This window comes from Bullifex porci (genome assembly GCF_009695635.1).
GTDB classification, from domain to species: Bacteria; Spirochaetota; Spirochaetia; order Sphaerochaetales; family Sphaerochaetaceae; genus Bullifex; species Bullifex porci.
The window spans coordinates 57,672-173,014 of sequence record NZ_VUNN01000003.1 but is presented as its reverse complement, the minus strand read 5'-3'; the positions used below and the strand labels follow the sequence as shown (position 1 = coordinate 173,014).

Here is a 115,343-nt window from a genome sequence, read left to right as displayed (position 1 = left end):
TCATCACTTTGTTAAACCATAGTTCGATATGGCTGGATGCTACATATACTGAGGTCTCCGCACATGTCGGGGACTTTTTTTTATACTATAAGGAGAGAATAAACGATGAAAAACCTAAGAATTGCAGTTCAGAAAAGTGGAAGACTATCAGAGAAAAGTCTTGATATCATTAAATCCTGTGGAATTGAGTTTAGTGATGATGCACGTGTATTAAGAACCTTTAGTAGCAATTTCCCACTTGAATTCTTGTTTGTTCGTGATGATGATATCCCAACCTATGTAAATGATGGAGTTGCTGATATTGGTATCGTTGGTAAGAATGAATATGATGAGAAGGGTTATGATTTAAAGATAGTAAGAGATCTTGGGTTTGCTGCTTGTCGCTTATCAATTGCAGTTCCTAATGACTTTGATTATAAGGGCCTTAGCTCATTAGAGGGAAAGAGAATAGCAACCTCATATCCTAGAATTACTGAAAAGGTATTAAAGGAAGCTGGTGTAAATGCCTCCTTTGTTAATGTTTCTGGCTCTGTAGAGATAACTCCTCAAGTCGGTATTGCAGATTGTATCTCAGACCTTGTATCAACTGGTACTACTCTTAAGATGAATGGCTTAAAGGAGGTTGAACCAATTTACTATACCTCCGCTGTTATGATCAGTAGAAAGAGCTTTGAAGAGGATGAGAAGGAAAGATTTGATATTTTAAATCGTTTACTAGTTAGAATGGATACCGTTTCTCTTGCAAAGCACAAGAAATATATTCTCTTTAACCTTCCTAAGAAGAACCTCAATGAAGCTGCCGCAATTATTGGTGGTATGAAGAGCCCAACAGTAACTCCACTGCTTGATTCAGATTGGGTTTCTGTGCAATCTGTAGTATCAGAGGATCGCTTCTGGCAGGTATTTGAAAGCCTTAGAGAGCTTGGTGCTGAAGGTATCCTTGTAATGAATATTGAAAAGATGACGGAGTAAGCTTATGGCGCTAATAAGGTATTATAAAAATATCTCTAAGGAGGAATATCTCCCAATACTTAAGAGAGTTCAAAGTGATGATGAGGCAGTAAAGAGCGCTGTCTTAAATATTATGGAGAATGTAAGAATAAATGGTGATAAGGCAATTTATGAATATGAAAAAGCCTTTGACCACTCTGAATTAACATCTCTATTTGTATCTGAAGCTGAATTTAAGGTAGCTGAAGAGAGTGTACCTGAGGAGCTAAAAAAAGCAATTGATAGAGCTTATGAAAATATTTATAGGTTCCATAGTGCTCAAAAGCAGGTAGGGGAGGATGTTGAGACTGAGAAGGGTGTACGCTGCTTTAGAAAGATAGTTCCAATATCTAAGGTTGGTCTCTATATCCCAGGTGGTACTGCTCCTCTATTTTCAACTGTTTTAATGCTCGCTATTCCTGCTAAGGTTGCAGGGTGTAAGACAATTACCTTAGCAACTCCTTCTAAGGGAGGAATTGTTAATCCTGTTGTACTATATACAGCTAAAAAATGTGGTGTGACTCATGTCTTAAAGGCAGGAGGAGCTCAAGCAATAGCAGCACTATGCTATGGCACAGAATCTGTTGAGAGAGTTGATAAAATCTTTGGACCAGGAAACCGCTATGTAGCCTTTGCAAAGAATATAGCTTCAAATGTTTGTGCAATAGATATGGTCGCAGGACCAAGTGAAGTAATGGTTGTTTGTGATAAGGAAGCTTCCCCTCTATATGTTGCCACAGACCTATTAAGCCAAGCTGAGCATGGTAAGGATTCTCAAGTCATGCTTGTTATTAAAGCTAAGGATGAAAAGGAAGCAGATGAGATCTATTTAAGGATAGAAAAATGCTTAGAGGATGAGGTCGAAAAACTTGGAAGAAAGGAGTATATGCTTCCATCACTATCACATTCAGCGGCCTTTGCATTCTATGATGATAGCTCTGTAATTGATATTATCAATAGCTACGCTCCTGAGCATTTAATCATAAATACTAAGGAGCCATATGAAATACTAGCTGACGTTGAGAGTGCGGGCTCTGTATTTATTGGAGCGTACTCCCCTGAGTCTGCAGGTGACTATGCTAGTGGAACTAACCATACACTACCAACCTCAGGACATGCTACTGCTTCATCTGGTGTTAGCTTAGATAGCTTTATTAAAAAGATTACAGTTCAGGAGCTAACTAAGGAAGGAATTAAATCACTTGCACCTACTATTATTACTATGGCAGAGGCAGAGGATTTAACAGCTCATGCTGAAGCCGCTAGAGTGAGGATGCTATGAGTATTGAAAAGCTACTACGAGATAATATTAGAGTCCTAGAGCCATATTCCTCTGCTAGAGATGATTTCTCTGGCACTGCTGCAGTATTTCTAGATGCAAATGAAAACTTTCAAAATATGATTTCCTTTGATCGTATTAATCGCTATCCAGATCCACGTTCACTTGAAGTAAAGAAGGCATTTGCAAAAGCATATGGAGTAGATGTAAAAAATCTTACTATTGGAAATGGCTCTGATGAGCTAATAGATATCCTTTATAGGATGTTTTGTGAGTGCAAAAGAGACTCTGTTTTGATAATGCCTCCAACCTATGGAGAGTATAAGGTTCTAGCTGCAATTAATGATGTAAATATTATTAGTGTAGTACAAAAGTCAGATTTCACATTAGATATTGAGAGCATTAAGAGAGAATTAGATGAAAAAGCTCCAAAGCTTATGTTCCTCTGCTCTCCTAATAACCCAACTGGAGCTTCTATACCACTTTCCCAAGTGAAGGAGCTTGCTCAATACAACAAGGGTATTACAGTTGTTGATGAGGCATATATTGATTTTTCTACAAACGAAAGTGCTATTTCATTAATTAGTGAAAATGAGAGGATAGTTGTACTAAGGACTCTTAGTAAGGCATGGGGCTTAGCTGGAGGAAGAATTGGTATTGCTATAGCTTCTGAAGAGATTACTTCAATAATGTATAAGGTAAAATATCCTTATAATATTCCACTTCCTTCTCAGCTATGTGCTATCAAGGCTCTTAATAGCTACTCGAAGGTAATGGAGGAGGCTAAGAAAATTACAATAGAAAGAGAGAGAGTTAGAAGTGCTCTTGAGACTATAGATGGAGTTAAAAAAATCTTCCCAAGTGATACTAACTTCTTACTTGTTAGAGTAAAGAGAGCTAATGAGGCTTATGATGAGCTTTCGAAAAGAGGTATCATTGTTAGAAATAGATCTAAGGAGGTGCTTTGTGCTTCCTGTCTTAGAATAACTATCGGCTCAAGAGCTGAGAATGATCTTATGCTTTCTACACTCAAGGAGGTATTAAGTGAACTTTGAGATGAAAAAGAGAGCGCTCTTTCTTGATCGTGATGGCGTGCTTGTAAACTCTAAGCATAATAATTGCTTTGAAAAGCTAAGCTTTATGCCGGGAGTTTTTAATAGCTTGAAGAAAATTTATGATAACTCGGACTATAGCCTTGTAATGGTATCAAACCAGGATGGAGTAGGAACTCCAAGTCTCCCATTTGAAACTTTTTATCCAGTTCAAAATCATATTGTTAATACATTCCAGGGTGAAGGAATTGAGTTTGATGATATTTTAGTTGATTACTCACTTCCAAGTGATGAGTGTACAGGACGAAAGCCAGGCATTGGGATGATGAGTGATTATCAAAATGGTGAGTGGTGTCTTGAAAAATCCTTTATGATTGGTGATAGATTAACCGATATGGCCTTTGCAAAAAACTTAGGGTGTAAGGGTATTTGGTTTTCAGCTGAAGAAAATGTCCCAGATGAGTATAAGGATACAATTTGCTTAATTAGTGATTCCTGGCAAGAGATTGCAGCCTTTTTAACTCAGGATAAGGTAAAGAGCCCTAGAATTGCCTCCTTAGATAGAACTACTAAGGAAACCTCCTTTAAGCTAACTTTAAATCTTGATGGAAGTGGAAAGGGTGAATTAAAGACAAATATTGGTTTCTTTGACCATATGATTGAACAAATTATTAAACACTCTCACATCGATTTAGAGGGAACCTTTAAGGGTGATTTAGAGGTTGATGAGCACCATAGTGTTGAGGATTTAGCAATAACCTTGGGTTCATTAATAAGAAAGGCTCTAGGTGATAAGAGGGGAATTAACCGTTATGGCTCAGATATCCTAATTATGGATGATGTAGTTGCAACTGTCGCAATTGATTTCTCAGGAAGAAGTGAATTTATTTATGATGTAAAATTCCTAAGAGAGTATATCGGTACCTTCCCAACTGAGATGATAGAGCACTTCTTTAAATCCTTTTCTAATTCAGCTCAATGTAATTTATATCTTAAGGTTACTACTGGAAATGCTCATCACATGGCAGAGGCTCTATTTAAGGCGTTTGCAAGAGCTATTAAGGTTGCAGTAAAAAGAGATCCTTCCTCAAATTCTCTACCTTCTACAAAAGGAGTTTTATGATGGTTGCAGTTATAGATTACAATGCTGGAAATACTCGCTCTGTTATGAATGCTCTTTCTAGGCTTGGTGTGAAGGCCGAGCTTACCTCTGATATAGATGTAATTAAAAGCTCAGATAGAATGATATTCCCTGGAGTAGGAGCTGCCTCTTGGGCTATGGATGAGCTTAAAAAGAGAGAGCTAATTGAGACAATTAAGGAGTACCAAAGACCCTTTTTAGGAATATGCTTAGGTATGCAGCTGATGAACTCCTTTTCAGAGGAGGGAAATGTTGACCTATTAAATATTACTGCTAATAAGGTTAGACTCTTTGATAAAAATGTAGGAGTAAAAATACCTCATGTTGGTTGGAATGAGGTTACATTTTCATCAGATCCAATATTTAAGAATTTAAGAGAAAAAGAGTACTTCTATTTCGTTCATTCCTACTACGTTGAGTACTCAGAAAATACTATTGCTACGTGCTTTTATGATAATGTTACATTTTCAGCTGGTCTTAGAAAGGATAATTTTTATGGCTTTCAATTCCACCCGGAAAAGAGTGGAGAGGTTGGAGAAAAGCTCTTAAAGAATTTCTTAGAGGTATCACTATGAAAATAATCCCTGCAATAGATATTATCAACGGTGAGTGTGTACGTCTTACTAAGGGTGATTACGAAGCAAAGAAGAGCTACTTCAAAAATCCTTTGGAGGCTGCAAAGCGCTTTGAGGACTATGGCTTTACAAGACTTCATGTTGTTGATTTAGAGGGTGCGAAGAGTGGTGAGATAAAAAACTTAAAAACTCTTGAAAATATTTGCTCAAATACCTCCCTAATCGTTGATTTTGGAGGTGGTGTTAAGAGTACTTCAGCATTAGAGAGTGCTTTAGCAGCAGGAGCTAGCTTTGTTACCTGTGGCTCAATTGCCGTTAAAAATCCTTCCTTAGTTTTAGCGTGGCTTGAAAAATATAACGATAAGCTTATATTAGGTGCCGATTGCAAAAATCGTATGATAGCAACCTTTGGTTGGCTTGAAACAAGTGATATAGATGTTATTACCTTTATTCAGGAGTGGAAGAATAGGGGCTTTAGCTACTGTATAAGTACAGATATATCAAAGGATGGAATGCTTAAAGGACCTTCCTTTGAGCTATATGAGGATATTTCAAAGAGTATTCCTGATATAAATGTAATTGCTTCAGGTGGAATTTCCTCTCTTGAGGATTTATTGCGCTTGAAAAATATGAAGCTCTCAGGAGCAATTGTTGGTAAAGCTTATTATGAGGGATATCTAACTCTAGAGGAGCTTAGGGAGGTAGAATGCTAGCAAAAAGAATAATACCTTGCTTAGATATTAAGAATGGAAGAACTGTTAAGGGAATAAACTTTTTATCACTTGCCGATGCAGGAGATCCTGTAGAGAATGCTGTAAGATATAGTCAATCGGGTGCAGATGAGCTAGTTTTTTTGGATATTACAGCTACTGTAGAAAATAGAGAGACGCTATCACAGCTAGTTGAAAGAATAGCTGAAAGTATTAATATTCCATTCACAGTTGGAGGTGGAATAAAGAGTGAAGCAGATGCTTATAAGCTATTATCCTCTGGGGCTGATAAAATTTCTATTAACTCTATGGCAGTAAGAAAGCCAGATATAATATCGACCTTTGCAGAGCGCTTTGGCTCTCAATGTGTCGTTACTGCGGTAGATGTAAGACGTAATGAGAGCTTTCCATCCTCCTATGAGGTTTATATCGATGGAGGAAGAACTCCAACTGGTATAGATGCTCTTTCTTGGTGCAAAGAGTGTCAGGAGCGTGGAGCTGGTGAAATACTATTAACTAGTATGAATGCAGATGGAACTAAGGCGGGCTTTTCCTGTGATATTACAAAAAAAGTAAGTACAAATCTTTCTATTCCTGTAATAGCATCGGGTGGAGCTGGTACTATGGAGCATTTTAGTGATGTTTTTACATTTGGATTTGCAGATGCTGCCTTAGCTGCTTCGGTATTTCATTACCACGAAATAGACATTATTGAGCTAAAAAGGTATTTACAAAAACAAGGAATTGCTGTTAGGTTATAGCATTAACGGATTGGTAAATATTATGGTTATTGATTTTGAAAAGGGTGATGGATTAGTTCCTGCAATTGTACAGGACGCTGTAACACATCGTGTTTTAATGCTTGGTTATATGAACGCTGAAGCTTATCAGCTCACACTCGACAGAGGTCTTGTGACCTTCTGGTCAAGATCTAGAAAGAGGATCTGGACTAAAGGTGAAACCTCAGGAAATTTCCTACAGGTTAGAGAGATTCTTGCCGATTGCGATGGGGATACCTTACTAGTTAAGGCTATTCCAACAGGCCCTGTATGTCATACTGGTGCTGATACCTGCTTTAATGAAGAAAATGAACCAAGTGAGATGACTTCTAGCGAGTTCTTATACTATCTTGAAGATGTAATTAATGATAGACGCAATAATCCTCAGGAGGGTTCATATACTAACCATCTATTCTCTCGTGGATTAAATAAGATTGCACAGAAGGTTGGAGAGGAAGCTGTAGAATTAATAATTGAGAGTAAGGATAACAATAAGGAGCTCTTCTTAGGAGAGGCTGCAGACCTTATTTATCATTTCTTAGTTCTATTAGCTCAAAAGGATACATCCTTAAGTGAGGTCGTAGAGGTCCTTAAGGGTCGTCATTGTAGATGATCACAGCGCTTAGGGATTATGTAGATGAAAACTTCTCTAGTGAAAACTATGCTAGGGAAGTTTTTTCGTATTATACCTTTTAAATTGTTGCTTTTCAGAGGTTACCTTCACAGATTGTGACTTATCCTCTGCAGCCTTTAACAGCTGTAGCTTTTTATCGTGCTCCTTTATTAATTGTAATTTCTCAGAAGCCTTATTTAATAGCTTTGACGTACTCCCACGGGCAAGCCCATGGGAATCTGGCCATGGTAACGAAGGCTGCGTCCCAAAGGGCGTCTTACACCGTCTCTGGCCCGCGAGACCCGTCCGGCCTCGCCTTATGATCTAGGCGTCCTTCGCCTGTTCCATTCGGTTCATGATACGCTTTGCCTCAGCGAGTATGTTCACCGCGGCATTTACGTCCCTGTCGTGATACACCCCGCATTCTGGGCAGGTCCACTCACGGACACTGAGGTCTTTGGTGCTCGGCCACACATGCCCGCAGACGGAGCAGGTTTGGGACGACGGGTAGTACCGTCCAATCCTGATGACCCTGGTCCCGTACTTTCGGGCACACCACTCCAGGATTTCCACAAACTCCGAAAACGCATAGTCGTGGACCTTGCGTCCCCACATCCTCGCCATAACCTTGATATTAAGGTCTTCTATGGCTATGACGCCGTACCTTGAACAGAGTTCGTGGCTTAGCTTCCAGAACCAGTCCCTGCGTCTGTTCGCGATGTCCTGGTGCCTGCGGTACAGTGCCTTCAGTGCACGCTCGTATCCGTTGCTCCCCATCACCTTACGGCTCAGGGCGCGGTTCGCTTTTCGGACTTCGTTTATTCCCTGTCTGAAAAACTCCGGGGATCTAATCACACTGCCGTCCGACAGCGAAAGAAACATCTTGAGTCCAAAGTCCATGCCGACATCACCGCGTCCGTCCCTGGTTTCACGCATGGTGACGGCGCTGTCGGTGGTGACGTAGACGAAAAACTCTCCGAGTATGTTGCGCTTTACCGTTACGGTCTTGATTTTGATCCGTTCCAGGAGTCCGTCATAGGAGTCCCAGTATCTGTAGATGTGTCCGTTTATGCTGATACGTCCGCCAGTAAGGAATCTGTATCCCGCCTGTTTGTAGGTGACGCTTTTGTACTTTTTGACCTTGCGACGACGCGGTGGCGAACATTTGACTCCCTTCTCCCTGTTAGTGAAAAACAGCCGGTACGCCCTGTATATCCTGTCGGTTATCTCCTGTACCGCCTGACTTCCTACATAACGCCAGTGGTGGTTTTCATCCTCGTTGCGAAGACCACGGAGCTGTTTCTGGAGTTCATATTTATCCAAAAGCTTCCCTGTCGCATCGTAGTAGTCCTGTATGATTGTCAGTGCCGTGTTGTATATGATCCCGGCGATATTTATCATATCACTAAGGTATCCGAAGTCATCGCTATTGTACAGTTTTACTGTCAGTGTCCGCATGACATCATTATAGCACATTTTATAGCATTACGCATTACCGCCTTTCATCCCACGGCCAAGGCGCGTGAGCTTTCTCGGCGGTTAATTTGTAAAATTGAAAGCTGTGATTTATCAGATACTTCCTTAAATGATATTACACATAAGGGCTCTAGTATTATTTCATCTACGCTTTCAAGAGCATTTCTAGTTAATACTAAGCTTGCTTCATTAAAGCTAGATGGAAGTGATTTATCTGAAATTTATATTTCCTCTGATTTAAAGGAGCTAAAGGGAGCAGAGCTTGATGTTTCACAAGCTCTGGATGTAATTAAGCTAATAGGTATAAAGCTACATTAGACCATGCTCTCTAAAGGAGTAGTAGGACTTTGTTGAGAAGATAAGATGGTCAATTACCTTAATACCTAGAATCTCTCCACTCTCTGCTAGTCTTGAGGTTGTTGTGATATCCTCTCTACTTGGCTCTAAGATTCCACTTGGATGGTTGTGAGCTAAGATAATAGCAGTAGCTCTACGTGCTATTGGGTCTGAGAAAACCTCTCGAGGATGGATGAGAGCTCTATTAACTAGACCAATTGTGGCTGTAAAAATATTAATAACCTCATGGGCACCATTTAATACTATTACGATAAATTGCTCCTGCTCTCTAGTTGCAAAGTGCTTTACCTCTAAGAAGATATCATTTGGAGTTGAAATGGTATTACCATTTTTTACAAATCTTCTCCTGCCTAGCTCAAGTGCAGCTGAAATAACAGATGCCTTAGCTGTGCCAATACCACTAATTTTAGCAATATCATCTGTAGTGGCATCAACCTTGGTGTCAAGTAGAGTTAATAAATCGAGTGCAATTTCATTTACTCTCCTTTTTGCATTTCCACTCGATAACAAAATCATGAGAAGCTCTAGATCTGAAAGTGCTAAAGCACCTTTGTTTTCTAGCTTCTCCCGTGGCCTGTCCTGAGGTGGTAGCTCCATAATTGAGAGCCCCGTTGTATTATTTTTTTCATATCTCATACTAATAATACAAAAATTTGTTAAAAAAATTATATTTTGCTATATTGAGTATTAATAATATATAGTTTGTCAGGTTTAAAGGATGAGTGAAAATAAATATAAGATAGGGCAATTAGCTGAGGCTGCAGGTCTCACAATTAGGACTATTCGTTACTATGATGAAATGGGCTTACTAAAGAGTAATGAAAGAACTAGTGGTGGGCAGAGAATTTATAGCGATGCAGATCTTGTATATATTAAAAGAATAATGGAGCTAAAGAATCTATTCTTTTCACTTGAGGAGATAAAAAGAATTATTCTTTTATCTGATGAGGATAAAAGTGGTGAGCTTAGAAGAGAAATATTGCTATCAAGCTATAGAGAAAAGCTTATAGATGCAGAAAAGAAGGTAAAGGCACTAAATGACCACATTGGTGAGCTTAAGTGGCATATTAAGCAGCTAGAGAGTGCCTATGATTCCTTCCAGGATTGTCCAGGCTCTCTCTGTACTAATTGCTCCTTTAAAAGGAACTGCTCTTTTTCTTCAAAGAAATAAGATGCTCTAATACCTTTAAGGATAGCTTTCCAACATCCTCTTGGAGCTCCTGCGGTAAATACTTAAAGAAGAACATTATTTCATATGTTAAGAAGCCCTTGTAATCGATCTCATTTAGAGTTGATATAACACCTTCCCAATCAATTGAACCAAAGTATGGCATAAAGTGCTCATCTGAGGTTTTATGGTTATCTGCTATATGTGTTGCTATTAAACTATCATTTAGCTTTTTTATCTCATCTGAAATATTTAAGCCATACATATGAGCGTGTCCTGTATCAAGGCAAATACCAACCTTAGATTTATCAAAAGGGGCAATTATCTCAAGTAGCTCCTCAGCTCTTCCTATCTCATCATGACGCTCCATATTTTCAATAGCTAAGCGACAATTGCTTGGAACTATTTTTATTACATTCTCAAAGTACTTTATATTATCTTTAATTAAACCTCTAATAGGGTGGATTACAATTGTATCGACTCCTAAAACTGATGAGTATTCAAAGGCTCTTTTAATTAAGGTATCAAGATTATTTCTTTCTTTTTCTGATAGCGCAAGATAGTCCTGTGTGTATGGAACATGACTTTGGTTATAGCTGATTTGAAGCTCTTTTTTATAGCCTTCAACTATTTTAATGTAGCTGTCATCAATTCTGTTTCCAGGATTTAGCAGCTCACAGAAATTTAAATCTATATTCTTATACCCATATGAGGCAATAAGAGGGATGGATTCAACCATCTCTCTTCTGCCACCTCTTTTAAAGCATAATAAATTTGTACTAGTTGATATTCTGTCTATTGAAAGCATCTAAGCCTCTATCAATTTCATTTGTCATTTTATCAACAGTTTCATCAATAGAAATACCCTTTTCAAGCATATCCTTGATATTTGATTGGAATGCATAATAAACCTCATAGCCATTTGGGATCCAAAGTCCAACTACCTTTGGATTTGAAGCTAAGAGCTGGTCTGAAGCTACCTTAAAAAGTGGGTTTTTATTACAGTGCTCTATATATTCTTCTAATGTATATGTGTCCTTATTTACAGGAAGATATCCTGTCTCGATGTGCCAGTAGAGCTGATTTTCTGCACTAGTTAAGAACCTCATGAATTCATATACTCCTCTTTGAGTAGCTTCATCAGAGTTAAAGGTAAATAGGGCTCCACCACCAAGATTTACACCACCAGTTGCATTTTCATTTACCATTGGTAGGAAGCTAACTCCAAGCTCAAAGCGACCATCGATACCACTTAATACTGTAGTTAGGTTACTTGTTGAGGCAAGCATTGAAGCTGTTTGACCTGAGATAAACTCTGTTGTTACACCACTAGTTGAGTTCTTTAAACCACCAGTCTTATAAAGCTCCTCCCATTTCTCTAAGAAGCTTTTAAGAGTACCTTCCTCCTTGAAAACTGTCTTTGTTGCAAAGCCCTGGTGACCATTTTCCATATCAGTAAGGTAGCTACCACCATTTTGGCTACCGATGAAAGCACACATTTCATATGTGGTTGGGACAGCTGAGATTGCATATCTAACAACCTTTCCACTCTCATCCTTTTTAGTAAGCTTGCTAGCGACATTTATTAAATCATCAAGAGTCTTTATTTGAGATATTCCACACTCATCAAAGAGAGTTTTATTGTAGTAATAAAGTATTGTTGAGGCGTTGAAAGGAAGTGCGATCATCTTGTTTTTATACATCATGCTTTCTTTAGCCTGCTCAAGTAGGAAGGATAGATCATCACCATTTGCTTTAAATAGATCCTCTGCATATAAAAGATCCTTATTTGAAGCCATATCTACAACACCTGTTGCATCAAGTTGAACTAGAGAAGGGTATTCACTTACATTATCACTTTGGCTTACTGCCTTTACCTTAGTTAATACATCACTAGCCTTACCCTGGTAGATTGAAACAACTTCAATGTTTTTCTCTTTTCCCACAGTTGTATTAAACTTTTCTACTAGCTCATCTAGTGCTTCACCTAAAATGCCACTATTTGAGTGCCAAAAGGTAATAGTAGTAACCTTTTCTTCCTTAGCTCCTGCTGCAAATAGTGCGAAGCTTAAGCAGAAAAGAACTGCCAATAGTACAAGTAGTTTTTTCATTCCGTCCTCCAAATTAACTATATAAATATCCTTTCTCTAAAGCCTTCATAATGCTCTTTTTAAAGATTACAAATAGCAAAGCAAAAGGAATAAATAATAAAATAATTGCGGCAATAGTTGGGCCATAATTTAAGCTTTCAGAGAATCCTAGCATTGTAATTCCTACCTGGATCGTCCTCATTTTGGGTGTGTTAGTTACTAGTAGCGGCCAAAGATATGAATTAAAGATATTTACAAAGCTTTGTAATGCTAGAGTAACTAGCATAGCCTTTGATAGTGGAAGTAATATTAAAAGAATATATTTATAGTCTGAAGCGCCATCAAGGAGTGCACTTTCATGAATATCCTGAGGAATAGTTTTCATAAATTGTCTTAGGATAAATATTTGACTTGCTCCGAATAACCCTGTTGAGATTATTCCAATATATGTATCTAATAAATGTAGACGTTGAATTGTTATATAGTTTTCAACTAGTAGAAGATCAGAAGGAATAAATAGAGTTAATACTAAAAAGGAAAATAGAGCCTCTCTATATTTAAATCGGTAGTGAGTAAATGCAAATGCAGCGCTAAAGGAAATAGCTAAGCGAAGAAATGTACCCAATAATCCTGTATAGAGAGAGTTAATTATATATCTTGTAAAGTATTTATGGTTTAATACCTTAATGAAATTTGAAAAATTAAGCTTGGATGGAAATAGCTTCGCAGGATAGGTTAAAAATTCACTAGCTGAGAAGAATGAAGCTGAGAGTGCATAAAGAAATGGAAATAGCACTATAACCATCATGAGAATTAGGAGGATGTATGAAATTTTCTTCATTAGAAGGTTATCCTCCTTTTCTCAAAGCGTTTATATAGAGATAGAATAATTGCAGCTATAATAAATACAAGTGTACTTATTGTTGCAGCCTTCGATATTGCAGAATTCTTAAATGCTGATAGATAGTAGTAATAAACTATAGTTTGAGTGCTTCTTGCAGGGCCACCCTCTGTCATTACAATAATAGGTGAGCAAATTAAAAGAGCATCCTTAATTGCTATAAAAACTATAAAGGAAAGTATTGGCAGAAGCATTGGAAGCTTTATTTTAAAAAAGATTTGTCTTGATGTGCATCCATCGACCATAGCGGCCTCAATAGGGCCTCTATCGAGATTTCTAGTTGCACTTAAAAGAAGTAGATAATCGATCGAGAGGTCGAGGAAAATACCTAAGAATACTAGGCTTAGACGTGCTGGGAATACATTGCTACTCCAGAGGATTTCATGCTTTAGTATTGAGTTTATTACTCCATTAGTTTCATTAAATAGAAATTTAAAGAGTAGTGCTGCGCTTGAAAGCCCTATTGTCATAGGGAGCATAAATATGCCCTCTGCAATATTTGTAAGTCTATTTCGCTTTAATGTCAGTAGTACTAGAGCTATTACAAATATTGTGTTTAATGGGACAAACATTAACATAAATATAAATGTATTTTTTAATGATAGATAAAATACATCATCGGTTAGTAAAGCCTTATAGTTATCTAAAAAACAAAAGGAGTTAAACTTTCCTGAGATAGATATATTAAAAAAGGATGATACTATTGAGCGAATAAATGGGTAATATACAAACATTACGGCAAGAAGTAGTGCCGGTAATAGATATATATATGGCTTAATTTTTTTTATTCGCATGTGGCAAAGAATAGTTAGTATTACAATAAAAGTCAATTAATTTATTATAATATAAATAAATATTACGTAATAAAAGATTACGTAATATTCTTTTACGTTATATTTTTTTATTCAAGAAAAATACTGTTTTTTTTATTATAAAGGTTGTACACTTAAGCTAATAATAAAAAATAGGAGAAGCGTGATATGAAGCCAACACTTTTGGTTCTTGCTGCTGGTATGGGTAGTCGCTATGGTGGTGTTAAGCAGATTGATGCTGTAGGCATGCACAATGAGACTTTATTAGATTTTGGTGTTTTTGATGCTAAAAATAGCGGTTATGGTAAGGTTGTTTTTATAATCAGAAAGGATATTGAGAAGGATTTCAGAGAACGCCTTTTCGATAGAATTGCTCGTAATATGGATGCTGAATATGTGTTCCAATCTTTAGATAGCTTATTAACAGCAGAGGAAGTAAAAAAGAGTGAGGGTAGAGCTAAGCCATGGGGTACAATCCATGCATTGCTTTGCGCTAAGGATGCTATTAAGACTCCTTTTACTGTTGTAAATGCAGATGACTACTATGGTAGAACTGCTTATCAGGATCTTGGTGCATATCTTTCACAGCTAGATAATGATGCAACAACACATGCAATGGTTGGTTACGTTCTAGAAAATACAATGAGTAAGTCTGGTTCAGTTTCTCGTGGTATTTGTAAGGTTAAGGACTCAATGCTCGTTACAATGGAAGAGAATACCAAAATTGAGTATACAGCTGATGGTGGTATTGTTTCACACTTAGATAGAGGTGATGAAAAGCTAACAGGTAAGGAAATTGTTTCAATGAATTTCTTTGGCTTTACTCCTAAGGTCTTTGATTCCTTCGTTCCATATTGGGAGGCCTTCAAAAAAGATAATATTACAGCTCCTAAGGCTGAATGCTTACTACCTAATGGTGCAGGTAAGATGGTTGAAGATGGTGAAGGTACTATTAAGGTTCTCACAAGCCAGGAAAGATGGTTTGGTATGACATATCCTGAGGACAAGAAGATAGTTGTTGAAGAATTAAGAAAGAAAATTGCAGAGGGCTATTACCCAGAAAAGCTTTGGGAAAAATAATTAGCTTTTTATTTCTCTTTGGGTCTCACTTTGGTGAGGCCTTTTTTTATTCAAGGCTTATAGCTCTTAAATAATTTTTCTTGACATTAAATAGTGTTTCAGTCAAAATCTTTTCTGACAATTAAAGTAAAAATGTCAAAAATAACTTTATAGGGGAAATTATGACAGTTCCATATCTATTTGAGACAAAGTGTCAGAAAATTGGAAATTACGTCTTTCTAATGGAGAAGGATAAGAGTGGTAAGTTTATCGACTTTACATATAGAGAGGTTAGAGGGCTTGTACACTCATTTGCTAGAGCACTACGGTCTCTTGGTGTTAAGAAGGGAAGTCTTGTTGGACTTCTAAGTGATAATAGATCTGCCTGGATGGTATCAGATCTTGCAATTATGTCCTTAGGTGCTGCTGATGTTCCTCGTGGAAGAGATAGTACAGCAGGTGAGGTTGAGTTTATATATAAAACTACCGAGGTTGAGAATGTAATTGTTGAAAATCTTGACCAGCTAAAGAAGCTTTTATCTGTTAAAAAGAATCTTGAGTGTCTCAAAAACATTATTGTACTAGATGAGGATAGAGTTGGTGATATCTCAACACTTGAGGCTGAGTATGGAGTTAAAATCTTCACCTACAATGAGCTAATAAATAAGTTTAAATGTGATGAGGATGCGGAGCTAGTCTCAATAATTATGAATTCAAAGGATGATGACCTTGCTACTGTCATCTTTACTAGTGGCACAACAGGTGAGCCTAAAGGCGTAATGCTTACTCAAGGTAACTTTGATGGAATTATTAAGTATATAGATAGTGTAAGCTTCCCAACTGCTCCACAGCAGAGATGGCTCAGCGTTCTTCCTGTATGGCACTCCTTTGAGAGAATTTTACAATATATAATTATCTACCTAGATTCAACAATTGCTTACTCTAAGCCTATAGGAAAAATCCTACTAGGTGATTTAAAGAGAATAAATCCTCACTTTATGGGCTCTGTACCTCGTATTTGGGAATCTGTCAAAAGTGCTGTATATGCTCAGATGAAGAAGGAGGGAGGCTTCAAGAAGAAGGTCTTTGATTTCTTTGTATTCATCGCAATGAAGCACTACAAATACAGTAATAGATTCCATGGCTTAGAAAGAAGATATGAAAAAAGGCATAGAGTATTAGAGGTTTTAACAGCTGCTCTTCCTCTTTTACTATTAAAGCCTCTATATATGCTTGGTGATAAGCTTGTATATTCTCAAATCAAGACAAAGCTTGGTAGTAATTTTACATGTGGAATAAGTGGTGGTGGCTCTCTTTCTCCAATGATTGATGATTTCTTTAATGCTATTGGTATTAACCTAGTTGATGGCTATGGCCTTACAGAAACAGCTCCAGTTATAGGTATTAGAACTTGGAAAAAGAGAAGACCTGGTACTATGGTTCCATATGGTAATGTTGATATTAAGATTATCTCACTCGAGGATGGACACCTTTGTAAGATAGGAGAGAAGGGCGAGCTACACGTTAAGGGGGAGCAGGTAATGAAGGGCTACTATAAGCGTCCTGAGTTTACAGCTAAGGTAATCGATACGGATGGATACTTTAATACAGGTGATTTAGCGGTATGGACTATCGATAATGAGTATAATATCGTTGGTCGAAGTAAGGATACTATTGTACTCTCTGGTGGAGAAAACTTAGAGCCTGTTCCTATTGAAGCTGCCTTAAATGAAAGTGAATATATAGAAGCTAGTGTTGTAGTTGGCCAAGACCAAAAGTATTTAGGAGCTTTAATAGTGCCAGCTATACAGGCTATAGAGTATTATTTAAAGCAAAATAAGATTTACTATGTATCCCGGGATGATATTTATACCCTTCCTGAGGTCCATTCCTTGATAGAGAATGAAATTCGAGAAAGGGTAAGTAGTAAAACTGGTTTTAAGAGCTTTGAGCAAATATATAAATTTGCTCTCCTTAGAAAGTCCTTTGAGATTAATAACGAGCTAAGCAGTAAGCAGGAAATTAAACGTTTTAAAATTGCTCAGCTCTATGAAAAGGAAATAAAGGAGATGTTTGTTTAATCGAGAATAATGATAGCCATGAAGATAAGATCCTCATCCTTATCATTTCTAATTGCATGGCTTTCATTATCACCTGTGATAACGATATCACCTGCCTTAACAAGCTTGTCCCCATCCTTTTCTGTTACAACACCTTCACCTGACAGGATGTAATAGTACTCAGTTTCTTTTATGTGAGTATGCTCTCCAATTGAGCATCCCTTTTTAAGAGTGAAGGTTGAGAACATTCTTGCATGCTTAGCCATATCGAGAGATGATAGAATTTCATTTTGAATAACTGTTCCACTACCATCTCTCATATGCTCTCTTTCAATAATTTTCATTTCATTTTTAGTTTTGATCATAGGTAAGTCTCCTTAAGATAAATTTTTCATTAAGAATGGTAATATGTCAAATATTACTCTAAAACTTCAGTTGATTATTCTTAATATTTGTTTAGAATTGATTTTCAAGGAGTAAGACATGAAGAAATTTTTAGCAATTACTATTTTACTATTAGTAGCAATTCCTTTGTTTGCTACTACTAAGATGCAGCTTGAGCTTGGTGTACAAAATTCAGATATTTCATTGAACTATCAAGGGGATAGTGGGACTGTAAAATTTAATGCAGAATTAGATTTAGGCATGAATGTAATATTTGATGAGAAGAATGGCTTTAATCTTGTATTTGCACCAAATTTGACAGGAAATAGCTTTACATTTGGTGGTGGATATATTTACCAGACAAAAATTGGAGACTCTACAAAGCTACTACTATCAGCTGGCCCAAGAGCAAATATTAAGTCATCATCATGGTCTCTAGGTGTTGATTTAAGTGCAGCTCTTCAACTAAATCTTACCTCTAAGGTTTATATCTCTGTTTCAACAGGAACTGTATTGTATGTCGCAAAATTTGAGAAGGGAAATACTAAGGCTTATATCGATTTAACAATACCTCTTCCAAAGATTGCTATTGGCTATACCTTCTAAAAGAAAAGGGGACTGTCAAACCAGTCCCTATTCTAGCCCCTTCAGATCTTATTAGGCTGAAGGGGTTTTTGCATAATAGGGCTACTAAAATAGCCCCTATTATAAATAGTTTAAAGTCTGTTACTTAGCAAAGTAAGCTTTCATATCCTTTTCAAACTTTTCAACAGTAATATTAAGCTTATTAGCAGCTATTTCCTTTGTAATTATTCCATCACGGGTTAACTCATATAGAGTTTCACTCTTGCCCTCAAACCTACCATCATTCTTTATATCTTCAATTGCCTTACACATGTTATATCCTCCATCATTTGGAATATCTACCTTCATTATTGTTTCTAATAACTTAGCTGTTCTATAATCAAGGTCCTTAAAGGCCTCTTCACTATTAATATAACTTAAAAGAGCCTTTTTATCTCCTTTATTTTTTATAATATTTAATACTAGCTTTAATGGCTTACTTATTTTATTTATCTTTTCGCCCTTTAGCTCATGGGGATCTAAGACATAATACCCTGCATTTACTAAAGGATATCCAAAGACCTTGATTGCCTCCTTTGATAATAGCTTTCTTAAATCAGTTGCATTACTCCATTTCCTATCTAGCATATTAAATACTATGATATAAACTGGCTTTAGCTTCTCACCCTCCTTAGTATTAGCTATTTGATTATCATAAATTAATAGTGATGCAATGCCTGCTCTTATTACCATATGCTTATCACTATATGCTTGTGACTCAAGACCAATGATTGCATATACATTTTCATCACTCTCCTTTACTGTTGAATCATAAAGATTATCTACTAAGACCTCTAAGGATTTATTCTTAGTAAACACTGTAGAATTAACAGGATCTATTTCTCTTAGGTCTTCAGCTTTTATTCTTTCTTCTCCATTAAATAGAGATAAATTAACAAACTCTGAAAAGATCTTAGGATCAGAGAAAAAATTCTTTGCTGCGCGATCTTTTTCCTTTGCCATTACATCCTCCTTTTTTAGGTTCTATTAATAATCATGAAAAAGGATTAAAAAATCGTAATAAAAATGAGGTAAAAGCATGAAAATCGAAGCCTTAAGATTTCTTATTTCTTTAAAATAAAATAAATTAAAAAATTTTTTAATATTTTTTAGAAGGTATAAATAATCCTTCCTGGAAAACCAAGAAGGATAGAGTATATTTTTCTTTAAATGAAAAAGACTGTTAAATTTAGTTTTAACAGTCCCTTGCTTATGAAAGTCTAGCCTTATAAGCCTAATAATCTATCTAGCTCTTCCTCTCGTCTAACACCAGATACTCTTTCAACTAGCTCACCATTTTTGAATACTAATAGAGTAGGGATAGTTTCTACCTTATACTCTCTTGCGAGTGCTTCTTCCTCATCGCAATCGATTTTAACTAATCTTACTTCCTCTTCGCTATGGAGCTTCTCATAGCGCTCAAGTATTTGTCCTTGCATTCTGCATGGACCACACCAGGTTGCAAAGAAATCTACAAGTACAGGAACTGGACTCTTGATTACAGCCTTTTCAAAATTTTCTTTATTTACATGGTAAATCATTCTTTAATTCTCCTATTATTCAAAATATATTAATGGATATTATCCTAGGCAATAGAAAGCTATGGGATAATATATGTTGCAAGAATTGCAAATCTTTCAATATCCATATTAGATAATCCAGAGAGTGCAACTGTCGATGATGATACCTCAATAATTCCCTTTGAGTATAAGAAATCTAAGCGCTCTGAAAGTACTGGAGTAATAAGTGTAATTCCTCCATCTGTTTCCTCAGAGAAATGAGTTGCTCTATATGTATCACTCATAGTTTTATTTAGCTCATCAGAGATAGTAAAGCTTTCTTCAGTTCTATATGAGTATGGTGTGAATATAGACCAATCAAGAGAGCTTGGCTGGGAAGATGAGAGCGCTAGAATAGCTTCACTATCTGTTAGCTTTTGAGCAGTACTAATTACCTTTTCTGTATCCTTTTGGCTCTCTACTTCTATATATTCTCTCCAAGCATTAACGCTCTTTGCAGTTACTGCACTCTTATCAGAAAGAGCTACTACACTAAGCTCTATATCCTTATTCTCAGAGATCTTAAAAGATGCTACATCACTATTTGAATCTAATAATTGAGTGTTAAAGATAATAGAACCACCATTTAATGTAACTGTATCCTTAGCAAGCTTCTTAGATAGATAAACTCTATCCTCTAGAGCTCCTGTAATAAAGATGAAATCAACATTTAAATCTGAGATAGATGAAATAATTGCATCTAAATCATTTTCACTAGAGCCTAGTGGAATAAACAATGTCTCAATTTGTGTAAAAGAATCATCCTTTAATATAGGATTATCAACAGGTCTATATACATGAGGTATAGTAAGGCTTGCTAAGTCAGAAGGGTAAGAGTTAATTCTTCTTGCTTTTGCAAGTGATTGTAAAAGTGCATTTTCCTTTTCCTTTCTTTCAGCTTCTAAGCGAGCTTCCTCTGCTAAGCGCTCCTGTTCTGCTCTTTCAGCTTCTAAGCGTGCTTCTTCAGCTAAACGTTCCTGCTCTGCTCTTTCAGCTTCCTTACGAGCCTCTTCAGCTAAACGTTCCTGTTCAAGTTTCTCAGCTTCCTTACGAGCTTCCTCAGCTAAGCGTTCCTGCTCTGCTCTTTCAGCTTCCTTGCGAGCTTCCTCAGCTAAACGCTCCTGCTCAGCTCTTTCAGCTTCCTTGCGAGCTTCCTCAGCTAAACGCTCCTGCTCAAGTCTTTCAGCTTCCTTACGAGCTTCTTCAGCTAAACGTTCCTGTTCAAGTCTCTCAGCTTCCTCTGCTAGGCGTTTTTCATTTTCAATTCTTTCAGCCTCAAGACGAGCTTCCTCGGCTAATCTTGCTTTTTCTTCGATAATTCCTTGTAACCGAGTTTCCTTATAATTTCCATCGTTTTCAAGGATAATTTTTTCATATCCCATATTAGATGTGTATGTAGCACATGAAAAAATTAAGGAAGTAATAAGAAGTAATAAAACTATCCATCTTATTTTAGACATAGCTTTTCCCCAAATTGATTAATTTCACCTTCACTATATTTATCTTTATTTAATATAAAGCCTTTACCGTCATCCTTATAACGTGGAATAACATGTATATGTAGATGTGGAACCTCCTGTCCTGAAGCTGGATCATTATTAATCATAATGTTAGTTCCTTCAGCCTTTAAAGCCTCTCTCATCTTTAAATCGACCTTTTTTGCTACCTCCATCATATGTGATAGCTCCTGGCAAGGGGATTCTGTAAAGCGAGGATAAGGCTTTTTAGATATTACAAGGGCATGTCCCTTTTGAATTGGATTAATGTCTAGAATTACAAGACAAACATCATCTTCATATAGCTTCACTGATGGAATATCGCCATCAATAATCATTTCAAAAACAGTCTTCATATTAAACTCCTTCTTACAAGATGATATCACATAAGAAAATTATTAAATAGTTTTTACCCTCTTTTTTCCATAACTTACTTGCACAATTACAATAAAACTAATAATATGCAGAATCGGGTGCAAGTGGTACAGGCTTGCACATTTATATTCTAAACAGTGATTTTTATTATAAGAGGTTTTATATTATGGCAAACAACCTTCAGGATATGAGAAACATTGGTATTAGTGCTCATATCGACTCAGGTAAGACTACTCTCAGTGAACGTATCCTTTATTATTGTAACAAGATTCACGCAATCCACGATGTTAAAGGTAAGGATGGCGTAGGTGCCACTATGGACTCTATGGAGCTCGAAAGAGAAAGAGGTATTACAATTGCATCTGCTGCTACAAACGTATACTGGAAGGGTCATGAAATTAACGTCATCGATACTCCGGGTCACGTTGACTTTACCATTGAAGTAGAACGCTCTCTCAGAGTTCTTGATGGTGCTATCCTCGTTCTTTGTTCCGTTGGTGGTGTACAGTCACAGTCAATCACAGTTGACCGCCAGATGAAGAGATATCATGTACCACGTATCGCATTCGTAAATAAGTGTGACCGTTCTGGCGCAAATCCTTATCGTGTTAAGGATCAGCTTTGTGAGAAGCTCGGTCTTAATGCTGTACTTATGCAGATTCCTATTGGTCTCGAAGATAAGCTCCAGGGTGTTGTTGACCTTGTTGAGATGAAGGCTTATTACTTCGATGCAGGTGAAGATGGTAAGGGTATCAGAGAAGCAGAAATTCCTGCAGAGCTCCTTGATGAGGCTCAGAGCAAGAGAGAAGAGCTCTTAGATACAATCTCAATGAACTCAGAAGAGCTCATGGAGGCTATGCTCGAGGATGCAGTAACAACTGATCTTATTAAGAAGGTTGTTCGTGAAGAAACTATTGCACTTCGCTTAGTTCCTGTATTTATGGGTTCTGCTTATAAGAATAAGGGTATTCAGAAGCTCCTCGATGGTGTTATCGACTATCTTCCAAATCCAACAGATGTTCATAACTTTGCACTTGACCTTGATGATGGTGAAAAGGAAATTGAGCTTCCTTCAGATGAAACTCTTCCTCCAGTAATCCTTGCATTCAAGCTTGAGGATGGACAGTTTGGTCAGCTTACTTATATCCGTATCTATCAGGGTAAGATTAAGAAGGGTGATGAACTTTTCAATACAAGATCAAGAAAGAAGTTCCGTGTTGGTCGTCTCGTAAAGATGCACGCTTCTACAATGGAAGATATCAACGAAGCTGGATGTGGTGAAATCGCTGCACTCTTTGGTATTGATTGTGCTTCAGGTGATACATTCTGTGCTCCTGGAATTAACTACTCAATGACAAGTATGTATGTACCAAAGCCAGTTATTTCTCTTGCTATTAAGCCAGTTGATAAGAAGGCTGCTGATAACATGGCTAAGGCTCTTAACAGATTTACTAAGGAAGACCCAACATTCCAGACCTATGTTGATCCTGAATCATCTCAGACAATCATCAAGGGTATGGGTGAGCTCCACCTCGATGTATATATCGAAAGAATGAAGAGAGAGTATAAGGCAGAGGTAGAGGTTGGTCAGCCAGAGGTAGCATATAGAGAAGCTATCACACAGAGAGCAGACTTTAACTTCACTCACAAGAAGCAGACTGGTGGTTCTGGTCAGTATGCTCGTGTTGCTGGTTACATCGAACCAATCGTTCAGGTTGATGGTGAAGAGGTTAAGGACTACGAATTCGTTGATGAAGTTAAGGGTGGTGCTATTCCTACAGAGTATATCCCATCTTGTGATAAGGGCTTCCAGACAGCTATGAAGAAGGGTACCCAGATTGGATTCCCAGTAGTAGGTGTAAGATGTGTTGTTAACGATGGTGCTTGGCACCCAGTAGACTCTTCAGATATGGCATTCCAGACTGCAGCTATTGGTGCATTCCGTGATGCATATGAGAAGGCTAAGCCAGCTATTCTTGAGCCTATCATGAAGGTAGAGGTTGAAGGTCCATCTGAGTTCCAGGGTAATATCTTCGGTTCTATCAACCAGAGAAGAGGTATGATCATAAGCTCAACAGAGGATAACAACCAGTGTCAGGTTATTGCTGAAGTACCACTCTCAGAGATGTTTGGTTATTCAACAGTTCTTCGTTCTCTCTCTCAGGGTAAAGCAGAATTCACAATGGAAGTTGCTAAGTATGGTAAGGTTCCACAGAGTGTTTCTGATGATCTCAAGAAGAAATATGAAGAAAAGAAAAAGGCTGAAAAGAAATAATCTTTTTAACCATAAGCTTTCAAAGGGCCGTGATTTTCACGGCCTTTTCTTTTTGCTATGATTAGCCTATGAAGGTAGTAGTAATCGATGGACAAGGTGGTGGCCTTGGAAAGCAAGTAATTTCAGCATTAAAGGGAAAATACAATGATGCTATTTCAGTTGTTGCTATTGGAACTAATGCTGTTGCCACCCAAGCTATGCTTAAGGCTGGTGCAGATATTTCTGCAACAGGTGAAAACCCTTTAAAGGTTAATGTAAAGGATGCCGATGTAATAATTGGTCCAGTTGGTATTGTTGTTGCTAACTCTCTCTTTGGAGAGGTAACACCAAAGATGGCAAAGGCGGTAGGGAAAAGTCGAGCAAAAAGATTATTAATCCCAGTTAACCTATGTAGCAATATAGTAATTGGAGTTAATAATACATCTATTGCTACTATGGTAAATGGAGTACTTTTTGAAATGGATAAGCTCATGCAATTACCCCACTTGCAGGAGGGTTAAACTATTTTATAGACTTTTACTTAGGAGAATTGTATGAAGGTACTTGTTGGACTCTCAGGTGGAATAGATTCCTGCGTTAGTGCATATTTATTAAAGCAGGCTGGACATGATGTAACTGGTGTTACTATGTTAATTTGGAAAAAGGATTCACCATACCCAGCTCCAGTTAGTGCAAATAGCTGCTACTCACCAGCTGAGGCTGAAGATAAAGAGGAAATTGCAGAGTTTTGTAGAAAGCTCGGTATTGAATATAGAGTCTTAGATTGCTCAGATATATATGAAAGTACAGTATTAGAGAATTTTAGATTTGAATATATGCATGGTCGTACTCCAAACCCTTGTGTTTGGTGTAATGCAAAGATAAAGTTTGGTGCCCTAGTAGATTTTGCAAAAGCCTCTGGAATAGATTTTGATTACTTTGCAACTGGACACTATGCAAAGATTATCTATAACAAGGATAGTGATCGCTATGAATTGCATAAGGCTGCAGATGCAAAAAAGGATCAATCATATTTCTTATATCGATTAACTCAAGAGCAGCTAGCTAGAACACTCTTTCCACTTGGGGATTTAAAGAAGAGTGAGGTTAGAAAGATTGATGTAAAGATGGGCTTTCATAGAGAGGATATGGATGAGAGCCAAGACTTCTATGGTGGAGATTACTCTGATTTACTAGGGGTTGAAGATAAGGTTGGTGATATTGTAAATAGCGAAGGTAAGGTTCTTGGTCACCACAATGGCTTTTGGCACTATACAATAGGTCAAAGAAAGGGGCTTGGTATTGCTGCTCCTAGACCTCTATATGTTATTGCTCTCGATAGCGTTAAAAACCAGGTTGTCGTTGGCTATGACGAGGAGACTCATCAAACACAAGTGAATGTAAAGAATGTTAACTACGTTTCACGCACAGATTTTGAAGAGGATAAAATTTATACAGTAAAAATTCGCTCTGCAAGTAATGGTGATGCAGCACATGTAATTAAGACAGAGGATGGCTTTGTGGTTAAATTCCTCTCATATGTAAAGGCTGCAACCTGTGGTCAAAGTGCTGTTGTTTATGATAACGATGTACTTATTGCAGGTGGAATTATTGATTGTTAATAATATTAAGTCACAGCTAAATACTGTGGCTTTTATATTTTCTTGCATTTCTTAATTTAATTGTGTCTATTACTCTTTCATGGTAAGATACCATAGAAGGAGAAAAACTATGCGTGTTATTATTCAAAACGATTATGAAAAGCTTTCACTTTGGGCTGCTAGACATATCGCAAAGACAATAAAGGATCATCAGAAGGTTAGTGATAGACCTTTTATTTTAGGTCTTCCAACAGGATCCTCCCCAATTGGAACCTATAAGGAGCTTATTAGACTTAATAAGGCTGGATATATTTCTTTTAAGAATGTTATTACCTTTAACATGGATGAATATGTAGGTCTTCCTAGAGACCATGAGCAGTCATATTGGACATTTATGCATGAGAATTTCTTTAACCACATTGATATTCCTGCTGAGAATATTAATATGTTAAATGGTAATGCTGAGGATGTTAAAGCAGAATGTGCTCGTTATGAAGAGAAGATTAAGTCCTATGGTGGTATTGATCTTTTCTTAGGTGGTATTGGTGCTGATGGTCACATTGCTTTTAATGAGCCATTTAGCTCTCTTAGCTCAAGAACACGTCAAAAGACCTTAACCTATGATACAAAGGTTATGAACTCTCGTTTCTTTGGTGGAGATATCAACAAGGTTCCTAATACAGCTTTAACAGTTGGTGTTCAGACAGTTACTGATAGCCGTGAGGTTGTAGTATTAGTTAATGGTCATAGCAAGGCTAGAGCCTTACAGGCAACTATTGAGGGCTCTGTTTCTCAGGCTTGGACCTGTTCTGCGCTTCAGATGCATCCAAATGCATTAATCGTATGTGATGAGCCAGCTTGTGGAGAGCTTAAGGTTGATACATATAAATATTTTAAAGATATTGAGTCAACAAATCTTGATGTAGAGAAAATTCTCTAAGAGCTTTATGGGACTGCCTCTTGGCAGTCCTAATTATTTATACAAAGAATGGGAATAAAAGAAGCTTCAATGGAGTAAAAGCAACACTTGAGGTTGTAACTCCAACTCTAATTGCCATAAAGGCAATTACTATCATAGCTGAGCCTAAGATATAGAGTAATATTTCTTGATAAAAGCTCTTTAAGAGATACTTTGCTAGCTTCTTTAAATCCTCTGAAGAAAGAGCAATATTAATATTAAGCTTCTCTGAAATCCTATATAGAACCTCTTTTCCTCTTTGAAGAATTTCATATTCAGCTAATAATTTTGCTTCTATTCCTTTAATAATGCTTTTTTGCTTTATTATCGAAATAATATATGGAATAAATTTTTTTAGAGCTGAAACTATTAAAACAGCTGTTAATAGATATCCTGCAAGTAAGAAGAAGGATGCAACATATTTAGATGCATTTCCAAATAGAGGAACAAGAGTAAGAACAACAGCGAGTAGTGTGAAGCTAAGTACTAAAAGACTCTTTGTAATTCTCTTTTTAAAGGACTCTCTAATGCTCTTCCTCATTTCCTTAGCTAAGAAGGCTGTTGCAAGAGAAGCTATTTCATTCTTTTGCTCAAATAAAATCTCATCGAGGGTTTTATTTTCCTTTACAACATTTTCTAATGTCTTTTCTATGTTATGAGTTTTTAGGTAATCTCCTGCTACCTCTCCTGCCTTGTAGCCTGCAATAGCACCAGCAGTAACACCAAATAGCTTTGCTGCTGTATCCTTAAGGTGAGATGGTAGAGAGTCGATAAATCTAATAGCCTTAATTGGATCCTTTTTTATATTCTTTACAACCCCAGCAACCATAGTTGAGATAATAAAGGCATCATCAAGGAGTCCTACTCCTAATATAATATCTGGTATTATATCAATTGGAGAGACTAGATATAAAATAGCTGCAATAGCACCAATAGATACAGTTCTTTGAAAGAGTGGAGATTTTATTATCTCGATTAATATAAGTATATTATCCCAAAGGCCCTTAATTACCTTGTTATCTTTAAACTTATCGACCTTACTTATGGCTTCATTTACTTTTTTTTCATCACTTTCCTCTGCCAATTTATTAGCAAAGGAAAGTGCATCATCTTTTTGTTTATCTGTCATTTAACTTCGATTAAATTATATTGTCTTGTTCCTAATCCGATAGACTCAGCATATTCAAGACCCTGCTTCCATGAGGTATCTGGGTGGATATCATCAAAGTGGTCATGGTGACATTTTTTTGCTTCACTGAGCATTGAATTAGGGTTTTCTGGCATCTTATTTGCCATATCAGCACATGCTTGGTCTAATGCAACTGGATCAAAGGAAGCAAAGAGTCCAATATTTGGAATAATTGGCATATCATTTTCACCATGGCAATCACAATTAGGTGAAATATCAATTGCAATTGAGATATGGAAGCAATCACGACCTGAAAGAACACCTTTAGCATACTCCATCATTCTGCAATTTAGAATTTCATTTGAGTGAGAGGTTCCTTCCTGTATTGCATCCTTAGGACATATTGCGATACATCTTCCACAGCCAACACAGCGTTCATGGTCGATAGTACACTTTCTATCCTTAATTATTGGAGCCTGGTGAGCACATATCTTTGTACACATACCACAGCCGATACACTTATCTAAATTAACATTTGGCTTTCCTGAGACGTGCATCTCCATCTTACCGCGTCTAGAGCCACATCCCATACCGATATTTTTTAATGCACCGCCAAAGCCTGTTCCTTCATGGCCCTTAAAGTGGTTAAGGGAGATAAATACATCTGCATCCATGATCGCTCTTCCGATTTTAGCACTCTTAATGTACTTTCCGTCTTCAACTGGGACCTCGATATCATCGCTACCCTTAAGTCCATCACCAATGATAATTTGACACCCTGTTGAGATGTAGCTAAAGCCATTTTCCTCTGCAGTTAGAAGGTGGTCTAAAGCATTCTTTCTTCCGCCAACATAGAGAGTATTACAATCTGTTAAGAAAGGCTTTCCACCCAGCTCCTTAACCTTTGATGCAACACATTTAGCCCAGTTTGGTCTAAGGAATGCAAGGTTACCTGGCTCTCCAAAGTGCATTTTAATAGCAACATATTTATCCTTAAAATCGATATTTGAAATACCTGCCTTAGTCATCAGTCTCTCTAGCTTATCAAGTAGAGAGTTGTTAAAGCCTGTTCTTAGGTTAGTAAAGTAAACATCACTTTTCACGAATATTCATCTCCTTTGCAACTTTAATAACTAATTCTGGGTCATCTGTCATAACAGAATCGACACCCATTGAGAAAAGCTCTCTCATAGTTTTTTCATCATTTATTGTCCAAACCATAATTATAGCATCTCTTTTCTTCATCTGCTTAACAAAGTCTGGTGTGACAACCTTAATTCCCCATTGCTCCTTTGGAATTTGGAAAATAATCTTCCTTTTAAAGCTCTTTGGAAGGATGTGTAGCTTTTGCTTTAAAAGTAGAGGAATTACTTCAAGAGTTGTAATAGAGGTTAAGATATCTGGAGCCTTTGCTCTAAGAGCCTTTAAATTTGATAGATGAAACGATGCTCCACAAACTCTATTTTCTGCCTTATGCTTTCTAATAGTATCGATAAATACATCTACTATTTCTGGCTCCTTACTCTTTAAATCGATATTAAAGCGTTGCTCTGGACATGCCTCTAATGCTTCAGAGAGAGTACATATTTGAACACCCTTACCACGGAAAGGGAAGGTCTTACCACCATCCTTTGTAAATGTATAGCCTGCATCTAGCTGCTTTAGCTCAGCTAAGGTATGACTCTCTAAAGTACCACTACCATTTGTATTTCTCTCTAAGGTAGGGTCGTGCCAAATTACTAGCACACCATCCTTAGTAAGATGTACATCTGTTTCTACAATATCTATATTCATCTTAACTGCAGATAAAAATGCAGGAAGAGTATTTTCTGGATAGTTAATGCTATCCCCACGATGTGCAACAACACGTGGAAGTGGATTTAAGAAATTCTTTTCATTCATTTTTTTCATCCTTGTGGATTTTAATTTTCTCTATTTTTCTAAATAGCTTATCAAAGAGCTGCATCTCTCCTTCCTGGAGACCTGCTTTTTCAAGTGTATCCTTAAAGAATTGATTTAGCCACCTTTTCTCCTCATCCCATTTAAAATATCCAATATTAGATAGGTGCTCACAAGCCTCAATGCTTGCCTTTTCTATTCTATCACGAGTAACAGCACTCTTTCCGGCAGGATACTCTTGAGCTCTTTGAAATAGAGTATATGTAATAATTTGAACTGCTTGAGATAAATTTAGTGATGGAAAAGCATCGCTTGTTGGGATAGTTACTATTGAGCTACAAAGTGACACCTCATCATCTCTAAGTCCATCAGATTCTCTACCAAAGACTATAGAAACCTTTCCATCTGGTAGAGTTAGTAAATGGTCTGCTAATTGCTCAGGAGAGTATGCTGATAATTTCCTATGCTTTCCTCTTCTTCTAGTAGCACCAACTGCAAAAATACTATCCTTTAAGGCCTCCTCAAGAGAAGAAAAGTATTTTGCATTTTCCCAAATATCTGATGCATGTAGGGCAAGTGTTCTTACTCTATTATCATCATAGCTTCTCTTTGTAACTAAAGAGAGGTCTGTAATACCCATAGTTTTCATAGCTCTACAGACAGAGCCTATGTTTGCTCCGTCCTGAGTATCGACTAATACTATATTAATTCTATCTAGATATCTTTGCTTTTCCATTAAACCAATAATACATACCTTGAGACTTTTTGTCTTGTGTTTTAAACTCATTACTATGAAAGAAGAAATGAGTTCCTCTTACCTAAAACAAATTAGGACAGTTTTAGTTTTAGGTATTGTCATACTTGTCTTATTTGTTTTGAAAGCAACCTCTGAGGTAACACTCCCTGTTGCTTTTGCTCTATTTCTCTTTGCCTTTATAAATCCTTTAATGGAAAAATTCGCAAAATTAAAGATTCCTAATGCTATATCAATTATTTTAATAATGGTTTTAGTAGTCTCTATTTTTCTAGTAGTTGGCTATTTTATGGGTATAATGGTAAATATGCTTATAGCAAAGCTCCCATACTACGCCGAAAGAGTTAAGGCTGTAGATATGCTACTGAGTCAATATGCAGTTAAGTATCTAGATGATGTTCCTGAGAACTTTTCTTTTATTGGTTCCTTAAATGTTGATTGGTACTCCCTTTTAATGGGTTGGCTTACTAGTATTTCATCAAGAGTTTTATCATTGCTTTCAGATGTAATGATTATCCTAATTACTTTAATGTTCCTCCTCTTTGAGAGATCAACCTTTTTACCAAAGGTATCTGTAGCTCTAGATAATGAGAAGGGGCAAAAGCTTTCAGCCTTACTTGGAAAGATTAATAAGCAAATTGCAAAATATCTAACATTAAAGACGATTATCAGTCTTGCAACTGGAGTATGCTTTTACTTAACTTCATTAGTAACTGGCCTTGACTTTGCTCTGCTTTGGGGCTTCTTAGCCTTTATTTTGAACTTTATCCCAACTATTGGTTCAATTGTAGTTACAGGTATGACTATTTTGATGGCTGTAATTCAATTTACTCCTGATTGGGTTATGATTTTATATGTAGCTCTTTTAACAATTTCTATTGAGATGGTACTTGGTAATATCATAGACCCAAGAATTCAAGGTGTTCAATTGAATATTTCCCCACTAATGATTCTTATTTCCCTTTCCTTCTGGGGCTATATTTGGGGTATTGCTGGAATGTTCTTGGCTGTTCCAATTATGTCTATTATCCAAATTGTTTGTTTGGTTATCCCATCCTTAAAGCCAATTGCAGTTATACTCTCATCGGGAAAATCATATGTAAGAGAGTATAAGGAAAAGCAGGCTCTTAAGAAGGGAATTAGTAGAAGAAGAGCAAAGCGTAATGAAGAAGTTAATTCAGATAGAATGGATGATATCATCCTTCCGATAAATATTAATAGTGACTCTAAGGAGAAGAAATAACTATGGAAAATGAAGAGCTCGATGAGTATGAGCTTCAAACACAGGCAATAAGAAAGAATATGGATCAAATCTCTCGTAAGATTTTGATTATGTCTGGTAAGGGTGGTGTTGGTAAGACTACAGTTACTGTAAATCTTGCTAATGCTCTTGTTGATATGGGATGTACTGTCGGTATTTTAGATACAGATATTCATGGACCAAACGTTGCTAAGATGCTTGGCTGCGAGGATGGTGTACTAGGCTCCCCAGATGGAAAGGTATTATATCCAGTTGAGCCTAGAGAGGGGCTAAAGGTAGTTTCCTTAGCATTTGCAATTCCTGATCCTGATGCTCCAATTATTTGGAGAGGTAGCATGAAAAATAGTGCTATTAGACAGTTCTTAGCAGATGTAGAGTGGGGTACTCTTGATTATCTTTTAATTGACTCACCTCCAGGAACAGGTGATGAGCAGCTTACTGTCTGTCAGTCTATCCCAGAGCTAACAGGTACAATAATAGTAACAACACCACAAAGTGTTGCAGTCTTAGATGCTAGAAGATCTGTGGGTTTTTCAAGAAGAATGGGTGTTGCAATTATTGGCGTTATTGAGAATATGTCAGGTCTTGTCTGTCCTGAGTGTAAAACTGAGATCCCAGTATTTGGAATTGGTGGTGGCCAAAAGATGTGTCAGGATATGCACGTTCCTTTCTTAGGTAGAGTCCCAATGGAGGTCGATTTAAGAAAGGCAGAGGATGAGGGAGAAGACTTTATGAAGGATGGTAATACTCATCCATCTAGAGATGCTTTACTTGAGATTGCTAGAAAGATTAACTTTGGTACTGCTTGCTCTACAGGTAGAGATACCTCTTTTATTGGTACTCCACAATGCTCTCCTAGTTCTTGTGCAGGGTGTACCTCAAACTGTGCTTCGAGGAAGAAATGATTAAAAAAGATACCTTTATAAGTGACCCTAATATCGATACTATGCACCTATATTGGGCAAGTGAAAAGCCTGAAAAAATTTTCAAGTGTCCAATATTTGAGGTAAGTAAGGTAAGACGCGTAAGCCAGGATGGAAGAGTTGGCGATTTTATCACACTCGACTGTCCTGAGTGGGTTGTTATTATCCCAATTTACAAGGATGAGGATGGAGTTGTTAGAGTAATAGTCGAGCAGCAATATCGTCATGGCTCTGATAGTGTTACTAGGGAGTTTCCTGCTGGCTTAGTTGAGAAGGATGAGGATGCTTTAACTGCTGCAAAGAGAGAGCTATTAGAGGAAACAGGGTTAGAAGCTGGAAGAGTTACCTTACTTGGTAACCTCTCTCCTAATAATGCATTTATGTCTAATAGACAATACTTCTTCCTCGCAGAGGAGCTAAGTAAGGTTAGTGGCCAAAGCCTTGATCAAAATGAGGAGATAGATATTCTTTCTCTTCCACTTGAGGATGTGATAAATGAGATGGGTACAAACCTATCTGATAACGCATTAATGATGGCTGCTACAGGGCTCTTGATGAAGGAAGAAAGGAGACGTGGAGGTTTTTAGTTGAAGTTTCTTTCTGTTTTACTTTTAGTTTTGTTAGCATTTACATCATGTAGTACAACTAAGGTTGATAGCCAAATTATGGTATCTGGAAGGTGTGAGCTTGAAATAGATCCTGATATGGCAACTCTATCAATTGGAGTAAATGAACGTGGTGAGACTACTAAGGAGGCCCAGGAAAACGTTAATATAAAGCTTGCAGCTGTATTATCTATTTTAAAGGATGAGTACAAAATAGATAAAAATGATATCAAGACTACAAATATGAGTGTTTACCCTGAGTATTCCTGGATCGATGGAAAGCAGGTACTAATTGGTCAAAAGGCTAGCCAAAGCATTGAAGTAACAATAAGAAATCTTCCTTTAATCTCTTCTATCTTCGATGATTTAACAGAGGTAAGTGGAATTAATATCTCAAATATTAATTTAGACTCCTCTAAAAAGAGTGAGTACCTCTCTTTAGCTAGAAAGCTTGCAACAGATGATGCAAGAAAGAGAGCTGATGACTATAGTGCTAACCAAAGTTTAAAGAGCGGTAGAGTTATATCAATTACTGAGAAGGGTTTTGATGGTAGTCGCTATGCAATTCCTGTAAATAGTACTGCAGCAAAATCATTAGCTATGGAAGATGCTGTTGTAGAGAGTGATTATCATTTTTCAAAAATAAGCGTAAGTGCCGAGGTTGATGTAGTATTTGAGCTTGAGAGCAATAAATAGCATTAAAGAAAATTAAAATAATTACTTTGTCCTGCCATATGCAAAAGTGGCAGGACTTTTTATATTAATTTATTTGCTTTTTATTTCTTATATATATTATTCTTACTTTTAAGGAGTTTTGAATGAATATTGTTATTATTGGATATTCTGTTGCGGCTGCTACTGCTTCTAAGAGGTTAATTAAGGAAGGCCATAACGTTACTATTATTTCTAAGGAAAGTGATGCTCCATACTATAGAGCAAGAATTTTAGAGCTACTTGAGAATAAAAGCTTAAAGGACATTGCCATTGCTCCAGATAGCTCAATAGTTATTAATAAAGCTGCAGTAAAAATCGATAGAGAGAACCATCAGGTTGTTTTAGATGATAACTCAGTTGTTAGCTATGATAAGCTTATTTTAGCAGTTGGTTCTAATGCAAATACATTAAAAGTTAATAGCGATAAGGTAATTGCAATTAGAAGTGTAAGTGATGTCAGAAGACTTCAGGAGATGCTTAAGAGCGCTAAATCTGTTGCAGTTCTTGGAGGTGGATTACTAGGACTTGAGGCAGCAGTAAAGATTCATGATGCTTCAGGGCTCAGAGTAAGTGTAATTGATCGTTCCTCATGGGTATTATCAAGACAGTTTTTACAGCCTGAAGGTGAGCTTTTATCACAGATGCTAGCTCAGCTTGGAATAGATGTCCTTACTAACGCGGGTGATGTAAGTGTTAAGGATGGTCTTGAAATTACATTTGCTGATGGAAGAAAGCTTCATAGCGATATTCTCGTTACCTCTATTGGTGTAAAGCCAGAAATATCTCTAGCTAAGGATTGTGGCCTTAATGTAAATAGAGGAATAGTTGTTGATGACACACTAAAGACTAATGATGATGATATTTATGCAATTGGAGATTGCGCTGAATTTGAGGGAAAGACACCATGTATGGTTTCTGCAGCTCTTGATATGGCTAGATGTGTTTTAGCAGAAAATAAAAGATATAAGAATGCTCCAGCATCAGCTGTATTAAAAATAGCTTCCCTTGAAGCTGTCTCTATGGGAAGTGTCAACGATAATTGTGTTAGACACGTGGTAGAAACTCCTACTTCAAGAGAAGTCTTTTATCTTGATGGCGATGTACTTGCTGCATATTATGCTGTTGGTACTTCAAAGAATATGGTTAATGCAAAGCTTGCACTAACAAAGCCATTAAGTGAAAAGCAGAAAAGCGATTTCTCAATTAGCTAATTGCTTTTTTATCAGATAGGAAGCTTAAAATCATTCCTATTAGCATTACTACTGTACCTAGTAATAGTGCAAATGAGAAGGTTGAATAGATAAAATAATCTAAAATTAGGGAGGCTAGGAGCTGTCCTGCAGATAGTAGTAGAGCAGAGTAAACTGCTGGTATCTTAGGAATAACTATATTGGTACAAGCAACTACCCAAACAGCTAATAGTCCTCCTCCTACAATTAAGTAAAATGGAATTGAAGGGAGTATCGATATTGCATTGATACTCTCTTGTGGTTTTACAATAAATGAGAAAATAACAATTCCTACTAACCCTGAAATTACATTTTGTCTTGCAGAGAAAAGAGGGCCCTTTGCCTTTGCGAAGGTACTGTTATATATCATTTGAGTCATTGTTAAAGCACCTGCAGCAAAGCCCATTAGTAAAAATGCTGGCTTGAAGGAGCCTCCTGAGAGTAAGCTCATTAGTAAAATACCTAAAAATGAGACTGCTAATGATATCCATTTTTGTTTAGTAATACGCTTTTTCTCCATTCCGAATAGCCCTGTTAGGTCAAAGAATAATCCAGTAGCACTTTGACCAAACACAGCTAGAGCCATTGAAAGAGTCGCACCAATTTCAATTACTGTATAGAAGTTAAAGGTTAAGATAAAGAGACCAAAGATACCTCCAAAATACATGTACCAATGACTTTTTACGCGTTTTGGACATAGCTCTTTATTTTTTCTAAAGACAAACATTAATAAGGTTAGGGCAATAATACCAACTATTTGGTTTACCATAGTACTTATCTCTGTAGTGGTTACTGCACCTAATTCCGTGTTAAATATGACCATCACAGATATAACAGCACCTGTGATAAAGGAAAGTAGATAATTAAGCATGAAAAGATGATATCAAAAGAGAAAGATTCTTGCTATCAGATATTCCTATTGCTTGAGTAAGAAAAATGTTTTTTATATCATTTAGCTGTTTAATAGTAGAGAAAATAGCTTTGGAGGTTATGCCATGGAAGTAGTTTGTCTTGATTTAGAAGGTGTGCTTGTCCCTGAAATTTGGATTGCATTTGCTCAGAAAACTGGAATTGAGAAGTTAAAGCTCACAACTCGTGATATCCCTGATTACCATGTACTTATGAATGGTCGTATGGAGATTTTAAGAGAGCATGGATTGACCCTTAAGGATATACAGGATGTTATTGCAACAATTAAGCCTCTTGATGGTGCAAAGGAATTTTTAGATAAGCTTAGAGCAATGACTCAGGTTATTATTCTTTCCGATACATTTGCAGAGTTTGCTTCCCCTTTAATGAAGCAGCTTGGTTGGCCAACTATCTTCTGTAACTCTCTTGAAATCGATGAGAAGGGAATGCTTTCTGGAATTAAGATGAGACAGGAGGATGGAAAGAGAAAGGCAATAGAGGGTCTAAGATCAATGGGCTTTAGAACCTTTGCTGCAGGTGATAGCTACAATGACCTTAATATGATTAAGATAGCCGATGCAGGGTGCTTATTCCGTGCTCCTGAGAATATCTTAAAGGAATATCCTAATTTAGCGCTTCATACTACATATGATGGCTTCTATAATGAAATTGAAAAGTTTGTAAAAGAAGGTAAGTAATGGATTATCAGCAATGTCGAAAGTGTGTTGTATTTCTCTCTGATTTTGGTACTGTTGATGGTGCTGTTAGCGCTATGCATGCAGTTGCAGATGATGTAGATGAAACTCTGCGCCTTGAGGACCTTACACATGAAATACCGCAATTCAATATTTGGGAAGCAAGCTATAGATTAATTCAAGCCTTAACCTATTGGAAAAAGGGTACAGTCTTTGTTTGTGTAGTTGATCCAGGTGTTGGCTCAGATAGAAAGAGTGTAGTAGCTCTTACTAAGAGTGGACACTACATCGTTACTCCTGACAATGGTACCTTAACTCACGTTTCTCAAGAGATTGGAATTGTAGCTGTAAGAGAGATCGAGGAGGCTGTTAATCGTCTCCATGACTCAGAGTCAAGCTATACCTTCCATGGAAGAGATGTATATGCATATACAGCAGCTCGTTTAGCTGGAGGTGTAATCTCATTTGAGGAGGTTGGTCCTGCGCTTGATGTAGCTTCCATTGTTAAGCTTGATTTAGTTCCACCAGCACTTAAGGATGGTGAGATAACAGGTAATATCGATATCCTAGATACTCGCTATGGCTCACTATGGAGTAATATTCCACGCTCATTAGTTTTAGAGGCAGGTATTGGATATGGCGATTTAGTAGATGTTAAAATTAGCTATAAGGGGTGTATAGTTTTTGGTTATCCATTGAGACTTTGTAAGAACTTTACAGAGGTTGGTATGGGTGAGCCATTAATGTATATCAATAGCTTGTTGAATGTTGGAATTGCCTTAAACCAAGGTGATTTCGCCTCTGTTTATCACATTAAAACCGGTGAAGGCTGGAAGATAAAAATAAAAAAACACCTATAATAAGGAGTATTATATGAATAAAAAATCACCAATTACAGTGTTTGTTGCTATTGGTATTGGCGCAGCACTATTCTTCGTTCTTGGTCGCTTTGTTGCAATCCCAAGTCCAGTACCTAATACTAACATCTCATTACAGTATGGTCTCTTGGCATTTATGGCTGCACTCTTTGGACCTCTTGCAGGAGCATTAATTGCTTTTATTGGTCACGCATTAATCGACTTTTCATATGGTTGGGGCGTATGGTGGAGCTGGGTAATTGCATCTGCTGTAGCAGGTCTTATCATGGGCTTAGGTACTAAGAAAATTTCTATTGAAAAGTCATTCGGCAAAAAGGAAATTTGTGTCTTCAACATCACTCAGGTTGTAGCTCATCTAATTGCTTGGGGTGTTGTTGCTCCTGTACTCGATATACTTATCTATGCTGAACCAGCTAATAAGGTATTTACACAGGGCTTAGTAGGCGGTATTTCAAATATCGTTACAACAGCTATTGTTGGAACTCTTCTTGCAATTGCTTTCTCAGCAGCAAAGCCAAAGACAGGTTCCTTAAAGAAGGAAGCTTAATTTATCAACGAGGGGATTATTTCCCCTCATTTTTTTATTGAGGTCGAAATGAGTGAGAATGTAATAGAGTTTAAGGACTTTACCTTTAAATATGATGCCCAAGCAGAACCAACACTGTTTAATATTAACCTTAAAATAAAGAAGGGTGAAAAGGTTTTAATCTGTGGTCCTTCGGGGTGTGGAAAATCAACACTATCTCACTGTTTAAATGGCCTTATTCCTGCTTCCTATCCAGGGGATGCAAGTGGGGAGCTACTTATTGCAGATAAAAGCTATAAGGAGCACACAATATTTTCGCTTTCAAAGATTACTGGAACTGTACTTCAGGACTCTGACGGTCAATTTATTGGTTTGACTGTAGGGGAAGACATCGCTTTTGCCCTTGAAAACGAAAATACTCCACTTTCTGTTATGAAGCAAAAGGTACTCGAGGCTGCTAAGAAGGTAGGTGTCGAGAGCTTTTTAGCTCATGCACCACATGAGCTTTCTGGAGGACAAAAGCAGAGAGTATCACTTGCGGGTGTAATGGTTGATAACGTCTCTCTATTTTTATTTGATGAGCCTTTAGCTAACCTTGATCCTGCAGCAGGAAAGAATACTATAGAGCTAATTGAGCAAATACATAAAACAACAGATAGTGCAATAGTAATAATAGAGCATAGGCTAGAGGATGTTTTATATAAAAGTGTTGACCGCGTAATTTTAATGTCCGAGGGAAGAATTATTGCAGATATGACTCCAGATGAGCTTCTGTCATCAAACCTGCTAATTGAAAATGGTATTAGAGAGCCTCTTTATTCAACTGCTCTAAAGTATGCAGGAGTAAATATAAATCCAGATATGAAGCCTGGTCGTATCGATACTTTAATTTTATCAGATGAGGATAAGGATAAAATTAGAGCTTGGTATAAAAATGTTGAAGTTGAAAAGAAAGAATTAAATAGTTATGTTGTTTTAACAGCTCAGGATATAAGCTTTTCCTATGATGGTAAAAAGGAAGCTTTAAGTAACGTCTCACTAAAAATAAGAAAGGGGGAGATGGTTAGTATTGTTGGAAGAAATGGTGCTGGTAAATCAACATTCTCGAAGCTTGTCTGTGGCTTTGAAAAGCCTAGTAGGGGTAGGTTTTTACTGGAGGATAAGGACTTAGCAGAGTTTTCTATTAAGGAGAGAGCTGACCATATTGGCTATGTAATGCAAAATCCAAACCAGATGATTACAAAGCCAATGATAAGAGATGAGGTCTCTCTAGGATTAGCCTTAGAAGGTAAGCTAAGTGAGGATGAGATAAAAAAGAAGGTAGATGAAACTCTAAAAATATGTGGGCTATATGAGATGCGCTCATGGCCTGTAAGTGCGCTCTCCTATGGACAAAAAAAGAGAGTAACAATTGCTTCAATACTATCTATGGATCCTGAAATTATTATCCTAGATGAGCCAACAGCAGGGCAGGATTTAAGACATTATACAGAGATAATGGAGTTCTTAAAGAAGCTTAATTCTCTAGGAGTAACTATAATACTAATTACTCACGATATGCACCTTATGATTGAGTATACTAATCGTGCAATAGTGTTTACTAATGGCCATTTGATCAAGGATACCTCCTGTGAAGAGATTTTAACAGATGAAGAGAGCTGCAAAGCTGCTAGCTTGAAAAAGACCTCACTCTCTGAGCTTGCAATAATGTGTGAGCTTCCTGAGACAGAGTTTGTAAGACGCTTTATTCAGGAAGATAAGAGGAGGAGAAGATGAGCGGTATTTTTAATTATATAAATAGAGAATCTGTTATACATAGAATGTCTGGAGCAACTAAGCTCATTGTCTTAATCCTATGGTCTCTTGCTGCTATGACTAGCTTTGATACAAGGTTTTTAGCTCTTTTACCTATTTTAGCATTTATACTCTTTGGCCTATCAAAGATAAGGTTTAGCGATGTAAAGTTTTTATTGTGGTTTACATTTGTATTCATGGTATTAAATAACCTTTTAATATATATATTCTCTCCAGAGCATGGTGTGACTATCTATGGAAGCAGAACTGTAATTTTAGAAGGCTATGGTAGGTGGACATTAACTGCAGAGCAGCTATTTTATCATCTAAATGTTGTATTAAAGTACCTTGCAACGATACCTGTAGTAATACTCTTTGTCTCTACAACAGATCCTAGTGAGTTTGCATCCTCTCTTTCTAAAATAGGTATCAATTATAAGGTTGCATACTCTGTTTCATTAGCTCTACGCTATATCCCTGATATTCAAAGAGAGTTCCATGACATCATGATAAGTCAGCAGGCTAGAGGACTTGAAATGGCCTCTAAGAAGCAAAATATTATTAAAAGATTAAAGAATGCATCAGCAATGCTCTTTCCTTTAATAATATCGAGTATGGATAGAATTGAAGTAATTGCTAATGCGATGGAGCTAAGAGGCTTTGGAAAGCACAAAAAAAGAAGCTGGTACTCAGAAAGACCATTTAGAGCTCCTGATTACACAGCTATCATATTTGTTTGTCTTTTAATGGCAATATCCTTAACACTAAATTTTATTAATGGTGGAAGATATTTTAATCCATTTATAGGTTAATTAAATCGTTTAAGGCCTCCTGGTCTATTACTTCCCACTTCGATGCAGGATTTCTAAAGTGTCCTGTTTCTGAGAGTATTAGGTATTGAGGCTTTCTTAATTCATATCTATCGATAATACCTCTTGGAGATAGGTCAAAGTGTCTATTAATCCAAGAGAGTAGCACCTCATCTCTTAGAGTTGATGTGTTATATGTGTTGATATAGATAGATACAGGCTCCTTAACACCAATTGCATATGCAAGCTGAATTTCACATTTCTTTGCTTTTTTTGCTGCAACTATAGTTTTAGCTATATTTCTTGCTGCATATGCTGCGCTTCTATCGACCTTTGTTGCATCCTTACCTGAGAAAGCACCACCACCATGATGTGCATATCCACCATAGGTATCTGCAATAATCTTTCTACCAGTAAGTCCTGTGTCGGCTGCAGGACCTCCTAAGACAAAGCGTCCTGTAGGGTTAATAAAGTACTTAGTATCATCATCGAGGAGATTACCTGGAATTACCTCCTTAATTACATATTTAAGTAGGTCCTCTCTGAGCTTTTCTATCTCGACATCACCATCGTGCTGTGCAGAAAGTACTACTGTATCAACTCTTTTGATATTACCATTATCATCATACTCGACAGTTACCTGGCTCTTACCATCTGGTCTAAGATATGAAATAATGCCTTTTTCTCTGACCTCTGTTAAACGAGAGGTTAGCTTATGCGCTAAAACAAATGCTAATGGAAGAAGCTCATCTGTTTCATCACATGCATAGCCAAACATCATACCCTGGTCCCCAGCTCCTTCCTTATCAACACCAAGTGCGATATCTGGGCTTTGAGTATTAAGTGTTATGATAACCTTAGTTTTATCACTAAATTGGTATTCATCCTTTGTATATCCAATTTTTTTAATTGTTTCTCTAACTATTGCTTCGTAATCAACAATAGAATTTGTTGTTATTTCACCCATTACATGTACAAAATCTACACATGCAGTAGTTTCAATAGCGGCTCTTGAGTTTGGATCCTGTGATAATAATGCGTCCAGAAGTGCATCTGAAATCTGGTCGCACACCTTGTCTGGATGTCCTGTAGTAACGGACTCCGAAGAAAATAATCTCTTCATAATGTGCTCCTTAAAGTTAAAAGCAAACGCTTCTGGTCCATCTGCTTTCAATGAGAATTTACACTATCATAGTGTATTAGTCAACAACGATATTTTTTAGCTATTAACTGTGTATATGTGACAAATTTTTTTAGGTATCAAATAAAATAAAAAAGAAAAGATTTTATAAAAAATCTATTATAAACGTAATAATTTATTTTAAAATAAAAATTTATTAAGTTTTCTGTGCTAAAGCTTAATTGTTGCACTTTAAAATAAAAAACTTGACTTTGGAAAAAAAAGGTTATATTCACAATAGGTTTATCTCTTACGGAGGTGTTTTATGGCTAGTGATTTTACTCAAGAGATGAAAGAATTATTGCTTAAGGAAAGGGCTGAGCTTATCGCTAAGATGCAGGGTGATAACGACAAGTTCAAGACTGAAGCAACAACTGGAAGAGGTGACAGCGTAGACCTAGCTAGTGATGAAGGTGCATTTAAGAAAATGGAAGCTTTAAATGCTATGGACGCAAAAAGGCTTACTTCCATTGAGAACGCTTTAAAGCGTATCAGTGAAAATCGTTACGGAATCTGTCTAAAGTGTGGCAAAAAGATTCCTGAGGATCGATTAAGAGCTATGCCTTCTGCAGTACTATGTATTGATTGTAAGACTGCTGAGGAAAAGAGAGCTCGTTAATTACTTAAGTAACCTTGATTTATTTGTTGTAAATCAAGGTTATCTTTTTTTTAAAGATAAGGATTATTCTTTTTTTCAAAACCAATCTTAGTTGATGGTCCATGTCCTGGAAGAACTATAATATCATCATCAAGAGACTTAAGCTTATTAAGAGAGCTTACCATATCAGAGTAGTTACTATTATAAAAATCTGTTCTTCCAATACTACTTTGAAAAAGTGTATCACCAGAAAAGAGAACTCTTTCACTATCACTAAGTAAGCAAATAGAGCCTGGTGTATGACCTGGTGTTTCTATTACTGTTAGTCCCTTAATTACATCCCCTTCCTTTAAGATGATATCTGCCTTATCAACTGGAAGATAGGAAACCATTTTATTGTAAAATAAATCCTCATTAAAAAATGCAATATCTCTAGTAATTCGCTCTCCATCATCAGATAAGTATTTAGAATCTTGAGCTGATATTGCAATTTTAAGGTTTGGAAATTCCTTCTTTAGCTCTTTAATCCCTAGCACATGGTCGAAGTGACCATGTGTTAAGATTAATAAATCAGGAATTAGCTTATTTTGCTTAAGCTTGTTAATTATAACCTCTCCTGGTGCAGGAGCATCGATTAGGAATGTAGAATTATCATCCTGAACTATGTAGCAATTAGTTTGAAATGCACCAACGGAGAGAGGAGTTATTATCATTGCTCCTCTACCTTCTTACTATCATCCTTTTTTTCTCTATTTGAGATATTAATTTGAATTGTTCTACCCTTAATTACCTTTCCAAGTAATTTATCGATAGCCTTATTACAGTTCTCTTCACTCATAGAAACAAAGGAATACTTATCATGGACTCTAACCATATAGATATCATCCTTAGTGATACCTGTATCCTCACAGATTAATTCAACAAGATCCTTAGCATAGATTCTACCCATCTTACCAAGATTGATATATAGAGTCTTTGCACCCTCTGGAATTGGTCTTGCCTGTCTTGGCTTTGGTGCAGCCTTTTCCTCAGCTACAGGAGCTTCTACCTGTACTGGAGCACTCTTTTTAATCTCTTTTCTAGCAGGCTTTTCCCTTCTAGTATTTTTCTTTAGCATTTCTCTAAGTAGATAAGCAGAGAAATATCCTCTTAAAGTAAAAGGTACGTTTTTCTTAATAAGCTTTTTGATGCCATCAAGCTCTTCCGGGTTGCTGTCGATTTTGATATCCTGAACTATATCCTTTATCTTCTGTGAAAGGGTATCAAAATCCAACTCCATCTCTTTTTCCATTTTAAAACTCCTACATAATTATGTGGCTAAATTTGTTTGTATCAGGAAGCGGATTGTCAAAAAAAATAAAAAATGCAATCATACCGGGCAAAATGCCTTATTTAGCATACTTTGTTAGACTATGTTTTGTCAATTTAAGAATAATTGCCGCTGAGCCTTATAATGGGGTATAATCAAAAAAAATTATGCAGCACATCCTTTCAGAAATTACATCAGCAGAGAAAAGAATCGACTCCTCATACCATGATTTGAGGACCTTTGCTTTTCAGCTTTGTGATGAGGTTATGAAGAATGGAACGGGCTCAGATATTGTTATTGCTCCAAGCTTAAAAGGTGCAGTAGAGAGTGCTCTAAATGAGAAAAACTCCTTAGTTGATGCGCTAAATAACTCAAAGAGTGAAATTGATAACCTTGAAAGCTCTAAGCTTAAGGTAAGTGACTTAAAAAAGCGCTTAGAGACAAATGAAAAAAAGCTAAAGGATATAAAGAGAGTATTAGGTGCAATTGCCTTTGAGCGTGCGCAGGCAGAGGATTGTGATAGTCGTCTATTTGAGCTTTTAAAGGATGATGTAGAGAATTTTAAGCTATTAAGTCAAAAGCGTAGTGAAGGCTCATTTATTGCTTCTCTTCGCTATAGAAGGTTTATTAAGCATCAAGATAATGATTTTATTAGGATCTTTGATATCTTAGATAAGAATAAGCTTTTAAAAACAATTCGTAGTGAGCGTAGTGAAGCCTTAATAAGTGATTACCAAAAGCTTTCTAAAAAGCAGGAGATAATAAAGCGAAGATTAAAGAGTAGACAAAATGAGGTTGATAGCCTCATGAATATCCACGCTGATGATGGTGTAGAGGAGCTAGAGGAAAATTTAAAAAATGCTGAAAGTAGCTATGAGGAGGCATGTATCAGCTATGGCCTATTTTTATTTGATAATGGGTCTAAGTGGATTTGTGCTAATACTACCGATAAGTGCTTAGATTTAATGACTCAAATGCTTCAAACTCAGCGTTATATAGATTCTCAGCATGTATTTATTAAAAAGTGTCGAGCAATGATTTTGCAGGATGATTATTCTGCTATGATTAATCAAAATGATAAAAAAATAGCATCTCTTAAAAAGGAGATTTCTAGAATTAACGACCAAATAGCAGAAATCGAAAATGAAAATAATGCTTTAAGACTAAAGATAGCTAAGTTGGAGAGCTCAAATGAGTGAGAATAAATTTAAGGTTCCTGCAAAAAGTGCTCCAGCTAAAAAGGAAGCAAGTGAAGCTAAAGCTAAGGATGTAAAGAAAACAGCTACAAAGAAGAGTAGTAGTGCAAGTTCTACAAAAAAAAGTACTACTAAAAAGCCACCTCAGAGTGAGAGTGTTAAAAAACAGGTAAAGAGTGAGAGCCCTAAAAAAAGAGTTGAAAGTAGCTCTACTAAGGCTAAGAAGAGTAGTAATTTAACCTTTGAAAAGCAGGAGCTTCCTAAGAATAACCCTAATCTTGGGAATTATACTCTTGAAGAGCGTATTGCGATTTTAAATGGCTCTGAGAATAAGAAAAAGGATGAAGTAAAGCAGGAAGAGAAGAAGGAAGCGAGAGTTGAGATTACTTCCTTAATGGAAAGTGTAAAAAAGAATACTCCAGTAGCTATTACAGAAGAAGAAAATCTCACAAAAATTCCTCCTAAGAAGAAGGAGAAAAGTAATACGCTTTTAACCTTTATTTTGCTATCTTCTATATTACTTTTAATTTTAATTATAGTTCTTTTAGTAAAGAAAAGAAGTGCAAGGACAGCTTCCTCACTAATTAATGAGCCTACAGCTATTACTAATCAATATTATAGCAATGAGCTTATTGTTACATCTGGAATGAGTGCCTCTCAGGTTGCTTCTGTGCTCCCTTCCTTTTTAGATAAGGATATATTTCTTAAATATTTAAAAGAAAATAATTTAACTGGAAGTATTAGAGTTGGGATCTACACTATATTAGACACCTTTAATGAAGCAGATGTTGCAAATCTAATTACTACAAAAAGTGAATCAAAAAGCTTAATTGTCTATCCTGGCTATACGATAAATGATATTGACTTAGCACTATCAAATAGGAGCCTTGCTTCTGCAGGTGATTTCATAAAAGCAAGTGAAGAGTTCGCTTCTTTAGAGGGCTTATCATTTATTGAGGGATATTTATTAGCAGGAGAATATCAATTTGTTGATTGCTATGACCTGCTTGAGCAAATGCATGAAGCTCTTTTAGATGTTTTAAGAAATAACCCAGATGCTGTTAGTGAAAGTCTTTTAAGTGTTGATGAAATTGTAAAAATTGCATCGATTATTAATAGAGAGACTCAAAATAAGGATCAGTTTAAGGTTATTGCTAGAGTTGTATTAAATAGATATAGAATGGCAATGCCTCTTGGCATCGATGCAACTACCCGCTATGAGATTAATAACTGGAGTGATGCTATTGGTCAAAGCATCTTTGATAAGGATACTCCATATAATACTAGAAGGAAGCCTGGTCTTCCTCCATCTGGTATTGGATGTCCATCTGAAGCTGCTCTATTAGCTGTGTTATTTCCTGCTGAAAGTGATGCACTTTATTACTTGCATGATGAAGAAGGCAAGTTATATACTTCTTTAAGTTACGAGGAACACTTAAAAACTTATGAAAACATACACAGCTTATAACCTTCACACTCACTCTGAGTATTGTGGTCATGGAACAGGTAAGCTAGAAGAATATTGTATTGCGGCACTTTCACAAGGTATTGAGCTATTAGGCTTTTCAGAGCATTGCCCACTTCCTGATAGAAGATTTAGCTCATCAAGAATGGATAACTCTCAAATGACTATCTATGAGAAGGATGCAAGAGAAAGGGATATTAAGCATGACTCACTTAAGGTCTTAGTAGGATATGAATGTGACTATAGTCCTGAGTATATTTCTTACTACAGAGAGCTTTTAGATAGTAACCGTGTTGATTACCTTATTACAGGAACCCACTTTATTAAAACACGGGAAGGAAGATATACATCTATATTTACTAATCCAATGGATAGCTATGGCTTAAAGCAATATGCAGATACCTTACTTGGTGCTATTAATTCAAAGCTATTTTCCTTTGTTGCTCATCCAGATTTATTTTTATCTGCCTTTAATGGAAGAAAGGAAGAAGCAATGGAGGTAGCACTAGAGATAATTAGGTGTGCTAAAAAAAGTAACCTCCCATTAGAAATTAATGGAAATGGAATGCTTAAGCCAAAGATAGGTGGCTCTTATCAATATCCAAAGGATGAATTTTGGTATCTTGTTGAGAAAGAGGAGGCACCTGTAGTAATGAATACAGATAGCCATACACCATCCTCTTTAATAGTTAGCTATCGTTTAATTAAGGAATATTCAAATAAGTTTAAGCTGAAGCTTGTTTACCCAGAATTTTCAGATAATAAGCTAAGCTTTAGGGAGCTATGATGATTTTAATAAAAAATGCAAGATTATATTCTCCATATGAGATGGGGATAAAGGATATCTTAGTCGCAGGAACTAAGATTGAAGCAATTAAGGATAAGATAGACGTTGGAGCTTTAGATATAGATATTATCGATGCTCAAGGTGAGATGGTCCATCCTGGGTTAATAGATCCACATGTACATGCAATTGGAGGAGGTGGAGAGGCTGGAATGCTTTCTCGTGTTCCACCACTTCAGGAGAGAAAGATTGCTGAAAGTGGTGTTACCTCCCTAGTAGGTCTACTAGGTACAGATGGGTACACTAGAGGTGTTAAGGAATTAGTTGCAAAGATTAAAGGCTTTAAGGAATGGGGCTTATCTGCATGGGCTCTAACAGGGTCATATCAGGTACCATCAATTACAATTACTGGTAGTGTTGGGGATGATATTACTTTTATCGATGAGATAATTGGAGTAAAGGTTGCTGTAGCAGACCATAGATGCTCATTCCCTACAACAGAGGAGCTTATTAGACTTGCATCTGAAGTAAGAATAGCTTCTTTAGTTGCAAATAAAGCAGGAGTAGTACATTTCCATGTCGGAGCCTCTGATTTAGGAATCAGCCAGCTATTTGAAATAGTTGATAGAACTCACATGCCTATTAGACATCTCTTTCCAACTCATATGGGTGGTCATATGGATATGGCTAAGCGTTGGCTAGAGAAGGGTGGTAACGTTGATATTACTTGCCATTCAGATGCAGATGAGAAAGCAGCTTCTCTATTAGAGCTATATCCTGATAGAGTAACCTTAAGTACAGATTCTAATGGTTCATTCCCAAAATGGAATGATGATAAGAGTGCAATTATAGGTATGGGTGCGGGCTCTATAGCAGAGCTCAAGAACTATCTTGATAAGCTTTTAGCATCTGGTCTAGATAAAACTCTTGCACTTAAGGCTGTAACAGAAAATAGTGCTAAAGCAATGGGCTTTAAGAGTAAGGGCAAAATTGAAGTAGGAATGGATGCAGACATAGTAATCAGAGATGGCTCTGATATAAGATATGTCATTGCAAATGGAAGCTATCTTGTTAAGGAAAGAGTAGCAAAAAGAAGTATGTATGATGATATTTGCTAGAAATCTGGTTCCTCTTCAAAGGTAACTCTTTCTCCTGTCGTTGGGTGTATAAAGGAGAGAGATTTTGCGTGAAGACATAATCTCTCACCTTCCTTTCTCTCTCCATATAATCTATCACCAACGATAGGAAGCAATAAGCCAGAAGCGGCATGAACTCTTATTTGATGTGTCCTGCCAGTGTGCGGAAAGAATAATACTCTACTTACCTTTTCTCCATTTAAGATTTCTATTTTTACTCTTTCATAATCTGTAATTGCTTCCTTTCCTTTTTCAAAATCAACAATTTGATATGGCCTATTATTAATATCTAATCTAATAGGAAGCTTTATAGTACCCTTCTGAGTCATTAAGCTACCTCTTAAAAGCGCTTCATAAACCTTCTTAGTTTTACGCTCTTCAAATTGCATAGAGATATTTCTTTTAGCTTTTTCAGTTTTTGCAAAGACCATAATACCCGATGTATCCATATCTAGTCGGTGTACAGAAGGAAGCTCTGGAGCATCAGGAAATAGAGCTTTAATTCTTACAGATGCGCTATCATATTTATCTTCCCCCCTTCCTGGAGTGCTTAATAAGCCCGCAGCCTTATTAATTATTGCAATATCCTCATCACTATAAAGCAGGTTAATATTAAATAGATATTTTATTAGAGGCTTACATTTCTCATCACAGGGTGGGTATATTTGATCTGCTTTTCTTGACTCACTCTCCTTTCCAAAGAAAATTTCAGCAAGTGATATTGGAGTAAAGCCCTTCTTAAAGCAAAAGGATAGAAGCTTAATTGTGGCACAGTCTCCCATTCCTGTTGTGTAGTTTAACTCTTTAATATCATTAAGCTTAAGCTTTCCATTTATAGTATAGAAGGTATAAAGCTCCTTTATTTTTTCTAAGCACTCATTAGATAGCTGTCTTCTAGTTGGGATTAAATCACTTTCTCCTAATTCAATTCGATCTGTGTAGCAATGTATTTTACTGTCAAACTCACTAACTACCTCCTCAAAGGCTTTTACAGAGAAGCATGGAGGTGTATATCCTTCTACTAAATAGCTAGAATTTAATGCGCCAGAGAATGCTCTTAAAACTACTCTTTCACCACTTTTAGTTCTTGCAATTAAGAGTCCAAGCATTATACCTTTTTCTTCTAGTGCTTTTTTAGTTGAGTACACAGGCGTCTTTGACTTAAAGTCAAAAAAGCCTGTTTCTTTAATTTGTTTTATATCTTCTCTTAGAATTTCTTCAGCTTCTTTATGTGGGAGGATAAAGTTCATATTATGAAAGTGCTGTAATTAAATATTCATTTAGAGAAGAGCCTTGATACATCAATTTATAAAGTGCCTGTACAAGAGGAAATTTATCTTCTAGGTGTCTATCACGAGTCATTTCACCAAATAGCTTTATAGTTCTATATCCCTCAATTACAGTTGCACTTTCTCCATTTTCATGGCCAAAGCCCTTACCAATTAGCATTCCAAAGGTTCTATTTCTAGACAAATCATTTAAGCCTGTAAGTCCTAAGTCTCCAATACCACAGTACCTGAATATTACGCTTTCATCACAATTATAGATTTTTAATAATTCTCTAATCTCATTGACAGCCTTAGTATAAACTAAGAAGTCAACATTTGGACTGTTGTATCTACCTGAAACAAGACCGATTGCTATTGCATACATATTCTTTAAAATAGATGCAAGCTCTACTGCTCTAATGTCATTTGTATGGTCAAGTGTTAAGCCTGTATTATTAAATAGATTATTCTTTACTAAATCATAATCTGACTCTGAGCCTCCAAAGGTGAAGGCTGTAGGAAAGCCATTTAATACTTCAATTGCGAAGGAAGGTCCCTTCATACTAGCAGTTCTTTTAAATGGAATTTTCTCTGTGATAAACGCACCATCATCGCTCATACCCTTTGCTAGATTAATTACAAGTGGATCCTTTTTAGTTATAAATTTCTTTATTTCCTTTGAAAATGGTACTATTGCCTTTGATGGGATTACGAGAAAGATCTCATCTGCATCATCAAAGACCTGGTTATCTAAGGTTGCTTTTATAGAGCGATTTAAAAAACGAGTAGGGAAGTACTTTTTGTTCTTATGCTCCTCATTTATTGATTTTACAACATCTTCCTCAACGGAGTGGATAATAACATTATTATTTGGGTTCCAAGCTAAACGTTCAGAGATGGCTGTTCCAAAAACACCACCTCCTGCAACAACTATATTATTCATTATATTAATCCTTAAAGCTTTTTAATAATATAAAGTCTAGATGAGAAATCAGGCATTACTCTCATACCTGTTTGGTAGCCTGAGCCTGAATATCTTGTTGAGAGTTTAATTCCTGCCCACTTTAATGTGTCACCTGATACCTCATAGGCTTCCTCTTCCTTCTTATAGCCTCTAACATCTCCTCCGATATCCCAAATTGGAGCATTGTCATCACGCCTAGTAACTCTATATACATAGTTCTCTGATGCAAGAGGGACTCTAAGAATATCATCAAAGCAATTTGAGGTTAAAAGTGTTTGCATATAAAGAACAAGGATTGTAGTTCTATCTGGAGAAGCTGCAGTAAAATATGTGATACCATTCTTTTCCTCACAGCTGAAGATACCAAATTGAACTACCTGTCTATATTGCTTATAGAACTCTATCTGTTTTTTAATAGCTTCCTTCTCTGCCTTTGAAAGCTTTACTAGGTCTAGAGAGTAGCTAAGTACTCCAAAGAATGCTACATCAAAACGAGTTTCAAGATCGATAGCTCTAAAGGTTGCATAGTTTGGAGAAGGAGAAACACAGGTTCCACATACACTTAATGGGTAAGCCATTGTAGTTCCTTCCATTATCTTTAGTCTTTCGACTCCATCTGTGGAATCACTTGTCCAAATTGTAGTTCCAGTTGTAAGCATACCTAGATCAAAGCGTGCTCCACCTGATGCACAGTTTTCAATAGAAAGATTAGGAAATGCAGATGTTAATATACGTTGCATTCTATTTAATGCAAGTATATATCTATGCTGATACTCTCCCATATTTCTTATCTCAGGATTAACTGAGAAAATATCACTTAGGTGGCGATTCATATCCCACTTTATGTGGTCTATGCTTCCATTTTGAATTAGAAGCTTAATTGTATTTAATAGATAATCCTGAACATCCTCTCTAGTGATATCTAAAAAGTATTGGTTTCTTTGTACTGCATGTGTTTTTCTAGCAGGGTCCCCTAGGAGCCAATCTGGATGAGCTTTTAATATCTTAGTGTCTAGGCTAACCATCTCTGGCTCAAACCATAGTCCAAAGAGCATTCCTCTTCTATGGCACTCCTTAGAAATTTGTGAAATACCACTTGGAATTTTTAAAGTATTAACTGTCCAGTCTCCAAGTGAGGTAGTTCCATCATTTCTTACTGAGAACCAGCCATCATCGAGTACAAATAGCTCAAAGCCTAATTCTGCAGCCTCTTTAATTTGCTTGATAATTCCATGCTCATCGAAGTTAAAGTGAAGAGCTTCCCAGGTATTGAAGGAAACAGGGCGTAAGCGATTTTTCCAAACCCCTCTTTGAATATGCTCTCTAACAAAATAATGCATCTTGTTCTTTAAATCATTTAAACCAAATTGAGAATAAAGCATGATAGCTTCAGGAGACTCAAAGGCAGATGCTGGCTCTAATTCTGCTTCAAAGGTTGAATCATTTATACCTGTTAAAATATGAGTTTTACCAAATTGATTAACCTCTGCTACCTCTCTATGAGAGCCAGAATAAATTAAGTTAGTCATGTAGCATTCATCATTTCCACGATGCTTTAGGAAGATAGCAGGATTACTCTCAGATGAAGATGCTCCCTTCCTTGTTTCATTAATAATTATTCCCTGCTCAAGAGGTCTACTAATAGGGTGTCTTTCACGTAGCTGAGCTCCATTTAAGGTAATTAAATCGTAGTTATGCTCTGGAAGATCTAGCTGGAGAGAGTAAATGCTCCTTAAAATTAAGGTCTCGCTACCAATATTTTCAATTACAGTTCTTCTTGCAATTACATCACTATCATCAAATAGAGTGTAATAAAATAGTGCCTTTACACCTGCAACACTATCAACAAACTCAAGGGAGATGCCATAGCTTTTTTGATCAATTCCAATAGCTTGGAAGAGTGGTGATTTCATTCTTTCAATACCTTGGAACTGGCTAAAGCTTTTAAATCTTAAATCTAGGGTTCTTAATTTCTTCTTTCCATAGCTAATAGCAATTGATGGAGTACGGTAATCACCCTTATCCTCGGTAGAAAATTCACTCATCAAGTTATTTAGCTGAAGAGTTGTATCTGTTGGGCTTAAAGAAGTTTCGTTTACTCTTGGTGTTAACCGCTTTTCTCTTAAGGCATCAATATCATATTCAGGATTTTTTAATCGTTTTCCGTAGTATAGATGCTCTGCAATACCACTTTCATTTATATAAAAAATGTAGCTAGTATTCTCTGTTGCCAAATGGAACATATTGTTTTTTATAGTAATCATGAAAACTCCTTTAAAAAAAATACACCATGTAATACAGTATAAGTTGAAAAGGGAGTTTTGAAAATGGATATTCGCCGTATGCCCCTATGGGCTTCTAGAAATGCTACAATAATGAGTAATGAAGCAGTAAGAGCAGTTATAGAAGATCAAGGCGAGATTACTATAGAGCTGAGCTGTACAAATGTTCAAGGCGGAAGAGTTAATGCCCTCTCTATTCCTTACTTTAGAGGTATAGGAGCAGGGGTTCTATCTGATGAAAATATCGATTGGTATAAGAGTAAGCAGAGAACATATACAGCAGGTGGTATTTATATTTCATTCCCTTCCTCAGATGAGGACCATATATTAACTAGTAATTCCTATTGGATGCTCAGACGATATGGAAGTGAGAGCACATATGGTGGTGTATGGCGTCTATCTGAGATGAAATCACGAGAGGAGAATAATCGCTATCACATTTCAAAGATTGATTTTATGCTCCCAAGTGATCCTGTTTTATATACATATTTAAAGCTTACTAATACAGATGAGGTTCCTTTAGAGTATAATCTTTCAATTCACTCTATGGTTAGCCCACCTCTCTTAGAGTCTGGCTCCTTAATCTCAACCTCTGCTGCAGAGTTTACTGCATATCCTCCTAATTTAAGAGAGGTTGCTTTTAATAGATTAAAGAGTGGAATTCACTTTTCTGATTTAAAGCATTGTCCAAGTATTCGAGGACAAAATATCGATATGTCCTATGTACCTGGTCCAACAAGCTCCTATGACTACATAATAGGGGAGCTAAAGAAGGATTGTGATTTAGGATGGGTAACAATAATAAACCCTCGTCAGCAGCTTTTATATTGTTCTTTCTTCCCTAGCTTAAATAGTGATTTACCTCAGGAATATATAAAGTTCCCATTAATCGATATTGCATTTAACTACCTTGGAAGAATGGATTCTCCTTGGGCTCTTTATGAGGGAGGAACTCCTCAAGTATTCTCTCTTACTACTGGCTTTGGCCAGATGAATCATCATGGAGCCTTCTCATCACCTATAACAAATACTATTCCTCCAGGAGAGAGTAGAGTAGTTGTATATGGTAATGGCTACTCAAGCTTTGATAACCCACGTATTGGTCTTGGCTTTTATTCTGCAGAAAAGGCGGAGCATGGTCTTGTATTTAAAAGAACAAAGAGCTATGCATATCTTCCTTGTGATTACAAATTTAAAAAGCTTATAGATGTTGCTTCTTGGATACTAAATAATAATGAATAAAAGTAGAGGGTGCCTTTTAAAGCACCCTCTCTAGTAAATTAATAAATTATCAAAGAGTTATATGGTATATATGAATTTGAGAAAACCATATTAAATGAGACATATGGGACAACAGAATACATTACAGGTTCTGAAGCAAAACCAAAGTTTACTGCTGCAAGAGTACCGAAGCTAAATGAGATACTATTAAATGATTGTGGTGTTAATGTTATTGAAGCATCGATAGCAGGTCCAATAGTAAAGTGCTCATCATCTCTAGTATTTCCATCCTTATAAAAACCAAATAAAGGACCAGCTGTTAAATTTAATGCTATAGCTCTATTTATAACGATATGGAAGAATGGACCCAACAAGAAGCTACAATTAATATAGTTCTTTGGTGTTTTATTTCCAACTCCAAATAGTGCGTCAAAGCGTGAGCCCAGGCCAATACCTAATGTCCTAAAGTCATTCATACTTGCAAAGTTGTATGAAAAGCCTACATCAATAGTGTTAATTAGTTTTCCATCTTGAATAATAGCTCCATAGCCTGTATTAACACTTGAATAAGAGTAGAAGTCAAAATCATCATCAAAATCATCTGCCATTACAGGTAGTACAAATACTAATGAAATAATTAGAATAATTAAAATCTTTTTCATTTTTCCTCCTAAAATATATAGGTATTTAATAATATATCTATATTTTTAGAAAATTACTAATATTTCATATGGGTATGGCATGAAATTGCTTTTTAGAAAATTCATATTAATTGATACATATGGAATTATAGAAAATGCTGTAGCCTGGTTTTGTAAGCTAAAGTTTGCAGCAGCAAGAGCTCCTACACTAAATGAAATATTTTGAAAAGAGGATGGTGTAAAGGTTGCAAAGCAATCTATAGCTGGGCCGATAGTAATTTGCTCATTCTTTAAATCCTCTAAGAAATAGAAATTGAATATTGGTCCTACAGTAAGATTTAATGAAATATTGCTATCGAGATTGTAGTGAAAAAATGGTCCAAATAAAACATTTGAGCCTATATAAGATTTATTTTTATTTCCAACACCAAATAGCACATCACAGCGTGTACCAAGACCAATACCTAGCTTGTTTGAATCATCCATAGTTGCAAAATTAAAGGAAAAGCCTAAATCAATACTATTAATGACTCCATCCTTTGTAATAAAAGCACCATAGCCTGATGTGATATTAGAATATGAATAGGTTCTATTATCTAAGCTATCGTCTGCTACAATTGGTAATAATGTGATGATAGTGATAAAAGCTAACAAAATAAGTCTTTTCATTTTCCGCCCCTCAGCTTTATTTTGAATTAAATGAGTATGTAATGTCAAAGGGCATGAAATGCTACTTGAACAGAAATTAATTTTTTGGTAGAGTAGTGTCATAAGTTAGGTGTTGTACCCAAGTGGCCTAAGGGAACGGTCTGCAAAACCGTCTTTCATCGGTTCGAATCCGATCGACACCTCCTCGGGACCTATCAATGGTCCCTTTTTTTATTCTTGTCATTTTTTTACACTGATTGTAGAATACGCGTGATGTTTACTCGTTATAAGACAGATAGTAAGGGAAGAAATATCCCTGTAGCTAAAGTATATACACAAAATGAACACCCAATTTGTAACTCCCAAATAGATAAGGATGCTCTTTGGGTAATTAGACGTATCCAGGCAAATGGAGAAAAAGCATATATTGTAGGTGGTGCTATTAGAGATTTAATGCTAGGAAAAGCTCCAAAGGATTTCGATATTGCTACAAGTGCTTCTCCAAAGCAGATTCAAAGATTATTTTGGAACTCTAGAATTATAGGTAGACGCTTTAAAATTGTGCACATCTTCTTTAATAATAAAATTATTGAGGTTACCACATTTAGAAGTGATGAAGAGAACTTTGAAGAGGGTAATAATAATATATTTGGTACTATGGAGCAGGATTCTCATAGAAGAGACTACTCTATAAATAGCTTATATTATAATCCTCAAGATGGACACCTAATTGATTTTAATAATTCCTTAGAGGACTTTAAGAAAAAAAGAATTCGTTCTCTTATTCCTCTTTCCTACTCCTTTAAGGAGGATCCTGTAAGGATGGTAAGAGCAATAAAGTATGAGTGTACTACAGGCTTTTCCTTAAGCTTAGGTGTTAAGCTAGCAATCTTTAGATTCCATAGTGCTATTAGTGGTGTATCTACCTCTAGATTAACAGATGAGTTTATGAAGATACTATCATCTGGATACTCTGCTTCTATAGTATTGGAGCTAGCAAAATATAAACTATTACCATTAATAGCTCCTTGTATGTCTCTTTACATTAAGTATTATAGCTTTATTAATGACCTAAAGGAATTAGATCAAAGAATAAAGGAGGCGAGACACGCTGGCTTAAAGGATATTCAAGTCTCTGAGATGATTAGCTATTTATCTCGCTCTGTTATAGTGCTCCCAGAGGTACATCATTCATATGATGAGCTAAGAAGAGAGGTTTTTAGACAGATAAAGGTTTTGTTAGCACCTCTTACTCCTCCAAACTATGAGATAGAAAGGGCTGCTGAGCTAATTTTAGAGTTCTTGGGTCATAAGAATAGAAAGAAGTCAGCTCAAAGAAAGAAGAACCTTAAAAATAATCGAACTCAGACAAAGAAACCAAAGAAAAAGGTAACACCTCAAGCTAAGACGCAAGAGGTTGCTGCAAATAGTGCTGCTGAAGCACATGATATGTGAAGAATGTGGTTTTTAACCCCATTCTTCAATTTCTATTGAAACACCTTCAATTCTAATACCACCATATTTTTCTATACAATCTGCAATGTAGGATTGCAATTCACTCATCGATTGTCCGATATAGTGTCTTAGTGGCACCTGGAGTGTAATATTAAGGTTGTAGCTCATATTTTTATTTTGATTTAATCTTACCTTTTTAACCTTAATAACCTTATCATATTCATCGATACAGTGCTTTACCATTTGGTTTAAGGTAACTTCATTTAAAGAATCCTTATCTGGACGAGAAAATTCTGGCCTTACAATTGTTTTTTCAAATCCCTTTTCCTTTTTAAAAGGAACCTTTTTACCAAAAAATACCTTGATACTATCGTACACTATTTGAGGATATGATCTTGTTATCTCAATTGATGGCACAGGAATTACATGCTTACCCTCTGTAAATCTTATCCTCATTGCAGTTTCGATCTCTTCCTGAGTTGCTATTTCCTCTATATGAAATACTCTAGTAACAGGAGGAAGCTCTAAACGATTAATAATTTTATTAATCATCTTTTCGCTAGTACCGATTATTAATATTTTTTTATATTTTTCCTTGAGTAGTGCAGCTTGAACCTCTTCTCTATGCTGCTCCTCATCAAATACAGCTGTTCTTACTGCTGTGATGAAATTAGGGTCTCTTTTTGCAGATCTTCCAGCGAGGATTTTATCTCCTCTAATTAATAAGCCATCATCAATAATTAAATCTATATGGTATTTTTGAGCTAAAAGCTTGCTATGGTGGCTTTTGCCTGTTCCTGAACGACCAACTAAGGCAAAGACCTTTATTCCATTTAAATGTGAGAATGCAAACTTAAAGACTCTATTCATGTGGAAAATTATAAAAACCAATTATCCGTTAGTCAAATAAATATAATTTTTAATTAGCTTTCAGCGATTTATTTTGTTTGTAAAAGAGACGATTTGTTTAATTAATTCATGTGTACGCATTTAAAATTTAATGCTAGAATACGATTTTGGAAAATAATAAATAAGGAGTATAAAGCATGGGTCGTTATTCCACGTTTAAAAAAGGTGGTGTTCATCCTGCTGATAAAAAAGAACTAGCAAAAAATTCAGCTATTGAGGTTCTTCCTCTCCCTTCTGAGTTAATTGTTTCGATGTCTCAACACCTTGGTGCTCCTGCACAGTGTTTAAAAAAGAAAGGCGATACAGTTGAAAAGGGTGAAAAGATAGGTGAAGCTTCTTCTTTTATCTCTGCAGATGTTCATTCTCCTGTGTCAGGAGTTGTATCAGAAGTAAGAAAAGTACGTCTTGCGAGTGGTGCTGTTGCTGATGCTGTTGTAATCAAGCCTAATGAGATTCAGCCAGAGATGTTCCAGCAAAAGTATAATTGGATGGAGCAGGAAAAGGATGAATTACTCTCTTTAGTAAAGGCTATGGGTATTGTTGGTATGGGTGGTGCTACATTCCCTACTAATGTAAAGCTTAATATCCCTACAGGTAAGAGTGTTGATGCTCTTGTCATTAATGGCGTTGAGTGTGAACCATACCTTACTGCCGATTATAGAGTAATGATGGAAAGAGCCGAAGGTGTCCTTGAAGGAATAATGGTTTTAAATAAAATCCTAAGTCCTAAGAAGATTATCATCGGTATTGAAAGTAATAAGATGGATGCAGTAAAACATCTTGAGGATTTAATTAAGAGCAAAAACTATAATATTAATGTTATGCCATTAAAGATGAAATATCCTCAGGGTGATGAAAAGCAGCTCTTAAAGGCAACAATAAATAGAGAGGTTCCTTCCGGAAAGCTTCCTATCGATATTGGTGCTGTAGTTTGTAACCTAGGTACTGCATATGCAATCTATGAAGCAGCTGTATTCCATAAGCCATTAATTGAGCGTGTTATCACTGTAAGTGGTGAAGCTATTACTACACCAAAGAACATTCTTGCTCCAATAGGTACTAAGGCCTCTGATTTAATTTCCTACTGTGGTGGCTATAACACTCAAGAGATTGGTGAACTAGTTAGTGGTGGTCCTATGATGGGCTTTGCCTTCTCTGATGAGGATACTCCTATGATTAAGGGCTCCTCCGGATTATTAGCTTTATTACCTGTTAAGCTAGATACAGGTGTTTGTGTTTCCTGTGGAAAATGTGTACAGCACTGTCCAATGGGATTAATGCCAAATAAAATGTTTAGAAATATCAAGTTCAAGAATTACCAGGTAGCTATGGACTTAGGTCTTATGGACTGTAAGGAGTGTGGCTGCTGTGCATATATCTGTCCAGCACATCTACCATTAGTACAGGGCTTTAAGCTTGGTAAGAAGCTTGGGAGAAAAAAATAGTGAAAACCGTTTCCGTAAGTCCTCATATTCATACAAATAACTCTATTCAAAAGAGTATGCTACTTGTAAGTGCAGCTTTATTACCAGCTGCTGCTTGGGGTGTATATTCCTTTGGTCTTAGAGCCTTACTCGTATTACTAGTCTCAATTATCTCATGTGTTTTAACAGAGTTTTTATTGGGCCTTATTAATAAAGAGAAAACTATTAGTGATGGTTCAGCCTTAGTAACTGGCTTATTAATTGGTATGAACATGCCATCAACTGTTCCATTTTATGTTCCTATAATTGCAAGTGTATTTGCTATTGCTGTTGTAAAGTGGACCTTTGGTGGTCTTGGCTGTAACTGGATGAACCCTGCATTAGCTGGTCGTGTCTTTGTATTCTTTAGCTTTACTACCTTGATGAGTACATTTGCTCTCCCACATGCACTTGAGACAAATTATGTTCTTCCAGGACGTGAGGTAGCTACTATTGAGGCTCCAGCTGATTCTGTTTCTGCCGCAACCTTAACAACTGCAGAAAGCAATGGAAAGGGTGGAATGGTTATAATTGCTAATAAATTCATCCAGGTTGATTTCCCTGAGGGCTTTACTCAGAGTGATATCTCATCCTGGGCTGATGCAGTTATTGCTAAATATCCTACTATTTTTAATGGTTACAGCTACTTCTTTAATAGTAATGGAATTCTTGAATTTGAAGCTCCAAGTAAGATAAATGATCTTTATCATGTTGGTTTAATTTCTATTATCAGAACAGAGCTTGCAAATTACATCGATAATATTGCTGTTGATAGTGTATCAGCTGCTACAAAGGTTTCTGGAACTAAGTTCAGAGCTGATGGCTTTGATGGTTCTATCACTATTGCAAATCGTTTCATTACTGTAACTTATCCTGATAAGTTTGACCAAGAGGCTATGGCTGCTTGGGCAGATAGTGTAATAGCTAAATACCCTGAGCTCTTTGAGGGTGCAACTCACTTTGCTGCTAAGGGTGGTGGATATGAATTTGCTCTTCCTAATAAGCTAAATGATAACCTCCATGAGATGTATAGCTCTGTATTAAAAGCTGAGCTTACTAATTTAATTGGTGGTGGCTCAGAAGAGGAGGTTGATGCAGTTTCCTCTGCAACTATTTCTTCTGAGGGTGATAATGGCTTTGGTGGTAAGATTTCTATCACAAATCAATATATTACTATCGACTATCCTGAAGGAATGGGCGAGAGTGAGCTTAAGGAATTCACAGCTAACCTTATTGATTCCTATCCAGAGCTCTTTGAGGGTGCAACACACTTTGCTGGTAGAGGCTACTATGAGATTGAGCTTTATGATGCTCTACCTCAGAACCTTCACGATACCTATAGAAGCTTTATTAAGCAGCAGCTTAATAGCTTTGTTAATGGAAGCGTTGATGCAACAAGTAGTGCTACAAAGACAACAGATCTTTCATTTGAGCAATCTGGCTACGAGGCTACTTCCTCAATTACAGATAAGTACATAACAATTACTTATCCTACTCAGATTCTTTCAAATGATATGATTAATGAATTTGTTGCTACCTTAGAGGAAGATTATCCAATCTTCTTTGAGGGTGTTTCTTCTATCATATTAAATGATTATGTTAAGCTTGAGCTTTATGATACTCTTGGTAATGACTACCATGAAATTGTTAATAGCATCATTGAGAAGGAGCTTTCTAAGCTAATTAAGAAGAATGCTGTAGATGCAGTATCTAGTGCAACAAAGCAAACCTTCGCTTCTAGTGGATATGGTGGTTCAATTGCAATAGCAAATAAATATATTACAGTTGACTACAACACTTCTGAAATTAGTCAATCTGAGATGAGCGCATGGGCAGATAATATTATTGATAATAACCCAGCTCTATTTAAGGGTGTCACATATTTCTTTAATGAAAAGAATATTGAATTTGTATTCCCAGCTAAGCTTAATGATGCATATCATGATGGCTTTGTAGCATTCTTCCAGGGTGAGCTTGGCTCCCTAATGAAGAAGGAGGTTGTATTAGTTGATGCAGTATCTAGTGCTACAAAGATTACTGGTGTTGAATACAAGGCTGGAGATTTCTCTGGTGCAACCTCTATTGCAAATAAGTACATCACAGTTGATTACCCAACAGGCTCTATCACAACAGATCAGATGGCTGCTTGGGCAGATAGTGTTATTGCTAAATACCCAGATATTTTAGGTGGTGCAAAGCACTTTGCTGGTGCAACCTACTATGAATTTGAGCTTCCTGAGAAGATTAATGATAACCTCCATGATTTAATTAATAGTGTTCTTTCTAGCGAGATTTCAGCATTCATCGTTGAGAACTCAAGTGTTGATACAGTTTCTAGTGCAACAATGCTCTCAGCTAATAAGACAGCTCTAGTTGGTGGTGCAAAGGGTAATATGGAAAGTGTACTTTCTTCAGTAAATGTACCAGTTACTCAATATGCAGCAGACTTTAGCGCTAAGACAGGAATTTCTCCATATACAATCGATGCATTCCTTGGTAACCAGGGTGGATGTATTGGTGAGGTATCTGCACTATTACTCATTGTTGGTGGTATCTTCTTAATTTCAGCTGGAGTTATTACATGGCATATCCCAGTAGTTTATATCGGCTCCTTTGCTATACTCTCATTTATCTTTGGTGGTATTCCTGCTGGTAATGGCTTATTCCATGGTGAGATCTTAACTCCAATCTTTACTGGTGGCTTAATGCTTGGTGCCTTCTTTATGGCTACTGACTGGGTAACAACTCCAACAACTACATTGGGTCAAGTAATATTTGCAATCGGCTGTGGCTTCTTTACCTTCCTATTTAGATATTTTGGCTCACTCCCAGAGGGTACATCCCTTGCAATAATTTTGATGAATATCGTAACTCCAACTATCGACAGATATATAAAGCCTAAGAAGTTTGGCTTTGTTAAGGCTGCAAAGGAGAAGAAAAGATGAAACAGTATCTTAAAATCGCATTGATCCTTTTCGCTATCTGTGCAGTTGCTGCAGCTTTACTTGCTGTAGTAAATGCTGTAACTGCTCCTCAAATTGCTGCCAATGCTCTCAAGGAAACAAGTGCTGCTCTTATGGATATTAGTGGCGGCTATGATCTTGGAGAAAAGAGAGAAGGGGATGGTAATGTTAATTACGTTATTACTCTTGTAGAGAATAAAGAGATTAAGGGTTACGTACTCGAGCTTACAAGTAATGGTTATGGTGGACCTATTACTCTTGTTGCTTCCTATAAGACCGATGGTGAGCTTATTGGTGCTAAGATGATGGCAAATAGCGAAACACCAGGACTTGGAAAGAAGAGTGAGGAAAGCTGGTACATGGCTCAGTTTGTTGGCTTTGGCGCAACAGCTCCTATTCCTACATCTAAAAATGATCTTGCTGATCCTTCATTGGTATCTGGCGCAACGGTTACTTTCACCGGTGTGTCTGGAGCACTTAAAAATGGCTCTGAATATGTTAAGAGTCTAGGAGGTAAATGATGTCACATACCAAAGAACTCACTAAAGGTATCTTTAAGGAAAATCCGGTATTTATCATCATGCTTGGTATGTGCCCTACCTTAGGTGTTACAACTCAAGTTTTTAATGCTATTGGTATGGGAGCAGGTGTAATATTTGTTCTTCTTTGTTCAAATATTATCATCTCACTGCTTAGAAAAGTAATTCCTGATTCTATTAGAATACCTTCTTATATCGTAATTATTGCATCATTCGTTACTATCGTTGAGATGGTAATGCATGCATATGTTCCAGCTGTTTACTCAGCTCTCGGTGTGTACCTACCACTCATCGTAGTAAACTGTATCATCCTTGGCCGTGCAGAGGCCTTTGCAAACAAGAATACTGTCCTTGATTCTGCTCTTGATGCAATCGGAATGGGTGTTGGTTTTACACTCTCACTTATTTTAATTGCTGCAATAAGAGAGATTCTTGGTGCAGGACAGATCACACTAATTAACCTTAGTGAAAGTGCAAGAGTAATTATTTCTATCCCAGGACTTAAGGATTCTCCAATTAGAGTTATGACACTTGCTGCCGGTGCTCTTTTAGTAATGGGATATCTAAAAGCACTCTTTAATTGGATGGGTGATAGAAAGGCAAAGAGAGGTTGATATGAGCTATATTGGAATAATTATTACCTATGTTTTTGTACAGAACTTTATCTTAGTTCAGTTCATGGGTCTTTGTCCTTTCATCGGAGTTTCAAAGAATAGTGAATCTGCATTAGGTATGGGTATGGCTGTTACCTTCGTTACAGCTGTTGCATCTGTAGTATGCTATATGGTCTTCTATTTCTTCTCGTTCCATTTGGACTTGAGTATCTTAAGACTGTAGCATTTATCCTTGTAATCGCTGCTCTAGTACAGCTTGTAGAGATGGTTGTTAGAAAGATGAGTCCATCCTTATATAAGGCTCTTGGTATCTTCCTTCCTTTAATTACAACTAACTGTGCTGTACTTGGTATCGCTATTATAAATATCGATAATGGCTACAACCTACTTGAGAGCTTCTTTGCGGGTTTAGCAGCTGGACTTGGCTTTACTCTTGCAATTGTATTAATGAGTAACATTAGAGAGAAGCTTGAGCTTACTCCTGTTAGAAAATCCTATAAGGGTATTCCTATAGCATTTATTTCTGCAGGTCTCATGGCTCTTGCCTTCATGGCTTTTGATAAGTCTCTTATCACAAACCTACATTTAGTATAAGGAGGGGAATATGGGAATCATTTCTGCAATTTTAGTAATTTCTATTCTCGGCCTTTTACTTGGCTTAGGCCTTGCAATTGCTGATAAAAAGCTAGCTGTTGAGAAGGATGAAAAGCTTGTTAAGATGGAAGCTATTATGCCAGGTGCTAACTGTGGTGGATGTGGATATGCAGGCTGCTCTGGATATGCTGCTGCAGTATGTGCTGGTGAAGCTGAAATCGGACTTTGTTCTCCTGGTGGTAATGCCCTTGCTGCAAAGATGGGTGAGATCATGGGCGTAAGCGTAGAGAGCAAGGAAAGAATGGTAGCCTTTGTACACTGTAATGGAAATAGTGAAGTAACTAAGCAGGACTTTGAATATAGAGGCATTAAGGATTGTGCCGCTGCATTTATCGTTCAGGGTGGACCTAATGGCTGTAAAGAGGGATGTATCCACCTTGGCTCCTGTATGAGTGTTTGTCCAGCAGATGCTATCTATCGTGATGATAAAAATATGATCAAGGTAGATCCTGAAAAGTGCATTGGCTGTAAGAAATGTACAACTGTATGTCCTACAGGTGTTATTAAGATGATACCTGCATCAGCAAAGATGGTTGTTGCTTGTAATAACCATGAAATGGGAGCAAAGGTTAAGAAGAACTGCCAAGTTGGTTGTATCGGTTGTAAGATTTGTCAAAACAAGTTCCCTGCATCTGGCTGTACAGTTGAAAACTTCCTTTCAAAAATAGATTACTCAAAGGATACTTCTGAGCTTGAAGCTGCTAGTGAAGCTTGCCCACAGAAGTGTTTCGTAAAGAGAGGTTAATTTGAAGCTAGTTCTTGGTCTGTATACTCAGACATCAGCAGCCCTACCGCCCGCAGTATTTAAGCGGGCTATAGGGTGTATCATTAAGCCTGTTTTTACATATGTTTATAATAACAAGGATGTTGCTATAAGCGTTTCACTATCTAGTGCCATGATAAAATACATGGCACAAAATAGTCCTGAAATGAATCTTTTGATATCCACTCTTGCTAAAAATGGAAGAGTGGAGCTTTTCACGAGCGCCTATAACCAAACAATCCTGCCGATAATGCAGGTCAAGGATAGAGCTTTAATCATTGATAAAAATACAACCTTAATTCGAAGAACCTATGGAGTTAGAGCAACTACTCTTTGGTGCTATGGTGAGATTTGGTCACCAACTCTTGTAAGCACAATGAAGACTGTTGCTCTAGACCGTTTAGTTATTTCCTCATATAACGCTATAAGTAAAACAGTTAACACATTCTCTCCATTTAGAATGAATGAGCTAGGAAAGAGAATTGATGTTATACCATCCTTAGATAGTGCCTCTAGATTAGTTAGTATGTATGGTCAAAATGAAATATCCTTTGAAAAGCTACTATCTGAGATGGTTAAGATGATAAGAGATGCCTCAGACCAGGATGAGCTTGTTTTAATGATTAATCTTGATCAGCTGTGCCAAGGAGCATCATATAATAGAGAGGATGATGAGAATTTACATTCTCTATTTACCTCAATTTTTGAAGAAGCCTTAAAGAGAGGTGCTGAGATTGCACTTCCAAATGATATAACTGTCTCTAATGTAGGATATCTTGAATATGGCTGGTATGGCAGAGATGCCTCTGCTGGCAGCTTAAGAAGCTTCCCTGAAATCTTAGTTAGAGATGGAAATTTAAGATACTATCTCAATAGAGTTAATAATCTATCTGATCAATTAAGTGAGTGTAAAAAGGATAGAGTAATTAAGAAAAGTATCTCTGATAAGCTATCGACAATCCCAAGTGGAACTCTATTTTTATGTGATACTAATGCTTCAAATCTAAGACTTAGTGAGCATAGATACTTCTATGAGACTCTACTTGATTGTGAGTATACCTACTATGATAGTACTGGTCGTATTTTAGCCTCTGATTTAGATGATGATGGTGTTGATGAGCTCTTTTGCTATGGAAAGACCTCCTCTGCAGTATTTGCACCACGAGGTGCTAGTGTACATGAATTCTCATCTAAGGAGATGCATCTAAATGTCTTTGATACAGTTTCACCATGGAGAAAGGATAGTCAGAGACAGGAAAAGAAAAGATCCTTTGTCGATACCTTATGCTTGAATTCAAATATTTTTAACCTTAAGGATGAGATTTTTGATTTTGAGTGCTTAGGTAAGACGAAGAGTGAATATAACTTTTCTCTTGAAAAAGAGCAATTTCAAATTACAAAGCACTATAAGATGACAGGGCAAAATATGTGCCTTTCTGTAAGTATTTATAATACTGGAAAAGAGGATATATCGGGGTACTTTGATACTAATGTATATTTTACTCTTCCTGGTGCCTTTGCCTTTAGCTATGACCAAAAGAGAGGTCCTTTAATGGGCGAATCGTTAAAGGATATTAGAAATGTTCGTTTTTCTGATTCCTTAAGAGATGTAGTTCTTTCATTTTCTAGTACCTCAACCTTTTCTATAATGGAAGAAAATAGATTCCAGAGTGAGGTTACTACTCTTGGCTCAGAGCAGTTCTATCTTTATACAAAGGCTGTATTGAGATTTATGCTAGACATTAAAAAGGATAGCGTATATACATTTAATATTATTACGAGAATAATCGATAACAAGGAGAAAAAGAATGTTTTTACACAATAAGAATGTATTTGATACAGTAAAAGAAGAAGCTTATAACGTATGGAGGCGTCTTTGAAGCCTCTGATATCGAGAAAAAAATAGAAAATGTTGAAGCTAAAACTCTAGAGCCAGGGTTCTGGGATGATAAGCAAAATGCAGAAAAGGTATTTGCAGAGCTTAATGGACTTAAGGATAGCTACTATCCTTGGAAGGAGCTTATAGCTGAAATTAAGGATACTGAAGAGCTAATTGAGATGTATTCCTCTGAGGAGGATCCTGCTATTGAGGAGGAGATTTGCTCTCAAATTGAAGGTCTTGAGAAGAAGTTCCATCCTCTAAAGCTAAAGACCTTACTCGATGGAAAGTTTGATAAAAATGATATGTTCTTATCTATCCATGCTGGTGCAGGTGGTACTGAGGCGTGTGACTGGGCTAATATGCTTTTAAGAATGTACCTTAGATGGTGTGAGCGCCATGGCTTTAAGAGTGAGGTATTAGACATTCTTGAGGATGAAGGTGGTATTAAGAGTGCTACAGTTAGAGTAAGTGGAGCTTATGCCTTTGGATATCTCAAGGGAGAGGCTGGCGTACATCGCTTAGTTAGAATTTCACCATTTGATGCTCAAAAGAGAAGACATACCTCATTTACTAGTGTATATGCATCTCCTGTAATTGATGATGATATTGAAATCGAGCTTAAGCCTGAGGATTATCGTCTTGATACCTATAGAGCTGGTGGTGCAGGTGGTCAGCACGTAAATAAGACAGACTCTGCTGTTAGAATTACTCACTATGCAACTGGTATTGTAGTACAGTGTCAAAATGAAAGAAGCCAATTTATGAACAAGGATGTTGCGTTCAAGATGCTTCGTTCAAGACTGTATGAGTACTATCAGAAGCAGAGAGAGGAGGAGCATCAAAAGGATGCTATCGCTAAGAAGGATATAGCGTGGGGCTCTCAAATTAGATCATATGTATTCCAGCCATATACAATGGTTAAGGATCATAGAACAGGTGTCCAGGTTGGTAATATTAATGCCGTAATGGATGGAGATTTAGACGATTTTATCGAGTCATATCTTAACTGGAATAAGGAACAAAACGGTTGAGAAAGCTACTTACGCTCTTTATTTTAATTATTGCTTTAATCCCTCTCTCAGCAAGCTCGCTGAGAGTTGGGCTTTATAATGTCCCAAAAGAGCTTTCAAATGAGCTATCAAGTGCTTTGGAGCTCTTTCTTTCTAATAATTTTAGATCAAGTAAGCTAGATGAGCTCTGCTATAATAGGCTTAATGGTGCATTTGAAAAGGAAGAGGATTTAAAAATTCATAAAGCATTGATTGAAGAAAAAACTCCTGCAGAACGAAGTACCTTTGAATATAAGGAGTTTGATATTATTGAGTGTATAGAGCTAAGTGAAAATAGCTTAAATGATGCAATATTAAGTAAAAATATTGATGCCTTAAATTATTTAAAGAGCTATAACGAGCTTGATTTAATTTTTATTTACTCTGTTGATATCGATGGTCCACTAAGCTTTATTGAGTTATTTGTCTTTGATGGCACTGTTAATGGTGTTTTAGATAGTGTGTTCTTAACTCATGAGGAGCCTTCATTTTATGAGAATATATTATTAGAGCTTGGGAAAATCTACTATCCAGAGGTTGCTTTTGTAAGAGAAAATGGAAATTTAAAGCCTGTTAATGCAGAGCTTAGTGAATATGAGTTAAAGCCTGGTGAGATAACAGAAATAGAGGCGGAAGAAGTAGAGATTGTAGAGCACTCACAGCTATTATTTTCTATACCCTATGATGCAAAGCTTTCTGTTTTTGCAATTGATAGCAGTGCTCTTCCAATTTGGATTAACTCAAGTGAGGATGATTTAATAGTATCCTTAAATAAGGATGGCTTCGAGGGAAGAGTATTTCAGCTTGATAATTCTCAAGATAGTGTTCATGCCTTAAGGCTAACTCCAAAATGGATTAAAGAGGATGGCGTGCTAAAGAGTGCGAAGGATGATTTCTATCGAGCACTTCGAAATACCTTCTTATGTTTCTCTTTATATGCTATATCATCTACAATAAATAATATAAATAGTGATATTGCTCCTTGGGGCGATATCATAAAGAGTGCTACAGCAGGTATTAGTATTGTAAGCTTGATCAATCTTATTAAGAGCTGTGGTGTATATTACAATAGAGCTAAGGAGACATACCTATAATGTTTAATAAGTTTAAAGAAAAATTAAAGAGTTTATTTACTTCAAGAAAGATAGATGAAGCTTTTTTTGAGGAGCTAGAGGATACATTAATAGAAGGTGATTTAGGTGCAAGACTCACCGATGAGGTTATTGAGACACTTAGAAAGGCTGCTAAGGAAGAGAGAGCAAAGAGTGTTGAGGATTTGCAGAGAATAATGAAGGATATTCTATCCTGCTATGTTAATCCCTTTGAATTTGAGCCTAAGAAGGGCGAGCTTACTGTATTCTTAATCTTAGGTGTTAATGGTGTAGGTAAGACAACCTCTATTGCTAAGATCGCACAATACTATAAGGATAGAGGCTATAAGGTAATGCTTGCTGCTGCAGATACCTTCCGCGCAGCTGCTGTTGACCAGCTAGATATCCATGCAGAGCGCCTTGGAATAAGAATTGTAAAGCAAAAAACTGGCTCAGACCCAGGTGCTGTTGTATATGATGCAATTACCTCGGCTCAAAGTCAGGGTGAAGATATTATCCTAGTAGATACTGCAGGAAGAATGCATAATAAAGAAAATCTAATGAGAGAGCTTCAAAAGATTAATAAGATTATTGCAAATAGGGGTGTTAAAGAGGAAAACTACAAAAAGTTTATTGTTATTGACTCTACAACTGGTCAAAATGGGCTTTCTCAAACACTTCTATTTAATGAAGCTGTTAAGGTTGATGGAGTTATCCTCTCAAAGTATGACTCACTATCTAAGGGTGGAGCTCTTGTTCAAATTGGTCAACAGCTATCACTACCTGTTGCCTTTGTTGGAACTGGTGAATCCTATAAGGATATACATAAATTTGATAAGGATGAGTTCTTAGATTCTCTTGTTGGAATTGATAAGTAGGATATGAGGTATTTTGTATTCATAGCGCTTTTGCTGCTTAGCTCAGCTTCTCTTTTTTCAGCCTCTTACTATAAGAGTAATGCTCTTATGCAAAGGCTGGAAGAGATAGATGAGTTAACCTTTACAGGCTATGAATTACAGGTTTTAGATAATAAAGAAATACTCCTTTTAAATAATGAGGAAGTTAAACAAAGAGTAATAAGTGATAATGTTGAAGTTACTAGAGAAAATAATGTAACTACAACTATCTATAACCCAAAGCGTCCTGAGAAAATAGTAGTTGAGGATGGAGAGTTAACTCAAGAGGAGCGCTTTGAATACTCTAATGAGGGAGTATTAAAGAGAAGAATAAATTTAGTAAATGGAGAGGTTGTCTCAATTACCTCCTATGATTACTCTCCCTCCTCTGGATTAACTGCTTTTTGGGTTAATGATTATCAAAATCCATATTATGCGTCAGCTAATTCCTATACCTTCCTCGATGGAGATGAGAGTACTAACATCTCGATGATATCAAATGTAATGGTTAAAAAAAGAGATGGAGTAGTTGCTAACCAAAATGGTGATAATATTATTATTCGAGATGGAAATGAAGAAATAACATATGCTCTTAATGGAGATGTGCTAAAAAGAGTTATCTATGATGGTGATAATATCTCCTCATCAAATGAGTATTTTTATTCATCAGGCTCATTAGCTAAAGAGATTAATATATCTGGTAATACAAAGAAAATATCTGAGTATAGCGATAGAGAAACAGTAATTACTACATATGACTCTGATAATATAAAAGCTAGAAGAGTAATATCAGATGCTGGTATATTTGAAACTGTTTATCGTAATGGAAAGGAATATGCTTTAGTTCGTTATGATTCAGATGGAAAACGTGCATTGGAGGTTAAGGTGCTATGAAAAGAAGTATGATAATAAAGCGCTATCTTTTCACAGCAAGTAAAAAGGAGAGAGCTAGGACAATTAGAATTATCTTGGGCTTAATCTTTTCTACTATGGTCCTGGTTTGTGTTTTATCAATAATGGACCATCTACAAAATGGACGCTTTTCCTATATAAAGAAGATTAGATCCTTTCCTGTTGTAATAAAGGCAGAGAAGGAATTTGATATAGCTGAGCTTTCAAATAGGTTTTATGATGAAGCAATAGTTTTTCAATATAAAACTGGAGAAGGACTTTTAAAAATTGGAAGTGGTGAGTACGCTGTTTCTATTAGATACATTGACTCAAGCTATGAGGGTGGTCTTGTATTAAAGGGTGATAAGGGAAAGGAATTATTAATCCCTTATAGAGTATTTTTAGCTAATAGAAGTAACCAAGTAACTATAACTACTATTGAAAAGGGAAAGGTTGCAAGAATAGCTCCTAAAAACAAAACCTATTCAAGCTTTGGGCTATTCCAAACCTCATTAGGAAGTGAGTTTGATAATTCTACAATCTTCTTACCTTTAGAGGATGCTCCAATTGATGCTCCTACATATATTGCTTTTATTCCATTTTCTATTAGCGAAGAGGAGCTGATAAATAAGGCAAGTGAATTGAATCTTGGAAGAGTTATTACTTGGCAGGAGAGTGAGAGCTCACTTTATGGTGCAATGCTTCTAGAGAAGAATGTAATGAGCATTTTATTGATGAGTCTATTTGTTATTATAGCAGTTCAAGTATTTCAAAATGCTAGTGCCTTTTCTCTTGTAAAGAAAAATGAGCTTGCAACCTTATATTTTATTGGATACACAAAGCTTGATATCGCATTAATTGCTAGCGGAGTATCATTTTTGATGAGCTTTATTTCCTTTGTAATAGGAAGCCTATGCGCTAAGCTATTTTTATACTTTGTTAGATATGGTGTTCCTGCTCTCGGAAATGAAGCTATTAAAATTGACCTTTCTATTATTCCATTAGTTTTTATAATATTTACTACATATAGTATATTCGTATATGTTTACTCATTTTTACGTATGCTTAAGCAAGATTTACTCAGAGAGGTTGTAAACGCGATATGATGAAAGAGGTATTAAAGCTTGAAAATATCACAAAGAATTTTGATACAGCAGATGGAAAGCTTGAGATCCTAAAGGATATTAATCTTAGCGTTTACTCATCTCAAAGCGTTTCTATAGTGGGTAGAAGTGGTTCTGGCAAGAGTACATTACTATCTATTGCGGCTCTTATCGATAAACCAAGTAGTGGAAGTGTATATTATAAATCTAGAGATTGTGTATCACTTAAGGATAGTGAGCTAAGTAAGCTTAGAGCCTCCTCTATGGGCTTTGTGTTTCAAAATAGTCTCTTATTAGAGGATTTCTCTGCTTTAGAAAATGTAATGTTTCCTCTTTTAAATATCGGAACTAATAAGAAGGAAGCTGAAGAGAGAGCAAAGGATATATTATCTTCTCTTGGACTTGAGAAGAGATTTAACCACCGCCCAAAGGCATTAAGTGGAGGAGAAAAGCAACGCACTGCGATTGCAAGAGCTTTAGTTACAAAGCCAGATGTAATATTTGCAGATGAGCCAACTGGAGCATTAGATGAGGAGAGTGCAAATATGATAGAAGAGCTCCTCCTTAAAACAACAGTTGAAAGTGGTACAGCTTTAGTTTTGGTAACTCATAATCCTGAATTTGCTTCTCATTGTGAAGCTAAATATGTGCTTGAGCATAAGGGCTTGTATCTACTATGAATGATGCTTTAAAACGATATGTTAAAAGAAAGGTAGGGCAGGGACAGAGACCAGCTTGGATAATTAAATCATACTTACCATCACTCTTGATAGTATTTATAATGGTCGTACTAGTTTTTGCATTAATATTTGTCTCTTCAATGTCAAAAGCGATAGAGGATACTTTAGTTTATCTTGGGTGTGGTAATTTATTATCAAATAGCTATATAGATAGTAGCTCTCTTAATAGTGATGAAAGAGCTTTTAGTGTTACTAATGCTTCAGCGATAATAGCAAGCCAGGATTCTACCGCCCTAGTTCAAGTAAAGGGTGTTACAGAGGATTATTATTTTGATAAAAAGGTTGAAGTATTAAACCTTACTACAGTTGATAATACTACAACTCTAAATAGTGTATATCTTTCAAAGACTATTGCTTCTTCTTTGAATGTTACTTTAGGTGATAGAGTATCTGTTTTGATATTTGATGAAGAGGAGGAGAGAGCTCGTCCTGTTTTTTGCTTTGTAGGGGGCTTATATCATTCAGGCTATGGAGAGTTTGACTCACACCTTATCTTTGCACCATTTGATATGGTTGATGGAGTAATTACATATGAGCTCTACACACCTAGAAGTGATGAGCTAAGAGGTATCTTAGAGCAAAATGGAATTACAGTCTCTTCCTATAAAGAGGTATATGCAGCAATATATGAAAATATTATTCGATCAGTTTCTCTTTTAGATATGATAGTAGTTTTAGTTGGGATTCTTGCGGGCTTTTTTGCAATTTCAATTTCGAGTGAGTATATCGAGCGTGATAGAAGAGATATAGCAGGAATATTACTACTTGGTATTAAGAGAGATGATGTTGTAAAGGCTTATAAGTCGATAACAATAAAGGTTGTTATAGTTGCTTTAATATTGGGCTGTGTTTTAGGAATTCTTAGCTCATACCTTATTATGCCATTTATCTCTAATTTAGATACAAGTAAATATCCATTCTTACTTAACTACGTTATATCCTTTGATGTAGTTGTTCCAATTAAAACTATATTATTACTTTGTATTGCTTTAGTTCTTTCATCTCTAGCTTCGCTAAAGCTTTCTTTAAAAAAGATGATCTTTAGTGATATCAAAGCAGCAATTTAAGCCTTGTAAAGGTAGTGTTTTTCACATTAATATCATCAATATGAGCTTTGAGGTTTTTTCTTTAGGAACAAGTGGTATGATGCCACTTCCAGGTCGTTTTTTAACTAGTGCACTACTACGTAGAGAAGGGAAGTGTTTTCTTTTTGACTGTGGAGAGGGTACTCAGGTTTCTTTAAAGCTCTTAAATTTAAGATGGAAGCAGATAAATTCAATATTTATCTCACATATGCACGCAGACCATGTAACTGGTCTTCCAGGCCTTTTGATGCTCTCAAGCCAGGTTGATAGAGTTGAGCCATTATATATCTATGGTCCTGCAAAGCTTGCTGATTACATAGAGGCAAATAGAAAAATATTAGATATGTACATTAACTATCCAATATATGTTATCCCGGTACAGCCAGGTGTCATATTGGAAGAGGAAGAGTACTATGTAAATTGTTTTCCTCTTAAGCATACAAAGCAATGCTTTGGATATTCCTTAGTTGAAAAGGAACGTCCCGGAGAGTTTTCTGTAGAAAATGCGCTCTCTCATAAGGTTCCAAGAGGTCCACTGTGGGGAAAGCTACAAAAGGGTGAGGATGTAATAAATCTAGATGGAGAGGTTGTACATCCTAGTGATGTATTAGGTGAAAAAAGGAAGGGTAGAAAATTTTCCTATGTAACCGATACAATGTATTTCCCTGAAATCTCTGATTACGTTAGAGCCTCTGATATCCTTCTTTGTGAGGCTATGTTCACAGAGGATTTAAAGGAGGATGCTCTTAATAAAAAACATATGACCGCTATGCAAGCGGCCACAATTGCTAAGGATGGGGAGGTCGATATGCTATGCCTACAGCACTATTCCCCTCGCTATAGTGATAAGGATCTTAAGCTTTTGCTTGAGGAAGCAAAAACTATTTTTGAAAATACTATTTTAACTCGCGATAGAATGACCTTCGAGGTGGCTAATCATGAAAGCCCATGAGCCTTTAGCCACTCTTCATCATCGTCTGTTAAATCTGTATTAGCGCTGCTTTCCTCTTCCTTTCTGCTTACCTTTTGTTCTGTTTTCTCTTCCTTCTCTTCATTTACAACAAAATCCTTATCTGAGAAGGCTGGAAGCCTACCATTTACAAGACTTAGAGGGTCCTCCTCATTACCGTTGATAAGCTTTCTTGCACTTTCCTTATCCTCAAGGATATTAATAGCTTTTTCGATAACATCCTTTGTAATAACAGAGCAAGCATTAAACTTAGTATTTTCTAATGCTTCCTTTAATGCCTCTACTGCGCCATTTACATCGTGGTAATGAAGTCTTATTTGAGCCTTATGTACATATGGGTCTGCAAAGGAGTAGCTCTTGAGAGAAAGAATATCATTTATCATATTACCAGCCTTTCTCCAGTTACCTCTGAGCATTTCACGTACAACCTCTAAATCCTTAAGTGCTGGTGATTGAACATTCTTTTCCTTCCACTCATCACATAATTTATTAAATGCTGTGATATCACCCTTTTCAAGGTAATAGGTTGCTCCATTGATGTAGAGGTTTTTATCTCTATATGCTGTCTTTTTAACCTCTTCAATATACTTTATTGCGCCATCTAAATCTCTTTCGATCCAGCAAGCCATTGAGGCTGAAATCTTAGCATTAGAAACTACCTGTAGGCTCTTACCGCTTTTACTTGCAAGCTTATCTAGAGCAGCTTTACCTACCTCAGCTTCTCCATTTTGGATAAGTAGGGAAGCTGCACTTATAGTGTAGTTATCTGGAAGTCCTCCTAGCTGAAGTGCCTTTTTAAATCCATCAATAGATTTTTTTCTCTTCTCTGGATCCTTTGAGGTGTAATTTTTATTAGCAGTAACAAAGTAAAAGGTTGCTCTTCTAGACCAAATAATAACAATTAGGGCTAGAGCCATTACAGCTAATTTAACTAAATTATTTACAGGTGAAATTGCGATGATCAAAAAGATAGCTAATGAAACTACCAATATTACACTATTCTTATTCAAGGTATGCTCCTTTTATTATATAATCAATATATAATGATTGATGAAAGTATTCTAGTACATTGCTGCTGTGGTCCTTGCTCTACAGCAAGCATAGAGCGTCTATTACAAGAGGGGTGGAAGCCTGTTTTATATTTCTCTAATGATAATATCGACTCTGAAGAGGAGTTTGAGAAGCGTTATGAGAATTTAATAATTGTTGCAGAAAAATATAATTTAAGAGTAATAAAAAAGAGCTATGACCATAGCTCCTGGAGAGAGTTTGTAAAGGGGCTAGAGCAGGAAAAGGAGCATGGAAAGAGGTGTGTAAAGTGCTTCCGCTATAACCTTCTAGAGGCATCTAAAATGGCAGAGAGCTTAGGCATTAAACACTTTTGTACAACCTTAACTGTTTCTAGGTTCAAAAATAGCTTTGTAATATTTAGTCAGGGCGAGGATTTGCCTGGTTTTGAGAAGATAGACTTTAAAAAGAAGGATGGCTTTGCTATTTCCTGTAAGCTTGCAAATGAGCTTGGCTTATATAGACAGCAATATTGTGGCTGTGAGTTTTCGAAAAATAGTTAAAGTAAAATATTAAAGATTGCTTGGTGACAGGTGGTGTTTTACATGTTAAAGTTTTACATTGAGGTGAGATATGACAAATATAGATAAATATGAGGATCTATTAGACCTTTTTGCATCAACAAATGATAGAGAGTCGATGAGACTATTATTTGAGGATATGTTTACAGATGCAGAGATTAAAGACTTAGAAATTAGATGGAAATTGATGAATGATTTATATAATCATGTTCCTCAAAGGGAAATTGCATCAAACCTTCATATCAGTCTATGTAGGATAACTAGAGGGTCAAAGATGCTTAAGAAGAAGGACGGCTATGTAAAAAGCTATCTTTCAAATCACTATGATGATCATTTACACCGTTAATTCTTGCCTTTTAATCATTGGATGTGTATTCTTTAATCTATAGGAGACTTATAAAATGAAAAAATATCGCTGTGTATTATGCGGATTCGAAGTTGAGATGGAATCTCTTCCTGAAGATTATGTTTGCCCAATCTGTGGTGCTGGCATTGAAGATTTCGAGGAAGTCGAGGAATAAGACAATAGGAGCTGTCCAAATGGACAGCTCTTACTTTTTTTACTTTGTTACTACTTCGTGAATAGTGCTTCTAATTGCACCCTTACCACTAACTAGCTTTGTGAAGTATGCAACAACCTTAGAACCAACTACTGTACCATTTAAATCTAAGCCAAATAGCTTTTCATTTGCTAAGATTGGCTGAAGCTGCTTTTCAAAATCTCCAGTTGAACCAAGAGTAATTCCATCAAGCATTGGCTGGAAGGTAGTTGTCATTGGATCAGGAGAGAGAGTAAATGGCTTTCCTTCATCATCTAAAGCTAGTAGATATCTAAGATAAAGTGCATAAACAAGAGGAAGAACCTTAAGCTCGTTTAAGTCCTTATTCTCAGCGATGTAAGCCTTAACGGTCTCTCCAAATCTAATAGAGAGCTTTTGAGATGTATCTGTTGCAATTCTCTGAGGAGTATCTGGCATAAATGGGTTAGGGATTCTAACATTTAATACTTCATCAATGAATGCCTTTGGATCGATGATTTGAGGATTTACTACTACAGGAAGTCCTTCAACGTAGCCAAGTCTCATTACCATCTTCTTAAGATCCTCATCCTTCATTTCATCTGCAATGAGTGTGTAGCCAAGTAAGCAGCCAGAGAGTGCAAGTGCTGTATGAAGAGGGTTTAAGCAGGTACAAACCTTCATCTTCTCAACCTTATTAACTGTATCTCTATCTGTTAAGTAAACACCACTCTTTTCAAGAGCTGGTCTTCCATTAGGGAAGCGGTCCTCGATAACAAGGTATTGTGGCTCCTCTGCATTTACAAATGGAGCGATGTATGTATTCTTAGATGTAATAATTGCTTCTGTATCCTCAAAGCCAGTTTCCTTTAGCATGTTAGCAACACTTTGGTCTGGTCTTGGCGTGATTTTATCGATCATTGACCATGGGAATGATACACAATCTTCATTAGAAACCCACTCTACAAACTCTTTAGTAAGCTCACCCTTTTCTTGGTATGTCTTTGCAATTGTTGTAATAGCATTTCTAAGCTTTTCACCATTGTGAGAGCAGTTGTCCATTGATACAAGAGCAATAGGGGATTTACATGAGTTAAATCTATCGTTTAAAAGTCTTGTTAAGCGACAGAGGAACATTGATGCATCCTTTAATGGCTTTTCAAAATCACTTACATAGAATTTAAATAGGTTTCCATCTGGCTGATAGAGTGCATAGCCCTTTTCTGTAATTGTGAATGAAACCATTTGAAGGGAAGGGTTTGTAAATGCACTTTCAAGTACACTCCATTCATTTTGGCTATTAGGATCACACTTAACAGCTTCCATTACAGAGCCTATTACCTCTTTTTCGATTGTACCATTAGCCTTTAATGTAACACCAAGAGTTAGATTATCGTGTGGAGCATAGATTTTATCGATGATTTCACCATCGAAGCCTTCACCGACAACTATACCTGTATCCATTAAGCCTTCATTTAATAGCTTCTGACAAAGTCCTGCAGGGAAGATTCTAAATATATTACCTGCACCAAAGTGAATCCACTGTGGTCTTGCTTTTGTGTTTTCTTCAATTTTCTTGTGGTTATAGTTAAATAATTTATACCCTTCCCAAGCCTTCTTATCTTCTAAAGAAGTTAAATTGAGTTTCATTTTTATCTCCTTACTTTATGAAATACTCTCCAAACATTTCTATTAACATTGGATATTCGTCTTCAATCTTATCAAGATGCTCTTTATCTAGTTTTAAAACAGCTTCCTTATCATTTCTTGCAATAGCAGCAATTATTTCCTCATGCTGAGCTTCAACATCATTTGCAATTGTGCCTGCAAGACTAGATAAAAGTCTTATTCTTCTTTCATTTCCTGTGTGGGAATATAGAACAGAATAGACTCTTTCATATCCGAGCTCGCTATAAAATGTTGAATGAAGCTCATCATCTGCTTTTAAAAATTCGATAAAGGAGCCTTTAATTAAGGCTGCGTGCTGCTTAAGCAAAATTGCTTTAAGCCTTGTGATATAAGCTTCCCTTTCTATGTCACTTAGCTTTAAATCCATAAAGCGAGACACAGCACCAAGCTCAAGATTAGTTCTCATGAATCTCTCTTGTCTAATGTCAGCAATATCAAGAAAACTAACTCGTGTTCCCTTTTGAGGAAAGATATCTACAAGGCTATCACGTTCAAGACGAAGCAGAGCATCTCTAAGTGGGGATCGTGAGACCCCCAGTGAATCAGAGAGCTCGGTAAGATTAAGCTCTGTCCCTGGTTTTAGCTCCAGGGTTTCTATTTTTTCTCTGAGCTGGTTATAAACCCAGATATTTGCTCTGCTATCATCCTTTTTCATACGCCACGCTTTTCTGCTTTATCAATTGCTTCCCAAAGGCCCTGAATGTACATAGCACCAAGTGCTCTATCGTATAAGCCATAGCCTGGCATACACTTTTCGCCCCAAATAGTTCTTCCATGGTCAGGACGAGCTGGACCATCAAAACCGATATCATGTAGAGCCTTAACTGCTTCATACATATCAAATGAACCATCTGAAGAGAGGTGAGCTGCTTCCTCAAATACACCTGGAGCAAAGTGGTGTAGGTTTCTAATGTGAGCAAAATGAACTCTTCCCTTACATGAGCGAATGATATCTGGAAGGTCATTATTTAAATTAGTTCCAAGGCTTCCCATACAAAGTGTAATTCCGTTATATGGCTTATCAACAGCCTTGAGCATCTTTAAAATAGCTTCCTTACCTGTAATGATTCTAGGAAGATTAAATACTGGCCATGCTGGATCATCTGGATGGATAGCCATCTTGATGTCGTATTTCTCACAAACAGGTCCGATAGCATTTAAGAAATATACAAGGTTATCAAAGAGCTTATCTGATGTTACATCCTTATATGCATCAAAGAGCTTATGAACATGTGCAAGTCTTTCTGGTTCCCATCCTGGCATTACGAAGCCATTTGAATTATCTGTTGTTTGATTGAAAAAGGTCTGAGGATCAATTGTGTCAACAACCTTTTGGTCATATGCAAGTACTGTTGATCCATCTGGTCGCATCTTTGCAAGATCTGTACGTGTCCAGTCAAATACAGGCATGAAGTTGTAGCAAACCATGTGAATATCATTCTTACCTACAGCTTCAAGTGATTTAATATAGTTATCAATGTATTTATCTCTATCAGGAGTACCAATCTTAATTGAGTCATGGATATTAATACTTTCAATACCCTCAATCTTTAAGCCTGCAGCTTCTACGATATCCTTTAAGCCTTTTACTCTGTCATATGTCCATTCATCACCTGCTGGAACATCGTAAAGAGTTGTGATTACACCTGTAACACCTGGAATTTGCTTAATCTGTTCGAGTGTTACTGAATCGAATCCTGGGCCATACCATCTTAATGTCATTCTCATAATGGGAAAATCCTCCGTTGTTTATACGTCTATTTTCATATTATATAAGTATATTGTCAACTGATATTTTAGTATTTTAATATATTTTATAGTGAATACAACGCTTTTAAATGTGTTTTAAAATTAAGTTTGTATAAAAATTTTAAATTTTTATGAAAATTTTTTGTTTTATAGTTTACACATCTGTTAAATAGATATATTTTCTTATCGATAAAAATATATAGATTTTTCTCTAGGAGGATAATGCTATGATGAAGATGCTTAGGGCTATGAGAGAGCCTCTAAAGTATGTACAGGGTAGAGATGCCCTTTTGCAGTTCCACAAAGAGATGGAATACATGGGCAAGCGTTGGCTATTTGTTTGTTCAAATAGTGGCTATAAGGCTTGTCATGAAAAGCTTGAGAAGAGCTTTGGTACCTCTGATGACTATCGCCGTTATGAAATCTTTGGTGGTATTTCAAGTAATGGTGAAATCAAGAAGATGATGGCTATCGTTGAAGAGGATAAGATAGATACAGTAGTTGCTGTAGGTGGTGGTAGTGCCGTTGATACAGCAAAGGCTACAGCTTATTACACTGGAAAGCACATTGTAATTCTTCCAACAGTTGCAGCAACAGATGCACCTTGCACAGGCTTATCTGTTATTTATAATGATGACCATAGCTTTGATCGCTATTTGTTCTATCCAACAAACCCTGATGCAGTAATGGTTGATACAACAATTATTGCAAATGCGCCAGTAAAGTTCTTAATTGCTGGTATGGGTGATGCTCTTGGAACCTACTTTGAGGGTAGAGCTTCTATTAGAACTGAGTCCTCAAGCTTGGAGGGAACAGGTATTACTAGAGCAGGACAGGCACTTGCTAGACTTTGCTACGATACACTCCGCGCATATGGTAAGCAGGCTATAGAGGCTTGTAAGGTACATGCAGTAACTCCAGCTTTAGAAAATATTGTTGAAGCAAATGTTTATCTTTCTGGTGTAGGTGCTGATAACGTAAACTGTGCAGCTGCTCACTCATTTTATAATGGTGTAACTTCACTTGGTATTAAGCATGCTGACCATGGCTGCTGTGTAGCCTTCGGAACTCTTGTTCAGCTAGTTTTAGAGGGTGCTACTAAGGAAGAGTTTGATGATGTTCAAAGCTTCTGCTTAGAGGTTGGACTACCAGTTACATTAGCTGAGATTGGTGAGATAACAGATGAGCAAATCATGACTATTGCAAAGAATGCATGTGCTCCAGGTGAAACAATTCATAACCTTGCTGGTGATGTTGAGCCAATAGAGCTTTACGATGCAATTAAGCAGGCTGATGCTCTTGGAAAGCTTGCATTAGCAAAATAACTACTTATACCCATAGGCTTTTGCCTGTGGGTAAATTTTTTAACCCCAATTCTAAAGCTCTTAAAGATATATAAAAGTTAAAAAAGTATATTTTGGTTTTAAAATATAGTAAATTATTGTATGTAATTAGCTATAGGAGAGCTTTATGAAAAGAGGTCTTATTTTTATCCTAATTATTGTTTCACTCTTATTAGTTGGATGTAATGATCAATTAATGGTATCAGCTACACAGCAATTAATTATTAACGGTGATTGCGTTGAGGGAGTAACCGATGCAGGAAGAAGAGCTACTGAAATAGTTATCCCTGATGGTATTAAAACAATTGGAGAAAAAGCATTTTATGACTGCACAAGACTTACTAAAATTACAATTCCAAATAGTGTTGAAACAATTTGTGATTACGCCTGTATGTATTGTAATAAAATTAAAACTATAGATCTTCCTGAAAGCATAAAAACTATAGGCGTTGGTGCTTTTATGAAGTGTAGTGGTCTTGAGAGTATTACTATTCCAAATAAAGTAACTGAAATAAATCGCTATCTTTTTGATGAGTGTGAAAGCTTAACTGAGGTTAATATTCATAATAATGTTACAAGTATTAATGATAGTGCATTTTCTTCATGTACAAGCTTAAAAACTATTAATATCCCAAATAGTGTAAGAACCATTGATGATAATACTTTTCTAAATTGTAAGAGCTTACAATATATTAAAATTCCAGAGGGGGTAAAAACAATAGGTGAGGATTGCTTCTATGATTGTGGTTCGTTAGCATATGTAGTAATTCCTTCAACTGTAACTTCTATTGGTGAGTATTCTTTTGGCCTATGCAATAAATTAAAGGATATTTATATTAATCAAGCTAATGCAGATGTTTTAAATAATACTCAATATCCAAAGAAAGGGTGCACTATCCATACAAACTCTAAAGGTCCTAATTCTTAATATGCTTTAGAAAGGTTTGTTGATGAGAAGATTAATTTATTTGATAGTTTTTGCTTTATTTCATGTACAACTACTGTAGAGGAAGTAGCAGAAGAGAACAATTTAATTCTTTCTGTTTTTTCAAAAAGCATGCAACAAAAAGGGCTGTCGTTAATTATTAATATTATTCAATGTCTCCTTTTCTTATGCTCTCTAACTGTCATAGCCTGGTTGTGGACAGATGGTTCAATTCTATGTAAGAATGAAGCAAGGAAAGTAAAATGGAAATAAGACTTGCAGAATATACTGAGCTAGATGAAATCAACGTTCTGAGAAAGCAAGTCAACGACCTCCACACAAAGGGAAAGCCAGAGTTCTTCAAGGAAGGCTTCAGCAAGGAGCTTCAAGACTTCTTAGTTGATATTTGGAACAATGAAAAGTGTAAAATAGTCGTAGCCGTAGATTCTAGCAGGATAGTAGGCTATAGCATCTTTTCAGTTGCCCATAAGAAAGAGACGCTTTTCATGCGCGGAAGGGATTATCTTGATATCGACGAGATATGCGTAGACAAGGACCATAGAAGGCAGGGCGTAGCAAGTTCGATAATGAAATACATTGAAAATTACGCAAAGAAAATAGGTATTGAGAGAATAGTGCTCAATATGTGGGAATTTAACGAGGAGGCACTCTCATTCTATGAAAAGTCCGGCTTCAAGACATACCGCAGATACCTAGAGAGGTGTATCTAATCCGTACTTTTTTTAATTTTTTCCTATAAATATTAGTTTGAGGATATTCGATTACTCTACAAAAAATGGGATTGATCTATAAAAAAGTCAGAACTTGATTTAACAAATTCTGACTTAATTAAAGTACCGGCAATCGGAATTGAACCGATATGGTATTGCTACCGGCAGATTTTGAGTCTACTGCGTCTACCTATTTCGCCATGCCGGCATTTCTTGAAAAGAATACAATGAAAAAAGCTTAATAATCAAGTAGGAGATATTTTTTTATCACTATTCTTACCTAATTCGGATATTCTTTTTAATTGTAATATTTTATTTTTTTATTAAGTGGGTATTTAATTGCATATTTTATAGCTTTGGAGTAAGGTTTATGGTATGCGAAAAGGTGTTGTTATTTTACTATTAGCTCTATTTCTAAGCTTTTCCATATTTGCTGAAGAACAATCAACAATTGGAGATATCGTTTACTCTGATATCCCAATAAGCTATGGAGAAGCTCAGTTTAGAGAAAGAATATTGGAACGTACAAATGGGGAAAGAGATCCAATAGGATTAGTATTAACTGGAGGGTCTGCAAGAGCATTTGCTCACTTAGGTGTTTTAAAATATCTAGAAGAGGAGGGCGTCGAGCCTGATTATATAGTATCGAATTCGATGGGCTCTATAATTGGTATGCTATATGCTGCTGGCTTATCCTCTGACCAAATATTATCTGTTATTACTTCAGGTGAGTTATCTACCTTCTTTAAGATGACAGCTCCACTTAATGGTGGTATCTTGGATCCAACAGGCTTTAAGGGACTTATTCAATCTGTAGTAGGGACAGATTTTAATATTGAGGATTTAGCAATTCCTGTAATGGTTATTTGCCAGGATTTAGTAACAAAGCGTGAGATAAGAATCTGTGAGGGAAACTTTGCAGATATTTTAGTATCATCATTTGCTCTTCCAGCTTATTTCCCACCTCAAGAATATAAGGGTCATCTTTTAATTGATGGAGGAATTATTACTCTTGCACCAATTTCTGTTGCATATGAGTTCTCTGATACAGTAATTGCTTCTACTACCTTCTATGATAATGAAGATTTAAATCTTAAAAATATGCTCACTATTATTAATGGTGCCTTTGATATTGGTAAGAGAAGAAATGCCGCTATTGATATTAGAGAGTATGGCGATAAGATGATTTGGATTCGTTGTGGTGTTGAGCAATTTAGCTTTATGGAGTTCTCTGCAGCTGCTGAAATGGCTGAAATTGGATATGAGAGTGCTAAAGAGCATGAGGAGGAAATAAAAGCTCTATATCATAATGGTCTTAGTGATGAAATTCTCTATAATAGGGGAGTATTTGATGAGAGAATCAATAAGATCATAAAGAACCAATATTATTTCTCTCGAATTGAACAAAGTGAACCAACACAAACTCTTTCCTTAGGTGTTTATAGCTTCCAAGGAAATGATTATCCATACTATTTAAGGGATTACTTTGATGTTGGTCTTGAGTATTCTTGGAAATATAAGTTTATAGAGCTTTCTGCACTATTAGGAGGAGCATTCAATGTAACTGCTAATAAGCATCAGAGCTCATCTCCTTTATTGAGTATTGGAGCAAATATCTATCCAATTAATAGCTTAAGATTATCACTATATGGTGCCTTTACCTTTGATAACCCAAAGCAGTGGTATATCCCTTCTTTATATTTAAGAGAGGGCTTTGACTGGAAGTTCTATTCAAATGATATTATTTCTTTACAGTTTAACCAGGCCTTTGAAATGTATAATGAAGTAGATAAGGGTAGTAATAAGGATCAGAATCTACTATCCTGTAGGCTCCAAAGCACTATCTATACAAATATTTGTAATATTAATCTTCATCTAGGTTATCTTGTTTCGATGTATAAGCTAGATTCCTTCCAAAGACACTATGGACAGGTGGGTGCCTCTACTAGAATCTATTTTATTCCAAATCAAAACTTCTACTTAGATATTGGCACACTTACTCGATTTGCTTTAGATGGTAGAAATGGCGTTCAAATCTATGCTGTAGATGGGTTCTTGACTAATAATACCGATATAATGGAGACCTCACGCTATGATGATGAGGTAGAGAAGGGTATTAACCAAAAGTATATGATTGTAGTACCACTATCAATTGGATATGCCTTTACTAAGAGTCCTACCTTTGGAGAGCTGTTGATGGCTGAGTACCTTGAGCTTAGTGCCTACTGTGACTTCTTATTCTATAATGGTAAGACACCTGGTATTAATGCTGGTGTAGAGCTTCAATTCCTGCTTTCATTAATAGGATTACAGAAATTCCCTCTAACCTTGAGAGTTGGATATGATTCATTAATGCAGGATTACATCTTCTCTATAAGGTTTGCAATTACTAAATAAAATATTAGAGCCCTGGTTTCAGGGCTCTTACTTTAATGCTTCTTAGCTTTCTTATTGATATTATATTTGCCATGTGGCTTCTTCTTAGGAGGATGATTTCTCTTGATATCAAAATCATCATCGTCATCTCTACTATCTCTGCCATAAGGCTGGATATCATCCTCCCACTTTCTTCTACTTCGTCTGATAGAGGTCTGTGTATTTGATTTCTTAGAAACCTTTATTGGCTTTTTACTTTCCTTTTCAGCCTTAGCTTTAACAATAAGTGGCTTTCCTTTTTCACCACGTGTTTTGAAAGCATTTATTATTAAATCTGCATACATACTAGGAACGTTGATAAAGCTGAATTCATCCATTACTTCGATATTTTGGATATCTTCATCTCTAACTCTACAACGTTCAATAAGCATGTTAGCAAGTAGACGTTTAGTTAAACCATCCTTTCTACCCATAGCGATAAAGAGTCTTGTTGTACCGCAATCATCGATAGCCTTATCATCCTTAGCCTTCTTCTTTTTATCCTGAGGCTTCTCTAAGCTTCTAATTGTATGGTACTGGCTCTTATCGAGTTCATTTTTATAAAGGAGCTTTAAAAGGGATTTTACGATTACAAAGCTATCCTCTTCTTCTAATAGATTTGCAGCAATTTCCTCATACTCTATTGCTTGCTCCTTAAAGGAAGCTCTAACCTTATCAAGGATTCTTTCCTTCTTCTTTAAGATGATATCATTGCTTGAAGGTAATGTACCTTTTTCAATACTCATCCTACTAATTCTTTTGATAAAGCCAAACTTTCTTGCTTCAGATGGAGTTACAAAGGTAATAGCAGTTCCTTTTTTACCAGCTCTACCTGTTCTTCCTATTCTGTGGATATATACCTCAGGATCCTGAGGTATTGTAAAGTTAATTACATGAGTAAGCTCTTGAACATCGATACCTCTAGCAGCAACATCTGTAGCAACTAGAATTTTAATCTTATGGTCTCTTAGGTTTTGTAGTATTATCTCTCTTTGCTTTTGAGAAAGATCACCATGAAGAGCCTCTGCGTTATATCCTCTCTCTGAGAGCTTTCTACCAATTTCTTCGCATTGAACCTTAGTCTTACAAAATACGATTCCATAGAAATCATCACTATAATCTATGATACGACAGAGGGCTTCCATCTTATCGCTCTCTCTTAAGTCATAGTAATATTGCTCTGTTAAGACCTCTTCTGATTCCTGTTTTTTAATTCTAACAACTGTGTAATCCCTCATGAAGTTCTCTGCTAAGCGTAGAATAGGGTCTGGCATAGTAGCAGAGAATAAGAGCATCCTCTTATCCTTAGGGCTGTTTGCTAAAATCTTTTCAATGTCCTCAACAAAGCCCATATCAAGCATTTCATCTGCTTCATCTAATACAGCAAAAGAAATCTTAGATATATCGAGAGTACCTCTATCGAGGTGGTCTTGGATTCTTCCTGGAGTTCCTACAACAATTTGTAATCCCTTTTTTAGCTTTTTAAATTGGTTTTCATAGGATGTACCACCATAGATAGCATCAACACTAATCTCTCTCTTTCCCTTTAAGGAATCAATTTCAGAGGCGACCTGCATTGCTAGCTCTCTTGTTGGAGCTAATATTAATGCCTGTGTTGATTTATCCTTTTCATCAATAGTCTCTAGAATAGGGAGCGCAAATGCAGCAGTTTTACCTGTGCCTGTTCTAGCCTGACCTATTACATCTAATTTGTTTTCAAGTAAAAGAGGGATACACTCTCTTTGGATATCTGTAGGCTCACTAAAGCCTTTTTCACTAAGTGCTTCAAGAGTCTTATCTGATAACCCTAAGACCCTAAAGCTTTCTAATTCTTCAAACATTTATAGTCCTTATATTAATTTAAGCAAAAAGAAATATATATAAAAACTATACCTTATGCAAGTGACTTACCATTTATTATATACTTCTTCTGCAAAACCCATGAGATGATGTATTTCTTTCTTTGTCCCATCCTCAAGAATTACAAAGCCATCGAAGTAGCCAAATATTTGCTTTTGATCAGAGACTATTATTTTTAAATCTGTTTTAGACATTCTAGGTACTACAGGAGTAAATGTAAGATTAAGCTTTCCTTCATCATCCTTCATTATCCATTCCTTCATGTGTGATTCAAAATTAAAGGTAACATTTTTTATCTTATGAAGCTTATCTGCTAAAAAGAAAGCATTTTCGCTTGCAGGAGTTCTATCTGAAAAGCCATAGCCTAGGTTAAAGCCGATAGCGTTATTTAATTCATCGAAGCCTGATGCAGCTGCCCAATACCATGTGTTCTCACGAGTCCAACGACCACGTCCCCAATCGAGGATTAGAGTCATTTTATTACTCTTTACATCATATCTATTACCTTTAATTTGAACATATCCAGATATTGGTGTCATTGCTACTGCCTTTTCATTTAAGTAGAAGGCTCTTCTGTTTTCCTTCCAGCTAGTAGCGATATTAATAGTTTCTTTACTCTCTCCTTGGAAAAAGCATGAATCAATATTTATATCCTCTGATTTAACTACTATATGCCTTGTCTCACCTTCCTTTGTAAAGGAGAAGGAAAACTTCTTATCTGAAAAGGCTATTGTGTTATCATCCCACGGAGAGCCTATGAGACCAGTTTTATGCATAGTAAAGAATTTTATTTGATCCTTTTGTATTGCTCTTTTATTTTTATAATCGATTAGTGCTAATGCAAATAAACCTGCAAAGCCTAAATCTGAAAAGGTCATACAAATTACATTTTCTTCAACGGGATCAAGAATAGCATAGTAATCCCATTCTTTAATGCGCAATTTTGACGCTTTAATCTTTGAGCGGTCATATAGAAAGTAAGGCTTTCTTGCAAATCCCTCTTCCTTTAACGTTCCATCGGAGTTTAAGAGCTCTACTTTATTTTTAATTTCATGTTCTACCATGACTTCATTATATTTCGTTTTTACAGAAAGGTTGACGTACTCCCACGGACAAGCCCATGGGAATCTGGCCATGGTAACGACGGCTGCACCCCGAAGGACGTCTTACACCGTCTCTGGCCCGCGAGACCCGTCCGGCCTCGCCTTATGGTCTAGGCGTCCTTCGCCTGTTCCATTTGATTCATGATACGCTTTGCCTCAGCGAGTATGTTCACCGCAGCATTCATGTCCCTGTCGTGATACACCCCACATTCTGGGCAGGTCCACTCACGGACACTGAAGTCCTTGGTACCTTGCCACACATGTCCGCATGCGGAGCAGGTTTGGGACGACGGGTAGTACCGTCCAATCCTGATGACCCTGGTCCCGTACTTTCGGGCACACCACTCCAGGATTTCCACAAACTCCGAAAACGCATAGTCGTGTACCTTGCGTCCCCAGAGCCTCGCCATACCCTTGATATTAAGGTCTTCTATGGCTATGACGCCGTACCTTGAACAGAGTTCGTGGCTTAGCTTCCAGAACCAGTCCCTTCTCTTGTTGGCGATGTCCTGGTGCCTGCGGTACAGTGCCTTCAGTGCACGCTCGTATCCGTTGCTCCCCAGCACCTTACGGCTCAGGGCACGGCTAGCCTTGCGGATGCCTGCAACGCCTTGTCTGAAAAACTCCGGGGATCTGATCACACTGCCGTCAGACAGCGAAAGGAACATCTTGAGTCCGAAGTCCATGCCGACCTCACCGCGCCCGTCCCTGGTTTCAATCATGGTGGCGGGGCTGTCGGTGGTGACGTAGACGAAGAACTCTCCGAGTATGTTGCGCTTTACCGTTACGGTCTTGATTTTGATCCGTTCCAGGAGTCCGTCATAGGAGTCCCAGTATCTGTAGATGTGTCCGTTTATGCTGATACGTCCGCCAGTAATAAATCTGTATCCCGCCTGTTTGTAGGTGACGCTTTTGTACTTTTTGACCTTGCGACGACGGGGTGGCGAACATTTGACTCCCTTTTCCCTGTTAGTGAAAAACAGCCGGTACGCCCTGTATATCCTGTCGGTTATCTCCTGTACCGCCTGACTTCCCACATAACGCCAGTGGTGGTTTTCATCCGCGTTGCGAAGACCACGGAGCTGTTTCTGGAGTTCATATTTATCCAAAAGCTTCCCTGTTTCGGTATAGTGGTCCTGTATGATTGTCAGGGCCGTGTTGTATATGATCCCGGCGATATTTATCATATCACTAAGGTATCCGAAGTCATCGCTATTGTACAGTTTTACTGTCAGTGTCCGCATGACATCATTATAGCACATTTTATGGCATTACGCATTACCGCCTTTCATCTCACGGCCAAGGCGCGTGAGTTTTCTCGGCGGTTAATTTGTAAAAAAATGCGGGACCGAAATCCCGCATTTTATATCTTTGTTAATTACTTAGTTTGTTCCACCAAGGTTAAGAACCTTACTAAAGAGTGTATTTACAAAGTCATCTTCAAAGGCTGTATTGTTAAAGATTGCTGTCTGAAGATCCTGCTGCATTGAAAGAGAACCAATGTAATCATAGAAGGTAGGAACAGAGCTCTTAGTTGAGGATGAAACACTCTCATCACCAATCTTTGTAATGATATAATATGAACCAACCTTCTGAGGTGGTAATACATCACCTGTGTTACCTGTGTATAAGCTCTTTACATATGCTGTATCACTTGATGCACTTGAAAGAAGTCCTGCAGCATCTGTATATGCGAAGGAGCTCATGAAGGAGCTTGAGTTAGGGTTAACTGGTGTAGAAGAAACCTCATATACATCTAAGTCTGTGTAGATGAAATCTGGGTTTGCATAGAACTCATTAGCAGCTGCTTCTGCATATGGAGTAACTAAATCAGGATTTTCATTACCAATGTAGTTCTTTACAAAAGCGAGTGTAGTTGAGTCGGTAGCATCTGCCATTACAGGAGCTGAATCAACCTTGAAGAATGAGTAGCCATAGGATGTGTAATATGGACCTGCTAAGCTATCTACTGCTGTTGCGAAAATTGCATTAGCATTTTCCTCACTAGCTAGTGTGCTTGAAAGGTTATAGAAGAAAACATCACCAACCTTACCAGATTGAGTCTTGAAGGAGTCGATAGATTCATTAGCTGCATCAGCAAAAGTCTTTGTTCCAGCATTAATCTCATCCATAAGTGCCTTAGCTGCATCCTCTGTTGAAAGAGTAATCATTGAAAGACCAATCTTTGCAAAAGGCTGTGGATTTGCATTTAAGTATGCAATAGCTTCTTCATCTGGATAGTACTCTGAACCAAAAGCAACATATTCAAAGGTTCTACCTGTAGCTGCGATAGTTGCAACAAAATCCTTTTCCTTATCTGAGGAACGAACTGTGCTGTAGTCATTAGCTACTGTCATGCTAGGAATTGAAGCGTATACATTGTTGTAGATGGAATCTCTCTGAGCCTGAGTATAGCTATCATACTTTTCTTTATCGAAAGCACCCTCATCATTGCTGTAAATACCAGAATCTAAAAGATACTGATTTGCTGCATACTCAGTTGCCTGAATACCAGCCTTTTTAGCTTCCTGATTTAAAGCTGTCTGTAATACTGTGCTCTGATATGCTTGATACCAAACTGAATAGATATTTGACATATCAAGTGTTTCATATTGTGATGCAATAGAGCTTACTTGGTTGCCAAAGTAGTTACCAGGTTTATATTCAATTTTTTCACCATTGTATTTACCAAATACAATACTATCTTCTGTAAAAATAGCGCCAATACCAGTTGCAGGAAGTACGAATGTGATTGAGATTAAAATAAGGATAACCACACCAGCCCACCATGCAAGGCTCTTCTTTGATTTTTTTGCTGCGACTTTGTCTCCTGTGCTCTTCGCACCTTTTTTGAAGTCAAGATTCTTTTCTTCTGTGTCAGCCATTTTCTTTTTCCTTTTAGTTAATAGTGACACCTCTGTGTTGTCAGAGATACCATTATTGAAATTATCATTTTTGTTGTATAGGTGTCAACGAAATAATTAGACTTTCCAGCTTACATCAAACTTTAATGGAGAGCTTAGAAGTAAGAAATCAATTAGTCTAAAGGAATATCTAATTGAATTACTTGATGTCTTTTGAGCACCATTAACTGTTAATACATTGCCTGGAAGCTTTAAGTCTATAGTGATGTAGCTATTTTGAAGTGATTCAGGAGCCTCCTCACCAAGTGAGAATACTATCATGTCTAAGTAATCCTCTTCGCTGTAGCCAATATTATATTTTGCTAGGAAGACCTCAATATTAGGGTCTGCTAGGAAAGGAACAACTGCCTCAAGCTCTGTATAGTTGTTGATATCAACATAGAAGGATAGCTTTCCCTTTTCCTGCTTAATAATTGACTGATTTGAGTTTCCTGAAAGCTCAGCTGCAAGATTCTGAAATGATGAGTAATCAAAATAGAGTGTATAATCATTATTTGATGTCTTAACAGCCTGTACACCTGATGCACTATTTGATGATGCTAATTGGCTTGAAAAGGTAGAAATTGCGTTATCCATTATTGATTCATCTTTTTCAGGCAGGAACTCTGCAAAATCTGTTAAAACATCAATGAAATAATCTTCTACGTGAATATCTGTAAGGGAAGTACCACTTGTTTCTCTACTTATAGTAGAGACCTCTGTTACAGTACAGCTCATGAGTAGGGCTAAGGAACATGCTAGTACAAAAATAACTTTTTTCATAAGATAAAGCTTAACTGTTGTACTTTGAAAGAGCAAGTAAGGTTTTATATTTTTTGCCTAAAGAAGGGAATAATAAATGAAAAAGATTCTATTATTAATATTTTTTACATTCATCTCATTTAGTCTATTTGCAGGCCTTTCCTATGAGCTATACACAAACAATGTAAAGCTTAGTTGGGATAAGGTTGATAATGCTGTTTACTATGATATATATGTTGGAACAAAGCCTCTAGTAAGACTTACAAAGGGAGAGCTTACCTACACAGTAAAGAATTTAGATCAAAATAGTGATTATACAATTACTATGGGTGCTAGAGATGAAAATAATAATACACTCTATGCTGCTAAGGTCTCCTTTACTACACTTGATTATTCTGGCATTTATCGATTTGAAAATAGTAGTGAAGATGATAATGATGGTAAGCTAGATAGCTTAGAGTTCAAAGCTAGCTTAATAGAGGATGAAAGAGGACAGTATATGAGTATTAGCTATCCTATAGATGGCAAATATCTTCAATTCTTCCCATTTGAGCCCTTTAACGGCCCTTGGAATTGGATAAAGTTTAAATCTAATTTGGATATCGCTAAGGTTTATAAGGATATTTGCAGAAAGATTAATGTACTCGATATTACTCCTTCAGAGTTTCGACCTGATAATGTAAGCTTTACTACAGATACAGTAATCCTAGATATCACATCAAAGGCCTTTGGTATAAAGGTAAGTACAAAAACCGAGCTTTTATTTAAATCAGATGAAACAGGTACATATCTTATTTTTAAGACAGATGGTTCTGATTTAGCTAAAAAAGCACTTTATAAGAATAAAAGCTCCTCTGACCCATATGCTTTTAGGCTTGAAAAAGTGAATTAAAAAATTTTTATTACTATGTAATAACATATATTATAGAAATATTTTTGCTTGACAAATCAAAAATTGCGGGATTATTTTCTATGTTTAGCGGAGGCTTTTATGGAATTTGATCCTGCAAAGAAGACTCTTGTGATAGTAGAGTCTCCAACTAAAGCTAATACAATTAAGAAATATTTACCAAAGAATTATAGTGTTGTTGCAAGTAAGGGACACATTAGAGACCTTCCTTCTGACTCCTTAGGTGTTGATATAGAGGATGATTTTAAGCCTCACTATGTAATCACAGAGGGAAAAGAAAATCTTGTTAATGATATTAAGAAGAAGCTCGAAAAGAGTGAGCAGCTTTTACTCGCAACCGATGAGGACCGTGAGGGGGAATCAATATCATGGCACTTAATGGAGATATTAAAGCCTCAGGTTCCAACTAAGAGAATGGTATTCCATGAGATCACAAAGAAGGCTGTCACTGAGGCTCTTTCCAAGGGAAGAGATTTAGATATTGCCTTAGTAAGAGCTCAAGAGGATAGAAGAATTGTTGACCGTCTATATGGCTATGAGGTTTCTCCTGTTCTATGGAAGAGGTTATCAAATAAAAAGCTATCAGCTGGTAGAGTTCAATCTGTCGGCTTAAGATTCTTAGTTGACAGAGAAAATGAGCGTTTAGCATATGTTCCCTCTGTATACTTTGATGTAAAGGCAATCCTTGAAACTAGTGATAAAAAAAGCTTCGAAGCAACTCTAGAGGAGTATAAGGAAAAGAAGGTAGCTACCAGTAAGGATTTTGATTCAACAACTGGTGAGTTTAACGGGAAAACACTCCTCCTTGATAAAAAGCTTTCTGAAGAAGTAAAGGAGCTTTGCCAAAATAATCCATTTATTGTTGAGAATGTAATTCATAAATCAAGTAAGTATTCTCCACTTCCACCATTTACAACCTCTACAATGCAGCAGGTTGCTAATAGAAGGCTTAGACTTTCAAGTAAGGAGACAATGAGAATAGCTCAGGCTCTATTTGAAAATGGTTTTATCACATACATGAGAACAGATAGTGTAAACCTATCTGATGAGTGTATTGCTCTTGCTCGAGAACAAATTAAGAGTGATTACGGTAGTGAATATCTTTCAAGTAGAGAGAGAAGATTTGAAAATAAGAGTAAGAATGCTCAAGAGGCCCATGAGGCTATTAGACCTGCTGGAGATGTATTCCGTCGTCCAAGTGAAAGTGGCTTAAAGGGTAAGGAGCTAGCTCTTTATACCTTAATTTATCAAAGAACACTTGCAACACAAATGAGTGAGGCAATAAAGAGTACTACTACAGTTAAAATTAAGTGTGAGGATGCTAAGTTTACTGCCTCTGGTACATCTGTAGTATTTGCTGGTTACTTAAAGGTTTATGGAAGTGACCAGGATGAGGATGAGAAGGAAAGTACAATACCTAGCATTAGCGCTGGAGATGAAGAGAAGCTAATTAGTATCAGTGAAAAGGAGCATACTACTCAGCCACCTGCTCGCTATAATGAGGCATCTCTTATTAAAAAGCTTGAAGAGAAGGGAATAGGGCGTCCAAGTACATATGCAACTATTATCTCAACTCTATTAGATAGAGGCTATGCAATTGAAAAGGATAGAAGCTTAATACCATCCTTTACAGGCTTTGCTGTTAATGGTCTTATGAATGAATCCTTTAGTGATCTAGTCGATTATTCCTATACCTCTGAAATGGAGGATGAGCTCGATAAGATCGCTTCTGGAGAGGGTAATGCATCTAAGTACCTTAATGACTTTTATTATGGTAAGAAAAATGTAAAGGGCTTAAATTCTTTAGTACAGGCTGCAAGAAATGACCATTACGATGCTAAGTCTTTAAAATTCCCCCATTTATCGGGAAGGGTAGAGCTAGATGAAGCTATTAATTATCAGATAAAGGTTGGACCTTATGGTGCTTATCTTCTTCTTGATAAAAAGAAGGATGATGGTAAGGCTATAATGATTAATCTCCCTGATACTCTTTGTCCAGGAACATTAAATAATGATGATATTGCTTCTTTAGTTAAGAGTACTCTTTATCCTGATCAAGACAATAACTCAAATGCTACTCAGCTTAAAAGTAGTCGTAGAGGTCAATATTGGCAGCGTGGTGATAAAACCTGTAATGTTCCAAAGGGAAAAAAGAGTGCTGAAAGCTATAGTGAAGAGGAAATTGATTTCTATTTCTCACTTCCTAAGGTTATTGCTCACGACGAGGAAGGTAATGATATTGTTATAAATAATGGCCCATATGGAGGGTATATCACCTATAAAAATGCCAATTATAAGGTTTTTGGGCCATTAACTGAATTAACAGCAGAGAAGGCATTGTCTCTTGTTAGTAGAGATGGAGCTTCCTCTAAGGGCGTTGAGTACTCAGCATATGATGGTAAGGCTGTTTCTATTAAGAAGGGAAGATTTGGTTCATATCTAAAGTGGGGTAGTGAAAATATTGCTCTTACTAAGGATGAAAAGCAGAAAAGCAGTGAGCTAACTCAGGCTGAGGTTGAAGAAATAATTAAGCGTCACTTAGAGCGTAATAGTAAGGTCTCTGATGTTAATTCTCGTGGTCTTTATGAGGGAAAGGCTATAGAGGTTTTAAAGGGTAGATTTGGTTACTACATTAAATGTGGTGATAAGAACTACAGAATGAGTAAGGAGGAGCAGGAAAAAGCCGATAATCTTTCAGCTGATGAGCTTGTTGCTATTATCAAAAGAGATGAGGAGCGTAATCTTCCTCTAAAGGACTTTGGTACCTTTGAGGGACTTCCTTTAAGAGTTCTAAATGGAAGATATGGTGCTTATTTAAAGTGGGGGGACAAGAATATTGCTCTTTCAACAAAGTATAAGAAGGATCTTTCTTTATTAGGTGAGGATGAGGCTAAGGAGCTTGCTCGCGCTAAGCAGTGATAAAGGCACTCATTTTACCTATAAAAAAGATATATTTTATGGCATTATACCCCAGGAGGCGATAATGAAGCGTTTTATTACTATTCTTTTAATTGTGTTATCAATTTTCCTAATCTCTTCTTGTCAGAGTACTAAGGTTATTGAGACAACCTCTTCAGCATGGCTTGAAGAGCATATGGATGATGGCTTTGTAACTGGAAAGACAGATTATGTGATCTCAGCAATGATGGTTAACGAGCCATATGATACATATAATTTCTTAGAGCTTACTGACTACCATGTAGAGGATGATGGTGTTTCTGTAGTTTTAAAGGGAACTCTTGGGGAGGAGTGGGTTACTAAGCTTTCTAAGGTATTAAAGTCATATACTAAGGAAGATGGTATTGCTCTTAGTGAGAGTGATTTATTAGATAACAAGGGTACCTTTATTCCTGTTAGAGCTAAAGCAACTCCAGATGCTAACTTTGCATTCTTTGTTCCTAAGAATGTAATAGTTGAGGTTCAAACTGCTTGGGGTGATGTGCTTTATACAAATAAGTCAGATACAGACCATGGTGATGGAGACTACCTAGTTTGTAATAATGACAACGGAAAGCCTGATTTATCAGATATATGGGTAGTAAATGGTGCAGTCTTTGAGACGACCTACAATTTAAATAAATAAAAGTAAAGGGCGAATGCTTAATAGTATTCGCCTTTTCTAATATTTAGCCTTTAGCTCTTCTATCTTCTGCTGCTAGAGTTTTCATTTTTTCAATTAAAGCCTTATCAACACTCTTTTTACTTTCCTTCTCCTCTAGATAAGTAGCAACTACCTTACATGCTTTTACTAGCTTTTGTGACTGAGCTCTAATTCTCGAGCTTAAGCTCTCCATAATTATAATCATCTTATTTTGGTTTTCTTTTATATATGAAGGAAAGGATTCTTTATCTACTATTGTGACTATAGTTTCATCGGCAGCTACAGCAGTCATTGTGCGTGGCTTACTTTCTATAACGCCAAGCTCTCCAAAGACCTTTCCCTCTCTAGCAATACTAATAAGCTTTTCACCTTCTTTTTTGTAATCAAGATAGAGATAGACAGATCCATATTTTATAAAGAAGATTTCATTAGCAGCTTCACCTTGTCTATATATAATATTTCCCTTTTTATATTTAGCCTCTCTAACCATGTTTACTCCTTGCTCCATTTACTAATGTTGATAATCTTCGATAAGCGCTTCAAAAAGGATTCATCTCTAGTACTCTTTTTCTCTTCGTTTAAATATTCATCAATAGTTAGATAAACCTCATGTAGGCTATCACCAATTTCTCTTAGTCTTGAGCTCATTTGGTTAAGAATTATCATGTATTCATCTGGTCTTTCAGATAGGTATGAACCAAATTCATCGCCACTAATTCTTTCTAATATAACGTCATCGTTAGCTATTATTGAGGCAGAACGAGGTATAGCTTCAATTAAATCAAGCTGACCAAAATAATCACCTTCCTTTTGCTCCTTAAGTAGCATCTCAGAGTCCTTTTTATAATTTGCATATACAAGGACAGAGCCTTTAAGAATATGGTACATCGCCATCTCAAAGCTTCCTTCAAGATAAACTACTTCTCCCTTTTTATAATTAACAATTGTGGACATATTCCTTCCCTTTTAAGCTAATATTATCATATAGCTAGGATAAATCTAATTAAAAATACATTCTTTATAGGAAGTAGTGTAAAAATTAAAAGCTATCTCCTAGTTGGAAATAGCTCTATTTGTTGTGGGCGATATAGGGTTTGAACCTATGACTTCCACCACGTCAAGGTGGCACTCTCCCGCTGAGTTAATCGCCCAAATGCTCTATATATTTAGCATAACATATTTTTTTGTTCAATAGGTTGACAGTTAGAAAATATATACATATTATTAATATACCCCTAGGAGGTATATTGTGCAGTGTTGTTGTAAGCATAAAAATATTGAGAGAAGTGAAAGTGAAAAGAAAGATCTTATTACTCGGTTAAATAGAGTTGAAGGTCAGATTAGAGGAATAAAGAAGATGGTTGAGGAAAATATCTATTGTAATGATATTTTAATCCAAACAAGTGCAGCTACTGCTGCTTTAAATGCCTTTAATAGAGAATTATTAAAGCAGCATCTATCCTCCTGTGTTAAGGAGGAGCTCGAAAAGGGTAATGATGAGGTTATAGCTGAGCTAGTAAAAACCTTAGAGAAGATGATGAAATGAAAAGAGAATTTGATGTTTTCGGTATGAGCTGTGCTGCCTGCTCAGCTAGTGTTGAGAAGGCAGTTAAGAATGTTAAGGGCTGTGAAAATGTTAGTGTTAGCCTTCTTACTAACTCTATGAGCTTAGAGGGTAGTGCAAGCGATGAGGATATTATTAAAGCAGTTGAAAAAGCTGGATATAGTGCTCAGGTAAAGGGCGCGAAGGTAGAAGAAAAGCAAGCTAATGGAGAAAATGTTCAAAAGAGACTTATTATCTCTGTAATATTGCTTGTAATACACCTGTATATATCTATGGGTGCAATGGTAGGTCTACCTGTTGGAATTTTCTCAAACCATAGCTTAAATGCTACTGTTCAGCTTACATTATCGATGCTAATAATGATGCTTAATAGGAAATTCTTTATTTCTGGCACAAAAGCACTTTTAAGGAAGTCTCCTAATATGGATACATTAGTTTCTTTGGGAGCATCTGCAGCATTTATTTATAGCTATGTTGCTATGTCACTTATGTTCCTTTATCCAGAGCATGCACATAAGTATTACCATGAATTGTATTATGAAGCTGTATCAACAATTTTAACTCTTATTACAGTTGGAAAGACCTTAGAGGAAAGGAGTAAGAGAAAGACTACAGATGCTATTGATGCGCTCTTAAAGCTAGCTCCAGAGAAGGCTGTAGTAGAAAGAGATGGTAAGGAAGTAACTGTAGATGTAAAGGATATTAGAGTTGATGATATCTTTATCCTCTACCCAGGCTCACATGTACCAGTTGATGGAGTTATTATCTCTGGTTCAGGTAGCTTTGATGAATCATCGATCACAGGTGAAAGTGTCCCAGTTGATAAGAGTGTAGGTCAAAATGTTATTGCTGGCTGTATCAATGTTGAGTCAAATATTAAGGCTAGAGCAACTAGAGTTGGAGAGGATACTACATTAAGTAAGATAATAAAGCTTGTAAATGAAGCCGCCTCCTCAAAGGCTCCAATCAGTAGAGTTGCAGACAAGGTCTCAAGTATCTTTGTCCCAAGTGTAATTGTAATAGCACTAATTACATTTATCACTCATTTACTTCTTAATGCAGAGCTTTCATATGCGCTATCAAGAGCTGTTGCTGTATTAGTAATTAGTTGCCCATGTGCACTTGGTCTTGCAACACCTGTTGCTATAATGGTTGCATCGGGAAAGGGCGCTAAGAATGGTATTTTATTTAAGGACGCTGCAGTAATTGAGAATACTAGTAGAGCAGGTACTATTGTCTTTGATAAAACAGGTACAGTTACAACTGGTAAGATGAAGGTAGTTGATGAAATATCCTTTGATGATAGCTTCCTAAGCTATGCTTATACACTTGAAAGTAAGAGTGAGCACCCTTTAGCAAAGGCTGTATGCAATTATGCAATTGAAAAGAATACAGCACTACTTAATGCTGAAGGCTTTAAGGCATTGCTTGGAAATGGTGTTGAAGCAACAATAGATGGCTCCACAGTATATGGTGGCTCTGTTAAGTTTATCTCAACAAAGCTAGAGCTTGAGAGCGGAGTTTTAGCTCAGTGCGACAAACTATCAGAGGAGGGTAAGACACCTTTATTATTTATCAAGGCTAATAAGCTTTTAGGTATTATAGCTATCTCAGATACAATTCGAGATGATAGTAAGAGTGCAATTGCAGAGCTAAAGAATATGGGGCTTAGAACTGTTTTATTAACAGGGGACAATGAGAAAACAGCTAATGCAATTAATAGAATTGTAAAATTTGATGAAGTAATTAGTGGTGTACTGCCAGATGAAAAGGAAGCTTATATTAGGTCCTTCCAAAGAGATGGCAAGGTAATAATGGTTGGTGATGGAATTAATGACTCTCCAGCCCTTATGAGAGCTGATATTGGAATGGCTGTATCAGGTGGTACCGATGCTGCTATTGGATCTGCATCTATAGTCCTTATGGGTGATACAGTATCAACTGCGGTATCGGCAATAAGACTATCACGTAGCACCTTAAAGGTAATAAAGGAAAACCTATTCTGGGCATTTATCTATAACCTAATTGGAATTCCTCTAGCTGCAGGTATTTTTACACCAATTTTTGGATGGTCCTTAAATCCGATGTTTGCATCACTTGCGATGAGTCTCTCATCATTTTGTGTAGTAACTAATGCCCTAAGAATTAATATGTTTAATTTAAAGGACTCAAGAAAAGATAAAAAATATAAATTTAGTAAGGAGAAGAAGATGGAAAAAATATTACATATTGAAGGTATGATGTGTGGTCACTGCGAAAAAAGAGTTAAAAAGGCTCTTGAAAATGTTGATGGTGTAGCTGTAGCTAATGTTAGCCACACAGCTGGTACTGCTGTTGTAACATTAAACAAAGAGGTTAGTAATGAGACCTTAAAGAAGGCTGTTGAGGACCAGGATTACTCAGTTACAAAGATTGACTAAAAGTTGACGATATTATTTTCGATGCTTATTTTATTGATTTATGAATACAATAGGCATGATATTAGTAACATTTTTAGCAGGTATAGGCGCTGGCCTTGGAACAGGCTTTGCTGGCATGAGTGCGGCAGCTGTAATTACTCCAATGCTAGTAACCTTTTTAAAGCTCGATCCATATCAAGCAGTAGGAATAGCACTTGCATCTGATGTCTTAGCATCAGCTGTAAGTGCTTTTACATATTATAAAAATAAAAATATTGATATCAAAAACGGAGTATTAATGATGCTCTTTGTACTACTATTTACTTTAGTAGGTAGCTACGTATCCTCTAAGGTAGAGAGCAATACTATGGGTAACTTCTCTGTTTTTATGACAATGCTTCTTGGTATAAAGTTTATCATTAAGCCTGTAATGACTACCAAAGAAAAAATGGGTGAGGTACCACAAAGTAAGAGAATTATACAAAGTATTATTAGTGGAATAATAATTGGCTTTATCTGTGGCTTTGTCGGTGCAGGTGGTGGCATGATGATGCTTTTAATATTAACCTCTGTACTTGGATATGAGTTAAAGACTGCAGTTGGTACAAGTGTATTTATTATGACCTTTACAGCCTTAACTGGCTCAATTAGTCACTTTGCACTATCAAGCATACCTAATTTATATGTGCTATCACTCTGTATTATATTTACTCTCTTATTTGCTAGAATTGCTGCTGTAATTGCAAATAAGGTCGACGCAAAGCTATTAAATCGATTAACAGGTGTAGTTCTATTAATCTTAGGTATAGTAGTAATTGGCTTTAATATTATTGTCGCATAGTGATAGAGGTATTATATTACTTATATGTGTACAGCAACTACTTATAAAACAAAAGACTTTTACTTTGGCAGAACTCTCGACTATGATTTTTCATATGGTGAGAGTGTTGTAATTACTCCTAGAAGCTTTTTAATTCCCCTTCGCTATAGTGAAGCAATAAAAAGCCACTATGCAATCATTGGTATGGCTACAGTTATTGATGGCTTTCCTCTTTACTTTGAAGGAATTAATGATAAAGGACTTGGTGTTGCGGGCTTAAACTTTGTTCACAATGCCCATTACAACCATGAAAAGAGTAGTAGTAAAACAAATATCGCTCAATTTGAGTTTATTCCATACATTCTATCTAAGGCTAAAAATGTAGAGGAAGCTATAGAGCTTATAGATAATTTAAATATTATGGATACTCCTTTTAGCAGTAAGCTTCCATGTGCTGAGCTTCACTATCTTATTGCAGATAGTAATAGAGCGATAACAGTTGAATTTGTAAAGGATGGTACAAGGATTTATGAAAATCCTGTAGGTGTCTTAACTAACAACCCGCCTTTTGATAAGCAGTTATTTAACCTAAATAACTACAGACGATTAACTCATAAGGATATTCCAAATACTTTTGGAGAAGTAGAGCTTGAGCAATACTCAAGAGGTATGGGTGCTATGGGACTTCCAGGAGATTTATCCTCACAGTCACGATTTGTAAGAGTTGCTTTTGTAAAGCTTAATTCTCTTTCAAAGGATGATGAGAAATCAAGTGTAAGCCAATTTTTCCATATTTTAAATTCAGTAGACCAGCAAAGAGGGTGCTGTGAGGTTAAGGAGGGAGAATTTGAAATTACACTTTATACATCATGCTATAATACAAATCGTGGTATAATGTATTATACAACCTATGATAACCACCAAATTAGTAGCGTAGATATGCACCATGAGAATCTAGATAGCGATGAATTAGTGGTTTATCAATTAGTGAGGGATGAAAAAATTAATTATCAAAATTAAAGCTCTGAAATGATTTCTTGCCACCTCTTGAATGTGTTACTACCAAGAACACTCTTAATAATTTCTCCTTTATTATTAACAAAGAGGGTAGTTGGTACAACTGAAATATTGCTTAAGACATCGTTCATAGAGCTAGATGGGAGTAGGTGGATATAGCTATCTGCTCCCTTTTCTTTTATAAGAGAGATTGCTTTATCATATGCATTTTGATTAGTTGCATCGGTAATAATACCAATTATTTGTAGTTCACTTGGATCATAATTAGCTGGAATTTTAGCTAAAAATGGAAGCTCTCCAATACAAGGGTTACAATAGGTTGCCCAGAAGTTAATCATTGTTATCTTTGATGAAGAGAAAAGCTCCTGTGATGAAACACTATTTCCAAAGATATCAACACTTTCAAATGAGATTACAGAAGCTGTATCTTCTTCTGAATTTCCGTTAGCAAATAAAGTGAGAGTTAATAATAGAGTAAGTAGTAATAAACAAATCTTTTTCATATTTCTATGATAGCATAAAAAAACGGCAGACAAAGTGCCTGCCGTCTTTTTTATTAAAGAATAAATCAATAAGCTGCGTTGAGCCACTTGATACCGTCGATCTGGCCAACGAAGTAAGGAGCTGACTGGAGTGTTGATTCCAGGAAAGCACCGTTCTTAACTGCGTCGCCCTTAACTGCTGCGAAGCCGTCATACATATCAGCATTAGTAGCTGTCTTGCCACCAATTGTGAATGTTGAGAGATCGAATACCTGGAGAGAACCATCAGCGATAGCCTTTTCAGCCTTAGCCATAGCTTCCTTAGTTCCAGGAGCTGCAATTGCTTCGTTAAGCTCTGTAACAACGATTTCACCGTTAGCATATGTACCACAGTAGTCAGATGGGTTACCCTTCCCATCAAGCTCGTTCTTAATGAAGTCGTGGAAGTACTTTGTCCAGTCAATCTTACATGAGAGGAGAGAAGCCTTTGGAGCAACTGCTGTCATGTCATTATTGTAACCTGTGTGGAATACACCATTCTTCTGAGCTGTTGTTGCAGGAGTTGTGTTATCTGAGTGCTGGCTGATCATTACTGCACCCTGGTCGATGAGAGCCTGAGCTGCTTCAGCCTCTAAGGTTGGGTCGCCCCATGAACCTACGAACTGTACGATCATTGTAGCAGAAGGACAAACACTTCTTGCGCCGAGGTAGTAAGATGTCATACCTGAAATAACTTCAGCAAATGAGAAAGCACCAACATAACCAATTACTGCCTGGTCAGCCTTAATTGTACCATTGTCGATGAGCTGCTGGAGTTTCATACCTGCTGCAACACCTGCGATATATCTACCTTCGTAAATTCTAGCAAAAGCGTTGTAGGTGTTATCTCTACCATCAACCTGAGAACCACAGTTTGTTAATGAGATGAACTTAACCTGTGGGAATTCATCAGCTGCCTGCTGCATATACTGCTCAAAACCATATGAGTTGTTGAAGATGATTGAACATCCTTCAGCAGCGAGTGCGAGGTTTGCATCTACACAACCTGCGTCTTCTGCGATATTTCTCTTAACAGAAAGTTCAACATCATATCCTTCACTCTTGAGCTGAGAAATTGCTGCATTCATGCCGTTCATGAAGTTGTAGGTGTAACCCTGGTCGTTTTCATCGCCAATAACAACAAAACCAATTTTAGTTGTCTTACTTGTGTCTGCATCACTTGCACCCTGTGCAAATACGCTTGTTAAACACATGAGAAGAGCGAGTACGAGAGCCAATGTTTTTTTCATATGTATCCTCCGAATATATTTAGTCATACGACTATGGGATTAAGTTTTATATCCACCATTTTAGCGGTCTTCTCTGAAGTAGTTAAGACCTAAGGAAGCAGGTGGCTGCTTATCGCGGCTATTTCGCATACTAGTTATGATAAGTACTATTACAGTTACTACATAAGGGAGTATTTTATATAGCTCGGTAGGGAAGAATGGGAGTACAACTCTCATATACATAATTTTTAGTGCACCAAACAGGATAGCACCCCAAAGTACATTGAGTGGCTTCCACATACAGAAGATTACTAATGCTACTGCAAGCCAACCAATACCTGCTAATGAGTGTTCATTCCAAGTACAGCCACCAGTGGTCATTACATAAACCATACCACCAATAGCGGAAATTCCACCACCAATAATTGTTGCTAGGTATCTGTATTTTACCATGTTAATACCTGCTGCATCTGCTGTAACAGGAGACTCACCAACACTTCTTAAATAGAGACCTGTTTTAGTCTTCTGGAAGAATAGATGCATAGCTACAGCTAAAATTATTGCAATGTAGAAGAAGATAGATTGTGAAAAAAGTATCTTTCCAATAATAGGAATGTTTTGCAGGAAGTTTGGCATTGGAACAAAGGTAAAGGCTTCCTTTAATGGGTTTGAAAGTGTAACGAAGCCGCCAACCTTATGACGCATATATTCACCTGTAAACTTTGCAACACCTGTACCTAGAATTGTTAATGCAAGACCTGTAACGTTTTGGTTAGCTCTTAAAGTAATTGTTAAGAAGCTAAATAGGGCAGATGCAACTGCACCAGCAAGGAATGCTGATATTGCTGCAACAATAATTGCTATTAAGCCATTTGAGGAGCCAACTCCTACAAGTGCTTCATATGAATATGCTCCAGCAAGGCCAAAGGCACCACCCATGAATACGATACCTTCTACACCAAGATTGAGGTTACCAGATTTCTCTGTGAGAATTTCACCAAGAGTACCAAACATGAGTACTGTACCAAATGTACCAGCAGCAGCGATTAAGGTTACTAGTGTGTTCATGCTTTAACCTCCTTCTTAGATCTGAATATCATCTGATAGTTAATAAAGAATTCACAACCAAGCATACAGAAGAGTAGGATACCAGATACAATTTCACTAATTGCAGAAGGAACTCCTAATACCTGCTGTAGGTAGCTTGAACCCATTTCCAAAATAGCAAGTATTAACGATATTGCTATCATAGCAAAGGCATTTAAGTGTCCTAACCAAGCAACCGTAATAGCTGTAAAGCCAACACCATCTGCTACGTTACTTGTAATAGTTTTATTCTGACCAGATACAAGGATAAAGCCTACGATACCACAAATTGCACCAGAAACTAACATTGTTCTTACCATAATCCAGCCAACGTTCATTCCTGCGTATCTAGCTGTGTTAACACTATCACCAATAACTGCTACCTCATAGCCCTGCTTAGTATAGTTCATGTAAATATGAACTAAAATTACTAATACTAATACGATAATCCAACCAATATGGATACCGAATACTGTAGGTAGATATGCATTTTTATCAAATAGAGGGATTTGCTGAGTTCCCTTTCTTCCTTCCCAAGGACCACCCTGTAGCCATGCAACAATACCAATTGCGATGTAGTTCATCATCAAGGTAAATAGAGTTTCATTAGTATTGTATTTTGCCTTGAAGTAGCCTGGAATCATAGCCCAAATACCACCAATTAAGGCAGCTGCTGCCATCATTACGATTAAAAGAAGTACATGTGGCATACTCTTTGCAAAGTAGATTGCAAAGAATGAGGCTCCAATAGCTCCAGCTGTAATCTGTCCTTCAGCACCAATATTCCAGAATCTCATCTTAAAACAAGGTGCAATTGCAAGCGCAGTTCCTAAAAGTGGGATAGCAAGCTTAATAGTTTGCTTAAAGTAAAAGGTTTTTCCAAGTGAGCCTTGAAGAATAACTATATAAGCAGTAATAGGATTGTTACCAGTAATTAAAATTGGAATACATCCTAAAATAAGAGCAAATAATATTGATCCTACTCTGATAGCCCAAGCCTTCTTTGGATCCATTGCATCTTTCTTTGCAAGTCTAATTAGAGGAGCTTTTTTTACTTCTGCACTCATTATTTAGCCTCCTTTGATCCAATGCTTGTCATCATAAGACCTATTTCTTCTTTAGTTGTATTTCTTGCATCAACGATACCACTAACTTCACCACCACAGAGAACTAGGATTCTATCACATAGCTCGAGCAGAACATCTAATTCCTCTCCGATATATACTACAGCAACACCCTTCATCTTTTGCTCTGTTAACAAATTATAAATTGTGTAGGATGTATTAATATCGAGACCTCTTACAGCGTATGCAGTTAAAAGTACATTTGGCATTGCTGCAATTTCACGACCTACAAGAACCTTTTGAATGTTTCCTCCACTCATTCTTCTTACAGGGAATGAGGTTGATGGAGTTACTACCTCGAGGTCATCCCAAATTTTCTTTGCTAATGCTTCTGGAGCCTTTTTATTTACAAAAGGTGTTTTACCGCTTTTCCAAGAACGGAGCATCATATTGTTAGTCATACCCATAGATCCAACAAGTCCCATTCCTAAACGATCCTCTGGTACAAATGCCATACCAACACCGAGTGATCTAATTTTCTTTGGAGTAAGACCTACTAGCTCTATTTCCTTATCTTCCTCAGGTGGAATGTATTTAATTGAACCACTCTTAATAGGGTAGAGTCCTGTCATACATTCAAGAAGCTCCTTCTGTCCTGAGCCTGCAATACCAGCAACACCTAGAATTTCACCGCCATATGCTGTAAAGCTAACATTATTAAGCTTTGTAATACCCTCTTGGTCTAGACATGTTAGTCCATTAATTACAATTCTTTCCTTTACATTGTCATATTTTGGTCTGTCGATATTAAGTGTTACAGAGTGACCAACCATCATATCTGTTAGCTTTTGAGGGTTAGTTTCAGCTGTGTTTACAGTACCAATATATTTACCCTTTCTTAAAACAGCTACTTTATCACTAATTGCCATTACCTCTGCAAGCTTATGAGTGATGATTACGATAGCTTTACCATCCTTTTTCATATTTCTAAGGACATCAAATAGCTTTTCTGTTTCTTGAGGAGTTAATACAGCAGTTGGTTCATCAAGGATTAGGATATCAGCACCACGATAGAGGACCTTTACAATTTCGACTGTCTGCTTTTGAGAAACAGACATATCGTATACCTTCATTGTTGGATTGATGTCAAAACCATATTTACTACAAATCTCTTTTACTTTCTCATTTGTATTTTTAATATCAAGCTTCTCTTCTGATAAGCCCAATATAATATTTTGAGCTGCAGTAAATACATCAACAAGGTGATAGTGCTGGTGAATCATTCCTATACCATAGGAGAATGCATCCTTTGGAGATGTAATTGAAATTTGTTTGCCATCAGCATAAATTTGACCTTCGTCAGGCTGATAAATACCTGAGAGCATGTTCATTAGAGTGGTTTTTCCACTTCCATTTTCCCCTAAAAGGGAAAGTATCTCACCTCTTCGAATTTCAAGGTTAATGCTATCATTAGCAACGACCTTTCCAAACCGTTTAGTGATACCTTTAAGCTCGATTGCACTGCTATTTTGCATATCTAACCCCCAACCGGTATTATGTAAAGAATGTAGCACACTACTTTTATATGTTACAATCGAATAATCGATAACGCAACAAAAAACAACAAAAATCGTACATTTCCCTCAATTATTACAGAGATTTTTTACATTTTTCAGAAAAAAGTATTGCTTAATTAATTAGTTTTAATATCAAGAATGCTAGATTAATAATCAATAAAGTACTATGGTCTACAGGGAGATTGGAAGGTATATGAAAAAGAATTATTTAAAGATTCCTGCATATGCAGCTCTGCTAGCAGTATTTTGTCAAATTCTTTGGGGTGTTGTATTCCCTGTTATAAAGAAGAGCTACTTACTATTTAATATTAATGATACTGGTTCCACATTTTTATTTGCTGGAATCAGATTTATTACAGCTGGTATTATTTTACTTATCGTTTGCACTATTAGAGATAAGAAATTTCCATTTATGGAAAAGAATGAGATAGTTCCACTTTTAACTCTAGGCTCAATACAAACAGGCTTTACTTATGGACTTCAGTTTGCTGGTATGATTAGTGCTGCATCTATCAATTGCTCTATATTAAATGGTACAAGCTTTATTTTTATGACTATCTTTGCTCACTTTATGTTTAAGGATGATAAGATAAATACAAGAAAGGTATTAGGCTCTATATTTGGTTTTACAGGTATCCTAGTATGCTTCTTATGGGGTGGCTCCTTTGAATCCTTCTCCTTAAAGGGTGAGGGAGTAATGCTGCTTTCTATTATATCCTTTGCATTTGGAACTAACGTATCTAGAAAGGTAACTAAGGGAATAGATCCAATTAAGGCTAGTGGATATAACCTCCTAATTGGTGGACTAGAGCTCTTTATTATTGCTTTATTTATGGGAGGTCGCCTCTCAAATGGTGGAATCTTTGGCTTCTCCTGCTTACTATTCTTAGCTTTAGCTTCTTCAATTTGCTTGATGCTCTGGACAAGTCTAGTTAGTGCTAATGGAGTAGGTAGAATATCTGTTTTTCAGTGTGTTAATCCTCTTTCAGGAGCCCTAGCAGCCTCTCTGCTACTTGGAGAAAATGTACTTCAGATTAAATACATTCTTTCATTAATACTGGTAGTTACTGGTATAGTGATAGTAAATACAGGAAAGAAAAAATGAGGCCGATGCCTCATTTTTTTTAATCTAAATTAATTATCCTTTAATAGTAATATGAAAAATTAAAAGAGAAATTCCATTTTGTACCATATGTAGCTATAAACTCTAGCTTAGAATAGGCTTTTGTAATTCTTCCTATTGTTGGAGCTAACGTTAATGATAGATTAAGGGAATAGCTATTAATTATATTACTTTTATAAATATATGATGACACACCTCCCTTTAAATCGATAACAGTAATATAGAGCGGTAAAGGGTAGAGTGATTTTTGTACTTCAAAAGTTAATAGATGAGTGGTAGTAGTTAGACTAACATATTTAGATTTAACCGAATAAGAAAGGCTTACTTCAGTTGGAAAAATACCAGGAATATAAACAATAGTTCCAACAATTGGTGAAAGATTATATAAATTTAGGTATATGTTGTATCCAGAATAATCATATCTTGACCTTCCTTTGAAATGTAAATCCTTATATGAAATATAAAAATTATTACTAAGCTTATTGCTTGGAGTCATAAAATATAGTGTATTTTGTAATTTTAGCTTATTTAACGAGCTCTTAAAGAAGAACTCCTTTGTATATGTTAACTCTGATAAGCTTCTATTTTCATTAATAAAAAAGGAAGCCTTAATATTATTATAAGAGGCATTTAATGTTAAAAATAATCTCTTAGAATTCTGCTCAAAGCCTGAAGATATTGCAAAATTAAGCTTTTCTGTAGGATCTGCAGAGATCCAAGTAATACCAAATCCACTGTATGTTAATATATTGGAGGAAGTACCTGCAAAAGGTAAAATCTGCCCTTTTTGAACTGATAATATTGGGTTATAGCTTTTTTTATCTATTAAAACTTCTTTTTTATCAGCTATTAAATAGGTTTCTTCTGTTAATTCATATTCCTCTTTTAAGCTAATATCCTCAATGCTTATATAGGAAACTGCAGAGGATGAAAAGAATTTTGAGATAAAATAAATTTCATCCTTTACTCTAACTGGGTTATAAATGCCACCATTAATGTTTGTATCAGATAGATATAGCTTTTTATTATTAATATCTATCTCACCATATTTAACTAGCTCACCTTCCTTTGCATAAGAAAATGATAAAATATCATTGTTAGAGCTTATAGTATCTATCTTTATTTGCTTAGGAACTCTATATAGCTTAATATCATTATCAATAATAGCTATTGCTTGTCCCTCCTGGTCCTCAAAGAGAAATCCTAATTTATCATTATAGGAGAATAGATTATTTACAAGTATAGAGTATCCAAGATTAATAGTATCCTTTCCAACTATGTCTAAATATGTGTAACCATCATCATATTTAATTAACGCTATATCATCATTAATAAAGTGTCCTTCATAGTATCCATTAAATCTCTTTAACTCTTTACCTTTATTATTATATAGCGCTGTGTAGCAAAGTTCTGAGGATGTATATGATATTAGAAATTTATCGTCTTTAGTATCTATTCTTGAATAAGAGTCATATGGGTAAGAAAAAAGCTTTTTAGCTTTATTACTATCTATCTTTATAATTTCTGAGCTATATGAATCTATTGCAAATACTTCATCGTTAGAAGCTACCATATCACTATAGTACTTGCTACTATCTTTAATTCTTGGCTCAAGAATGTCCTGAGGTACATCAATATCTGCTAAGAATGCTTTCCAATCATCGTATAAGCGTGAAGAAAAGTGTTTAGAATATGCATTTTGAGGGAACGAGATAATATTTTTTGATATATCTACGATAAAAGCTGAAAGCTTTTCTTCTCCATATTTATCTGAAACCCACTCTAAAAATGCGCCTCCAAATAAATATGAGAGTGTACCTACTGGATAAGAGTCTCTACTTCCAGCTGCATCTAGATAATTAAGTTTTTTATTTTCTAACCTTGCTTGTATTAAAGGAGCTTTATAAACGGGATCATTTAATCTTCCCTTTCCATCCATCGATTCTGTATAAACAGCTATACCTTCAGTAATGAAATCTAAAAAATGAAGATAAAATGGAAAATTATATGAGTCTCCAAATAGAGTTGTTATCTTTGCTGATAATCCCTTCATCGTATTACAAAATGTATGAGTTAGCTCATGCCTTAATATGTTTCTAATTGTATCGCTTCCATCGAAAATGCTCGGAGAAAAATATGCACTATAATATAAAATATGGTTAGAAGGGTAGGTTGATAAATAAGCATTAAACTGTTTTATTTCTTCATCTACATATATTGGGATATTAAAATTAGGGTCCTCCCCAAAGAAGGCTTTAAGTCTGTCATACTCCTCTTCGGCTATTTCAATAATATTATTTGCTATTGATTTTGTGTTTTCAGAATAAATAATTCTAAAATGCTGAGTTTCATGTATAAGCTCGCTTTTAGAAAAAAGAAGTGTTGAAATTAATAGAACTACAATTAAAGCTAAAAGCCGTTTCATAATTAATAGTATGAATTACTTTTGCTCATAATTGAAGTCCTTGAGTTTCTCTCTTCTTTAAAATCTTAGGTAAGGTTATCGTCATAATTGTTGTAGATGTTATCGCTGCTAGTAAATCGGAAATAGGCTCAGCAAAGAAAACAGCTTCAGCATTGAAAAATATCGGAAGAGTAATCATTGAAATTAGAAATATTGCTTTTCTAAACAATGATAAGGATAGAGAGTATTTCACTTGTCCAAGCGCTGTAAAGGTATCAACATTATTATATTGGAATGAAAGAGGAATTATCATCAATGTAAATATCTTTAAATATTTATAAGTAACATTAATGATGTTTTCATCTGATGTAAAAAGTGATATAAAGCCTCTTCCTGCAATGTATGTAAGAGCAAATATTATTACTATATATGTTGATGCTAATAGCTGTATCGATTTATATGACTTTTTTACTCTCTCAATATTACCTGCTCCATAGTTATAGCTTAATAAACCACCAGAACCACCTGTTATTCCTCCTAGTGGGTTCATAACAAGTAGATGGTAGCTTTGAATTATAGTTGATGAAGTAATTAATATATCTGTATTAGCTCCTCCTTGAAGCTTTAAGATAGTATTTAATAAAATAAGTAAAAGACTATCTGTTGCCATGATTAAAAATGGAGAGGCACCAAGCTTAAAGATTTTTACTATTACACCTTTCTTAATTGTACTTCTTTTTATTGAAATACTTTTACTTTTAGCAAGTATTATAAATAGTAATATTGCTGTAAGAGCTTGAGACATAATGGTTGCTATCGCAGCCCCTCTAACACCTAGATTTAATGTAAAAATAAATATTGGGTCGAGTATGATGTTTGTAATAGCACCTAAAACATTACAAATCATAGCACCCTTACTATTTCCTATATTAATTAAAAAGCTAGCTAATGCTATTTGGCAAAGAGCAAATGGTGTTCCTAATACATATATTAAGAAGTATGGAAGAGCATAAACAATTGTTTGATTTGTTGCTCCAAAGCTTGTTAATAGAGGGTGAGCAAATATTAATGCTAATGGAGTTAATACTACTGAGAAAATAATTAATAGTATTAATGATGTATATAAAATATTTTCTGCACTATTTCTTTCATTATGTCCTAGCTTCATTGCCATTATCGGCGCACCGCCTAAAGCAATGATGTAGCTAAAGGAAGAAATAAATGTTGTAATAGGAGCTGCTATTCCAGCTCCTGCTAATGCTAAATCGCCAATAAATGGAATATGGCCGATAAACATTCTATCGATCATAGCGTAAAGAACGTTTACGGCCTGAGCTAAACAGGTTGGGATACTAAGCTTTAAGGTAAGCTTAAATATATCACCTTCCCCAAATTCAGTGCTGTTCATCAGTCTAAGTTTTCTATTATTCCTTCAGCTGCTCTGATTCCACTTGCCCATGCACCTGTAATACCACGGCTAGTACCAGCTCCATCTCCAGCAAAGTATACATTCTTCTGAACGCAGAAATGGTTATCAATGTACTGTGGCTTATTTGCATAAAGTTTGATTTCAGGGTAGTACATAATTGTTGATGGATGGAGAATACCCGGTACGATAGTATCGAGCTTTTTCATACCAGACCAAATATATCTTAAAATCTTACTTGGCATTGCAAGTGAGATATCTGATGGACTTGCTCCTACTAAGGATGGCTTGAAGTCATATAAATCACCATTGAAATCGGATTCCTTACTTCTTCTACCCATTCTAAAGTCACCAACTCTTTGCATTAGAGGCTTACCACCTCCCATTAATACAGCCATTAGTCCAAGGTGCTCTGCAAATTCCTGTCCACTTGCAAGAGGCTCTGTAAAGCGTACAGTTTTTAAGATAGCAAAGTTAACAAGTCCATTGTTCTTGTTTTCATCTGCTTTAAAGGCGTGTCCATTAACACTAAACCACTCATCACCTCTGCTAGTAGTATATTTTTCTCTAACTACATGTGCATTTCCACTATTTGTACAGAAGGTTCTTACCTTTTCAGGGAAATAGAACTTTGGATCATAGTAATCCTTAACAATAGGGTAATGCTCAATTCTTGTTTCAACTCTGATACCAACATCAACAACATTGTCGATGTAATTAACGCCTAGAGCCTTCATTATCTCCTGCAAAAAGTGAAAGCCCTGTCTACCTGGTGCGATAAGAATGTTTTTATATCCGATTTCTCTTTTATCTGTTGTAATAAACTTATTAACATTATCGATACCAGTTACAGTCTCTCCCAAAGCAAGTGTTACACCTGCATCTGAAAGCTTTTTTTGAAGCTCTTTAATAAGCTGTAAGCCGCCATCTGTGCCTAAATGTGTTTGCTTAATCTCTAAAAGAGAACACCCAAGACGCTCCGCTCTCTTTTGGTAGGTTTCAATATTTGATTTAGGAAGTATAGTAGGCTTTAAAAAAGCTGTTACCTTTTCAAGATAGTGATTAGCTGTATTTTCTTCCCAGTATTCAAGCGGAAAGCCAATTGGGAATGTAAAGTTCATCTTACAGTCATTTCTCATGCCTCCAGTTGAATATGGAGTTTTATCGAGCATAAGAATAGAACACTTTTTGCCACTTTCTAGTAATGAGAAAGCTGCACCCATTCCGGCAGGACCACTGCCAACGATTATTACATCATATTTTTCCATAAAAATTTTCCCTTACTATTTAAACAGAAACAAAAAATAAAAACAATAATAGATTTTTTTATTTATAGTAGATATGTAAAATATTGAGATAAGATATTATATTGAATATATACCAAATTTGGATTAGAATAATTGTATGAAATATATTGGTGTTAAAGAAGCTGCAAAAAAATGGGGTATATCAGACAGAAGAGTAAGAATCCTCTGTGATGATGGAAGAGTAGAAGGAGCTATTAAGCTTGAGTGGTCTTGGACAATTCCAGCAGATGCGCCAAAGCCTTTTGATGGTCGTACAATGAGACCTTTTAAGAATAATAGTGTCCGTCTAGGTACTATTGATCTTACGACACTTATGAATTTAAGGGAAGAAAATAAGGGCTATGATAGGATGAGTGATAAGGTCAAGGCCTTAAGAGTAGATAACCTAACACTTGCACTAGCTTTAAGTAGAGAAAAGTTTCAAAAGAAATCTATTGAACAGATTTTATCTGGAAAGGTTATTGCATCTACATCACTTGAAAAGCATCTTTTATATTCAAACTTTTCATCTTTATTAATTACTACTAAGGAAAATTCATTTCTTTGGGATTCAAAGAGAGTATTAGAGCTTCATCAATCCTTTGTACAGGGGATTGATGATTTAACAGGAGGCTCATATCGAGATGGCTTTTCAGATGTAAAATCTGAAAGTGGTGATGCTTTAAAAATTAAATATCAAATGGAAACTCTTTTTATGCAATTTGATAGAGAGTGGAAGGGGATAAATGAGATATTTAAGGCTGTATTAATGTTTGGTCAGATTATGAAGATTAAACCATTTGAAAGCCATAATGAGGACTTTGCTCTTCTATTGCTCTTATGCATGCTTGAATCTGCAGGATATATTATCCCTGCCTTTGATAGTGATATGTGTGATGAAATAAATGCGGCTCTTTCTCTTGCTTATCGTAGAGATTCCTACCAAGATTTAGCACGTATCGTGGAAAGATCGTTGATAAAGAGTTATCATATTCTACATGATTGATTTATTAATTAAGGGTGCCACCATTTATGATGGCACCGGTAATGATTGCTTTACTAGCGATATCGCAATAGATAATGGCAAAATAATAAAGCTTTCAAATAATATAGATTTAGAGTCAAGAAAAGTAATTGATTCATCGAGTTTAGTAGTAACTCCTGGCTTTATTGATTTTCACACTCATAGTGAAATATATGGCCTTAAGGACAGCTATATGAAAGCTCGTATTGCGCAAGGTATTACAACAGATTTATGTGGAAATTGTGGTATAGGGATTTTTCCATTAAATGAGAATAAGGAGTATTTATTACCATTAAATGATGATGTTTTAGGTCACTACGATAATTACTCCTGGAGCGATTTTTCTTCCTATAAGAAGGTTATTGAAGGTAGGATGGGGATTAACCAAGCATACCTTTGTTCACATGCTCCTTTAAGAATAGCAGTCCTTGGCTCTGATAGTGGCAGAATAGCAAATAAAGAAGAAATTGATAGAATGTGTGCCTTATTAGATCAAGCATTAACTCAA

General features: G+C 36.4%; 111 protein-coding genes and 3 tRNA genes (1 of these 114 only partly in view). 67 read left to right on the top strand and 47 right to left on the bottom strand.

Annotated features, from left to right (window positions below; translation table 11 throughout):
• The first annotated feature begins 105 nt into the window (after nucleotides 1-105).
• Genes hisG through hisIE form a run of 8 tightly spaced genes read left to right on the top strand, consistent with a single transcriptional unit; the run spans nucleotide 106 to nucleotide 7,139 of the window.
• Entirely contained in the window at nucleotides 106-972 is an 867-nt protein-coding gene (gene hisG / locus FYJ80_RS03055) for an ATP phosphoribosyltransferase (RefSeq protein WP_154424650.1), read from the top strand.
• A 4-nt stretch (nucleotides 973-976) separates the two neighbouring features.
• On the top strand, nucleotides 977-2,272 hold the full coding sequence (gene hisD, locus FYJ80_RS03050) for a histidinol dehydrogenase (protein WP_154424649.1): 1,296 nt from the start codon (nucleotides 977-979) through the stop codon (nucleotides 2,270-2,272).
• Nucleotides 2,269-3,324 carry a histidinol-phosphate transaminase gene (hisC, locus tag FYJ80_RS03045; RefSeq protein WP_154424648.1) on the top strand — a complete coding sequence of 352 codons (1,056 nt, stop codon included), beginning with the start codon at nucleotides 2,269-2,271 and terminating at the stop codon, nucleotides 3,322-3,324. Before hisD ends, hisC begins: the two co-directional genes overlap by 4 nt.
• Nucleotides 3,314-4,444 (top strand): imidazoleglycerol-phosphate dehydratase HisB, encoded by a 1,131-nt coding sequence (gene hisB / locus FYJ80_RS03040; protein ID WP_328596720.1) that lies wholly within the window; start codon nucleotides 3,314-3,316, stop codon nucleotides 4,442-4,444. The genes hisC and hisB overlap by 11 nt, the downstream gene beginning before the upstream one ends.
• Nucleotides 4,444-5,037, top strand: a complete 594-nt coding sequence (gene hisH, locus FYJ80_RS03035) for an imidazole glycerol phosphate synthase subunit HisH (protein ID WP_235899575.1) — start codon at nucleotides 4,444-4,446, stop codon at nucleotides 5,035-5,037. Before hisB ends, hisH begins: the two co-directional genes overlap by 1 nt.
• Nucleotides 5,034-5,750 carry a 1-(5-phosphoribosyl)-5-[(5-phosphoribosylamino)methylideneamino]imidazole-4-carboxamide isomerase gene (hisA, locus tag FYJ80_RS03030; protein WP_154424646.1) on the top strand — a complete coding sequence of 239 codons (717 nt, stop codon included), beginning with the start codon at nucleotides 5,034-5,036 and terminating at the stop codon, nucleotides 5,748-5,750. Before hisH ends, hisA begins: the two co-directional genes overlap by 4 nt.
• Nucleotides 5,744-6,508 (top strand): imidazole glycerol phosphate synthase subunit HisF, encoded by a 765-nt coding sequence (gene hisF, locus FYJ80_RS03025; RefSeq protein ID WP_154424645.1) that lies wholly within the window; start codon nucleotides 5,744-5,746, stop codon nucleotides 6,506-6,508. The genes hisA and hisF overlap by 7 nt, the downstream gene beginning before the upstream one ends.
• 22 nt (nucleotides 6,509-6,530) lie before the next feature.
• Complete coding sequence (gene hisIE / locus FYJ80_RS03020) at nucleotides 6,531-7,139, top strand: bifunctional phosphoribosyl-AMP cyclohydrolase/phosphoribosyl-ATP diphosphatase HisIE (protein ID WP_154424644.1); 609 nt, start codon at nucleotides 6,531-6,533, stop codon at nucleotides 7,137-7,139.
• Between the two features lie 324 nt (nucleotides 7,140-7,463).
• Here the strand turns inward: hisIE and FYJ80_RS03010 are convergent, their stop codons facing one another.
• Complete coding sequence (locus tag FYJ80_RS03010; protein ID WP_206360935.1) at nucleotides 7,464-8,597, bottom strand: RNA-guided endonuclease InsQ/TnpB family protein; 1,134 nt, start codon at nucleotides 8,595-8,597, stop codon at nucleotides 7,464-7,466.
• A gap of 327 nt (nucleotides 8,598-8,924) precedes the next feature.
• A complete protein-coding gene (gene radC / locus FYJ80_RS03005) occupies nucleotides 8,925-9,608 on the bottom strand; it encodes a RadC family protein (RefSeq protein ID WP_154424642.1) in 684 nt (227 codons plus the stop codon).
• 82 nt (nucleotides 9,609-9,690) lie between these two features.
• Here radC and FYJ80_RS03000 point away from each other — a divergent pair, with 82 nt between their 5' ends.
• Nucleotides 9,691-10,143, top strand: coding sequence for a helix-turn-helix domain-containing protein (locus FYJ80_RS03000; RefSeq protein WP_154424641.1), 453 nt, complete (start codon nucleotides 9,691-9,693; stop codon nucleotides 10,141-10,143).
• Here the strand turns inward: FYJ80_RS03000 and FYJ80_RS02995 are convergent.
• The 4 genes from FYJ80_RS02995 to FYJ80_RS02980 are packed head-to-tail and all read right to left on the bottom strand — an operon-like array spanning nucleotide 10,109 to nucleotide 13,925.
• Nucleotides 10,109-10,948: a sugar phosphate isomerase/epimerase family protein gene (locus FYJ80_RS02995; protein WP_154424640.1), complete on the bottom strand. Its 840-nt coding sequence runs from the start codon at nucleotides 10,946-10,948 to the stop codon at nucleotides 10,109-10,111. The genes FYJ80_RS03000 and FYJ80_RS02995 overlap by 35 nt on opposite strands.
• Nucleotides 10,920-12,251, bottom strand: coding sequence for an ABC transporter substrate-binding protein (locus tag FYJ80_RS02990; protein WP_154424639.1), 1,332 nt, complete (start codon nucleotides 12,249-12,251; stop codon nucleotides 10,920-10,922). The genes FYJ80_RS02995 and FYJ80_RS02990 overlap by 29 nt, the downstream gene beginning before the upstream one ends.
• 13 nt (nucleotides 12,252-12,264) lie before the next feature.
• A complete protein-coding gene (locus FYJ80_RS02985; RefSeq protein ID WP_154424638.1) occupies nucleotides 12,265-13,071 on the bottom strand; it encodes a carbohydrate ABC transporter permease in 807 nt (268 codons plus the stop codon).
• Nucleotides 13,071-13,925 (bottom strand): carbohydrate ABC transporter permease, encoded by an 855-nt coding sequence (locus FYJ80_RS02980; protein ID WP_154424637.1) that lies wholly within the window; start codon nucleotides 13,923-13,925, stop codon nucleotides 13,071-13,073. Before FYJ80_RS02980 ends, FYJ80_RS02985 begins: the two co-directional genes overlap by 1 nt.
• Before the next feature lie 186 nt (nucleotides 13,926-14,111).
• On the opposite strand from FYJ80_RS02980, the gene FYJ80_RS02975 reads away from it, so the two are divergent.
• Both FYJ80_RS02975 and FYJ80_RS02970 read left to right on the top strand, forming a co-directional pair.
• Nucleotides 14,112-15,023 (top strand): nucleotidyltransferase family protein, encoded by a 912-nt coding sequence (locus FYJ80_RS02975; RefSeq protein ID WP_154424636.1) that lies wholly within the window; start codon nucleotides 14,112-14,114, stop codon nucleotides 15,021-15,023.
• A 161-nt stretch (nucleotides 15,024-15,184) separates the two neighbouring features.
• Nucleotides 15,185-17,083: an AMP-dependent synthetase/ligase gene (locus FYJ80_RS02970; protein ID WP_154424635.1), complete on the top strand. Its 1,899-nt coding sequence runs from the start codon at nucleotides 15,185-15,187 to the stop codon at nucleotides 17,081-17,083.
• Here FYJ80_RS02970 and FYJ80_RS02965 read toward each other — a convergent pair.
• Nucleotides 17,080-17,427: a cupin domain-containing protein gene (locus tag FYJ80_RS02965; protein ID WP_154424634.1), complete on the bottom strand. Its 348-nt coding sequence runs from the start codon at nucleotides 17,425-17,427 to the stop codon at nucleotides 17,080-17,082. The two genes, FYJ80_RS02970 and FYJ80_RS02965, sit on opposite strands and share 4 nt — an antisense overlap.
• Nucleotides 17,428-17,545: 118 nt before the next feature.
• On the opposite strand from FYJ80_RS02965, the gene FYJ80_RS02960 reads away from it, so the two are divergent.
• A complete protein-coding gene (locus FYJ80_RS02960; protein ID WP_154424633.1) occupies nucleotides 17,546-18,052 on the top strand; it encodes a hypothetical protein in 507 nt (168 codons plus the stop codon).
• A gap of 120 nt (nucleotides 18,053-18,172) precedes the next feature.
• Here the strand turns inward: FYJ80_RS02960 and FYJ80_RS02955 are convergent, their stop codons facing one another.
• From FYJ80_RS02955 to FYJ80_RS02940, 4 genes are all read right to left on the bottom strand, one after another.
• Nucleotides 18,173-19,033, bottom strand: coding sequence for an Rpn family recombination-promoting nuclease/putative transposase (locus tag FYJ80_RS02955; protein ID WP_154424632.1), 861 nt, complete (start codon nucleotides 19,031-19,033; stop codon nucleotides 18,173-18,175).
• 263 nt (nucleotides 19,034-19,296) lie between these two features.
• Nucleotides 19,297-19,611, bottom strand: a complete 315-nt coding sequence (trxA, locus tag FYJ80_RS02950) for a thioredoxin (protein ID WP_154424631.1) — start codon at nucleotides 19,609-19,611, stop codon at nucleotides 19,297-19,299.
• Between the two features lie 59 nt (nucleotides 19,612-19,670).
• On the bottom strand, nucleotides 19,671-21,089 hold the full coding sequence (locus tag FYJ80_RS11710; protein ID WP_206360934.1) for a cell envelope integrity protein TolA: 1,419 nt from the start codon (nucleotides 21,087-21,089) through the stop codon (nucleotides 19,671-19,673).
• Nucleotides 21,077-21,481, bottom strand: coding sequence for an HIT family protein (locus FYJ80_RS02940; RefSeq protein ID WP_154424630.1), 405 nt, complete (start codon nucleotides 21,479-21,481; stop codon nucleotides 21,077-21,079). Before FYJ80_RS02940 ends, FYJ80_RS11710 begins: the two co-directional genes overlap by 13 nt.
• 185 nt (nucleotides 21,482-21,666) lie before the next feature.
• Here FYJ80_RS02940 and fusA point away from each other — a divergent pair, with 185 nt between their 5' ends.
• The 4 genes from fusA (at nucleotide 21,667) to nagB (ending at nucleotide 26,295) form a co-directional block, all read left to right on the top strand.
• Nucleotides 21,667-23,775 (top strand): elongation factor G, encoded by a 2,109-nt coding sequence (gene fusA / locus FYJ80_RS02935; protein ID WP_154424629.1) that lies wholly within the window; start codon nucleotides 21,667-21,669, stop codon nucleotides 23,773-23,775.
• Between the two features lie 68 nt (nucleotides 23,776-23,843).
• Nucleotides 23,844-24,275, top strand: coding sequence for a DUF3842 family protein (locus FYJ80_RS02930; RefSeq protein ID WP_154424628.1), 432 nt, complete (start codon nucleotides 23,844-23,846; stop codon nucleotides 24,273-24,275).
• Between the two features lie 33 nt (nucleotides 24,276-24,308).
• The gene (gene mnmA, locus FYJ80_RS02925) at nucleotides 24,309-25,376 is read left to right on the top strand and encodes a tRNA 2-thiouridine(34) synthase MnmA (protein WP_154424627.1); all 1,068 of its coding nucleotides are present in this window, start codon (nucleotides 24,309-24,311) and stop codon (nucleotides 25,374-25,376) included.
• Nucleotides 25,377-25,485: 109 nt separating this feature from the next.
• On the top strand, nucleotides 25,486-26,295 hold the full coding sequence (nagB, locus tag FYJ80_RS02920) for a glucosamine-6-phosphate deaminase (protein ID WP_154424626.1): 810 nt from the start codon (nucleotides 25,486-25,488) through the stop codon (nucleotides 26,293-26,295).
• 37 nt (nucleotides 26,296-26,332) lie between these two features.
• Here nagB and FYJ80_RS02915 read toward each other — a convergent pair whose 3' ends face one another.
• From FYJ80_RS02915 to FYJ80_RS02900, 4 genes are read right to left on the bottom strand one after another with little or no spacing between them, the layout of a single operon-like run.
• On the bottom strand, nucleotides 26,333-27,442 hold the full coding sequence (locus tag FYJ80_RS02915; RefSeq protein WP_154424625.1) for a DUF1232 domain-containing protein: 1,110 nt from the start codon (nucleotides 27,440-27,442) through the stop codon (nucleotides 26,333-26,335).
• Nucleotides 27,439-28,545, bottom strand: coding sequence for a DUF362 domain-containing protein (locus FYJ80_RS02910; protein WP_276984757.1), 1,107 nt, complete (start codon nucleotides 28,543-28,545; stop codon nucleotides 27,439-27,441). Before FYJ80_RS02910 ends, FYJ80_RS02915 begins: the two co-directional genes overlap by 4 nt.
• Complete coding sequence (locus FYJ80_RS02905) at nucleotides 28,535-29,344, bottom strand: glycerophosphodiester phosphodiesterase (protein ID WP_154424624.1); 810 nt, start codon at nucleotides 29,342-29,344, stop codon at nucleotides 28,535-28,537. The genes FYJ80_RS02910 and FYJ80_RS02905 overlap by 11 nt, the downstream gene beginning before the upstream one ends.
• Nucleotides 29,337-30,077 (bottom strand): RNA methyltransferase, encoded by a 741-nt coding sequence (locus FYJ80_RS02900; protein WP_154424623.1) that lies wholly within the window; start codon nucleotides 30,075-30,077, stop codon nucleotides 29,337-29,339. The genes FYJ80_RS02905 and FYJ80_RS02900 overlap by 8 nt, the downstream gene beginning before the upstream one ends.
• Before the next feature lie 55 nt (nucleotides 30,078-30,132).
• Here FYJ80_RS02900 and FYJ80_RS02895 point away from each other — a divergent pair, with 55 nt between their 5' ends.
• The 5 genes from FYJ80_RS02895 (at nucleotide 30,133) to FYJ80_RS02875 (ending at nucleotide 34,809) form a co-directional block, all read left to right on the top strand.
• Complete coding sequence (locus tag FYJ80_RS02895) at nucleotides 30,133-31,338, top strand: AI-2E family transporter (RefSeq protein ID WP_154424622.1); 1,206 nt, start codon at nucleotides 30,133-30,135, stop codon at nucleotides 31,336-31,338.
• Between the two features lie 2 nt (nucleotides 31,339-31,340).
• The gene (locus FYJ80_RS02890) at nucleotides 31,341-32,261 is read left to right on the top strand and encodes an Mrp/NBP35 family ATP-binding protein (protein WP_154424621.1); all 921 of its coding nucleotides are present in this window, start codon (nucleotides 31,341-31,343) and stop codon (nucleotides 32,259-32,261) included.
• On the top strand, nucleotides 32,258-32,866 hold the full coding sequence (locus FYJ80_RS02885) for an NUDIX hydrolase (RefSeq protein ID WP_154424620.1): 609 nt from the start codon (nucleotides 32,258-32,260) through the stop codon (nucleotides 32,864-32,866). Before FYJ80_RS02890 ends, FYJ80_RS02885 begins: the two co-directional genes overlap by 4 nt.
• Nucleotides 32,867-33,580 carry an SIMPL domain-containing protein gene (locus FYJ80_RS02880; RefSeq protein ID WP_154424619.1) on the top strand — a complete coding sequence of 238 codons (714 nt, stop codon included), beginning with the start codon at nucleotides 32,867-32,869 and terminating at the stop codon, nucleotides 33,578-33,580.
• 122 nt (nucleotides 33,581-33,702) lie between these two features.
• Nucleotides 33,703-34,809, top strand: a complete 1,107-nt coding sequence (locus FYJ80_RS02875) for an NAD(P)/FAD-dependent oxidoreductase (protein ID WP_154424618.1) — start codon at nucleotides 33,703-33,705, stop codon at nucleotides 34,807-34,809.
• On the opposite strand, the gene FYJ80_RS02870 is transcribed toward FYJ80_RS02875, so the two are convergent.
• Nucleotides 34,802-35,698 carry a DMT family transporter gene (locus tag FYJ80_RS02870; RefSeq protein ID WP_154424617.1) on the bottom strand — a complete coding sequence of 299 codons (897 nt, stop codon included), beginning with the start codon at nucleotides 35,696-35,698 and terminating at the stop codon, nucleotides 34,802-34,804. The genes FYJ80_RS02875 and FYJ80_RS02870 overlap by 8 nt on opposite strands.
• 124 nt (nucleotides 35,699-35,822) lie before the next feature.
• Here FYJ80_RS02870 and thrH point away from each other — a divergent pair, with 124 nt between their 5' ends.
• The 5 genes from thrH to FYJ80_RS02845 are packed head-to-tail and all read left to right on the top strand — an operon-like array spanning nucleotide 35,823 to nucleotide 40,441.
• On the top strand, nucleotides 35,823-36,434 hold the full coding sequence (gene thrH, locus FYJ80_RS02865) for a bifunctional phosphoserine phosphatase/homoserine phosphotransferase ThrH (protein ID WP_154424616.1): 612 nt from the start codon (nucleotides 35,823-35,825) through the stop codon (nucleotides 36,432-36,434).
• Nucleotides 36,434-37,291 (top strand): SAM hydrolase/SAM-dependent halogenase family protein, encoded by an 858-nt coding sequence (locus FYJ80_RS02860; RefSeq protein WP_154424615.1) that lies wholly within the window; start codon nucleotides 36,434-36,436, stop codon nucleotides 37,289-37,291. The genes thrH and FYJ80_RS02860 overlap by 1 nt, the downstream gene beginning before the upstream one ends.
• Nucleotides 37,292-37,304: 13 nt before the next feature.
• The gene (locus tag FYJ80_RS02855) at nucleotides 37,305-37,856 is read left to right on the top strand and encodes an ECF-type riboflavin transporter substrate-binding protein (protein ID WP_154424614.1); all 552 of its coding nucleotides are present in this window, start codon (nucleotides 37,305-37,307) and stop codon (nucleotides 37,854-37,856) included.
• 48 nt (nucleotides 37,857-37,904) lie between these two features.
• On the top strand, nucleotides 37,905-39,611 hold the full coding sequence (locus FYJ80_RS02850) for an ABC transporter ATP-binding protein (RefSeq protein WP_154424613.1): 1,707 nt from the start codon (nucleotides 37,905-37,907) through the stop codon (nucleotides 39,609-39,611).
• Nucleotides 39,608-40,441: an energy-coupling factor transporter transmembrane component T family protein gene (locus FYJ80_RS02845; RefSeq protein WP_154424612.1), complete on the top strand. Its 834-nt coding sequence runs from the start codon at nucleotides 39,608-39,610 to the stop codon at nucleotides 40,439-40,441. Before FYJ80_RS02850 ends, FYJ80_RS02845 begins: the two co-directional genes overlap by 4 nt.
• Here FYJ80_RS02845 and metK read toward each other — a convergent pair.
• Nucleotides 40,431-41,561 (bottom strand): methionine adenosyltransferase, encoded by a 1,131-nt coding sequence (metK, locus tag FYJ80_RS02840; protein WP_154424611.1) that lies wholly within the window; start codon nucleotides 41,559-41,561, stop codon nucleotides 40,431-40,433. The two genes, FYJ80_RS02845 and metK, sit on opposite strands and share 11 nt — an antisense overlap.
• A 322-nt stretch (nucleotides 41,562-41,883) precedes the next feature.
• Between metK and FYJ80_RS02835 the strand changes: the two genes are divergently transcribed.
• Nucleotides 41,884-42,237, top strand: a complete 354-nt coding sequence (locus tag FYJ80_RS02835; RefSeq protein ID WP_154424610.1) for a TraR/DksA family transcriptional regulator — start codon at nucleotides 41,884-41,886, stop codon at nucleotides 42,235-42,237.
• Nucleotides 42,238-42,287: 50 nt separating this feature from the next.
• Here the strand turns inward: FYJ80_RS02835 and FYJ80_RS02830 are convergent, their stop codons facing one another.
• On the bottom strand, nucleotides 42,288-42,929 hold the full coding sequence (locus FYJ80_RS02830; protein ID WP_154424609.1) for an MBL fold metallo-hydrolase: 642 nt from the start codon (nucleotides 42,927-42,929) through the stop codon (nucleotides 42,288-42,290).
• Nucleotides 42,926-43,507 (bottom strand): DbpA RNA binding domain-containing protein, encoded by a 582-nt coding sequence (locus tag FYJ80_RS02825; RefSeq protein WP_154424608.1) that lies wholly within the window; start codon nucleotides 43,505-43,507, stop codon nucleotides 42,926-42,928. Before FYJ80_RS02825 ends, FYJ80_RS02830 begins: the two co-directional genes overlap by 4 nt.
• A gap of 185 nt (nucleotides 43,508-43,692) precedes the next feature.
• Here FYJ80_RS02825 and FYJ80_RS02820 point away from each other — a divergent pair, with 185 nt between their 5' ends.
• The 4 genes from FYJ80_RS02820 to FYJ80_RS02805 are packed head-to-tail and all read left to right on the top strand — an operon-like array spanning nucleotide 43,693 to nucleotide 48,088.
• Nucleotides 43,693-44,724: a hypothetical protein gene (locus FYJ80_RS02820; protein ID WP_154424607.1), complete on the top strand. Its 1,032-nt coding sequence runs from the start codon at nucleotides 43,693-43,695 to the stop codon at nucleotides 44,722-44,724.
• Nucleotides 44,717-46,189 carry an endolytic transglycosylase MltG gene (mltG, locus tag FYJ80_RS02815; protein ID WP_154424606.1) on the top strand — a complete coding sequence of 491 codons (1,473 nt, stop codon included), beginning with the start codon at nucleotides 44,717-44,719 and terminating at the stop codon, nucleotides 46,187-46,189. Before FYJ80_RS02820 ends, mltG begins: the two co-directional genes overlap by 8 nt.
• Entirely contained in the window at nucleotides 46,167-46,973 is an 807-nt protein-coding gene (locus FYJ80_RS02810) for a histidinol-phosphatase (protein WP_154424605.1), read from the top strand. The genes mltG and FYJ80_RS02810 overlap by 23 nt, the downstream gene beginning before the upstream one ends.
• Nucleotides 46,973-48,088, top strand: coding sequence for an amidohydrolase family protein (locus FYJ80_RS02805; protein WP_206360933.1), 1,116 nt, complete (start codon nucleotides 46,973-46,975; stop codon nucleotides 48,086-48,088). Before FYJ80_RS02810 ends, FYJ80_RS02805 begins: the two co-directional genes overlap by 1 nt.
• On the opposite strand, the gene FYJ80_RS02800 is transcribed toward FYJ80_RS02805, so the two are convergent.
• The 3 genes from FYJ80_RS02800 to FYJ80_RS02790 are packed head-to-tail and all read right to left on the bottom strand — an operon-like array spanning nucleotide 48,085 to nucleotide 52,602.
• The gene (locus FYJ80_RS02800; RefSeq protein ID WP_154424603.1) at nucleotides 48,085-49,356 is read right to left on the bottom strand and encodes an RluA family pseudouridine synthase; all 1,272 of its coding nucleotides are present in this window, start codon (nucleotides 49,354-49,356) and stop codon (nucleotides 48,085-48,087) included. The two genes, FYJ80_RS02805 and FYJ80_RS02800, sit on opposite strands and share 4 nt — an antisense overlap.
• A 1-nt stretch (nucleotide 49,357) precedes the next feature.
• Nucleotides 49,358-50,317: an NAD(P)H-dependent glycerol-3-phosphate dehydrogenase gene (locus FYJ80_RS02795; protein WP_154424602.1), complete on the bottom strand. Its 960-nt coding sequence runs from the start codon at nucleotides 50,315-50,317 to the stop codon at nucleotides 49,358-49,360.
• An 11-nt stretch (nucleotides 50,318-50,328) separates the two neighbouring features.
• Nucleotides 50,329-52,602: an alpha-galactosidase gene (locus FYJ80_RS02790; RefSeq protein ID WP_154424601.1), complete on the bottom strand. Its 2,274-nt coding sequence runs from the start codon at nucleotides 52,600-52,602 to the stop codon at nucleotides 50,329-50,331.
• Between the two features lie 63 nt (nucleotides 52,603-52,665).
• On the opposite strand from FYJ80_RS02790, the gene FYJ80_RS02785 reads away from it, so the two are divergent.
• On the top strand, nucleotides 52,666-53,862 hold the full coding sequence (locus tag FYJ80_RS02785; RefSeq protein WP_154424600.1) for a hypothetical protein: 1,197 nt from the start codon (nucleotides 52,666-52,668) through the stop codon (nucleotides 53,860-53,862).
• Nucleotides 53,863-53,900: 38 nt separating this feature from the next.
• On the opposite strand, the gene FYJ80_RS02780 is transcribed toward FYJ80_RS02785, so the two are convergent.
• A complete protein-coding gene (locus tag FYJ80_RS02780) occupies nucleotides 53,901-54,503 on the bottom strand; it encodes a hypothetical protein (RefSeq protein WP_154424599.1) in 603 nt (200 codons plus the stop codon).
• Nucleotides 54,504-54,548: 45 nt separating this feature from the next.
• On the bottom strand, nucleotides 54,549-55,151 hold the full coding sequence (locus tag FYJ80_RS02775) for a hypothetical protein (protein ID WP_154424598.1): 603 nt from the start codon (nucleotides 55,149-55,151) through the stop codon (nucleotides 54,549-54,551).
• A gap of 108 nt (nucleotides 55,152-55,259) precedes the next feature.
• Here FYJ80_RS02775 and FYJ80_RS02770 point away from each other — a divergent pair.
• Nucleotides 55,260-55,333 (top strand) — tRNA-Cys (locus tag FYJ80_RS02770).
• Between the two features lie 70 nt (nucleotides 55,334-55,403).
• A complete protein-coding gene (locus FYJ80_RS02765) occupies nucleotides 55,404-56,585 on the top strand; it encodes a poly(A) polymerase (RefSeq protein ID WP_154424597.1) in 1,182 nt (393 codons plus the stop codon).
• Between the two features lie 12 nt (nucleotides 56,586-56,597).
• On the opposite strand, the gene FYJ80_RS02760 is transcribed toward FYJ80_RS02765, so the two are convergent.
• Nucleotides 56,598-57,464, bottom strand: a complete 867-nt coding sequence (locus FYJ80_RS02760; protein WP_407711874.1) for a hypothetical protein — start codon at nucleotides 57,462-57,464, stop codon at nucleotides 56,598-56,600.
• 167 nt (nucleotides 57,465-57,631) lie between these two features.
• On the opposite strand from FYJ80_RS02760, the gene rsxC reads away from it, so the two are divergent.
• The 16 genes from rsxC (at nucleotide 57,632) to FYJ80_RS02680 (ending at nucleotide 74,179) form a co-directional block, all read left to right on the top strand.
• Nucleotides 57,632-58,939, top strand: a complete 1,308-nt coding sequence (gene rsxC / locus FYJ80_RS02755; protein ID WP_154424595.1) for an electron transport complex subunit RsxC — start codon at nucleotides 57,632-57,634, stop codon at nucleotides 58,937-58,939.
• Entirely contained in the window at nucleotides 58,939-61,902 is a 2,964-nt protein-coding gene (locus FYJ80_RS12140) for an RnfABCDGE type electron transport complex subunit D (protein WP_328596713.1), read from the top strand. The genes rsxC and FYJ80_RS12140 overlap by 1 nt, the downstream gene beginning before the upstream one ends.
• A complete protein-coding gene (locus FYJ80_RS02740; protein WP_154424594.1) occupies nucleotides 61,899-62,441 on the top strand; it encodes an FMN-binding protein in 543 nt (180 codons plus the stop codon). Before FYJ80_RS12140 ends, FYJ80_RS02740 begins: the two co-directional genes overlap by 4 nt.
• Nucleotides 62,441-63,073: an electron transport complex subunit RsxE gene (gene rsxE, locus FYJ80_RS02735; RefSeq protein WP_154424593.1), complete on the top strand. Its 633-nt coding sequence runs from the start codon at nucleotides 62,441-62,443 to the stop codon at nucleotides 63,071-63,073. The genes FYJ80_RS02740 and rsxE overlap by 1 nt, the downstream gene beginning before the upstream one ends.
• A gap of 1 nt (nucleotide 63,074) precedes the next feature.
• Nucleotides 63,075-63,296, top strand: coding sequence for an Rnf-Nqr domain containing protein (locus FYJ80_RS12365; protein ID WP_235899574.1), 222 nt, complete (start codon nucleotides 63,075-63,077; stop codon nucleotides 63,294-63,296).
• Complete coding sequence (locus FYJ80_RS02730) at nucleotides 63,236-63,667, top strand: electron transport complex protein RnfA (RefSeq protein ID WP_235899573.1); 432 nt, start codon at nucleotides 63,236-63,238, stop codon at nucleotides 63,665-63,667. The genes FYJ80_RS12365 and FYJ80_RS02730 overlap by 61 nt, the downstream gene beginning before the upstream one ends.
• A 10-nt stretch (nucleotides 63,668-63,677) precedes the next feature.
• Nucleotides 63,678-64,472, top strand: a complete 795-nt coding sequence (locus tag FYJ80_RS02725; RefSeq protein ID WP_154424592.1) for an RnfABCDGE type electron transport complex subunit B — start codon at nucleotides 63,678-63,680, stop codon at nucleotides 64,470-64,472.
• A gap of 1 nt (nucleotide 64,473) precedes the next feature.
• Nucleotides 64,474-66,315, top strand: a complete 1,842-nt coding sequence (locus tag FYJ80_RS02720) for a polysaccharide deacetylase family protein (protein WP_154424591.1) — start codon at nucleotides 64,474-64,476, stop codon at nucleotides 66,313-66,315.
• Nucleotides 66,299-67,403 (top strand): peptide chain release factor 2 gene (gene prfB / locus FYJ80_RS02715; protein ID WP_154424590.1). Its coding sequence is split into 2 segments (ribosomal slippage): nucleotides 66,299-66,367 and nucleotides 66,369-67,403, totalling 1,104 coding nucleotides; the frame shifts between segments, so codons are not numbered across the junction. Before FYJ80_RS02720 ends, prfB begins: the two co-directional genes overlap by 17 nt.
• The gene (locus tag FYJ80_RS02710) at nucleotides 67,400-68,515 is read left to right on the top strand and encodes a hypothetical protein (protein ID WP_154424589.1); all 1,116 of its coding nucleotides are present in this window, start codon (nucleotides 67,400-67,402) and stop codon (nucleotides 68,513-68,515) included. Before prfB ends, FYJ80_RS02710 begins: the two co-directional genes overlap by 4 nt.
• A complete protein-coding gene (ftsY, locus tag FYJ80_RS02705; protein ID WP_154424588.1) occupies nucleotides 68,515-69,390 on the top strand; it encodes a signal recognition particle-docking protein FtsY in 876 nt (291 codons plus the stop codon). Before FYJ80_RS02710 ends, ftsY begins: the two co-directional genes overlap by 1 nt.
• Before the next feature lie 3 nt (nucleotides 69,391-69,393).
• Nucleotides 69,394-70,302 (top strand): hypothetical protein, encoded by a 909-nt coding sequence (locus FYJ80_RS02700; RefSeq protein WP_154424587.1) that lies wholly within the window; start codon nucleotides 69,394-69,396, stop codon nucleotides 70,300-70,302.
• On the top strand, nucleotides 70,299-71,405 hold the full coding sequence (locus FYJ80_RS02695; RefSeq protein WP_154424586.1) for an ABC transporter permease family protein: 1,107 nt from the start codon (nucleotides 70,299-70,301) through the stop codon (nucleotides 71,403-71,405). Before FYJ80_RS02700 ends, FYJ80_RS02695 begins: the two co-directional genes overlap by 4 nt.
• Nucleotides 71,402-72,082, top strand: a complete 681-nt coding sequence (locus FYJ80_RS02690) for an ABC transporter ATP-binding protein (RefSeq protein ID WP_154424585.1) — start codon at nucleotides 71,402-71,404, stop codon at nucleotides 72,080-72,082. The genes FYJ80_RS02695 and FYJ80_RS02690 overlap by 4 nt, the downstream gene beginning before the upstream one ends.
• Nucleotides 72,079-73,209 carry an ABC transporter permease gene (locus FYJ80_RS02685; RefSeq protein ID WP_154424584.1) on the top strand — a complete coding sequence of 377 codons (1,131 nt, stop codon included), beginning with the start codon at nucleotides 72,079-72,081 and terminating at the stop codon, nucleotides 73,207-73,209. Before FYJ80_RS02690 ends, FYJ80_RS02685 begins: the two co-directional genes overlap by 4 nt.
• Nucleotides 73,210-73,249: 40 nt before the next feature.
• Entirely contained in the window at nucleotides 73,250-74,179 is a 930-nt protein-coding gene (locus tag FYJ80_RS02680) for a ribonuclease Z (RefSeq protein ID WP_154424583.1), read from the top strand.
• Here the strand turns inward: FYJ80_RS02680 and FYJ80_RS02675 are convergent.
• Entirely contained in the window at nucleotides 74,164-75,207 is a 1,044-nt protein-coding gene (locus FYJ80_RS02675) for a tetratricopeptide repeat protein (RefSeq protein ID WP_154424582.1), read from the bottom strand. The genes FYJ80_RS02680 and FYJ80_RS02675 overlap by 16 nt on opposite strands.
• Before the next feature lie 33 nt (nucleotides 75,208-75,240).
• On the opposite strand from FYJ80_RS02675, the gene FYJ80_RS02670 reads away from it, so the two are divergent.
• The 3 genes from FYJ80_RS02670 (at nucleotide 75,241) to FYJ80_RS02660 (ending at nucleotide 76,307) form a co-directional block, all read left to right on the top strand.
• On the top strand, nucleotides 75,241-75,768 hold the full coding sequence (locus FYJ80_RS02670; RefSeq protein WP_154424581.1) for an epoxyqueuosine reductase QueH: 528 nt from the start codon (nucleotides 75,241-75,243) through the stop codon (nucleotides 75,766-75,768).
• A 70-nt stretch (nucleotides 75,769-75,838) separates the two neighbouring features.
• Complete coding sequence (locus FYJ80_RS02665) at nucleotides 75,839-76,132, top strand: Trp family transcriptional regulator (protein WP_154424580.1); 294 nt, start codon at nucleotides 75,839-75,841, stop codon at nucleotides 76,130-76,132.
• Between the two features lie 55 nt (nucleotides 76,133-76,187).
• On the top strand, nucleotides 76,188-76,307 hold the full coding sequence (locus tag FYJ80_RS02660; protein WP_154424579.1) for a rubredoxin-like domain-containing protein: 120 nt from the start codon (nucleotides 76,188-76,190) through the stop codon (nucleotides 76,305-76,307).
• A 39-nt stretch (nucleotides 76,308-76,346) separates the two neighbouring features.
• Here the strand turns inward: FYJ80_RS02660 and FYJ80_RS02655 are convergent, their stop codons facing one another.
• From FYJ80_RS02655 to uxuA, 3 genes are read right to left on the bottom strand one after another with little or no spacing between them, the layout of a single operon-like run.
• Nucleotides 76,347-77,954: a mannitol dehydrogenase family protein gene (locus FYJ80_RS02655; protein WP_154424578.1), complete on the bottom strand. Its 1,608-nt coding sequence runs from the start codon at nucleotides 77,952-77,954 to the stop codon at nucleotides 76,347-76,349.
• A 10-nt stretch (nucleotides 77,955-77,964) separates the two neighbouring features.
• Nucleotides 77,965-78,648, bottom strand: a complete 684-nt coding sequence (locus FYJ80_RS02650) for a GntR family transcriptional regulator (protein ID WP_154424577.1) — start codon at nucleotides 78,646-78,648, stop codon at nucleotides 77,965-77,967.
• Nucleotides 78,645-79,721 (bottom strand): mannonate dehydratase, encoded by a 1,077-nt coding sequence (gene uxuA, locus FYJ80_RS02645; protein ID WP_154424576.1) that lies wholly within the window; start codon nucleotides 79,719-79,721, stop codon nucleotides 78,645-78,647. The genes FYJ80_RS02650 and uxuA overlap by 4 nt, the downstream gene beginning before the upstream one ends.
• Nucleotides 79,722-79,969: 248 nt before the next feature.
• Between uxuA and FYJ80_RS02640 the strand changes: the two genes are divergently transcribed.
• Both FYJ80_RS02640 and FYJ80_RS02635 read left to right on the top strand, forming a co-directional pair.
• The gene (locus tag FYJ80_RS02640; protein ID WP_235899572.1) at nucleotides 79,970-81,067 is read left to right on the top strand and encodes a glycerol dehydrogenase; all 1,098 of its coding nucleotides are present in this window, start codon (nucleotides 79,970-79,972) and stop codon (nucleotides 81,065-81,067) included.
• 145 nt (nucleotides 81,068-81,212) lie between these two features.
• Nucleotides 81,213-82,013 (top strand): leucine-rich repeat domain-containing protein, encoded by an 801-nt coding sequence (locus FYJ80_RS02635; RefSeq protein ID WP_154424575.1) that lies wholly within the window; start codon nucleotides 81,213-81,215, stop codon nucleotides 82,011-82,013.
• On the opposite strand, the gene FYJ80_RS12035 is transcribed toward FYJ80_RS02635, so the two are convergent.
• Complete coding sequence (locus FYJ80_RS12035) at nucleotides 82,010-82,144, bottom strand: hypothetical protein (protein WP_268878553.1); 135 nt, start codon at nucleotides 82,142-82,144, stop codon at nucleotides 82,010-82,012. The two genes, FYJ80_RS02635 and FYJ80_RS12035, sit on opposite strands and share 4 nt — an antisense overlap.
• Nucleotides 82,145-82,273: 129 nt before the next feature.
• Here FYJ80_RS12035 and FYJ80_RS02630 point away from each other — a divergent pair, with 129 nt between their 5' ends.
• Complete coding sequence (locus FYJ80_RS02630; RefSeq protein ID WP_154424574.1) at nucleotides 82,274-82,741, top strand: GNAT family N-acetyltransferase; 468 nt, start codon at nucleotides 82,274-82,276, stop codon at nucleotides 82,739-82,741.
• Between the two features lie 124 nt (nucleotides 82,742-82,865).
• Here FYJ80_RS02630 and FYJ80_RS02625 read toward each other — a convergent pair.
• Nucleotides 82,866-82,949: transfer RNA gene (locus FYJ80_RS02625), tRNA-Leu, on the bottom strand.
• Nucleotides 82,950-83,116: 167 nt separating this feature from the next.
• Here FYJ80_RS02625 and FYJ80_RS02620 point away from each other — a divergent pair.
• Nucleotides 83,117-85,138, top strand: coding sequence for a patatin-like phospholipase family protein (locus FYJ80_RS02620; protein WP_154424573.1), 2,022 nt, complete (start codon nucleotides 83,117-83,119; stop codon nucleotides 85,136-85,138).
• A 32-nt stretch (nucleotides 85,139-85,170) separates the two neighbouring features.
• Here the strand turns inward: FYJ80_RS02620 and FYJ80_RS02615 are convergent, their stop codons facing one another.
• From FYJ80_RS02615 to FYJ80_RS02595, 5 genes are all read right to left on the bottom strand, one after another.
• A complete protein-coding gene (locus FYJ80_RS02615; RefSeq protein ID WP_154424572.1) occupies nucleotides 85,171-86,997 on the bottom strand; it encodes a DEAD/DEAH box helicase in 1,827 nt (608 codons plus the stop codon).
• A gap of 66 nt (nucleotides 86,998-87,063) precedes the next feature.
• On the bottom strand, nucleotides 87,064-88,080 hold the full coding sequence (locus tag FYJ80_RS02610; RefSeq protein ID WP_206360931.1) for a DUF2804 domain-containing protein: 1,017 nt from the start codon (nucleotides 88,078-88,080) through the stop codon (nucleotides 87,064-87,066).
• Between the two features lie 149 nt (nucleotides 88,081-88,229).
• Nucleotides 88,230-89,363, bottom strand: a complete 1,134-nt coding sequence (locus FYJ80_RS02605; protein ID WP_206360930.1) for an RNA-guided endonuclease InsQ/TnpB family protein — start codon at nucleotides 89,361-89,363, stop codon at nucleotides 88,230-88,232.
• A 138-nt stretch (nucleotides 89,364-89,501) separates the two neighbouring features.
• A complete protein-coding gene (locus tag FYJ80_RS02600; RefSeq protein WP_154424569.1) occupies nucleotides 89,502-91,004 on the bottom strand; it encodes a peptidylprolyl isomerase in 1,503 nt (500 codons plus the stop codon).
• Between the two features lie 96 nt (nucleotides 91,005-91,100).
• Nucleotides 91,101-91,805 (bottom strand): hypothetical protein, encoded by a 705-nt coding sequence (locus FYJ80_RS02595; protein WP_154424568.1) that lies wholly within the window; start codon nucleotides 91,803-91,805, stop codon nucleotides 91,101-91,103.
• 76 nt (nucleotides 91,806-91,881) lie between these two features.
• Here FYJ80_RS02595 and FYJ80_RS02590 point away from each other — a divergent pair, with 76 nt between their 5' ends.
• The 3 genes from FYJ80_RS02590 to FYJ80_RS02580 all read left to right on the top strand — a co-directional run bounded on the left by FYJ80_RS02590 (nucleotide 91,882) and on the right by FYJ80_RS02580 (nucleotide 96,277).
• The gene (locus FYJ80_RS02590; RefSeq protein WP_154424567.1) at nucleotides 91,882-92,676 is read left to right on the top strand and encodes a hypothetical protein; all 795 of its coding nucleotides are present in this window, start codon (nucleotides 91,882-91,884) and stop codon (nucleotides 92,674-92,676) included.
• Nucleotides 92,677-92,775: 99 nt separating this feature from the next.
• Nucleotides 92,776-95,613, top strand: a complete 2,838-nt coding sequence (topA, locus tag FYJ80_RS02585) for a type I DNA topoisomerase (protein ID WP_154424566.1) — start codon at nucleotides 92,776-92,778, stop codon at nucleotides 95,611-95,613.
• Nucleotides 95,614-95,677: 64 nt separating this feature from the next.
• Nucleotides 95,678-96,277 carry a hypothetical protein gene (locus tag FYJ80_RS02580; RefSeq protein WP_154424565.1) on the top strand — a complete coding sequence of 200 codons (600 nt, stop codon included), beginning with the start codon at nucleotides 95,678-95,680 and terminating at the stop codon, nucleotides 96,275-96,277.
• A 43-nt stretch (nucleotides 96,278-96,320) separates the two neighbouring features.
• Here the strand turns inward: FYJ80_RS02580 and FYJ80_RS02575 are convergent, their stop codons facing one another.
• The 3 genes from FYJ80_RS02575 to FYJ80_RS02565 form a co-directional block, all read right to left on the bottom strand.
• Nucleotides 96,321-96,785 carry a Crp/Fnr family transcriptional regulator gene (locus FYJ80_RS02575; protein WP_206360929.1) on the bottom strand — a complete coding sequence of 155 codons (465 nt, stop codon included), beginning with the start codon at nucleotides 96,783-96,785 and terminating at the stop codon, nucleotides 96,321-96,323.
• Between the two features lie 2 nt (nucleotides 96,786-96,787).
• Entirely contained in the window at nucleotides 96,788-97,249 is a 462-nt protein-coding gene (locus FYJ80_RS02570) for a Crp/Fnr family transcriptional regulator (protein ID WP_154424563.1), read from the bottom strand.
• Nucleotides 97,250-97,374: 125 nt separating this feature from the next.
• Nucleotides 97,375-97,446, bottom strand: a tRNA-Val gene (locus FYJ80_RS02565).
• A gap of 98 nt (nucleotides 97,447-97,544) precedes the next feature.
• Between FYJ80_RS02565 and FYJ80_RS02560 the strand changes: the two genes are divergently transcribed.
• The 4 genes from FYJ80_RS02560 to bsh are packed head-to-tail and all read left to right on the top strand — an operon-like array spanning nucleotide 97,545 to nucleotide 102,098.
• Nucleotides 97,545-97,841 (top strand): metal-sensing transcriptional repressor, encoded by a 297-nt coding sequence (locus FYJ80_RS02560; protein WP_328596710.1) that lies wholly within the window; start codon nucleotides 97,545-97,547, stop codon nucleotides 97,839-97,841.
• Nucleotides 97,838-100,279 carry a heavy metal translocating P-type ATPase gene (locus tag FYJ80_RS02555; protein ID WP_154424562.1) on the top strand — a complete coding sequence of 814 codons (2,442 nt, stop codon included), beginning with the start codon at nucleotides 97,838-97,840 and terminating at the stop codon, nucleotides 100,277-100,279. Before FYJ80_RS02560 ends, FYJ80_RS02555 begins: the two co-directional genes overlap by 4 nt.
• A gap of 40 nt (nucleotides 100,280-100,319) precedes the next feature.
• A complete protein-coding gene (locus FYJ80_RS02550) occupies nucleotides 100,320-101,099 on the top strand; it encodes a sulfite exporter TauE/SafE family protein (protein ID WP_154424561.1) in 780 nt (259 codons plus the stop codon).
• Nucleotides 101,100-101,123: 24 nt separating this feature from the next.
• Entirely contained in the window at nucleotides 101,124-102,098 is a 975-nt protein-coding gene (bsh, locus tag FYJ80_RS02545; RefSeq protein WP_154424560.1) for a choloylglycine hydrolase, read from the top strand.
• Here bsh and FYJ80_RS02540 read toward each other — a convergent pair.
• From FYJ80_RS02540 to FYJ80_RS02520, 5 genes are all read right to left on the bottom strand, one after another.
• Nucleotides 102,095-102,598, bottom strand: a complete 504-nt coding sequence (locus FYJ80_RS02540) for a TlpA family protein disulfide reductase (protein WP_154424559.1) — start codon at nucleotides 102,596-102,598, stop codon at nucleotides 102,095-102,097. The genes bsh and FYJ80_RS02540 overlap by 4 nt on opposite strands.
• A gap of 65 nt (nucleotides 102,599-102,663) precedes the next feature.
• Complete coding sequence (locus FYJ80_RS02535; protein ID WP_154424558.1) at nucleotides 102,664-103,866, bottom strand: BMP family ABC transporter substrate-binding protein; 1,203 nt, start codon at nucleotides 103,864-103,866, stop codon at nucleotides 102,664-102,666.
• A gap of 60 nt (nucleotides 103,867-103,926) precedes the next feature.
• A complete protein-coding gene (locus FYJ80_RS02530; protein ID WP_154424557.1) occupies nucleotides 103,927-104,913 on the bottom strand; it encodes an ABC transporter permease in 987 nt (328 codons plus the stop codon).
• Nucleotides 104,910-105,998, bottom strand: coding sequence for an ABC transporter permease (locus FYJ80_RS02525; protein ID WP_154424556.1), 1,089 nt, complete (start codon nucleotides 105,996-105,998; stop codon nucleotides 104,910-104,912). Before FYJ80_RS02525 ends, FYJ80_RS02530 begins: the two co-directional genes overlap by 4 nt.
• The gene (locus FYJ80_RS02520) at nucleotides 105,998-107,530 is read right to left on the bottom strand and encodes an ABC transporter ATP-binding protein (RefSeq protein WP_154424555.1); all 1,533 of its coding nucleotides are present in this window, start codon (nucleotides 107,528-107,530) and stop codon (nucleotides 105,998-106,000) included. Before FYJ80_RS02520 ends, FYJ80_RS02525 begins: the two co-directional genes overlap by 1 nt.
• A 235-nt stretch (nucleotides 107,531-107,765) precedes the next feature.
• On the opposite strand from FYJ80_RS02520, the gene FYJ80_RS02515 reads away from it, so the two are divergent.
• On the top strand, nucleotides 107,766-108,677 hold the full coding sequence (locus tag FYJ80_RS02515) for a DMT family transporter (protein WP_206360928.1): 912 nt from the start codon (nucleotides 107,766-107,768) through the stop codon (nucleotides 108,675-108,677).
• A 40-nt stretch (nucleotides 108,678-108,717) separates the two neighbouring features.
• On the opposite strand, the gene FYJ80_RS02510 is transcribed toward FYJ80_RS02515, so the two are convergent.
• Genes FYJ80_RS02510 through FYJ80_RS02500 form a run of 3 tightly spaced genes read right to left on the bottom strand, consistent with a single transcriptional unit; the run spans nucleotide 108,718 to nucleotide 113,793 of the window.
• Complete coding sequence (locus FYJ80_RS02510) at nucleotides 108,718-111,120, bottom strand: hypothetical protein (RefSeq protein WP_154424553.1); 2,403 nt, start codon at nucleotides 111,118-111,120, stop codon at nucleotides 108,718-108,720.
• 25 nt (nucleotides 111,121-111,145) lie between these two features.
• A complete protein-coding gene (locus FYJ80_RS02505; RefSeq protein ID WP_154424552.1) occupies nucleotides 111,146-112,507 on the bottom strand; it encodes an MATE family efflux transporter in 1,362 nt (453 codons plus the stop codon).
• The gene (locus tag FYJ80_RS02500) at nucleotides 112,507-113,793 is read right to left on the bottom strand and encodes an FAD-binding protein (RefSeq protein WP_154424551.1); all 1,287 of its coding nucleotides are present in this window, start codon (nucleotides 113,791-113,793) and stop codon (nucleotides 112,507-112,509) included. The genes FYJ80_RS02505 and FYJ80_RS02500 overlap by 1 nt, the downstream gene beginning before the upstream one ends.
• A gap of 136 nt (nucleotides 113,794-113,929) precedes the next feature.
• Here FYJ80_RS02500 and FYJ80_RS02495 point away from each other — a divergent pair, with 136 nt between their 5' ends.
• Both FYJ80_RS02495 and FYJ80_RS02490 read left to right on the top strand, forming a co-directional pair.
• Nucleotides 113,930-114,817, top strand: a complete 888-nt coding sequence (locus tag FYJ80_RS02495; RefSeq protein WP_154424550.1) for a Fic family protein — start codon at nucleotides 113,930-113,932, stop codon at nucleotides 114,815-114,817.
• Nucleotides 114,810-115,343: the 5' end (the start) of an N-acyl-D-amino-acid deacylase family protein gene (locus FYJ80_RS02490; protein ID WP_154424549.1), read on the top strand. 1,032 nt of this gene lie beyond the right edge of the window; the window shows 534 of its 1,566 coding nt (coding positions 1-534); its start codon is at nucleotides 114,810-114,812; its stop codon lies off the right edge, out of view. The genes FYJ80_RS02495 and FYJ80_RS02490 overlap by 8 nt, the downstream gene beginning before the upstream one ends.

Coding starts and splice junctions, on each gene's coding strand:
- FYJ80_RS02520 (WP_154424555.1), bottom strand. CDS start 107,530: ATGCAAAATAGCAGTGCAATCGAGCTTAAAGGTATCACTAAACGGTTT.
- FYJ80_RS02515 (WP_206360928.1), top strand. CDS start 107,766: ATGAAAAAGAATTATTTAAAGATTCCTGCATATGCAGCTCTGCTAGCA.
- FYJ80_RS02730 (WP_235899573.1), top strand. CDS start 63,236: ATGCTATATGGTCTTCTATTTCTTCTCGTTCCATTTGGACTTGAGTAT.
- FYJ80_RS02765 (WP_154424597.1), top strand. CDS start 55,404: ATGTTTACTCGTTATAAGACAGATAGTAAGGGAAGAAATATCCCTGTA.
- FYJ80_RS02985 (WP_154424638.1), bottom strand. CDS start 13,071: ATGAAGAAAATTTCATACATCCTCCTAATTCTCATGATGGTTATAGTG.
- FYJ80_RS02630 (WP_154424574.1), top strand. CDS start 82,274: ATGGAAATAAGACTTGCAGAATATACTGAGCTAGATGAAATCAACGTT.
- FYJ80_RS02795 (WP_154424602.1), bottom strand. CDS start 50,317: ATGAATAATATAGTTGTTGCAGGAGGTGGTGTTTTTGGAACAGCCATC.
- FYJ80_RS02525 (WP_154424556.1), bottom strand. CDS start 105,998: ATGAGTGCAGAAGTAAAAAAAGCTCCTCTAATTAGACTTGCAAAGAAA.
- FYJ80_RS02610 (WP_206360931.1), bottom strand. CDS start 88,080: ATGGTAGAACATGAAATTAAAAATAAAGTAGAGCTCTTAAACTCCGAT.
- uxuA (WP_154424576.1), bottom strand. CDS start 79,721: ATGAGAATGACATTAAGATGGTATGGCCCAGGATTCGATTCAGTAACA.
- FYJ80_RS11710 (WP_206360934.1), bottom strand. CDS start 21,089: ATGTCTAAAATAAGATGGATAGTTTTATTACTTCTTATTACTTCCTTA.
- thrH (WP_154424616.1), top strand. CDS start 35,823: ATGGAAGTAGTTTGTCTTGATTTAGAAGGTGTGCTTGTCCCTGAAATT.
- FYJ80_RS02660 (WP_154424579.1), top strand. CDS start 76,188: ATGAAAAAATATCGCTGTGTATTATGCGGATTCGAAGTTGAGATGGAA.
- FYJ80_RS02930 (WP_154424628.1), top strand. CDS start 23,844: ATGAAGGTAGTAGTAATCGATGGACAAGGTGGTGGCCTTGGAAAGCAA.
- FYJ80_RS02620 (WP_154424573.1), top strand. CDS start 83,117: ATGCGAAAAGGTGTTGTTATTTTACTATTAGCTCTATTTCTAAGCTTT.
- FYJ80_RS02530 (WP_154424557.1), bottom strand. CDS start 104,913: ATGAACACACTAGTAACCTTAATCGCTGCTGCTGGTACATTTGGTACA.
- FYJ80_RS02960 (WP_154424633.1), top strand. CDS start 17,546: ATGAAGAAATTTTTAGCAATTACTATTTTACTATTAGTAGCAATTCCT.
- FYJ80_RS02680 (WP_154424583.1), top strand. CDS start 73,250: ATGAGCTTTGAGGTTTTTTCTTTAGGAACAAGTGGTATGATGCCACTT.
- FYJ80_RS02870 (WP_154424617.1), bottom strand. CDS start 35,698: ATGCTTAATTATCTACTTTCCTTTATCACAGGTGCTGTTATATCTGTG.
- FYJ80_RS02550 (WP_154424561.1), top strand. CDS start 100,320: ATGAATACAATAGGCATGATATTAGTAACATTTTTAGCAGGTATAGGC.
- FYJ80_RS02670 (WP_154424581.1), top strand. CDS start 75,241: ATGATTGATGAAAGTATTCTAGTACATTGCTGCTGTGGTCCTTGCTCT.
- FYJ80_RS02980 (WP_154424637.1), bottom strand. CDS start 13,925: ATGCGAATAAAAAAAATTAAGCCATATATATATCTATTACCGGCACTA.
- FYJ80_RS02495 (WP_154424550.1), top strand. CDS start 113,930: ATGAAATATATTGGTGTTAAAGAAGCTGCAAAAAAATGGGGTATATCA.
- topA (WP_154424566.1), top strand. CDS start 92,776: ATGGAATTTGATCCTGCAAAGAAGACTCTTGTGATAGTAGAGTCTCCA.
- FYJ80_RS02535 (WP_154424558.1), bottom strand. CDS start 103,866: ATGAAAAAAACATTGGCTCTCGTACTCGCTCTTCTCATGTGTTTAACA.
- FYJ80_RS02740 (WP_154424594.1), top strand. CDS start 61,899: ATGAAACAGTATCTTAAAATCGCATTGATCCTTTTCGCTATCTGTGCA.
- FYJ80_RS02690 (WP_154424585.1), top strand. CDS start 71,402: ATGATGAAAGAGGTATTAAAGCTTGAAAATATCACAAAGAATTTTGAT.
- ftsY (WP_154424588.1), top strand. CDS start 68,515: ATGTTTAATAAGTTTAAAGAAAAATTAAAGAGTTTATTTACTTCAAGA.
- mltG (WP_154424606.1), top strand. CDS start 44,717: ATGAGTGAGAATAAATTTAAGGTTCCTGCAAAAAGTGCTCCAGCTAAA.
- FYJ80_RS02940 (WP_154424630.1), bottom strand. CDS start 21,481: ATGAAGACTGTTTTTGAAATGATTATTGATGGCGATATTCCATCAGTG.
- trxA (WP_154424631.1), bottom strand. CDS start 19,611: ATGATTTACCATGTAAATAAAGAAAATTTTGAAAAGGCTGTAATCAAG.
- FYJ80_RS02540 (WP_154424559.1), bottom strand. CDS start 102,598: ATGAAAAAGATTTGTTTATTACTACTTACTCTATTATTAACTCTCACT.
- FYJ80_RS02590 (WP_154424567.1), top strand. CDS start 91,882: ATGAAAAAGATTCTATTATTAATATTTTTTACATTCATCTCATTTAGT.
- hisF (WP_154424645.1), top strand. CDS start 5,744: ATGCTAGCAAAAAGAATAATACCTTGCTTAGATATTAAGAATGGAAGA.
- FYJ80_RS02790 (WP_154424601.1), bottom strand. CDS start 52,602: ATGATTACTATAAAAAACAATATGTTCCATTTGGCAACAGAGAATACT.
- FYJ80_RS02885 (WP_154424620.1), top strand. CDS start 32,258: ATGATTAAAAAAGATACCTTTATAAGTGACCCTAATATCGATACTATG.
- FYJ80_RS02700 (WP_154424587.1), top strand. CDS start 69,394: ATGAGGTATTTTGTATTCATAGCGCTTTTGCTGCTTAGCTCAGCTTCT.
- FYJ80_RS02895 (WP_154424622.1), top strand. CDS start 30,133: ATGAAAGAAGAAATGAGTTCCTCTTACCTAAAACAAATTAGGACAGTT.
- FYJ80_RS02595 (WP_154424568.1), bottom strand. CDS start 91,805: ATGAAAAAAGTTATTTTTGTACTAGCATGTTCCTTAGCCCTACTCATG.
- hisH (WP_235899575.1), top strand. CDS start 4,444: ATGGTTGCAGTTATAGATTACAATGCTGGAAATACTCGCTCTGTTATG.
- FYJ80_RS02835 (WP_154424610.1), top strand. CDS start 41,884: ATGGCTAGTGATTTTACTCAAGAGATGAAAGAATTATTGCTTAAGGAA.
- fusA (WP_154424629.1), top strand. CDS start 21,667: ATGGCAAACAACCTTCAGGATATGAGAAACATTGGTATTAGTGCTCAT.
- FYJ80_RS02975 (WP_154424636.1), top strand. CDS start 14,112: ATGAAGCCAACACTTTTGGTTCTTGCTGCTGGTATGGGTAGTCGCTAT.
- FYJ80_RS02890 (WP_154424621.1), top strand. CDS start 31,341: ATGGAAAATGAAGAGCTCGATGAGTATGAGCTTCAAACACAGGCAATA.
- FYJ80_RS12365 (WP_235899574.1), top strand. CDS start 63,075: ATGAGCTATATTGGAATAATTATTACCTATGTTTTTGTACAGAACTTT.
- FYJ80_RS02955 (WP_154424632.1), bottom strand. CDS start 19,033: ATGGCAAAGGAAAAAGATCGCGCAGCAAAGAATTTTTTCTCTGATCCT.
- FYJ80_RS02820 (WP_154424607.1), top strand. CDS start 43,693: ATGCAGCACATCCTTTCAGAAATTACATCAGCAGAGAAAAGAATCGAC.
- FYJ80_RS02575 (WP_206360929.1), bottom strand. CDS start 96,785: ATGGTTAGAGAGGCTAAATATAAAAAGGGAAATATTATATATAGACAA.
- FYJ80_RS02555 (WP_154424562.1), top strand. CDS start 97,838: ATGAAAAGAGAATTTGATGTTTTCGGTATGAGCTGTGCTGCCTGCTCA.
- FYJ80_RS02900 (WP_154424623.1), bottom strand. CDS start 30,077: ATGGAAAAGCAAAGATATCTAGATAGAATTAATATAGTATTAGTCGAT.
- FYJ80_RS02725 (WP_154424592.1), top strand. CDS start 63,678: ATGGGAATCATTTCTGCAATTTTAGTAATTTCTATTCTCGGCCTTTTA.
- FYJ80_RS02995 (WP_154424640.1), bottom strand. CDS start 10,948: ATGCTTTCAATAGACAGAATATCAACTAGTACAAATTTATTATGCTTT.
- FYJ80_RS02970 (WP_154424635.1), top strand. CDS start 15,185: ATGACAGTTCCATATCTATTTGAGACAAAGTGTCAGAAAATTGGAAAT.
- FYJ80_RS02990 (WP_154424639.1), bottom strand. CDS start 12,251: ATGAAAAAACTACTTGTACTATTGGCAGTTCTTTTCTGCTTAAGCTTC.
- FYJ80_RS02860 (WP_154424615.1), top strand. CDS start 36,434: ATGGATTATCAGCAATGTCGAAAGTGTGTTGTATTTCTCTCTGATTTT.
- FYJ80_RS02875 (WP_154424618.1), top strand. CDS start 33,703: ATGAATATTGTTATTATTGGATATTCTGTTGCGGCTGCTACTGCTTCT.
- FYJ80_RS02905 (WP_154424624.1), bottom strand. CDS start 29,344: ATGAATGAAAAGAATTTCTTAAATCCACTTCCACGTGTTGTTGCACAT.
- FYJ80_RS02825 (WP_154424608.1), bottom strand. CDS start 43,507: ATGGAAAAAGAGATGGAGTTGGATTTTGATACCCTTTCACAGAAGATA.
- FYJ80_RS02615 (WP_154424572.1), bottom strand. CDS start 86,997: ATGTTTGAAGAATTAGAAAGCTTTAGGGTCTTAGGGTTATCAGATAAG.
- FYJ80_RS02655 (WP_154424578.1), bottom strand. CDS start 77,954: ATGAAACTCAATTTAACTTCTTTAGAAGATAAGAAGGCTTGGGAAGGG.
- FYJ80_RS02965 (WP_154424634.1), bottom strand. CDS start 17,427: ATGATCAAAACTAAAAATGAAATGAAAATTATTGAAAGAGAGCATATG.
- FYJ80_RS02635 (WP_154424575.1), top strand. CDS start 81,213: ATGAAAAGAGGTCTTATTTTTATCCTAATTATTGTTTCACTCTTATTA.
- bsh (WP_154424560.1), top strand. CDS start 101,124: ATGTGTACAGCAACTACTTATAAAACAAAAGACTTTTACTTTGGCAGA.
- FYJ80_RS02805 (WP_206360933.1), top strand. CDS start 46,973: ATGATTTTAATAAAAAATGCAAGATTATATTCTCCATATGAGATGGGG.
- FYJ80_RS02780 (WP_154424599.1), bottom strand. CDS start 54,503: ATGAAAAAGATTTTAATTATTCTAATTATTTCATTAGTATTTGTACTA.
- FYJ80_RS02605 (WP_206360930.1), bottom strand. CDS start 89,363: ATGCGGACACTGACAGTAAAACTGTACAATAGCGATGACTTCGGATAC.
- FYJ80_RS02775 (WP_154424598.1), bottom strand. CDS start 55,151: ATGAAAAGACTTATTTTGTTAGCTTTTATCACTATCATCACATTATTA.
- FYJ80_RS03010 (WP_206360935.1), bottom strand. CDS start 8,597: ATGCGGACACTGACAGTAAAACTGTACAATAGCGATGACTTCGGATAC.
- FYJ80_RS02650 (WP_154424577.1), bottom strand. CDS start 78,648: ATGAAAAAGGATGATAGCAGAGCAAATATCTGGGTTTATAACCAGCTC.
- FYJ80_RS02695 (WP_154424586.1), top strand. CDS start 70,299: ATGAAAAGAAGTATGATAATAAAGCGCTATCTTTTCACAGCAAGTAAA.
- hisG (WP_154424650.1), top strand. CDS start 106: ATGAAAAACCTAAGAATTGCAGTTCAGAAAAGTGGAAGACTATCAGAG.
- FYJ80_RS02785 (WP_154424600.1), top strand. CDS start 52,666: ATGGATATTCGCCGTATGCCCCTATGGGCTTCTAGAAATGCTACAATA.
- mnmA (WP_154424627.1), top strand. CDS start 24,309: ATGAAGGTACTTGTTGGACTCTCAGGTGGAATAGATTCCTGCGTTAGT.
- FYJ80_RS02665 (WP_154424580.1), top strand. CDS start 75,839: ATGACAAATATAGATAAATATGAGGATCTATTAGACCTTTTTGCATCA.
- FYJ80_RS02915 (WP_154424625.1), bottom strand. CDS start 27,442: ATGACAGATAAACAAAAAGATGATGCACTTTCCTTTGCTAATAAATTG.
- FYJ80_RS12035 (WP_268878553.1), bottom strand. CDS start 82,144: ATGCTTTTTGAAAAAACAGAAAGAATTAAATTGTTCTCTTCTGCTACT.
- nagB (WP_154424626.1), top strand. CDS start 25,486: ATGCGTGTTATTATTCAAAACGATTATGAAAAGCTTTCACTTTGGGCT.
- metK (WP_154424611.1), bottom strand. CDS start 41,561: ATGAAGAGATTATTTTCTTCGGAGTCCGTTACTACAGGACATCCAGAC.
- FYJ80_RS02505 (WP_154424552.1), bottom strand. CDS start 112,507: ATGAACAGCACTGAATTTGGGGAAGGTGATATATTTAAGCTTACCTTA.
- FYJ80_RS03000 (WP_154424641.1), top strand. CDS start 9,691: ATGAGTGAAAATAAATATAAGATAGGGCAATTAGCTGAGGCTGCAGGT.
- FYJ80_RS02600 (WP_154424569.1), bottom strand. CDS start 91,004: ATGGCTGACACAGAAGAAAAGAATCTTGACTTCAAAAAAGGTGCGAAG.
- FYJ80_RS02855 (WP_154424614.1), top strand. CDS start 37,305: ATGAATAAAAAATCACCAATTACAGTGTTTGTTGCTATTGGTATTGGC.
- FYJ80_RS02510 (WP_154424553.1), bottom strand. CDS start 111,120: ATGAAACGGCTTTTAGCTTTAATTGTAGTTCTATTAATTTCAACACTT.
- FYJ80_RS02580 (WP_154424565.1), top strand. CDS start 95,678: ATGAAGCGTTTTATTACTATTCTTTTAATTGTGTTATCAATTTTCCTA.
- FYJ80_RS02810 (WP_154424605.1), top strand. CDS start 46,167: ATGAAAACATACACAGCTTATAACCTTCACACTCACTCTGAGTATTGT.
- FYJ80_RS02640 (WP_235899572.1), top strand. CDS start 79,970: ATGATGAAGATGCTTAGGGCTATGAGAGAGCCTCTAAAGTATGTACAG.
- hisIE (WP_154424644.1), top strand. CDS start 6,531: ATGGTTATTGATTTTGAAAAGGGTGATGGATTAGTTCCTGCAATTGTA.
- FYJ80_RS02500 (WP_154424551.1), bottom strand. CDS start 113,793: ATGGAAAAATATGATGTAATAATCGTTGGCAGTGGTCCTGCCGGAATG.
- hisD (WP_154424649.1), top strand. CDS start 977: ATGGCGCTAATAAGGTATTATAAAAATATCTCTAAGGAGGAATATCTC.
- FYJ80_RS02800 (WP_154424603.1), bottom strand. CDS start 49,356: ATGAACTTTATCCTCCCACATAAAGAAGCTGAAGAAATTCTAAGAGAA.
- FYJ80_RS02850 (WP_154424613.1), top strand. CDS start 37,905: ATGAGTGAGAATGTAATAGAGTTTAAGGACTTTACCTTTAAATATGAT.
- FYJ80_RS02845 (WP_154424612.1), top strand. CDS start 39,608: ATGAGCGGTATTTTTAATTATATAAATAGAGAATCTGTTATACATAGA.
- radC (WP_154424642.1), bottom strand. CDS start 9,608: ATGAGATATGAAAAAAATAATACAACGGGGCTCTCAATTATGGAGCTA.
- FYJ80_RS02570 (WP_154424563.1), bottom strand. CDS start 97,249: ATGTCCACAATTGTTAATTATAAAAAGGGAGAAGTAGTTTATCTTGAA.
- hisC (WP_154424648.1), top strand. CDS start 2,269: ATGAGTATTGAAAAGCTACTACGAGATAATATTAGAGTCCTAGAGCCA.
- hisA (WP_154424646.1), top strand. CDS start 5,034: ATGAAAATAATCCCTGCAATAGATATTATCAACGGTGAGTGTGTACGT.
- FYJ80_RS02685 (WP_154424584.1), top strand. CDS start 72,079: ATGAATGATGCTTTAAAACGATATGTTAAAAGAAAGGTAGGGCAGGGA.
- rsxC (WP_154424595.1), top strand. CDS start 57,632: ATGGGTCGTTATTCCACGTTTAAAAAAGGTGGTGTTCATCCTGCTGAT.
- rsxE (WP_154424593.1), top strand. CDS start 62,441: ATGTCACATACCAAAGAACTCACTAAAGGTATCTTTAAGGAAAATCCG.
- FYJ80_RS02830 (WP_154424609.1), bottom strand. CDS start 42,929: ATGATAATAACTCCTCTCTCCGTTGGTGCATTTCAAACTAATTGCTAC.